At 67.7% G+C, this 110659-nt stretch carries 106 protein-coding genes, 1 tRNA gene and 1 pseudogene (1 of these 108 cut by a window edge); 47 read left to right on the forward strand and 61 right to left on the reverse strand.

Annotated elements, in window-relative coordinates:
- From V7S63_RS11500 to V7S63_RS11515, 4 genes are all read left to right on the forward strand, one after another.
- Window positions 1-3239: the 3' portion of a helicase-related protein gene (locus tag V7S63_RS11500; RefSeq protein ID WP_336530598.1), read on the forward strand. 97 nt of this gene lie to the left of the window's left edge; the window shows 3239 of its 3336 coding nt (coding positions 98-3336); the start codon falls outside the window, past its left edge; the stop codon is at window positions 3237-3239.
- A 19-nt stretch (window positions 3240-3258) separates the two neighbouring features.
- Window positions 3259-3570, forward strand: a complete 312-nt coding sequence (locus V7S63_RS11505) for an RNA-binding S4 domain-containing protein (protein WP_091838020.1) — start codon at window positions 3259-3261, stop codon at window positions 3568-3570.
- A 158-nt stretch (window positions 3571-3728) separates the two neighbouring features.
- Complete coding sequence (fdxA, locus tag V7S63_RS11510) at window positions 3729-4064, forward strand: ferredoxin FdxA (protein WP_091838018.1); 336 nt, start codon at window positions 3729-3731, stop codon at window positions 4062-4064.
- A gap of 388 nt (window positions 4065-4452) precedes the next feature.
- A complete protein-coding gene (locus tag V7S63_RS11515; RefSeq protein WP_091838016.1) occupies window positions 4453-5049 on the forward strand; it encodes a CarD family transcriptional regulator in 597 nt (198 codons plus the stop codon).
- A gap of 62 nt (window positions 5050-5111) precedes the next feature.
- Here the strand turns inward: V7S63_RS11515 and V7S63_RS11520 are convergent, their stop codons facing one another.
- The 3 genes from V7S63_RS11520 to V7S63_RS11530 all read right to left on the reverse strand — a co-directional run bounded on the left by V7S63_RS11520 (window position 5112) and on the right by V7S63_RS11530 (window position 8367).
- Complete coding sequence (locus V7S63_RS11520; RefSeq protein ID WP_336530313.1) at window positions 5112-5981, reverse strand: dienelactone hydrolase family protein; 870 nt, start codon at window positions 5979-5981, stop codon at window positions 5112-5114.
- Window positions 5982-6054: 73 nt separating this feature from the next.
- Window positions 6055-7530, reverse strand: coding sequence for a M48 family metalloprotease (locus tag V7S63_RS11525; protein WP_091838011.1), 1476 nt, complete (start codon window positions 7528-7530; stop codon window positions 6055-6057).
- 6 nt (window positions 7531-7536) lie between these two features.
- On the reverse strand, window positions 7537-8367 hold the full coding sequence (locus tag V7S63_RS11530; RefSeq protein ID WP_336530314.1) for a hypothetical protein: 831 nt from the start codon (window positions 8365-8367) through the stop codon (window positions 7537-7539).
- A 28-nt stretch (window positions 8368-8395) separates the two neighbouring features.
- On the opposite strand from V7S63_RS11530, the gene V7S63_RS11535 reads away from it, so the two are divergent.
- A tRNA-Arg gene (locus V7S63_RS11535) sits at window positions 8396-8472 on the forward strand.
- 257 nt (window positions 8473-8729) lie between these two features.
- Here the strand turns inward: V7S63_RS11535 and V7S63_RS11540 are convergent.
- Window positions 8730-8918, reverse strand: coding sequence for a DUF3008 family protein (locus tag V7S63_RS11540; protein WP_091838007.1), 189 nt, complete (start codon window positions 8916-8918; stop codon window positions 8730-8732).
- A 230-nt stretch (window positions 8919-9148) separates the two neighbouring features.
- Between V7S63_RS11540 and V7S63_RS11545 the strand changes: the two genes are divergently transcribed.
- Window positions 9149-9892, forward strand: a complete 744-nt coding sequence (locus tag V7S63_RS11545) for an aspartate/glutamate racemase family protein (RefSeq protein WP_336530315.1) — start codon at window positions 9149-9151, stop codon at window positions 9890-9892.
- On the opposite strand, the gene V7S63_RS11550 is transcribed toward V7S63_RS11545, so the two are convergent.
- The 3 genes from V7S63_RS11550 to V7S63_RS11560 are packed head-to-tail and all read right to left on the reverse strand — an operon-like array spanning window position 9889 to window position 12377.
- Window positions 9889-10614 carry a polyamine aminopropyltransferase gene (locus tag V7S63_RS11550; RefSeq protein WP_336530316.1) on the reverse strand — a complete coding sequence of 242 codons (726 nt, stop codon included), beginning with the start codon at window positions 10612-10614 and terminating at the stop codon, window positions 9889-9891. The two genes, V7S63_RS11545 and V7S63_RS11550, sit on opposite strands and share 4 nt — an antisense overlap.
- Window positions 10615-10620: 6 nt before the next feature.
- A complete protein-coding gene (locus V7S63_RS11555; RefSeq protein ID WP_336530317.1) occupies window positions 10621-11856 on the reverse strand; it encodes a metal-dependent hydrolase family protein in 1236 nt (411 codons plus the stop codon).
- Between the two features lie 41 nt (window positions 11857-11897).
- The gene (locus V7S63_RS11560) at window positions 11898-12377 is read right to left on the reverse strand and encodes a DUF2938 domain-containing protein (RefSeq protein WP_336530318.1); all 480 of its coding nucleotides are present in this window, start codon (window positions 12375-12377) and stop codon (window positions 11898-11900) included.
- Between the two features lie 183 nt (window positions 12378-12560).
- Between V7S63_RS11560 and V7S63_RS11565 the strand changes: the two genes are divergently transcribed.
- A complete protein-coding gene (locus V7S63_RS11565) occupies window positions 12561-13670 on the forward strand; it encodes an ROK family protein (protein WP_100962652.1) in 1110 nt (369 codons plus the stop codon).
- A gap of 152 nt (window positions 13671-13822) precedes the next feature.
- Here V7S63_RS11565 and V7S63_RS11570 read toward each other — a convergent pair whose 3' ends face one another.
- The 7 genes from V7S63_RS11570 to V7S63_RS11600 all read right to left on the reverse strand — a co-directional run bounded on the left by V7S63_RS11570 (window position 13823) and on the right by V7S63_RS11600 (window position 19942).
- Window positions 13823-14758 (reverse strand): alpha/beta hydrolase, encoded by a 936-nt coding sequence (locus V7S63_RS11570; protein WP_336530319.1) that lies wholly within the window; start codon window positions 14756-14758, stop codon window positions 13823-13825.
- A 211-nt stretch (window positions 14759-14969) separates the two neighbouring features.
- A complete protein-coding gene (gene soxA / locus V7S63_RS11575; protein ID WP_336530320.1) occupies window positions 14970-15701 on the reverse strand; it encodes a sulfur oxidation c-type cytochrome SoxA in 732 nt (243 codons plus the stop codon).
- 166 nt (window positions 15702-15867) lie between these two features.
- Window positions 15868-16194, reverse strand: coding sequence for a thiosulfate oxidation carrier complex protein SoxZ (gene soxZ / locus V7S63_RS11580; RefSeq protein WP_336530321.1), 327 nt, complete (start codon window positions 16192-16194; stop codon window positions 15868-15870).
- A gap of 4 nt (window positions 16195-16198) precedes the next feature.
- Entirely contained in the window at window positions 16199-16693 is a 495-nt protein-coding gene (locus V7S63_RS11585) for a thiosulfate oxidation carrier protein SoxY (protein WP_336530322.1), read from the reverse strand.
- Window positions 16656-16970, reverse strand: a complete 315-nt coding sequence (gene soxX / locus V7S63_RS11590) for a sulfur oxidation c-type cytochrome SoxX (RefSeq protein ID WP_336530323.1) — start codon at window positions 16968-16970, stop codon at window positions 16656-16658. Before soxX ends, V7S63_RS11585 begins: the two co-directional genes overlap by 38 nt.
- Before the next feature lie 236 nt (window positions 16971-17206).
- A complete protein-coding gene (locus V7S63_RS11595) occupies window positions 17207-19396 on the reverse strand; it encodes a xanthine dehydrogenase family protein molybdopterin-binding subunit (protein ID WP_336530324.1) in 2190 nt (729 codons plus the stop codon).
- A 78-nt stretch (window positions 19397-19474) separates the two neighbouring features.
- The gene (locus V7S63_RS11600; protein ID WP_336530325.1) at window positions 19475-19942 is read right to left on the reverse strand and encodes a (2Fe-2S)-binding protein; all 468 of its coding nucleotides are present in this window, start codon (window positions 19940-19942) and stop codon (window positions 19475-19477) included.
- Window positions 19943-20376: 434 nt separating this feature from the next.
- Here V7S63_RS11600 and V7S63_RS11605 point away from each other — a divergent pair, with 434 nt between their 5' ends.
- Both V7S63_RS11605 and V7S63_RS11610 read left to right on the forward strand, forming a co-directional pair.
- A complete protein-coding gene (locus V7S63_RS11605; RefSeq protein WP_336530326.1) occupies window positions 20377-22968 on the forward strand; it encodes a DUF3772 domain-containing protein in 2592 nt (863 codons plus the stop codon).
- A gap of 49 nt (window positions 22969-23017) precedes the next feature.
- Window positions 23018-23500 (forward strand): CAP domain-containing protein, encoded by a 483-nt coding sequence (locus V7S63_RS11610; protein ID WP_336530327.1) that lies wholly within the window; start codon window positions 23018-23020, stop codon window positions 23498-23500.
- Between the two features lie 19 nt (window positions 23501-23519).
- Here the strand turns inward: V7S63_RS11610 and V7S63_RS11615 are convergent, their stop codons facing one another.
- The gene (locus V7S63_RS11615; RefSeq protein WP_336530328.1) at window positions 23520-24407 is read right to left on the reverse strand and encodes a M15 family metallopeptidase; all 888 of its coding nucleotides are present in this window, start codon (window positions 24405-24407) and stop codon (window positions 23520-23522) included.
- Window positions 24408-24586: 179 nt separating this feature from the next.
- Here V7S63_RS11615 and V7S63_RS11620 point away from each other — a divergent pair, with 179 nt between their 5' ends.
- The 6 genes from V7S63_RS11620 (at window position 24587) to V7S63_RS11645 (ending at window position 30361) form a co-directional block, all read left to right on the forward strand.
- Complete coding sequence (locus V7S63_RS11620; RefSeq protein WP_336530329.1) at window positions 24587-26407, forward strand: glucan ABC transporter ATP-binding protein/ permease; 1821 nt, start codon at window positions 24587-24589, stop codon at window positions 26405-26407.
- Between the two features lie 80 nt (window positions 26408-26487).
- Window positions 26488-27462: a TRAP transporter substrate-binding protein gene (locus V7S63_RS11625; protein WP_100962658.1), complete on the forward strand. Its 975-nt coding sequence runs from the start codon at window positions 26488-26490 to the stop codon at window positions 27460-27462.
- A 141-nt stretch (window positions 27463-27603) separates the two neighbouring features.
- The gene (locus tag V7S63_RS11630) at window positions 27604-27933 is read left to right on the forward strand and encodes a DUF1330 domain-containing protein (RefSeq protein WP_091837980.1); all 330 of its coding nucleotides are present in this window, start codon (window positions 27604-27606) and stop codon (window positions 27931-27933) included.
- A gap of 128 nt (window positions 27934-28061) precedes the next feature.
- The gene (locus tag V7S63_RS11635; protein WP_091837977.1) at window positions 28062-29234 is read left to right on the forward strand and encodes a calcium:cation antiporter; all 1173 of its coding nucleotides are present in this window, start codon (window positions 28062-28064) and stop codon (window positions 29232-29234) included.
- An 89-nt stretch (window positions 29235-29323) separates the two neighbouring features.
- Window positions 29324-29797 carry a nuclear transport factor 2 family protein gene (locus tag V7S63_RS11640; RefSeq protein WP_336530330.1) on the forward strand — a complete coding sequence of 158 codons (474 nt, stop codon included), beginning with the start codon at window positions 29324-29326 and terminating at the stop codon, window positions 29795-29797.
- Between the two features lie 6 nt (window positions 29798-29803).
- Window positions 29804-30361, forward strand: a complete 558-nt coding sequence (locus V7S63_RS11645) for a TetR/AcrR family transcriptional regulator (RefSeq protein ID WP_336530331.1) — start codon at window positions 29804-29806, stop codon at window positions 30359-30361.
- A gap of 15 nt (window positions 30362-30376) precedes the next feature.
- On the opposite strand, the gene V7S63_RS11650 is transcribed toward V7S63_RS11645, so the two are convergent.
- The 3 genes from V7S63_RS11650 to V7S63_RS11660 are packed head-to-tail and all read right to left on the reverse strand — an operon-like array spanning window position 30377 to window position 33434.
- Entirely contained in the window at window positions 30377-31690 is a 1314-nt protein-coding gene (locus tag V7S63_RS11650; RefSeq protein ID WP_336530332.1) for an HlyC/CorC family transporter, read from the reverse strand.
- Between the two features lie 11 nt (window positions 31691-31701).
- On the reverse strand, window positions 31702-32847 hold the full coding sequence (gene aroB, locus V7S63_RS11655; RefSeq protein WP_336530333.1) for a 3-dehydroquinate synthase: 1146 nt from the start codon (window positions 32845-32847) through the stop codon (window positions 31702-31704).
- On the reverse strand, window positions 32844-33434 hold the full coding sequence (locus V7S63_RS11660; protein ID WP_100962663.1) for a shikimate kinase: 591 nt from the start codon (window positions 33432-33434) through the stop codon (window positions 32844-32846). Before V7S63_RS11660 ends, aroB begins: the two co-directional genes overlap by 4 nt.
- Window positions 33435-33556: 122 nt before the next feature.
- On the opposite strand from V7S63_RS11660, the gene V7S63_RS11665 reads away from it, so the two are divergent.
- Genes V7S63_RS11665 through V7S63_RS11675 form a run of 3 tightly spaced genes read left to right on the forward strand, consistent with a single transcriptional unit; the run spans window position 33557 to window position 36498 of the window.
- On the forward strand, window positions 33557-35389 hold the full coding sequence (locus V7S63_RS11665; RefSeq protein WP_336530334.1) for an aminodeoxychorismate synthase component I: 1833 nt from the start codon (window positions 33557-33559) through the stop codon (window positions 35387-35389).
- A gap of 30 nt (window positions 35390-35419) precedes the next feature.
- Complete coding sequence (locus V7S63_RS11670) at window positions 35420-35566, forward strand: histidine kinase (protein WP_091838341.1); 147 nt, start codon at window positions 35420-35422, stop codon at window positions 35564-35566.
- Complete coding sequence (locus V7S63_RS11675; protein ID WP_336530335.1) at window positions 35563-36498, forward strand: site-specific tyrosine recombinase XerD; 936 nt, start codon at window positions 35563-35565, stop codon at window positions 36496-36498. The genes V7S63_RS11670 and V7S63_RS11675 overlap by 4 nt, the downstream gene beginning before the upstream one ends.
- Before the next feature lie 6 nt (window positions 36499-36504).
- Here V7S63_RS11675 and V7S63_RS11680 read toward each other — a convergent pair whose 3' ends face one another.
- The 4 genes from V7S63_RS11680 to V7S63_RS11695 form a co-directional block, all read right to left on the reverse strand.
- The gene (locus V7S63_RS11680; protein ID WP_100962666.1) at window positions 36505-38295 is read right to left on the reverse strand and encodes a cation:proton antiporter domain-containing protein; all 1791 of its coding nucleotides are present in this window, start codon (window positions 38293-38295) and stop codon (window positions 36505-36507) included.
- A gap of 123 nt (window positions 38296-38418) precedes the next feature.
- Complete coding sequence (locus V7S63_RS11685) at window positions 38419-38745, reverse strand: polyhydroxyalkanoic acid system family protein (protein WP_336530336.1); 327 nt, start codon at window positions 38743-38745, stop codon at window positions 38419-38421.
- Window positions 38746-38988: 243 nt separating this feature from the next.
- Entirely contained in the window at window positions 38989-39198 is a 210-nt protein-coding gene (locus V7S63_RS11690; protein WP_100962668.1) for a hypothetical protein, read from the reverse strand.
- Between the two features lie 138 nt (window positions 39199-39336).
- Window positions 39337-40122: an IclR family transcriptional regulator gene (locus V7S63_RS11695; RefSeq protein ID WP_336530337.1), complete on the reverse strand. Its 786-nt coding sequence runs from the start codon at window positions 40120-40122 to the stop codon at window positions 39337-39339.
- 155 nt (window positions 40123-40277) lie between these two features.
- Between V7S63_RS11695 and V7S63_RS11700 the strand changes: the two genes are divergently transcribed.
- The 6 genes from V7S63_RS11700 to V7S63_RS11725 all read left to right on the forward strand — a co-directional run bounded on the left by V7S63_RS11700 (window position 40278) and on the right by V7S63_RS11725 (window position 45292).
- Complete coding sequence (locus tag V7S63_RS11700) at window positions 40278-40937, forward strand: amino acid ABC transporter permease (RefSeq protein ID WP_091837946.1); 660 nt, start codon at window positions 40278-40280, stop codon at window positions 40935-40937.
- Window positions 40934-41584, forward strand: coding sequence for an amino acid ABC transporter permease (locus V7S63_RS11705; RefSeq protein WP_336530338.1), 651 nt, complete (start codon window positions 40934-40936; stop codon window positions 41582-41584). The genes V7S63_RS11700 and V7S63_RS11705 overlap by 4 nt, the downstream gene beginning before the upstream one ends.
- Window positions 41571-42302 carry an amino acid ABC transporter ATP-binding protein gene (locus V7S63_RS11710; protein ID WP_100962671.1) on the forward strand — a complete coding sequence of 244 codons (732 nt, stop codon included), beginning with the start codon at window positions 41571-41573 and terminating at the stop codon, window positions 42300-42302. The genes V7S63_RS11705 and V7S63_RS11710 overlap by 14 nt, the downstream gene beginning before the upstream one ends.
- Before the next feature lie 46 nt (window positions 42303-42348).
- The gene (locus V7S63_RS11715; RefSeq protein ID WP_158673482.1) at window positions 42349-43131 is read left to right on the forward strand and encodes a transporter substrate-binding domain-containing protein; all 783 of its coding nucleotides are present in this window, start codon (window positions 42349-42351) and stop codon (window positions 43129-43131) included.
- Between the two features lie 185 nt (window positions 43132-43316).
- Window positions 43317-44357, forward strand: coding sequence for a succinylglutamate desuccinylase/aspartoacylase family protein (locus tag V7S63_RS11720; protein ID WP_336530339.1), 1041 nt, complete (start codon window positions 43317-43319; stop codon window positions 44355-44357).
- Entirely contained in the window at window positions 44354-45292 is a 939-nt protein-coding gene (locus V7S63_RS11725; protein WP_336530340.1) for a threonine ammonia-lyase, read from the forward strand. The genes V7S63_RS11720 and V7S63_RS11725 overlap by 4 nt, the downstream gene beginning before the upstream one ends.
- A gap of 108 nt (window positions 45293-45400) precedes the next feature.
- On the opposite strand, the gene V7S63_RS11730 is transcribed toward V7S63_RS11725, so the two are convergent.
- The 11 genes from V7S63_RS11730 to V7S63_RS11780 all read right to left on the reverse strand — a co-directional run bounded on the left by V7S63_RS11730 (window position 45401) and on the right by V7S63_RS11780 (window position 56643).
- Window positions 45401-46147, reverse strand: a complete 747-nt coding sequence (locus V7S63_RS11730) for a transporter substrate-binding domain-containing protein (protein WP_336530341.1) — start codon at window positions 46145-46147, stop codon at window positions 45401-45403.
- Between the two features lie 73 nt (window positions 46148-46220).
- Window positions 46221-47396: a Gfo/Idh/MocA family protein gene (locus tag V7S63_RS11735; RefSeq protein WP_336530342.1), complete on the reverse strand. Its 1176-nt coding sequence runs from the start codon at window positions 47394-47396 to the stop codon at window positions 46221-46223.
- A gap of 11 nt (window positions 47397-47407) precedes the next feature.
- Complete coding sequence (locus V7S63_RS11740; protein WP_336530343.1) at window positions 47408-48463, reverse strand: sugar phosphate isomerase/epimerase family protein; 1056 nt, start codon at window positions 48461-48463, stop codon at window positions 47408-47410.
- A gap of 174 nt (window positions 48464-48637) precedes the next feature.
- Window positions 48638-49837 (reverse strand): HD-GYP domain-containing protein, encoded by a 1200-nt coding sequence (locus tag V7S63_RS11745; protein WP_336530344.1) that lies wholly within the window; start codon window positions 49835-49837, stop codon window positions 48638-48640.
- A gap of 174 nt (window positions 49838-50011) precedes the next feature.
- Window positions 50012-51064: an ABC transporter substrate-binding protein gene (locus V7S63_RS11750; RefSeq protein WP_336530345.1), complete on the reverse strand. Its 1053-nt coding sequence runs from the start codon at window positions 51062-51064 to the stop codon at window positions 50012-50014.
- Window positions 51061-52248, reverse strand: coding sequence for an NAD(P)/FAD-dependent oxidoreductase (locus V7S63_RS11755; protein ID WP_336530346.1), 1188 nt, complete (start codon window positions 52246-52248; stop codon window positions 51061-51063). The genes V7S63_RS11750 and V7S63_RS11755 overlap by 4 nt, the downstream gene beginning before the upstream one ends.
- Window positions 52245-53645, reverse strand: a complete 1401-nt coding sequence (locus tag V7S63_RS11760; protein WP_336530347.1) for an NAD(P)/FAD-dependent oxidoreductase — start codon at window positions 53643-53645, stop codon at window positions 52245-52247. The genes V7S63_RS11755 and V7S63_RS11760 overlap by 4 nt, the downstream gene beginning before the upstream one ends.
- Window positions 53642-53932 carry a (2Fe-2S)-binding protein gene (locus V7S63_RS11765; protein ID WP_336530348.1) on the reverse strand — a complete coding sequence of 97 codons (291 nt, stop codon included), beginning with the start codon at window positions 53930-53932 and terminating at the stop codon, window positions 53642-53644. The genes V7S63_RS11760 and V7S63_RS11765 overlap by 4 nt, the downstream gene beginning before the upstream one ends.
- Before the next feature lies 1 nt (window position 53933).
- The gene (locus tag V7S63_RS11770) at window positions 53934-54728 is read right to left on the reverse strand and encodes an ABC transporter permease (protein WP_336530349.1); all 795 of its coding nucleotides are present in this window, start codon (window positions 54726-54728) and stop codon (window positions 53934-53936) included.
- A gap of 5 nt (window positions 54729-54733) precedes the next feature.
- Entirely contained in the window at window positions 54734-55591 is an 858-nt protein-coding gene (locus tag V7S63_RS11775; protein WP_336530350.1) for an ABC transporter permease, read from the reverse strand.
- Window positions 55588-56643 carry an ABC transporter ATP-binding protein gene (locus tag V7S63_RS11780; RefSeq protein WP_336530351.1) on the reverse strand — a complete coding sequence of 352 codons (1056 nt, stop codon included), beginning with the start codon at window positions 56641-56643 and terminating at the stop codon, window positions 55588-55590. Before V7S63_RS11780 ends, V7S63_RS11775 begins: the two co-directional genes overlap by 4 nt.
- A gap of 179 nt (window positions 56644-56822) precedes the next feature.
- Between V7S63_RS11780 and V7S63_RS11785 the strand changes: the two genes are divergently transcribed.
- The 3 genes from V7S63_RS11785 to pgi all read left to right on the forward strand — a co-directional run bounded on the left by V7S63_RS11785 (window position 56823) and on the right by pgi (window position 60321).
- Window positions 56823-57632: an IclR family transcriptional regulator gene (locus tag V7S63_RS11785; RefSeq protein ID WP_091837906.1), complete on the forward strand. Its 810-nt coding sequence runs from the start codon at window positions 56823-56825 to the stop codon at window positions 57630-57632.
- Window positions 57629-58582, forward strand: a complete 954-nt coding sequence (locus V7S63_RS11790; protein ID WP_336530352.1) for a carbohydrate kinase family protein — start codon at window positions 57629-57631, stop codon at window positions 58580-58582. The genes V7S63_RS11785 and V7S63_RS11790 overlap by 4 nt, the downstream gene beginning before the upstream one ends.
- 110 nt (window positions 58583-58692) lie before the next feature.
- A complete protein-coding gene (gene pgi / locus V7S63_RS11795; protein ID WP_442896455.1) occupies window positions 58693-60321 on the forward strand; it encodes a glucose-6-phosphate isomerase in 1629 nt (542 codons plus the stop codon).
- Window positions 60322-60327: 6 nt separating this feature from the next.
- On the opposite strand, the gene V7S63_RS11800 is transcribed toward pgi, so the two are convergent.
- From V7S63_RS11800 to V7S63_RS11810, 3 genes are all read right to left on the reverse strand, one after another.
- Complete coding sequence (locus V7S63_RS11800) at window positions 60328-61599, reverse strand: NAD(P)/FAD-dependent oxidoreductase (protein ID WP_336530354.1); 1272 nt, start codon at window positions 61597-61599, stop codon at window positions 60328-60330.
- Between the two features lie 86 nt (window positions 61600-61685).
- Window positions 61686-62066 (reverse strand): cupin domain-containing protein, encoded by a 381-nt coding sequence (locus V7S63_RS11805; RefSeq protein ID WP_336530355.1) that lies wholly within the window; start codon window positions 62064-62066, stop codon window positions 61686-61688.
- Window positions 62063-63100, reverse strand: a complete 1038-nt coding sequence (locus V7S63_RS11810) for a LacI family DNA-binding transcriptional regulator (protein ID WP_091837893.1) — start codon at window positions 63098-63100, stop codon at window positions 62063-62065. Before V7S63_RS11810 ends, V7S63_RS11805 begins: the two co-directional genes overlap by 4 nt.
- A 257-nt stretch (window positions 63101-63357) precedes the next feature.
- Here V7S63_RS11810 and V7S63_RS11815 point away from each other — a divergent pair, with 257 nt between their 5' ends.
- The 5 genes from V7S63_RS11815 to V7S63_RS11835 all read left to right on the forward strand — a co-directional run bounded on the left by V7S63_RS11815 (window position 63358) and on the right by V7S63_RS11835 (window position 70214).
- Window positions 63358-64635 carry an ABC transporter substrate-binding protein gene (locus tag V7S63_RS11815; protein ID WP_336530356.1) on the forward strand — a complete coding sequence of 426 codons (1278 nt, stop codon included), beginning with the start codon at window positions 63358-63360 and terminating at the stop codon, window positions 64633-64635.
- Between the two features lie 5 nt (window positions 64636-64640).
- Window positions 64641-65669 carry a carbohydrate ABC transporter permease gene (locus V7S63_RS11820; RefSeq protein WP_442896456.1) on the forward strand — a complete coding sequence of 343 codons (1029 nt, stop codon included), beginning with the start codon at window positions 64641-64643 and terminating at the stop codon, window positions 65667-65669.
- Entirely contained in the window at window positions 65666-66718 is a 1053-nt protein-coding gene (locus V7S63_RS11825) for a carbohydrate ABC transporter permease (RefSeq protein ID WP_091837885.1), read from the forward strand. Before V7S63_RS11820 ends, V7S63_RS11825 begins: the two co-directional genes overlap by 4 nt.
- Window positions 66715-67785, forward strand: coding sequence for an ABC transporter ATP-binding protein (locus V7S63_RS11830; RefSeq protein ID WP_442896465.1), 1071 nt, complete (start codon window positions 66715-66717; stop codon window positions 67783-67785). Before V7S63_RS11825 ends, V7S63_RS11830 begins: the two co-directional genes overlap by 4 nt.
- Window positions 67786-67937: 152 nt before the next feature.
- Window positions 67938-70214 (forward strand): glycoside hydrolase family 31 protein, encoded by a 2277-nt coding sequence (locus tag V7S63_RS11835; RefSeq protein WP_336530358.1) that lies wholly within the window; start codon window positions 67938-67940, stop codon window positions 70212-70214.
- A 60-nt stretch (window positions 70215-70274) separates the two neighbouring features.
- Here V7S63_RS11835 and V7S63_RS11840 read toward each other — a convergent pair whose 3' ends face one another.
- The 5 genes from V7S63_RS11840 to V7S63_RS11860 are packed head-to-tail and all read right to left on the reverse strand — an operon-like array spanning window position 70275 to window position 75342.
- On the reverse strand, window positions 70275-71597 hold the full coding sequence (locus V7S63_RS11840) for an MFS transporter (RefSeq protein WP_336530359.1): 1323 nt from the start codon (window positions 71595-71597) through the stop codon (window positions 70275-70277).
- Window positions 71598-71650: 53 nt separating this feature from the next.
- Entirely contained in the window at window positions 71651-72727 is a 1077-nt protein-coding gene (locus V7S63_RS11845) for an Ldh family oxidoreductase (protein ID WP_336530360.1), read from the reverse strand.
- Between the two features lie 44 nt (window positions 72728-72771).
- Window positions 72772-73503 (reverse strand): SDR family oxidoreductase, encoded by a 732-nt coding sequence (locus V7S63_RS11850; RefSeq protein ID WP_336530361.1) that lies wholly within the window; start codon window positions 73501-73503, stop codon window positions 72772-72774.
- Between the two features lies 1 nt (window position 73504).
- Window positions 73505-74635: a mandelate racemase/muconate lactonizing enzyme family protein gene (locus tag V7S63_RS11855; RefSeq protein ID WP_336530362.1), complete on the reverse strand. Its 1131-nt coding sequence runs from the start codon at window positions 74633-74635 to the stop codon at window positions 73505-73507.
- Window positions 74636-74658: 23 nt separating this feature from the next.
- The gene (locus V7S63_RS11860) at window positions 74659-75342 is read right to left on the reverse strand and encodes a GntR family transcriptional regulator (protein WP_336530363.1); all 684 of its coding nucleotides are present in this window, start codon (window positions 75340-75342) and stop codon (window positions 74659-74661) included.
- A 146-nt stretch (window positions 75343-75488) separates the two neighbouring features.
- On the opposite strand from V7S63_RS11860, the gene V7S63_RS11865 reads away from it, so the two are divergent.
- Window positions 75489-76193: a GntR family transcriptional regulator gene (locus tag V7S63_RS11865; protein ID WP_100962698.1), complete on the forward strand. Its 705-nt coding sequence runs from the start codon at window positions 75489-75491 to the stop codon at window positions 76191-76193.
- Between the two features lie 176 nt (window positions 76194-76369).
- Window positions 76370-77329 (forward strand): dihydrodipicolinate synthase family protein, encoded by a 960-nt coding sequence (locus tag V7S63_RS11870; RefSeq protein WP_336530364.1) that lies wholly within the window; start codon window positions 76370-76372, stop codon window positions 77327-77329.
- Window positions 77330-77426: 97 nt separating this feature from the next.
- Here the strand turns inward: V7S63_RS11870 and V7S63_RS11875 are convergent, their stop codons facing one another.
- Together V7S63_RS11875 and V7S63_RS11880 are read right to left on the reverse strand one after the other, a co-directional pair.
- The gene (locus tag V7S63_RS11875; RefSeq protein ID WP_100962700.1) at window positions 77427-77888 is read right to left on the reverse strand and encodes a hypothetical protein; all 462 of its coding nucleotides are present in this window, start codon (window positions 77886-77888) and stop codon (window positions 77427-77429) included.
- Between the two features lie 105 nt (window positions 77889-77993).
- Window positions 77994-79028 (reverse strand): Ldh family oxidoreductase, encoded by a 1035-nt coding sequence (locus tag V7S63_RS11880; RefSeq protein WP_336530365.1) that lies wholly within the window; start codon window positions 79026-79028, stop codon window positions 77994-77996.
- Window positions 79029-79130: 102 nt separating this feature from the next.
- Between V7S63_RS11880 and V7S63_RS11885 the strand changes: the two genes are divergently transcribed.
- Window positions 79131-80132, forward strand: a complete 1002-nt coding sequence (locus V7S63_RS11885) for a 4-hydroxyproline epimerase (RefSeq protein WP_336530366.1) — start codon at window positions 79131-79133, stop codon at window positions 80130-80132.
- Between the two features lie 61 nt (window positions 80133-80193).
- On the opposite strand, the gene V7S63_RS11890 is transcribed toward V7S63_RS11885, so the two are convergent.
- The 8 genes from V7S63_RS11890 to V7S63_RS11925 all read right to left on the reverse strand — a co-directional run bounded on the left by V7S63_RS11890 (window position 80194) and on the right by V7S63_RS11925 (window position 90872).
- Window positions 80194-81033, reverse strand: coding sequence for a sugar phosphate isomerase/epimerase family protein (locus V7S63_RS11890; protein WP_336530367.1), 840 nt, complete (start codon window positions 81031-81033; stop codon window positions 80194-80196).
- A gap of 116 nt (window positions 81034-81149) precedes the next feature.
- A complete protein-coding gene (locus V7S63_RS11895) occupies window positions 81150-81764 on the reverse strand; it encodes an NIPSNAP family protein (RefSeq protein WP_336530368.1) in 615 nt (204 codons plus the stop codon).
- 21 nt (window positions 81765-81785) lie between these two features.
- A complete protein-coding gene (locus V7S63_RS11900) occupies window positions 81786-83504 on the reverse strand; it encodes an FAD-dependent oxidoreductase (protein ID WP_336530369.1) in 1719 nt (572 codons plus the stop codon).
- Window positions 83501-85222 carry an FAD-dependent oxidoreductase gene (locus V7S63_RS11905; protein WP_336530370.1) on the reverse strand — a complete coding sequence of 574 codons (1722 nt, stop codon included), beginning with the start codon at window positions 85220-85222 and terminating at the stop codon, window positions 83501-83503. The genes V7S63_RS11900 and V7S63_RS11905 overlap by 4 nt, the downstream gene beginning before the upstream one ends.
- 9 nt (window positions 85223-85231) lie before the next feature.
- On the reverse strand, window positions 85232-86038 hold the full coding sequence (locus V7S63_RS11910; RefSeq protein WP_336530371.1) for a shikimate dehydrogenase family protein: 807 nt from the start codon (window positions 86036-86038) through the stop codon (window positions 85232-85234).
- A gap of 81 nt (window positions 86039-86119) precedes the next feature.
- A complete protein-coding gene (locus tag V7S63_RS11915) occupies window positions 86120-88642 on the reverse strand; it encodes a branched-chain amino acid ABC transporter ATP-binding protein/permease (protein ID WP_336530372.1) in 2523 nt (840 codons plus the stop codon).
- Entirely contained in the window at window positions 88639-89508 is an 870-nt protein-coding gene (locus V7S63_RS11920; RefSeq protein WP_091837835.1) for a branched-chain amino acid ABC transporter permease, read from the reverse strand. Before V7S63_RS11920 ends, V7S63_RS11915 begins: the two co-directional genes overlap by 4 nt.
- A 92-nt stretch (window positions 89509-89600) precedes the next feature.
- Entirely contained in the window at window positions 89601-90872 is a 1272-nt protein-coding gene (locus tag V7S63_RS11925; RefSeq protein ID WP_100962710.1) for an ABC transporter substrate-binding protein, read from the reverse strand.
- A 201-nt stretch (window positions 90873-91073) separates the two neighbouring features.
- Here V7S63_RS11925 and V7S63_RS11930 point away from each other — a divergent pair, with 201 nt between their 5' ends.
- From V7S63_RS11930 to V7S63_RS11945, 4 genes are all read left to right on the forward strand, one after another.
- Window positions 91074-92120 carry a Gfo/Idh/MocA family protein gene (locus V7S63_RS11930; protein ID WP_100962711.1) on the forward strand — a complete coding sequence of 349 codons (1047 nt, stop codon included), beginning with the start codon at window positions 91074-91076 and terminating at the stop codon, window positions 92118-92120.
- 4 nt (window positions 92121-92124) lie between these two features.
- On the forward strand, window positions 92125-92982 hold the full coding sequence (locus tag V7S63_RS11935) for an IclR family transcriptional regulator (RefSeq protein WP_100962712.1): 858 nt from the start codon (window positions 92125-92127) through the stop codon (window positions 92980-92982).
- Between the two features lie 42 nt (window positions 92983-93024).
- Window positions 93025-93858, forward strand: coding sequence for a sugar phosphate isomerase/epimerase family protein (locus V7S63_RS11940; RefSeq protein ID WP_336530373.1), 834 nt, complete (start codon window positions 93025-93027; stop codon window positions 93856-93858).
- Window positions 93859-94032: 174 nt separating this feature from the next.
- A complete protein-coding gene (locus V7S63_RS11945) occupies window positions 94033-94188 on the forward strand; it encodes a hypothetical protein (RefSeq protein ID WP_336530374.1) in 156 nt (51 codons plus the stop codon).
- 33 nt (window positions 94189-94221) lie between these two features.
- On the opposite strand, the gene V7S63_RS11950 is transcribed toward V7S63_RS11945, so the two are convergent.
- The 3 genes from V7S63_RS11950 to V7S63_RS11960 form a co-directional block, all read right to left on the reverse strand.
- On the reverse strand, window positions 94222-94911 hold the full coding sequence (locus V7S63_RS11950; RefSeq protein ID WP_336530375.1) for a GntR family transcriptional regulator: 690 nt from the start codon (window positions 94909-94911) through the stop codon (window positions 94222-94224).
- A 153-nt stretch (window positions 94912-95064) separates the two neighbouring features.
- Window positions 95065-95883: a sugar phosphate isomerase/epimerase family protein gene (locus tag V7S63_RS11955; protein WP_336530376.1), complete on the reverse strand. Its 819-nt coding sequence runs from the start codon at window positions 95881-95883 to the stop codon at window positions 95065-95067.
- Between the two features lie 10 nt (window positions 95884-95893).
- Window positions 95894-96634 (reverse strand): SDR family NAD(P)-dependent oxidoreductase, encoded by a 741-nt coding sequence (locus V7S63_RS11960; protein WP_336530377.1) that lies wholly within the window; start codon window positions 96632-96634, stop codon window positions 95894-95896.
- Window positions 96635-96787: 153 nt separating this feature from the next.
- On the opposite strand from V7S63_RS11960, the gene V7S63_RS11965 reads away from it, so the two are divergent.
- The 8 genes from V7S63_RS11965 (at window position 96788) to V7S63_RS12000 (ending at window position 102849) form a co-directional block, all read left to right on the forward strand.
- Window positions 96788-97516, forward strand: a complete 729-nt coding sequence (locus V7S63_RS11965; RefSeq protein WP_336530378.1) for a hypothetical protein — start codon at window positions 96788-96790, stop codon at window positions 97514-97516.
- Entirely contained in the window at window positions 97513-98418 is a 906-nt protein-coding gene (locus tag V7S63_RS11970) for an NAD-dependent epimerase/dehydratase family protein (protein ID WP_336530379.1), read from the forward strand. Before V7S63_RS11965 ends, V7S63_RS11970 begins: the two co-directional genes overlap by 4 nt.
- 126 nt (window positions 98419-98544) lie before the next feature.
- Entirely contained in the window at window positions 98545-99375 is an 831-nt protein-coding gene (locus tag V7S63_RS11975; protein ID WP_091837806.1) for a transporter substrate-binding domain-containing protein, read from the forward strand.
- Window positions 99376-99464: 89 nt separating this feature from the next.
- A complete protein-coding gene (gene aroQ, locus V7S63_RS11980; protein WP_091837803.1) occupies window positions 99465-99899 on the forward strand; it encodes a type II 3-dehydroquinate dehydratase in 435 nt (144 codons plus the stop codon).
- The gene (locus V7S63_RS11985; RefSeq protein WP_336530380.1) at window positions 99896-100726 is read left to right on the forward strand and encodes an aldo/keto reductase; all 831 of its coding nucleotides are present in this window, start codon (window positions 99896-99898) and stop codon (window positions 100724-100726) included. The genes aroQ and V7S63_RS11985 overlap by 4 nt, the downstream gene beginning before the upstream one ends.
- Window positions 100727-100753: 27 nt before the next feature.
- Window positions 100754-101416 (forward strand): amino acid ABC transporter permease, encoded by a 663-nt coding sequence (locus V7S63_RS11990; protein ID WP_100962720.1) that lies wholly within the window; start codon window positions 100754-100756, stop codon window positions 101414-101416.
- Window positions 101417-101426: 10 nt separating this feature from the next.
- Window positions 101427-102071 carry an amino acid ABC transporter permease gene (locus V7S63_RS11995; protein WP_336530381.1) on the forward strand — a complete coding sequence of 215 codons (645 nt, stop codon included), beginning with the start codon at window positions 101427-101429 and terminating at the stop codon, window positions 102069-102071.
- A gap of 4 nt (window positions 102072-102075) precedes the next feature.
- Window positions 102076-102849, forward strand: coding sequence for an amino acid ABC transporter ATP-binding protein (locus V7S63_RS12000; RefSeq protein WP_442896457.1), 774 nt, complete (start codon window positions 102076-102078; stop codon window positions 102847-102849).
- A 26-nt stretch (window positions 102850-102875) separates the two neighbouring features.
- Here the strand turns inward: V7S63_RS12000 and V7S63_RS12005 are convergent, their stop codons facing one another.
- From V7S63_RS12005 to V7S63_RS12035, 7 genes and pseudogenes are all read right to left on the reverse strand, one after another.
- Window positions 102876-103145 (reverse strand): formate dehydrogenase subunit delta, encoded by a 270-nt coding sequence (locus V7S63_RS12005; protein ID WP_336530382.1) that lies wholly within the window; start codon window positions 103143-103145, stop codon window positions 102876-102878.
- Window positions 103142-103987 carry a formate dehydrogenase accessory sulfurtransferase FdhD gene (gene fdhD, locus V7S63_RS12010; protein ID WP_336530383.1) on the reverse strand — a complete coding sequence of 282 codons (846 nt, stop codon included), beginning with the start codon at window positions 103985-103987 and terminating at the stop codon, window positions 103142-103144. The genes V7S63_RS12005 and fdhD overlap by 4 nt, the downstream gene beginning before the upstream one ends.
- Window positions 103974-106856, reverse strand: a pseudogene (gene fdhF, locus V7S63_RS12015) (formate dehydrogenase subunit alpha). Before fdhF ends, fdhD begins: the two are co-directional and overlap by 14 nt.
- Before the next feature lie 10 nt (window positions 106857-106866).
- Window positions 106867-108438: a formate dehydrogenase beta subunit gene (locus V7S63_RS12020; protein WP_336530384.1), complete on the reverse strand. Its 1572-nt coding sequence runs from the start codon at window positions 108436-108438 to the stop codon at window positions 106867-106869.
- Complete coding sequence (locus tag V7S63_RS12025; protein ID WP_336530385.1) at window positions 108435-108905, reverse strand: NAD(P)H-dependent oxidoreductase subunit E; 471 nt, start codon at window positions 108903-108905, stop codon at window positions 108435-108437. Before V7S63_RS12025 ends, V7S63_RS12020 begins: the two co-directional genes overlap by 4 nt.
- 227 nt (window positions 108906-109132) lie before the next feature.
- Entirely contained in the window at window positions 109133-110047 is a 915-nt protein-coding gene (locus V7S63_RS12030) for a LysR family transcriptional regulator (protein WP_244543914.1), read from the reverse strand.
- A 160-nt stretch (window positions 110048-110207) separates the two neighbouring features.
- Window positions 110208-110432 (reverse strand): hypothetical protein, encoded by a 225-nt coding sequence (locus V7S63_RS12035; protein ID WP_100962727.1) that lies wholly within the window; start codon window positions 110430-110432, stop codon window positions 110208-110210.
- Window positions 110433-110659: the final 227 nt, after the last annotated feature.

The following is a 110659-nucleotide window of genomic DNA, read 5'->3' on the forward strand; positions in this document are numbered from 1 at the left end:
GGATGGTCGCGCATCCCACGGGCATGATCGGCCTGCCGCTGCGCCTCCTGGCGCGCGAGGTCTATCAGCGTGTCGTCGACAAGGTTGGGCCACACGCCGTCGCGCTCGTCACCGGCGAGGAGAAGATCAAGCCGGAGCGGCCGAGCTTCTGGGTCTGCACGGTCGAGGCGATGCCGCGCGACCTCGTCGTCGATTTCGTCGCCATCGACGAGATCCAGCTCGCCGCCGATCTCGACCGCGGCCATGTCTTCGCCGACCGGCTGCTCAATCATCGCGGCCGCGAGGAGACGATGCTGATCGGCGCCGGCACGATGAAGCCGCTGGTCGAGCAGCTCATCCCCGGCGTCAACGTCGTCTCGCGGCCGCGCCTGTCCAACCTGTCCTTTGCCGGCGACCGCAAGATCACCCGCCTGCCGCGGCGCTCGGCGATCGTCGCCTTCTCGGCCGAGGAGGTCTACGCCATCGCCGAGCTGATCCGCCGGCAGAAGGGCGGAGCGGCGGTGGTGCTGGGGGCGCTCAGCCCACGCACGCGCAATGCCCAGGTCGAGATCTACCAGTCGGGCGATGTCGACTATCTCGTCGCCACCGACGCGATCGGCATGGGGCTCAATCTCGATGTCGACCACATCGCCTTCGCCGGCGACAGCAAGTTCGACGGCCATCACTATCGCAAGCTCAACCCGGCCGAGTTCGGCCAGATCGCCGGCCGGGCCGGGCGGCATCTGCGCGACGGCACCTTCGGCACCACCGGGCGCGCGCCGCCCTTCGATCAGGACCTGGTCCAGGCGATCGAGGATCATCGCTTCGACTCGGTGCGGCAGGTGCAGTGGCGCAACTCCGATCTCGACCTGCGCTCGATCCCGGGGCTGCTCGACAGTCTCAATATCCAGCCGCAGGAGCCTGGGCTGACCCGGGCCCTGATCGCCGAGGACATGACGACGCTGGAGATCCTGGCGCGCGATCATGACGTCTCGCGGCTGGCGCAGGGCAAGCCGGCGGTGTCGCGGCTCTGGGAGGTCTGCGGCCTGCCCGACTATCGCAAGATCGCACCGATGCAGCATGCCGAATTGGCGACGACGCTCTATCTGCGCCTGATGCGCCATGGCCGGCTCGATCCGGACTGGTATGCCGGCCAATTGGCTGCGCTCGACCGGGTCGATGGCGAGATCGACACCCTCTCGGCCCGCATCGCCCAGGTGCGGACCTGGACCTATGTCGCGAACCGTCCGGACTGGTTGCCTGATCCTGAGCATTGGCAGGGGGTGGCGCGTCTTGTAGAGGACAGGCTGTCGGACGCTTTGCACGAACGGCTTGCCAGCCGATTCGTCGATCGGCGCACGAGCGTGTTGATGCGTCGCCTGCGGGAGAATGCAATGTTGGAGGCCGAAGTCACCGCGACCGGCGATGTCCTGGTCGAGGGTCAGCATGTCGGATTGCTGCAAGGCTTCCGTTTCACGGCGGACCCGAAGGCGGGTGGTCCGGAAGCGAAAGCTTTGAACGCTGCGGCGCTGAAGGCGCTGGCTGGCGAGCTCGAGGCACGCGCCTCGCGCGTCGTACTGGCCGGCGACGATGCCTTCGTGCTCTCGCATGATGGGTTGGTGCGCTGGATCGGCGAGCCCGTGGCGCGCCTGGCCGCTGGCGAGAAGGTGCTTGAGCCGCGCCTGCGCCTGATGATCGACGATCACCTGCCGGCCCAGGCCCGCGAGCAGATCGAGACGAGGCTGGCCGCCTGGCTGAAGCATCACGTCACCAAGCTGCTCGGCCCACTCCAGATCCTGGAGAACGCCGAGAGCGTCAGCGGCATCGCCCGCGGCATCGCCTATCAGGCGGCCGAAGCGCTCGGCGTGCTCGAGCGCAGCAAAGTCGCCGAGGAGATGAAGACGCTCGATCAGGAAGGGCGGGCGGGCCTGCGCCAGCTCGGCATCCGCTTCGGCGCCTTCCACCTCTATGTCCCGGCGCTGCTGAAGCCGGCACCGCGGGCGCTCGCCGCCCAGCTCTGGGCGCTGAAACACGGCAATCCGGAGACCGCCGGGCTCGACGACATCTCGCATCTCGCCTCCTCCGGCCGGACCTCGTTTCCGGCCAACAAGGAGATCCCGAAGGGACTCTATCGCGCCGCCGGCTACCGCGTCTGCGGCGAGCGGGCGGTGCGCGTCGATATCCTCGAACGCCTCGCCGACCTCATCCGTCCGGCGATCGCCTATCGACCTGGCGTGACGCTCGGCCAGCCGCCGGTTGGCGCTGCCGATCAGGACGGCTTCGTCGCCACCGGCGCGATGACCTCGCTCGTCGGCTGCGCCGGCGAGGATTTCGCTTCGATCCTGCGCTCGCTCGGTTATGTCTCGCAGAAGCGCCCGGGCCCGGCCATCACGGTGCCGCTCGCTGTTGCGCCCGCGCCGGCCGCGACCACGCCGGCAGTCCCGGTGGAGGCCGTGGCCGAGGCGACTGACGCGCTTGATGAAGCGCATTCCGTCGACGTCGAAGGTGCGGTCGAAAGCACGGACAGCGTCGCTGCCGCGGGTGAAACCCCGGATGCTCCGATCCTGACCGATGCCGAGGTCGCTGCCGCTCCGACAGAAGACGACGTCGCCAGCCCGGCCGAGCCGGTGCCGGCCGATGCGATGTCGATCCTGGCTCTACCGAGCGACGAGCCGGTGGCGGAAGCCGCGTCCCAGCCCCAAACCGAGATGGCCGAGCCTGTCGTTGCCGCCGAGGCGGCAGGCGAGCTTGCCGCTGCGGTCGAGGTGACTGCGCCTGCCGAGCCCGAGTTGATCGAGATCTGGCGGCCTCATCGCCATCAGGGCGGCCGTCGTCCCGAGCAGGGGCAGCGTGGACGCCGGCCCGACCGCCGCGCCGGTGCTGCCGAGGCCGCTCCCGTCACGGGAAGCGGCGAGGGCAAGCCGAGCGGGCAGCGTCCGCCGAATCGCAACCGCTGGCGCGAAGGTGGCTGGAACGGCCCGCGCCCGGCCGGCGGCGAGCCTGCGGCGCAGGACGGTGCTGGTCGCAATGCCCAGGGGCGTGACGGGCGCCCCGAGCGTGGTCCCCGGCCCGAGTTCAAGCGTGATGGCGGCCGCCCCGGTGGTGGTCCGCGTCGCGAGGAGCGTGGCGGCAAGGAGCAGCGCTTCCAGCAGCCGGCGCGGCCGCGCCCGGCCGAGCGCCAGCCCGATCCGGATTCGCCCTTCGCCAAGCTGCTCGCCCTCAAGGCCCAGCTCGAGGGCAATGACGGGCGCAAGCGCTGACGCAGCGTAGGGAGGCTGCTTGCGGGACGATCGGCAACGCCTCGACAAATGGCTCTGGTTCGCGCGCTTCGCGCGGACCCGCCCCGCCGCTGTGCAGCTGGTGGAGGACGGCCATGTCCGCATTGCAAGTAAGCGCGTCGAGAACCCGGCGCTCGGGGTGAAGCCGGGGGATGTCCTGACGCTGGCTTTGCCGCATGCGACGCTGGTGGTGCGCGTCACTGCCTTCGCCGAGCGGCGAGGCTCCTACGAGCAGGCGCAGACGCTGTATGAGGTCCTGAGCGGCGGCGAACGCGGCGTTCCGTCGCTTGCGCCGGAGGAGCCGAAGGGATAACGCGGAGGCTGCGCGGGACGTGTCAGCGTGCCTGCGAAAAATCTTCTCGAAACGGTTGTTTCGATGGAAGTTTGATCTCGTTTCCGGTCGTGACAGGGCCTTGAAACATTCTCTCGACCGGCTCTAAAGAAGCGCCGGCCGATTGGAAGGACAGCGCCATGACCTATGTGGTCACCGAGAACTGCATCAAGTGCAAGTACATGGACTGCGTCGAAGTCTGTCCGGTCGACTGTTTCTATGAAGGCGAGAACTTCCTCGTCATTCATCCCGACGAGTGCATCGACTGCGGCGTCTGCGAGCCGGAATGCCCGGCCGAGGCGATCAAGCCGGACACCGAGCCCGGCCTCGACAGCTGGCTGCAGCTTAATGCGAAGTTCGCTGCGAGCTGGCCCAACATCACGCAGAAGAAGGACTCGCCGGCCGACGCCAAGGAGTTCGACGGCGTGCCCAACAAGCTCGAGCTTCTGTCGCCGGAGCCCGGCGAAGGCGACTGAAGTTACCCTTCGTCAGAGCCTGATCGAGGTTAACCATGGCCGGCCGCAACGCGGCCCGGCGGCATTCGCATTCCGTTTACCTTTGATTCGGCGCGAATTTTGTGGTATCCACAAGCCACAGTCGAGTTCTTTCCGCCTGCCCCTGCGAGGTTACACAAACGGGGCACTCCCAGAGACGACAGCAGGCCCGACCGGTCAGAATGCCCGGCGTGTTGCTGTCTTCGTGTCTGGTGGCCAGCAAGAAACAACTGACTGAGGGAGCATGTTGTGTCGGGAGAAGAGCCAGAAGGCTTGCCCGTCACGTCAGGCAGAGTGCCGCCGGTCATCCCGGCCAGCGGCTGAAAGTCGCGTCTCCGCTCCGGCGGAGAGATGCAGGAGTCGAAACGGCATGTCCACTGCGAAGAAGACTGTTGTGCGCCAGGGCTTCAAGACGGGCGAGTTCGTCGTCTATCCGTCCCATGGCGTCGGTCAGATCACGGCGATCGAGGAGCAGGAAGTCGCGGGCTTCAAGCTCGAACTCTTCGTCGTCAGCTTCGCCAAGGACAAGATGACCCTGCGCGTCCCCACCGCCAAGGCGGCGAGCGTCGGCCTGCGCAAGCTCGCCGATGCCGACATCGTCGGCAAGGCGCTCTCGACCCTGACCGGCCGCGCCCGTGTCAAGCGCACCATGTGGTCGCGCCGCGCCCAGGAATACGAAGCCAAGATCAATTCGGGCGATCTCGTCGCCATTGCCGAGGTGGTGCGCGATCTCTATCGCTCCGAAGCCCAGCCAGAGCAGTCCTACTCCGAGCGCCAGCTCTATGAGGCGGCGATCGACCGGATGACCCGCGAGATCGCGGCCGTCGAGGAGATCACCGAGACCGAGGCGCTGAAGAAGATCGAGGGTCAGCTCGCCAAGTCGCCGCGCCGCGCCGGCAAGGGCGAGGCCGCCGAGGCGGCCGATGCCGAGGAAGGCGACGAGGACCTGCAGGAGGAGGCTGCCTGAGGCAGCTTTCCGCTATCGGATAGCAAGAGCCCGGCGGATCGCTCCGCCGGGCCTTTTTTGTATCAGGCCGCACCGGTCTCTGCCGCCAGGAAAGCCACGGTCCGCTCCCAGGCGAGCTTGGCGGCCGCGGCATTGTAGCGCTCGGCGCTGGTGTCGTTGAGGAAGGCGTGGTCGACGTCCGGATAGACGATCGCCTGGTAAGTGATGCCGGCCGCCTTCAGCGCCGCCTCATAGGCCGGCAGCCCCTCGACCAGGCGCGTATCGCGAGAGGCGTGCTGGATCAGCAGCCGGGCCTTGATCTGCGGCACCTTGGAAAGATCCGGCGAGCGGCCATAGAAGACGACGCCGGCATTGAGCTCCGGCGCGCTGACAGCGAGATCGTTGACCGCGCCGCCGCCCCAGCAGAAGCCGACTGCCCCGACCTTGCCGGTCGTGTCCGGCCGGGACTTGAGGAAGGCCAGAGCCGCGCGCCCCTGCGCAACGACATCCTCGGGCTTGAGCTGCGCGAACAGGGCACGCGCCGCGTCGGCATCGGCCGGCGTGCCGCCGAGGGGAGTGAGGAAATCGACGCCGAGCGCAGTGAAGCCGGCGAGCGCGGCGCGGCGGGTGACGTCCTCGATATGCGGATTGAGGCCGCGGTTCTCATGGATGACGACGACACCGCCCCGCTTCGCCTGGGCCTTCGGGGTGACGAGGTAGCCCTTGAGCCTGACTCCGCCGACCGTCTCATCGATGCGCCTGCTCTCGATGCGGGCGTCGTCGGCCGCGACCTGCTGGGCCTGGGCGTAGTTCGGCTCCAGCAAGGCGAGCGCAGCTTCCGCCGCGGCGGCCGAGCCGGCGATGGCGATCAGCCGGTTCATGAAGCTGCGGCGGTCGAGCGGCTTGTGGGTGTATTCGTCGTAGAGTTCGACGATGCGGCGATCGAGCGCCATGGCTGCCTCCCTGTCCTGACGACGGCCGGGAGGCTAGCACAGGGCGCGCCGAAAGCAGCCGGCGCGCTGCGCGCTATTCGCTCACGATCTTGTAACGCTGGCCGGGCGTCAGCCTCGCGTTGCGCTCCAGCCCATTGAGAATCAGGAACTGCTCCAATGGCCGATCGGTCGAGGCCATGCGCTCGGCTAGGCTGGCGGGCGTGTCGCCGGCGCCGGCCGTGACGAGCCGGATCCTCAGGGGGCTGACCGATTGCGCGTCGCTGGCACTGAGATTGCGGAAGCTGTCGAGCAGAGCGCGCATGGCGCGTTCGGGATCGTTCTGGCCCTTGGCGGCGAGGATGAAGCGGTAGACCCGCGGCCCGGCCTGGACCGCCGCAAGGCGGAAGGTCCAGTCGGCGCCCTTGCCGGAGGTCACAGCCGCCGGCAGGCCGCCGACGGTCAGCGACTGCACCTCGGCCGTGGCGACCCCGTCGATCCAGCCCGACGCCACGTAGGATTCCAGCGTCTGGCCGGCCTTCAGCGCGACCGAATCGAAGCGCAGCGCCTGCGAGCCGTCATTGCTGACGCCGACGACCATCTCGCGCGCGGCCTCCAGTTCGAAGCCATCCGGCGCGGTGAAGGCGATACGCAGGGCGCTGTTGAGGTAGCGGCGGCCGCGTACGACGCCATCGGCCGGGTCGTCGCCGAAGGCGACGCCGTCGACCACGGCGAGCCAGCGCGCGGCGTCGCGTTCGCCGAGGCCGGGCGCGCCGATCTGGCGGGCGCCATTGGTGACGGCGGCGACGCGCTCGGGCGTCGAGGGGTGGCTGGAGAGGATGTCGAGCTTCTTGTCGCCGCCGCCCTGCTGGCCGGCGCGGAAGCTGGTGTTGCGGCCGAGCGAGACCAGGAAGCGGCCGGCGCCATAGGGGTCGTAGCCGGCGCGGGCGATGTTGCGCACGCTGATCTGGTCGGCAGTGAGCTCCTGCTGGCGCGAGAAGCGGGCGAGCGAGAGCTTGGAGCTCTGCTGAACGGCGGCTCCGGTCGTCGGATCGTTCAGCACCTGCGCCACGACCTGGCTGACCAGCGCCGATTCCGCCTCCATCTCGGCGCGCTCGACGGCGTGGCGCGCCGTGACATGGGCGATCTCGTGCGCCATCACCGAGGCGATCTCGGAGGAATCGTTGGCCAGCGCAAGCAGCCCGCGGGTGACGTAGAGCCGCCCCGTCGGCAAAGCGAAGGCGTTGACGATCGGCGAATTCAGGATCGTCACCTCATAGGTGCCGATCTGGCCCTCGCCGGCCTTGGCGAGGCGGGCGATGATCGCTTCCAGCTCGGCCTTGACCTGAGGGGCGCGGTATTCGCCGCCGAAGGCCGCAAGCAGGCGCTGGTGCTCGCGGTCGGTGCCTCGCTGCAGGCTGGCGACGCGGGGCGCCGGCTCGCCGCCCGGCTGGTTGAGCGGTGCCAGGACGGAATTCTGGTCACCGAAGCAGGCCGCCAGCAGCAAGGCCGGCAGCACCGCGGCGACGAGGCGCCCCCGGATCGGCTGACGATGTCGCTGAACGTTCCGCATCGGCCCCTAGTCGATCAATTCCAGTGCACTACGCGTCTGCGCCTCGATCAGGAGGCCATCGCGCCCCTCGACCACACCGCTGACGCGCACGCGTTTACCTGTCAGCGCCGACGCGGTCCAGCCGCTGCGCTGCAAGTCACGCCAGAGCGCACGCGACAGAACGATGCTGCCACCCGCGCCACGCCGCCGTTCGAAGTTGAGATAGGTCCGCTGTGCCCGCTCGCCCACGGCAGCGATACGCCCCTCGACCACGACGATCCGGCCCGCCTGCGCTTTCATCGCGGAGGCATCATGGCCGTCGATGACCGGCAACGCCACTGCGGCAAAATTGCCCTGGGTTGCGGCCGGCGCGAGGCTGCCGGCCTTGCCTGCCACCGCCGGCCGTGGCTCGGCCTTGCGCCAGAGTTCGTTGCAGGCGGCAAGGCCGGGCTCGGGCAGCCGCCGCGCCGCGCCTGCGGCGAGAAGGGCGGCGCTCAGATCGGGCTGGCCGGCGAGCGCATCCGTCCCCTCGGCTGCGAGCAATCGGGCCGGCACACGCCCCCAGCGATCGGGGCCGCCGAGCGGTACCAGCCGGAATTCGCGCCCATGCCAGCGTGCCAGCTGCGCGGCGAAATGCTCGCGCTCGGTCTCGTTATGCCGTGGCGCCAGTCCGGCCAGCCTGATGGTCCGTCCATCGGCGAGCTGCGGGTCGCCATGCCGGTCGAGGCCGGCGAGGCGGACCTGCTCGGCCGCTTCCCCCGGCGCGCAAGCGTCATCTGCCGCCCGCACCATCGAGGCGCATGCGGCCATGACAGCGAGGACGCAGATAATCACTGCAAAGGAAGGCTTCACCTGCATCGGCTTTATGCTAAACGCAAGGACGTGCGTCCCGGTAGCTCAGCAGGATAGAGCAACGGTTTCCTAAACCGTAGGTCAGGGGTTCGAATCCCTTCCGGGACGCCATAAATCCTGCCTGCTCGAAAGTGAGGGGCCGCAATCCTGCGATCGCGTCAGGATTCGTTTAACCTCGGCGTGAGGCGCCAGGGAACTGCAACCTGGCATACTTCATTGCACGCTCACCTTGCACAGGAGGCGAGCATGCAGCTGGTTTTCGCAGTCACTGTCGGCATGGCCCTGATCGCTGCCATCTCATGGGCAGCCGCCGAACGCTGGAAGCTCTGATCTGAGCACCGGGCAAGAGGGCCGATATCTCCAAGCGCTCAGTGTTTCGTGACGTGCTCAGGCTTTCCCTTGCGCTTGGTCGAGGCCAACTCGTCGAGTTGCTTCTCGGTCATCGACTTGGCCATCGACTTCGAGGCGCCCTTTAGCTCGCTCTTGGGGATCTCGCCCCGCTTGGCGGCGAGCGCGGCTCCGGCCGCCTTCTGCTGCGCCTTCGATTTGGCTGGCATCGTCCATCCTCCGATGTGAGGGCTGTCGAGCCAGCAACCCGTGCGTGCGGCGATGGTTCCGGAGATGAGAGCTCCGAGCCGGCTCGCCTCGCGTGGCGATCTTGCGAACACTGCAGGCTTGCCCTTGCTCGCGAGGCCCTTGCTCGCGAGGAGTGGGCGCGGCAAAGCTCGTGGCACGGCTCTTGATTGAAGCTCCCAAGGCCGGCCAACTCTTGCCCGTTGAGATCATCTTGCGCATCCTCGTCCTCAATCCGAACACCAGCGCCGAGATGACCGAGCTGGTCCTGAGCGTGCTGGCGCCGATGACGCCAGCCGACGTCGAACTCGTGCCGGCGACCGGCCGCTTCGGGGCGCGCTACATCTCCAGCCGCAGCGCCGGCGCCATTGCCGGGCATGCGGCGCTCGACGCCTTCGCCGAGCGGGGCGCCGGGTGCGACGCCGTCTATCTCGCCTGCTTTGGCGATCCCGGGCTGATGGCGCTGAAGGAGATCGCGGGCGTGCCGGTGGTCGGCATGGCCGAAGCGGCTTGCCGGCAGGCGGCGGCGCAGGGCGGGAGCTTCTCGATCGTCACCGGTGGCGAGCGCTGGGGGCCGATCCTGACCGAGTTCACCGCCGCGCTCGGGCTGGATGGCCGGCTCGCCGCCATCGAGACGGTGGCGCCGACCGGTGGCGACATCGCGGCCGATCGGGACGGCTCGATCGCGCTGCTGGCCGAAGCCTGCCGGCGCACGGTCGCGCGCGACGGGGCACAGGCGGTGATCCTGGGCGGCGCCGGCCTCGCCGGGCTCGCGGCCCGGGTCCAGCCTCATGTCGGCGTGCCGGTGATCTGTTCGGTCCAGGCGGGCTTCGCCGCGGTGCTCGACGCGGCGCGCAATCCACCGTCCAAACCGGTTCAAGGCGACCTGGCGCTGCCGGCGCCTGTGCCGAGCATTGGGCTTTCCGCCGGCCTGTCGCGACTGCTGGGCGAGCGCTAGCGCCGCCTGTTTCCAGAGCCGCGAGTGGGCTGCGCGGCAGTCGCGTTTCCCTTGGGGGCAGCGAGCCAGATCATGTGCTTGGCGCCGCCAGCTCCGGCACGGGCACGCACCGTCTTCTCTTCGACGGCGAAGCCGGCCTGGCGCAGGCGCTGGGTGAAGTTGCGGTCCGGCCCCGCCGACCAGACGGCGAGTACGCCGTGAGACCGTAGTGCCGCCTTCGCAGCGCCGAGGCCGGCATGGTCGTAGAGCCGGTCATTGGCCTCGACCATCAGCCCGTCAGGCCCGTTGTCGACATCGAGCAGGATGGCGTCATAACGGCCGCTTTCCTCGCGAATGACGGTTGCGACATCGGCTTCCCGCAGGATGACGCGGGGATCGTCGAGGCAGCCGGCGAAGATCGGAGCGAGCGGGCCGCGAGCCCAGGCGATCACCGCCGGGATCAATTCGGCGACGATGATCTCGGCATCTTTCGGCAGCGCGGCGAGCGCCGCCCGCAGCGTGAAGCCCATGCCGAGCCCGCCGATCAGCAGGCGCAGGCCTGGGCGCGGCCCGATTCTGTCGATGGCGAGGCTCGCCAGCGCCTCCTCGGAGCCCTTGAGGCGCGAGTTCATCAGCTCGTTATGGCCGAGCGTGATCGAGAACTCGTCCTCGCCGCGGCGCATGAGCTTGAGCGTACCGCCGCCGGGGATCGGCGCGGCGTCGAGCTGCGTCCAGGGCTTCATGCGCCGTCAGTCCAGCCGGGCGCGCTTGATGAAGGTGCCGGCCTTCATGATGACGGGCATGTGCCGGCCTTGGCGGGTCAGCAGCGAAAGATCCTGCAGCGGGTCGCCGTCGACAACGATCAGGTCGGCATAGGCGCCCGGCGCCACCGTGCCGATCTTGCCCTCGAGCTTCAGCAGCCTGGCGGCGACATGGGTGGCGGCGCCGATCACCTCATGCGCCGGCAGGGCGCGGCCGCGGATGACGAACTCCTCCGACTGATGGCGATGCATCTCGCCGAGCAGGTCGCTGCCATAGGCCATGGCGAGCCCCGCCTGTTTCATGATTGCCAGCGATTCCATGCCGGCTGCCCGGACGAACTCGACCTTGGCGACGGAATCGGGCGGGAAGCCGAGCTTGCCGCCCTCGCTGGCGAGCTTGTCATAGGTGACGAGGGTGGGCACCGCGACGGCGCCGTTCCTGGCGGCGAGCTTGGCGGTTTCGGCCTTGATCAGGTTGCAATGCTCCAGCGAATGGACGCCCGCCTCGACGCAGCGGCGGATCGCCTCGTCGGTGTAGACGTGGGCGGAGACATAGGTTCCGGCCATGCGGGCCTCTTCGACGACCGCTTCAAGTTCGCCGACCGAGAAGCCGAGGAAATGGATCGGGTCGGTCGGCGAGGCGCAGCCGCCATTGGCCATGATCTTGATGAAGTCGGCGCCGCCCTTGAGTTCCTCGCGCGCAGCGCGGCGAACCTCGGCCTCGCCGTCGCAGATGCGGCCGAGCGCGCCGAGGCGATGGCGCGTCGTCGGCGCGAGCCGGTCGTCATAGCGGCCGCGGAAATCGGCATGGCCGCCGGTCTGGCTCAGCGCCTTGCCGGAGATGACGAGGCGCGGCGTCGGGAAATCGTGTTCTTCAGTCGCCTGCTTCAGGCCGAAATCGGCGCCGCCAACATCGCGCACCGTGGTGAAACCGCGCAGCAGCATCTCGCGCATGATCACCAGCGAGCGCACCGTGACGAGCGAGTCGGGCAAGGCGGCGTTGCGGCCAAGATCGGCCACGCCAGCGATGACGTGGACATGGGCGTCGATCAGCCCGGGCATCAGCGTGCGGCCTTTGAGATCGATCACCCTGGCCTTGTCGGAGCGCACGCTCTTGCCGACCTCGCGGATCAACCCGCCCTCGACTAGGACGGAGACCGGCGCGGCGCGCTCGGGCGCGGTGCCGTCGACGATGCGGGCATTGTGGAACAGGGTCGCGGCCATGGGTTTTCCGTCCTTGCCTTTGAAAGTTCGTGAGGCGCAGTTCAGCGCGCCAGCAGCGCGGCGAGCCAGAGGCCCAGCCCGAAAACGACATGGTTGATCAGTCCGATCAGCCGGACCTGGTTGGCGTTCGGCCGTTTGCTGGCGGCGAGGCCGAAGCCCATGCCCGGCTGCAGGATGAACCAGCCGCAGCCGACGGTGACGACGCCGACGATCAGGGCCGGCAGCAGCGTCGGATTGCGGGCCCAGTCGAGCCCCCAGATCAGCAGGACGATCGCGGCGAAGAGCGCACCGATCAGGTAGTGCATGATCCAGCCGATCGCGAGCTCGCTTGCGACCGGCGGCGTGTCGGCGATGGTGTCGTGCATGAAGCGGCCACGCGGCAGATAGGCGAACCAGCGCCCGACCATCGCCCAGTTCGCCAGCGGAATGCCGAAGACGCGGTTGAGGAGCAGCGCCCAGAGGTCGAGCAAGGCAGTCGCGCCGATGCCGATCGCGAGCGAGCGGCCGATCACTTCGAGCATCTACAATCCCCCAGGCCGCGAAGCGCGCCGCCGGCTATGGAGGCGAAAGGACGCAGTGGGGTCAATCGCCAGTAGGTTGAATGTCCCGCCCGCAGCGCAGACGGGGCATGCGGCCGTGCGGCGCAGGAACCGCCAGGGGGGCGTGCTCGTTCTCATCGCATGCTTTCAATGCGGGGGGACGTGATGGCCGTGACGGCAGCAAGCAAGGCGAACGCGACCGGACCGCATGGGGCACAGGAGCTGCCCTCGGTCATCGTCACCAGCTACAATCTCGAAATCCGCGACGGTGACGGCTTCCTCGGCGACAAGGCGAGCCGGGGCGCCTTCATGGATCATCTCGCCGAGTTGCGGAGCCATCTTGCCGAGACCAGCGAGGATCCGCTGGCGAAGGTCGGCAAGACCGTCAGCAAATCGGAGCTCGACAAGCTGCTGACGGAGGGCGAAGCCCGCGAGGCGGCGCTGGTGCTCTCGGCCGTCGAGCGCTTCGCTCAGTCGCTCGCTTTCGTCATCCGTCGCTTCCTGCGCCAGAAGGCCTGGAGCCCGGTCGAGCGCATCGTCGTCGGCGGCGGCTTCCGCCAAAGCCGGATCGGCGAACTCGCCATCGCGCGAGCAGGGATCATCCTGCAGACAGAAGGCTTTTCGATCGAGCTCGTGCCGGTGCGCCATCACTCTGACGAAGCCGGGCTGGTCGGCAGCGCCCATCTCGCGCCGAAATGGATCTTCGAGGCCTATGACAGCCTGGTCGCGGTCGATATCGGCGGCTCGAACATTCGTGCGGGGATCGTCGAATTGCGCCAGGACAAGGCCTCCGATCTCAGCAAGGCGCGAGTCTGGGAAACCGAGCTCTGGCGCCACGCCGATGAGGAGACGAACCGCGAGCAGGCGGTGAAGCGGCTCGGCAAGATGCTGCGCGAGCAGATCGAACACGCAGCCAAAGAAGGCCTGCGCGTCGCGCCCTTCATCGGCGTCGGCTGTCCCGGCCTGATCGAGCCGGACGGCGCGATCGATCGCGGCGCCCAGAACCTGCCCGGAAACTGGTCGAGCAGCCGCTTCAATCTGGTCGAGAGCATCCGCGAGATGGCGCCGGAGATCGGCGAGCACGATACCGTCGTCACCATGCACAACGATGCCGTCGTCCAGGGCCTGAGCGAACTGCCCTTCATGCAGGATGTCGAGCACTGGGCGGTGCTGACCATCGGCACCGGGCTCGGCAATGCCAGCTTCCACAATCGGGCGAAGCCGAAGGGCCGGGACAAGGAGAAGCCGAAGGACGGCAAGAGCAAGAAGGATTGATCGTACCCCCTGCAGTCGTGGTCATCCGGACAAGCGGCGCAGCCGCGCTGATCCGGGATCCATTCCGGAGCGTGAATCGCAAAGGTTCCGGCATGGTGGTCCCGGGTCTCCCTGCGGTCGCCCGGCACGACGGCGCGGGTGTGATGCCTCGCCTAGTCCCGCTTCGCCGGTAGCGCCCAGAGCAGCCCGCGCGTCACGATCGCCGGGAAGACGGTGAGATGGTCCTCGCCTGGGATGATCTCGCTCGCGAGCTTGAGGCCCGGATAATTGCGCGAACGCAGCGCCTGCTCGAACTCCCTGAGATCGGCGATCATGTCGGTCTTGCCGTTGTAGCGCGGATCGCCGGACGCTTTGTCGATCGTCTCGTAGGAGGCGATCGACATGAAGACGTTCGCCTTCAATTCCTTGTTGGCTTCGGCATAGCTCCGTTCGCGCTGGAACAGCACCTTCTGGTCGAACCAGAGCGAGGGGCTGCCGATGATGTAGTGCGAGAACAGTTTCGGCTCGGTCAGCAGCACGTAGAGGCCGAACAGGCCGCCATAGGAATGGCCGGCATAGATGCTGCGGGTGGTGTCGGTGCGGTACGTCGCAGCGACGAAGGGCATCACCTCCTCCGAGAGGAAGCGGCGATAGCCCTCCGCTTCGCCGAAGACTGGCGGCTTGCCCGACGGATCGCGTGTCTTCTCGCCGTTCGGCGTCGGGGTGTAGTCGCGCCGGCGGCTGTATTCGGGCGTGTCGCCGACCGAATAGGACAGGCCGACCAGGATGAACTCCTCCAGCCCCCTGGCCCGGTTGCCGACCCGGCGGGCGATCGAGCGGACCAGCGGGAAGGCATAGTCGGCATCGGTGACGAACAGCACCGGGAAGCGCCGGCGCGGCTGGCTCTGATAGGATTCCGGCAGGCTGACGAAGATCTCGTAGTCGCGCTGCAGCGCCTTGGCCCGGATCGTCCTGACCTCGGTGCCCTTGAGCACGAAAGGCGGTGGCGTGGTCACAGCAGCAGCCGAAGCCGGCGGTTCGGCGTCGGGCTCGGCGAAGGCGGCTGTGGCGATCAGGAACGCAGCGACGAAGGCAGGCAGGCGAAGCATCCACGACGTCTCCGACAGGACTGTGCCGGGATCGTGACGGCTCGCGTAGCCGTCGCCAATAGCATGTCGCCGATATCCACGAGTCGTCCCGGGCGCAGCGAAGCGAAGATCCGGGACCAATTCCGGAACCTCATTCGGAAAGGCTCAGGCATGGGTCCCGGATCGGCGCCGCTGACGCGGCTTGTCCGGGACGACTCGAACTGGAGAGACGTCAGCGTCTCAGGCCGGGTGCCTCCAGCGCGAGCCCCTTGGCGCGCACGGCGAGATAGAGTTCGAGCGCGAGGTATTCGTCCGAGCCGTAATCGAACTGCGTCGCCCTGACGCCGAGCGAACAGGCACGCAGGCGCCGGTGCAGCGACCCCAGTCCGTTCCATTCGAGCCGGTAGGCCGGATAGCCGGTGCCGATGCCGTAGCTGATCGTGTCGCCGCGCAGCTTCTGGCCGACCAGACCGTCATGACATTGCGTGCAGGCGAGATTGAGCTGGCCCTGCCGGCGCTCGTAGAAGGCCTTGCCGGCCTCATAATAGGGTTTGGCCGCGCCCTCGGCCGAGACCGCGAGCGGCACGCCCTTCGAAAGCGAGGCGACATAGGCGGTGAGGCCGAGCAGTTCCTGGCTCTCATAGCCGAAGGCGGGCTGCTTCTGACGGTCGACCCGGCACTGCTCGATGCGACCCTCGAGATTGATCAATTTGCCGCTGGCGGCATCGACTTGCGGGTAGCGGGCGGCGGCCCCGCGCAGGCTCTGTTTGGGATCGGTGTGGCAGGAGAGGCAGGTCGGCGCTGCACCCTCGCGGCGGCTGAACAGCTCCTCGCCCTGCTCGACCCAGAGCCAGCCGGGATTGCGGGCTTCATCCTCCTGCTGGCGCTGCATCGAGGCTGAGAGGAAGGCGCTGCCCGGCTTGATCTCCTCCGCGGTCGCGGCGGTCAGCAACAAGCTGATCAATGCGGTGGCCAGCCAAAAGGCCTTCCCGGAACCACAGCCCTCATCCTGAGGAGCGATCGCAGATCGCGTCTCGAAGGATGGTCCAGTGCGCTCTGGAGCATCCTTCGAGACGCCGCTGGCGCGGCTCCTCAGGATGAGGGCTGTGGGGATCATTGCGGGAATGTGGTCATGTCACGACGATACGGGCGGTGCGGGTGAAGGTCGCCCCGCCATCCTCGCGCCATTCGAAGGTGAGGTCGCCGGTCTCGACGGCGCGGGTGGTGAAGCTGACGAAGGGATTGGCGGAGACGCCGGTGTGCATGTCGTAGCGAAACACCGGCTCGCCGGCATAGGTCACGGTCAGGCGGTTCAGGATCTTGCGCGGGACGACGCGGCCTTCGGCGTCGACCTGGCCGCCGCGATCCATCGGATGGCGGACGAGGACGCGGATCTCGACGATCTCGCCGGCCCTGGCCTCGGCCGGCATGGTGATGCGGGCGTTGAACGATGCCATCGGTTCAGCCTCCGTCGATGCAGGCGCTGAGCGTCACCACGATATCGGCATCGGCCATGACATAGCCGCCGCCGCTCAGCGAGGCGATCGCCACGACCTTCTGCGAAGTCGCGAGGCGCAAGGTGGCGCGGATGTCGACCCGGCCGCTGCGAGGGGTGAGATTGAAGCGGGCAACGTCGGGAAACGGGTTCTTCTCGGCGATGACATGGATCCAGCGAACATGGTCGGCCTGTGTCATCGGGCTCTCGACCTGGATCGCGACATCGACCGAATTGCCGTTCTCGACCAGTTGCGGAATGTCGAAGGTGATCCTGCCGCGCTCGGGCACCGCGCCTTCTGTGACGCGCGCGATCAGCTCGGCGAGGGCGGGAGGCGCGGCCGCCTGGGTGGAAGCGGGCACGGCGGCGACGGCGAGTCCGGCGACGCCGGCCGCCATTACCTCGCGGCGCGAGAGCGCCGGTTCAGGGCGTACGCAGGCTGGCGAGATAGGTGACGACATCCTCGATCTCCTGGGCAGTCAGCGCCGGCCGATCGCGAAAGGCCGGCGCAACGTCTCGCAATCCTTGGTTACGAAAATAGGGCGGCATCACCGTCCGCGGGTTGAGTAGGCTGGCATCGACGAGGCGCAGGCGGAGCTGGCCCATGTCGAGCCGGCTCGCGACCCCGGAGAGATCGGGGCCGATCGTGCCCTGGAAGGGCTCGTTCGGCTCCGGCAGCTGGTGACAGATCAGGCAATTGCCCTGCGTGCGATCGAGCACGAGCGCCCGCCCGCGCATGGGATCGCCGACCTTGCCGCCGAGCGGCGCGGGGATCGCGTCGCCGACGACGGTGTAGGCTTCGAGTGCAGTGGCTGGACTGGCTAAGAGCAGACCGGCGAAAACAATCGCTAGTCGTCCCGGGCGACCGAAGGGAGACCCGGGACCTATTCCGGAACCTTTCCGATTGGCGTTCCGGAATGGATCCCGGCTCTTCGCTTTGCTTCGGCCGGGATGACCTTGCCCTTTCACCAATCTCACGCCTTGCGCAGATCCGTGTTCTTCAGCGGCAGGTTGCGCACGCGCTTGCCGGTGGCGGCGAAGATCGCGTTCAGCACGGCGGGGGCCGCGACCGCGATGGTCGGCTCGCCGACGCCGCCCCAGAAGCCGCCGGAGGGCACGATGATCGTCTCGACCGCCGGCATGTCCTCCATGCGGACCACCGGATAGGTGTCGAAATTCTCCTCGACCATGCGCCCGTCCTTGACCGTGCACTCGCCGAAGAGCGCGGCCGAAAGCCCATAGACGAAGGAGCCCTCGACTTGGCGCTCGATCTGCGCGGGGTTGACGGCGTGGCCGGGGTCGGTCGCGGCGGTGATCTTGTGGATCTTGAGCTTGCCGTCGGCGTCGACCGAGACCTCGGCGACCGCCGCGACATAGGAGCCGAAACCCATGGTCTGGCAGATGCCGCGATAGACGCCTTCCGGAGCCTTCGTCCCCCAGCCGGCCTTCTCGGCGACGGCATTGAGCACGGCAAGGTGCTTGGGGTGGTTCTTCATCAGCGCTCGGCGGAACTCGAGCGGGTCCTTGCCGGCGGCATGGGCGAGCTCGTCCATGAAGCATTCGAGATAGATCGTGTTCTGGTTGAGGTTGACGCCGCGCCAGAAGCCCGGCGGCACATGCGGGTTGCGCATGGCGTGGTCGATCAGCAGATTCGGCACACCGTAGCCGATCGAAGCCTCCGGTCCGGGCGGGTTGAGGCCCTGGAAGACGGCGGGATCGCGCCCATTCTGGATGTTTTGCGGGAAGATCCCGGCGACAATCGACTGGCCGGAGATGCGCAGGTGCAGGCCGGTCAGATTGCCGTCCTTGTCGAGCGCGCCGGTGAGCTTGCACTGCGTCACCGGATGGAAGCGCCCGTGCAGCATGTCCTCCTCGCGCGACCAGATCAGCTTCACCGGCGTGCCGGGGATCTGCTTGGCGATGGCGACGACCTGGCGGACCCAGTCGTGGACGGCGCCGCGCCGGCCGAAGCCGCCGCCGAGATCGATCTTGTAGGCCTCGCATTTCGCCAGCGGCAGGCCGGAGGCCTCGGATGCTGCGGCGAGCGCCGCCTCGCCGTTCTGCGTGGGCGTCCAGACCTCGCAGCGCTCGGGCGTGTAGAGCGCGGTCGCGTTCATCACCTCCATGCAGGCATGGTTCTGGAACGGGTAGGAATAGACCTGCTCGACGACGCGGGCGGCATTGGCGATGGCGGCCTTGACGTCGCCGTTCTGGTTGCCGACCGCGGCTTGCGGCGCGTCGAGCCCTTCCTTCAGCCAGGCGGCGATGCTCTCGCTGGAGACCTTGGCGTGCTCGCCCTCGTCCCAGACGATGGGCAGCGCATCGAGCGCGGTCTTGGCGCGCCACCAGGTGTCGGCGACGACGGCCACGGCGCTGTCGCCGACGGGGAGGACATGTTTGACGCCCGGCATGTCCTTGATCTTGGCGGCGTCGAAGCTCTTCACCTTGCCGCCGAAGACGGGGCAGTCCTTGATCGCGGCGTTGAGCATCCCCGGCAGCTTGAAGTCCATGCCGTAGACCTTCTTGCCGGTGGTCTTGTCGGCGGTGTCGAGGCGCTTCAGCGGCTTGCCGGCGATGGTCCAGTCCTTCGGGTCCTTGAGCGGGACATCCGTCGGCGCCTTGAGTTTGGCGGCTTCGGCTGCGACCTCGCCATAGCGGATCGAGCGGCCGGAGCCCTTGTGGGTGATCACGCTCTTGGCGGCGCTGCATTCGGCGGCCGGCACCTTCCAGCCATCGGCTGCCGCCTGGACCAGCATCATCCGCGCGGCGGCGCCGCCCTTGCGGACGTACTCATGCGACTCGCGCACGCCGCGGCTGCCGCCGGTCGAGAAATTGCCCCAGACCCGGTTGCGGGCGAGGTTCTGGCCGGGCGTCGGGTATTCGGTCGTCACCTTGCCCCAGTCGCAATCGAGCTCCTCGGCGACGAGCTGGGCGAGGCCGGTCAGCGTACCCTGGCCCATTTCCGAACGGGCGATGCGGATCACCACCTTGTCGTCGGGATGGACCACCACCCAGGCGTTGATCTCCGGCACCGCGCCTTGCGCCTGCGCCTCCTCGGAGACGGGAATGGCAAAGCCGAAGCTGAAGGCGCCCGCCGCTGCGGCAGAACCTTTCAGGATGCTGCGGCGGGAGAGCTTGGTGTCGGTCACAGAGGCTAGACTCATGGCGTCCTCCTATTGCGGATGGCGCTGCGGCGAGGCTGTGGCGCTCGAGCCGTGCGCAGAAAAATGGGTGAGGTCGGATCAGCCGCGATTCATCTGGCCGCCGGCGGCGACGTCCTTGATGGCGGCCTTGACGCGGTTATACGTGCCGCAGCGGCAGATATTGGTGATCTCGGAGGCGATGTCGGCATCGCTCGGCTTGGGGTTTGACTGGAGCAGGGCAGCCGCGGCCATGATCATGCCGCTCTGGCAGAAGCCGCATTGCGGCACGTCATGCTCGATCCAGGCCTTCTGGATCGGATGGTTGCCGTCCGGCGAGAGGCCCTCGATGGTGACGATCTTCTGCTCGGCGGTGAGGGCGCTCACCGGCATGGTGCAGGAGCGGGTGGCGACGCCGTCGATATGCACGGTGCAGGCGCCGCATTGGGCGACGCCGCAGCCATACTTCGTTCCGGTCAGGCCGATCTGCTCGCGGATCACCCAGAGCAGCGGCGTGTCGTCCTCGACCGTCACGTCAATCGTCTTGCCATTGATGCTCAGCTTAGCCACCGCAAACCTCCCGGTTTCGATCCCAAGGTCGGCGAGAGAGCCAGCGCGCCTCGCCGTTCAGTCAGGCCAGCCCGTCAGAGGCCGGATGTTCCTTGGAAGAATTCAAACCCAGAAGCGCGGCAGCCGCCAGAGGTTGCGTGCTCACCTGCGATCACGGTCGCGTTGAAACGCTTTTGCTTGCGCACATGGCGATCCAGGCGGCTTTCTTCGGCGCTGCCATGATGCTGTCCGGTTTTCTGTCGCAGACACGCGGCGTCAGCTATGCCTGTCTCGACGTTCTCTCACAGGAATGTGATGCCCTCACACGATCTTTGCCCGGTGGAGCCGTGAAGCCCCGATTCCGGCTGCATCGCCGTTTCGTCGGAGATGCTTGCTTTCGTCACGCGGCAACGGCGAGGCTGCGCGACCATGCGAATCAGCCCGGCAGCACCGCAATGTCGATGATATCCGGCCTCGGACGACGAGCTTTGCACCGCTCCGGCGGCGCCTTGCTGCTCGCGCTGATGCTGCTCGTCGCGCCGCTGGTGGTGCTGGCGCAGACCGCCGACAATACGACCAGCCCGCGCGCCCGCCTGGACTCGATCCGCGGCGAGCTCAGCCAGATCGAGGGCTCGCTCGCCAATCCGAATGTCTCGGACAATGAGCTTCAGCGCCAGCGTCTGCGCCTGCAGCCCTTGCTCGACCAGCTGCGCATCCTCACCGACGAGCAGGCGCCGCGCACCGAGCAGGCCAAGCTCAGGCTCGAGCAACTCGGGGCCAAGCCCGACGCCAATGCGCCGCCGGAGACGCCTGATGTGGCGCGCGAGCGCGAGACGCGCACCAAGACTTTCGCCGAGGCGGACGAGACCCTGAAGATCGGGCGCGCGACGCTGCTCCAGGCCGAGCAGCTGCAGAGCTCGATCGGCGATCTCAGGCGCGACCGCTTCGCCAAGGCGCTTTTCGCGCCGGGTCCCTCGATCCTCAACCCGGAGGTCTGGTCGACGACGCTCACGGCTCTGCCGTCCGATCTGCGGGCCTCGCAGTTCATCTTCGGTGACTGGCTCTCTGTCTTCACGACGGCGCTGTTCAGCGCCCGCGGATTCCTGGTCGCGCTCTCCTTCCTCGGTGCGATCGCGCTCTATGTGGCGCGGGCCCGCTATATGCCGCGGCTGACGGCGCGGCTGGCGGCGAAGGTCGATTCGACCGACCGTCACATCCTCTACGGGGCACTCATCCGCATCATCGCGCGGACGGCGCCGCCGGCGCTGGCGTCCTGGCTGATCTATGCCGGCCTGAACACCGCCGGCCTGCTGCCGCCGCGAATCCAGCCGGTGATCCTCGCGGCGGTCTTCGGGCTCGCCCTGTTCGCCTTCGTCCAGGCGCTGGTCGATGCGCTGTTCGCCCCCGGTGAGCCGCAGCGGCGCCTTGCCAGCGTGATGGAATCGACCGCCAAGACGGTGGCGTGGCTTGCCGGCTCGCTCGCCATCGTCATGGCGATCGGCAAGGTCCTTGAGGCCTGGCTGCAGGCGATCGCCGCCGGCCTTACCCTGTCGATCATCGTGCGCGGCGTCGTCGCCACGGTTTTCGCGCTCGTCCTGATCGCCGGGCTCTATCGCCTGCGCGACAACCAGGAGATCGAGCAGGAGGCGTGCCTTGGCCCCTATGTGCCGGTCGACGGCGCCAGCCTCGGCCCGGTGCGCATCCTCGGCTGGGTGGTCGGCATCGCCATCATCTTGTCGCTGCTGCTCGGCTATGTCGTGCTGGGGACCTTCCTGACCGAGCAGGTGATCTGGCTCGGCATCCTCGCGGCCGTCTTCGTGCTGCTGACGCAATTGATCGACCTCGGCATCGTCAGCCAGCTGACCGGCGACGGGCGGTTCGCGCTGACCCTGCGGGCCGGTATCGGCCTTCGTGCCGCGACGCTGCAGAAGATCGCGGTGGTGCTCGCCGGCGCGCTCAAGATCGTGCTCATCGTGGTCACGATCATGCTGGTGCTGGCGCCCTGGGGCCTGGAATCGACGGATCTGACGACCTCGCTGCGGGCCGCCTTCTTCGGTTTCCAGGTCGGCGGGGTCACGGTCTCCTTGTCCTCGATCGTCGTGGCGATCCTGCTTTTCGCACTCGGGCTGGCGGCGACGCGATCGCTGCAGAATTGGCTCGACGGCAAGTTCCTGCCGACCACGGCGCTCGACACCGGTCTGCGCAACTCGATCACCACCGCGGCCGGTTATGTCGGCTACGCGGGCGCGGCCGCGATCGGCTTCTCCTCGCTGGGCCTCAGCCTGGAACGATTGACCCTCGTCGCCTCGGCGCTCTCGGTCGGCATCGGTTTCGGCCTGCAGTCGGTGGTGTCGAACTTCGTCTCGGGCCTGATCCTGCTCTGGGAGCGGCCGATCCGGGTCGGCGACCAGGTGCTGGTCGGCGACGCCGAGGGCATCGTCAAGCGCATCAATGTCCGCTCGACCGAGATCGAGACCTTCGACCGCTCCTCGGTGATCGTGCCGAACTCGAACCTGGTCTCGGGCGTGGTGCGCAACCGCGTCCGCTCCGACCGGACGGGCCGGGTGCTGATCTCGATCAGCGTGCCGCGCCGGCTCAATCCGACCGAGGTCAGGGCCATGCTGCTCGAGGCCGCCGAAGCGCATGGCGATGTGCTGAAGAAGCCGGCCCCGAACGTGCTGTTCAAGAAGCTCGGCACGGGGACGATGGATTTCGACCTGATCTGCGTGGTCGGCGATGTCGACATCGTCGGGCGCGTCACCAGCGACCTCAACTACGTCATCCACCGGCGCCTGAGCGAACTCGAGACCCCGGTCGCGACCGAACTCACCGTCAAGGGGCTGGAGGGTGTCGAGCACTCGCTGGGCGAGATCGCCGCGGCGGTGTCGAAGGAGATCGGCCGCCGCGCCAAGCCGGCAGGCGGACGCGTCACCGTCAAGCGCTCCGGTCCGGAGCCTGAGGCCGAGGCGGAGCCGGAGGAAACCCCGCCGCCGCCCGCCAAACCAGAACCGGCCGCGAATGGCGGCAAGGACGAGACCAAGGACTGATGCGATGCGCCTTACCTCCGCTCCCACCGCGCGCCAGCGGCTGCGGTCGATGAGCTGTCCCGCCGCGCTTGCGGCAGCCTTGTCGCTGCTGAACCTCGCCGGCTGCACCGAGCCGGTCCGGACCCAGCCCGCCTTCTATCGCGATCTCGGCTCGCCCTCGGCCAGGGTCGATGCCGAGGCGGCCCGCGCGACCATCTCGGCCTATCGGCTCAATGCCGGCCTCGGAACCCTCAAGCTCGATCCGGAGCTGATGCAAGCGGCCGAGCAGGAGGCCGCTGCCATGGCCGCCGCAGACAAGCCGGCGCAGGCCGAGGCGGTAAAGGCGCGGCTGGCGCGGGCGGGGCAGCCGGGCGCCGAGGCCAATCTCTCGGCCGGCTATCGTCGCCTCGCCGAGGCCTTCTCCGGCTGGCGCGACTCGCCGCAGCACGACCGGGTGATGAAGGCGCCGAGCGCGACGCGCATGGGCATCGCCTCGGCCTATGCGCCGGGGTCGAAATACCAGGTCTACTGGGCGCTGGTGGTCGCGCCCTGAGCAGGCTTGGCTGACGCGGTTATTCGATCGGGAAGTCGAAGGGCGTCTTCGGGAACGGCTCTTTCGCCAGCGTGAAGTGCCACCATTCCTTGCGGTAGCCGCGGAAGCCCTCGGCTGCCATCGCAGCGGCGAGGGTTTCGCGATTGCGGCGCGCCTCGCTCGCGACGCCGGAATGGCGGAGCGCGCTTTTTTCCGAGAAGCAGTCGAAGCTCGTGCCGAGATCGAGGCTGGTTTCGCGCGGACGCGTTGCAAGTGGGCCGTCGCAGGGGCCGGCATCCACGGGTGTCGGCAGAGCGGCTTCGCCGGCGCGGACGAGGCCGGCATCGACGGTGGAGCCGCGCGAATGGCTGGAATTGCCGGCGATGTAGCCCTTGGCGACGAGATCGCCCCTGGCAATGCCGGGGTGGAAGACGCGCCCGAGATCGGCGGCGTCCGGCCGCTTAACCCACTCGTTGAACGCGGCGACGGCTCGGGCGGGCCGGTAGCAGTCGAACAGCTTCAGGCCGTAGCCTTGCCGGGCCAGGCGTTTTTCGGCGCGGACCAGCGCGTTCGCCGCCTCGCGGGTCAGCACGCATTCGGCACGGCCATAGCCGGGCACGGCCGCGCCGGTGAAATTGAACGGCGTCGCATAGCGGATGTCCTGCGCGATCGACGGTGCGAGCTCGCGCAGCCGCACGAAGCCCGCAGGCAGCGGTTCGGCATCGACCGGCCGCGAGACAAGCATGAGCAAGGTGGCGGCCAGTGCCCACCTGCCCGGTGTCGGCCCTGGCATGCCGCGGCACGAGAGCTGGCGCCAGCCGGCGGCGGATCGGCCTCGGTCACGATGCCGACGCGGCAATGCCAACCGCTCGGTGAAGGTGACGAACCCGCCCTGATCGCCATGGCCACCGCGCTTCTTTTTCGCCATCGCCCTGCCTCCGCTCGGATCGCTTCGCCCATCTCGGCGTGAGGGTGGTTGGGCAGACAGGCGAGCGGCATCTCGCGCCCCAGCAACACGCTTTGCGGAAACCATGAGGAGCTGCGGTTGCGGGAGCCTTAAGGTTTGAGGGCTTGCTCATGCCGCAGCCTCGGCTAAAGCTTTCGGCAATGTCTCTCCTTGCGATCTATGCCCGCGTCCTCAGCGAGCTCGGCCCGGAACGGCGCCTGGGGCTCCTTCTCGCCATCGCCAACGTCGCGCTGGCAGGCGCCGCCTTCGCCGAGCCTATGCTGTTCGGCGCGCTGATCGACAAATTGACCAGCCTGCAGACCGCCGGCACTCGCCCGGGCTGGGGCGACATCAACGTATTGCTGGCCGCCTGGGTCGGCTTCGGCCTGTTCAATATCGCTGCGGGCGTGTTCGTCGCGCTGTTCGCCGATCGGCTGGCGCATCGCCGCCGGCTCGCGGTGATGGCGAATTATTTCGAGCATGCGCTGACCTTGCCGCTCGCCTATCACACGCAGACCCATTCCGGCCGCGTGCTCAAGGTGATGCTGGAGGGCACCAGCGGCATGTGGGCGCTCTGGCTCTCCTTCTTCCGCGAGCATTGCGCCAGCTTCGTCGCGCTCTTCATCCTGCTGCCGTTCACGCTCTGGAAGAACTGGCAGCTCGGCCTGGTGCTGATCTTCCTCGTCGTGCTGTTCGGGACGCTCACCGCCTTCGTGCTGCGCAAGACCGACAAGCTGCAGAGCAATGTCGAGGCCTATCATTCGAGCCTCGCCGAGCGGGCGTCGGACGCGCTCGGCAATGTGCCGGTGATCCAGAGCTTCACCCGGATCGAGGCCGAGGTGCGCGGGCTGCGCAACACCATCACCAGTCTGCTCGAAGCGCAGATCCCGGTGCTGACCTGGTGGGCGGTCGCGACCGTCGCGACCCGCGCCTCGGCGACGCTGACCGTGCTTTCGATCTTCGTCGTCGGCACCTGGCTCCTGATGCAGGGGCTGACCACGGTCGGCGAGATCGTCACCTTCATGGGCTTCGCCACCATGCTGGTCGGCCGGCTCGAGCAGATCGTCGCCTTCGTGAACTTCATCTTCATGCAGGCGCCGAAGATGCGCGAGTTCTTCGAGGTGCTCGACACGCTCCCGGCTGTGCGCGACCAGCCCGGCTCCCCCGATGCCGGTCGGCTTGAGGGCCGGATCACCTTCGACGACGTCTCCTTCTCCTATGACGGCAAGCGCGCCGCCGTCGCCGACGTCTCCTTCGAGGTGAAGGCCGGCGAGACCATCGCCATCGTCGGCTCGACGGGCTCGGGCAAGTCGACCACGCTCGGCCTGCTGCACCGCGCTTTCGATCCGCAATCGGGCCGCATCCTCGCCGACGGCCGCGACATCCGCGAGATCTCGCTGCTCTCGCTCCGGCGCAATATCGGCGTCGTCTTCCAGGAGCCGATGCTGTTCGCGCGCTCGATCCGCGAGAACCTGACCGTCGGCAAGCCGGACGCGACCGACGCCGAGATGATGGAAGCGCTCGACCGGGCGCAGGCGACCGAAGTCATGGCGCGCCAGACCGACGGGCTCGACACCATCGTCGGCGAGCGCGGCCGCACGCTCTCGGGCGGCGAGCGCCAGCGCCTGTCGATCGCCCGCGCCCTGCTGAAGAACCCGCCGATCCTGATCCTGGACGAGGCGACCTCGGCCCTCGATGCAGCGACCGAGGTCAAGCTGCAGAAGGCGCTCGACGAGGTGATGAAGGGCCGCACCACCTTCGTCATAGCGCACCGCCTCGCCACCATCCGAAATGCCGACCGCATCCTGGTGTTCGAGCAGGGCCGGGTGATCGAGATGGGCTCCTTCGAGGAGCTCGTCGCCAAGGGCGGGCGCTTCGCCGCTTTGGCCCGGGCCCAGTATCTGGTCACCGACAAGCCTGCGCCTGCGCTTTCGGAGGGCGAGGCCAGCCCATTGGCACAGAAGCTGCCAGGCGGCGTGTGACAACGGTGCGCCGGCTTTTGCTCCGATCTGCCTGTCCGGGAGCAAATCCAGCCGGCGCCGATCCACACGGAGACCTGTCCATGCGCCGCCTCCTGTCTGCCCTCGCGCTGGTCCTCGGCTTTTCGCCAGCCGCCTTCGCCCAGACGGTCTGGGAGATGCCAACCGAATACCCAGCGAGCGCCATTCCGGGCGAGGGCGTTGCGACCTTTGCAAAGCTGGTGAACGAGCGCTCCGGTGGGCGGCTGACGATCACCCCGAGCTTCGATGCGGCGAAGGGAATCAAGTCGGCCGGCATGGTCGCAGCGGTGCAGGAGGGAAAGGTCGCGGCCGGCGACGCCTTCGCCGGAGCGCTGGGTGCGGTGCATCCGCTGTTTGGCCTGTCGTCGCTGCCGTTCCTGGCGACCTCGATCGAGGATGCCAGGCGCCTCGCCGATCTTGCCCGGCCGGCCTATGCCAAGGTCTTCGCCGGCTATGGCCAGCGCATCCTCTACACCACGCCGTGGCCGGCCTCGGGCATCTGGTCGAAGGAGCCGGTGACCTCGGCCAGTGACCTCGCCGGCCTGTCGATCCGCACCTATGACGCGACCTCGACCACGGTGATGGGCAACGCCGGCGCCAAGGCGGTGAACCTGTCCTTCGCCGACGCCATGCCGAAGGTGAAGGACGGTTCGGTCACGGCGGTGCTGTCGTCGGGGGATGGCGGGGCCGGGCGCAATCTCTGGCAGTTCCTGCCGCATTTCAGCGAGGTGAACTATGCGCTGCCGATCTCGCTGGCGACGGTGAATCTCGCCGCCTACGATGCCCTGCCGGCGGATCTCAGGCAGGTCGTCGACGAAGCCGCAGCCGAGACCGAGCGGCGGCAATGGAGCGCGATCAGGACGCGGCTCGACGAGAACTATGCCCGCATGCGCGCCAATGGCGTCACCATCCATGCGCAGCTGCCGGCCGATCTGACCCAGCGGCTCGAGACTGCCGGCAAGGCCGCGGTCGAGGACTGGCGCGGCAAGGCCGGAGCGGAAGGCGCCGCGATCCTCGACGCCTTCGCCAAGCACTGAGGCGCTCGCGCTGCTGCGTGGCTCATCTGCCGAGGCGGCGCGGTTTCGATTACCTGAGGTGTAATCGACCCGCGGTTCCTTGGCGGGCATGGTCTCTCGCGACACCGGCCGCACCGGCCGTTTTCGACCGAGGAGAGCACCATGACCGCTTATGCCATCGCCCATCTGCGCGACGTCGACGTCAACGCCGAGATCGTCGATTACATCAAACGCATCGACGAGACCCTCGTGCCGTTCGGGGGCCGCTTCCTGATTCATGGCGTGACGCCGGAGGTCATGGAACGACCGTGGGAAGGCGATCTCGTCGTCATCGCGTTCCCGGACATCGACGCGGCACGCAACTGGTATGCCTCGCCGGCCTATCAGGCGATCCTGCCGCTCAGGACGCGCAATTCCCGGAGCGCCGCGATCATCGTCGACGGCGTGTCGGACGGGTATCGGGCGACCGACTTCCTGGCGAAGCTGGGCTGATCCTCACCTGAGCCCGCGCCTCCGAGAAAAACGGTCAACAATCACGTGTCACGGCCCTGCCGTTGTGAGATCATTTTCGGCGTATACGTGCCTGTCTTCTTTTCCCAACGACGGACCCATTGCCTGACATGATGATCGCCCGCCTCGCCTGCGCCTGGGCCTCTGTCGCAGCCTTCCAGATCTTCGGCGACACGCTGCTCGCACAGCTAGGAGCGCCCTTGCCGTCATTGCTGATCTTCGCCTGGCTGCTCGGTGTCATCGTCTGGGCGGCCTTCGGCGTGGTGCACGAGGCCGAGGAGATCGCGCATCGGCTCGGCGAGCCCTATGGCACGCTGATCCTGACGCTCTCGATCGTCATCATCGAGGTGGCGCTGATCTCGGCGGTGATGCTGGGCGCCAAGGGCGCGCCGACGCTCGGGCGCGACACCATGTTTGCGGTGCTGATGATCGTGCTCAACGGCGTCGTCGGCATCGGCTTGCTGCTGGGCGGCCTCCGCCACTTCTCGCAGGGCTACAACCTCAAGGGCGCCTCGGCCTATCTCGCGGTGATCATTCCGCTGACGCTGATCCCGCTTGTCCTGCCGAATTTCACCACCTCGACCGCGGACGGAACGCTGACCACCTTCCAGTCGATCGCGTTCTCGCTCTTCACCCTGCTGCTCTACGGCGCTTTCCTGGTCCTGCAGACCGGCAGGCACAGCGTCTTCTTCAAGGAGCCGGCCGGCGAATCGAACATGCCCTACGGGGCTGCCTACATCCGGGGCAGAATCCAATCGGAAGCCGGGCCGGCATCGCAGCCTGTACCCGACCCTGGTCCGGCCGAGGAGCCGCCGCATCCGCCCTCGGAAGGCTCGACGCGGTCGCATGTCATCCTGCTGCTCGCCAACATCCTGCCGATCGTGATCCTGGCGAAAAGCCTCGCCGTCGTGCTCGACTTCGGCATCGCGCGTCTCGGCGCGCCGGTGGCGCTGGGCGGTATCCTGATCGCCATGGTGGTGTTCACGCCCGAATGCATCGCGGCGCTGCGCGCGATCACCACCAACCAGCTGCAACGGGCGATCAATCTCTGCCTCGGCGCCGCCGCCTCGACGCTCGGGCTGACCGTCCCGGCTGTGTTGGTCATCGGGCTCATCACCGGACAGGAGGTCGTGCTCGGCCTCTCCGGCACCAACATGGTCATCCTGTCGATGACTCTGCTGCTCTCGACGCTGACGTTCACCGGGACGCGCACCACTATGCTGGAAGGGGCCGTGCATCTCTCGGTGTTCTTCGTCTTCCTGGTGCTGGTGTTCAGTCCATGAGCAGGAGGCTCGGCAGCTGGTATTGACGAGGCAGGATCCATTCTGTACCGATCGGTTCAGTCTTTACCGATTGGTACAGGAGATCAACCGTGAGCGAAGCAAGGCCGCCTTTTCCGCCGTTCAGCGAGGATACCGCGATCCTCAAGGTCAGAGCCGCCGAGGACGGCTGGAACGGGCGCAATCCCGCACGGGTCGCGCTGGCCTATACCGAGGATTCGCGTTGGCGGAACCGGGCCGAAATCTTCCAGGGCCGGGCTAAGATCGAAGCCTTCCTCACCCGCAAATGGCAGCGCGAGCTCGATTATCGGTTGATCAAGGAACTGTGGGCCTTCACCGGCAACCGCATCGCCGTGCGCTTCGCCTATGAATGGCGCGACGATTCCGGGCAGTGGTACCGTTCCTACGGCAACGAGAACTGGGAGTTCGCGCAGAACGGCCTGATGGCCCGCCGCCATGCCAGCATCAACGATCTGCCGATCGCGGAAGCGGCGCGGAAATTCCATTGGGACGCCTCCGGACCGCGCCCGGCCGATCATCCCGGCCTGACCGATCTCGGCCTATAAGAGCTGATGGCAAGACAAATCAGCGAGCGGGCCGACCTGCTGCCGGTGCTCGGCGAGATCTTTCGCGACTACGGTTTCGAGGCGGCGAGCCTGTCGGTGATCGGCGAACGCACGGGGCTCGGCAAGGGCAGCCTCTATCACTTCTTCCCGGGGGGGAAGGAGGAGATGGCCAAGGCCGTGCTCGACGAGATCGACAGCTGGTTCGAGAACGAGGTGTTCCGGCCTCTCCGGGAGGATGGCGACGCCGCAGCCGCGATCGAGGGGATGCTCGTCGCGGTCGACGGCTATTTCCGTTCGGGCCGGCGCATCTGCCTGGTCGGAGCGCTGGCCCTGGCCGATTCGCGCGAGCGCTTCGCGGCACAGATCGCCGGCTATTTCGCGGCCTGGCAGGATGCGCTCGCCGGTGCGCTCGCCCGCAGCGGTCAGGCCGATCCGGACGGGCTGGCGGAGGAAGTCCTGGCCCTGATCCAGGGAGGGCTCGTGCTGGCGCGGGCTCGCGACGAGGCCGTGATCTTTACCAGGCTGCTCGCAAGACTGCGCCTCAGGCTGCAGCCTGCAGGCTGAGCGCTCCGGCGGTCATCACGTGGCGGTCGCGGGCTCGTGCCCATGGGTGCCGTTGCCGGCGGGGGCCACCCTGAGCGCGGTCAGCCGGTTGCGGCTCTTGCGCATCACCTCGAAGCGGAAGCCGTGGAAGGTGAACGCCTGGCCGGCATCGGGGATGGCGCGGGCCTCGTGGATGACAAGGCCGGCGATGGTTGTCGCCTCGTCGTCGGGCAACTGCCAGTCCATCGCCCGGTTGAGATCGCGGATCGGCACGCCGCCATCGACGATAACGCCCCCGTCCGGCTGCTGGCGCAGGCCGGGAACGGCGACGTCGTGCTCGTCGCGGATGTCGCCGACGATCTCCTCGAGGATGTCCTCGAGTGTCACCAGCCCCATCACCTCCCCGTATTCGTCGACCGCGAGGGCAAAATGCGTCTTGCGGGCGAGGAAGGCCTTGAGCTGCTCGGGCAGCGGCGTATTCACCGGCACGAACCAGGTTTCGAGCGCGATGGTCGCGACATCGAGCTTGCAGGCGTCGCCGCCGGCGGCGTCGAGCGCGCGCAGCAGGTCCTTGGCGTGCAGGACACCGACGATGTTCTCCGGCTTTTCGCGCCAGAGCGGCATGCGGGTATAGGGCGAGGCCAGCACCTCGCGCACGATCGCCTCAGGCCCGAGATCGAGATTGATCGTGCGCATCTTGGTGCGGTGGATCATAACATCGGCGACTTCGAGCTGCTTCAGATCGAGCAGGCCGCTGACCATGTCGCCATCTGCCTTGGCGACCGTGCCTTCCTGGCGCATCAGTTCGATCTGGTCGCGCAGGATCTCGTCGATCGCCAGCACCGGGCGCTGCGAATCGATCCGCAGGCCGAACAGGCCGAGCGAGCGGCGCGCGAACCACTGCATCAGCCGGACCGGCGGACCGAGTACGGCAAGCAGGCGTGCCACCGGCCGCACCAGCTTGAGCGCCATCCGCTCGGGGTCGGCAACGGCCGCCATGCGCGGCGCGAGTTCGCCGACGACAACGACGATGAGCGCGACAGCAATCGCGAGGCAGGCCGCGCCGCTGACGCCGAAGGAGGCGAGCGCGGCATAGGCGGCAAAACTCGCCGTCGCGGTCTTCACCAGTGTCCGCGCCAGCAGGAAGACGCCGCTCAGGCGCTCGCGATCGCCGAGCACGCACAGGACGATCGCGGCGCGGCGGCTCCCGGCCTTTTCCTGCTGGACGAGCCTGGCGCGCGAGATCGCATGCAGCGCCGCATCGGCTGCGGCCAGGAAGCCTGTCAGGAATACGCCGAGCGCGACGATGGCGATGGCGAGCCAGGGATCGAGGTGCGGGATGGCGACCATGGAGGAAGCGCTCAGGTTCCCGCGAGTTCGCTCTCGATGAAGTCGTGCGCCGTCTCGGTGGCGACGCCGGGCGCGATGAAGCTCTTGCCGATGCCATGCGCCAGGATGAAGGTCAGTGCGCCGCGCTTGACCTTCTTGTCCTGGGTCATCGCCTCGACGATGTCAGACGCCGTGCCGGTTCCGCCGGGAACGTCCTGCAGCCTGGTCGGCAGGCCGACGGCAGCGAGATGGGCGGCGACGCGGCCGGCATCCTGGCCGGAACAGAGGCCGAGACGCTGCGAAAAGCGGAAGGCGAGGCAAAGCCCGATCGCGACGGCTTCGCCATGAACGAGGCGGCCGGAATCGTAGCGGGTCAGGCGCTCCAGCGCATGGGCGAATGTGTGGCCGAGGTTGAGGAGCGCACGGTCGCCATCCTCGCGCTCGTCGCGGGCGACGACAGCGGCCTTGGCCCGGCAGGCGGTCGCGACCGCATGGTCGCGCTCGGGGCCTCCCTCCATGACGCGGCGCCAGTTGACCTCGCACCAGTCGAAGAAGGCGGCATCGTCGATCAGCCCGTATTTCACCACCTCGGCATAGCCGGCCTTGAACTCGCGCTCGCTGAGGGTGTCGAGCAAGGCGGTGTCGCAGACCACCAGCGCCGGCTGGTGGAAGGCGCCTATCAGGTTCTTGCCATGGCTCGAATTGATGCCGGTCTTGCCGCCGACCGAGGAATCGACCTGGGCAAGCAGGCTGGTCGGGATCTGGACCAGGCGCACGCCGCGGCGCAGCACCGAGGCGGCAAAACCCGAGAGATCGCCGACGACGCCGCCGCCGAGCGCGATGACGAGGTCGTTGCGCTCGATCTTGGCGGCGAGCAGGCCGTCGCAGAGCTCGATGAAGCGGGCATAGGATTTGGAGGATTCGCCCGGCGGGATGGTCAGGCGCGTCGCGGTGACGCCGGCCTGCTGCAGGCAGGATTCGAGGGCGGGCGCGTGCAGGGTGGCGAGGTTCGTGTCGGTGACGATGGCGGCGCGGGCGCCGGGAAAGCGGCTGGCGATCACCTGGGCGGCCTCGCAGAGCTGGTGGCGGCCGATCAGGATGTCATAGGAGCGTTCGGCCAGCGCGACCGGCACGACGATGCGTTCCGCTGCAGGGGCAGCCTCAGCCAAAGCGTTCATTCCTTGCCTTCCTGGCGCAGCCGCCGGTCGAGCGCCGCGACAGCGTCCTCGATGACGACCTCATGGGGATCGTCGCGCGAGATCAGCGTGATGTCGGCGAGCGCATAGATCGGCTCGCGCTCGGCCAGCAGGCGCCGCACGGTCGCTTCGGGATCGGCGGTCTGCAGCAGCGGGCGGTTGCTGCGCTTGCGGACGCGGCGCATCAGCACGTCCGGCTCGGCCTTCAGCCAGATCGAGATGCCGAGCTCCGCGATGCGGGCCCGGGTGTCGGCGTTCATGAAGGCGCCGCCGCCGGTCGCCAGCACCAGCGGTGCGCGCGTCGTCAGGATGCGGGAGATGACGCGGCGCTCGCCATCGCGGAACTCGCTTTCGCCGCGCTGCGCGAAGATCTCTGGGATCGTCATGCCGGCGGCGGTCTCGATCTCGGTATCGGCATCGACGAAGGGCAAGCCGAGCCGGGCGCTGAGGCGCTTGCCGACCGAGCTCTTGCCCGAGCCCATCATGCCTACCAGCACTACCGCCCGCGCTCCGAGCGCGGCGCGCAGGGCGATGCGATCCACCTGTTCGATCGTTTCCGCCATCGTCATCAAATGAATTCCTTGCGCCCGCTCTAGCATGAGGATCGCGGTACCGCCATGTGCGATGCACGGGCGCTTGACCGCGGCCACGCAGTCGGGCTCGTAGCGCCGCGACGGGGGCGAAGGGCGTGATGCCGGTGGCTGGAGCAAATTGCGGGATCGCCGGTCTGCGGTCGCCTTTCGTGCTGCTGGAAGATCGCAGTGAGACAGGCAAGGCGCTGCTCTTCGCCGAGCCCGCCGAGATTGTCTCGGCCAGCGAGCCCTCCGGCATTGTCGCTGCATTCGGCCGCATCGAGGCCGGTCTGGCGCAGGGTCTGCACGCGGCCGGCTTCCTCTCCTACGAGCTCGGCTATGCCTTCGAGCCACGGCTGGCAGGGCTGTCGCCGAGCGAGCCTCGGCTGCCATTGCTCTGGTTCGGCCTGTTCGAAGAGCCCCGCCGCATCGAGCCGGCGGCGCTTGATCGAGATCTTGCGGCGCGCTGTCCGCCGCCGCTGGACAATCTGGCGTTCGATCTGGACGAAGCGGCGCATGCGGCGGCGGTGCAGCACGTGCTCGACTATCTCCACGCCGGCGACGCCTATCAGGTCAACCTGACCTTCCCGATCCGCTTCCGCTATCCCGGCGATCCGCTCGCGCTTTACGGTGCGCTCAGGGCGAGCCAGCCGGTCGGCCATGGCGGCCTGGTCGCGACAGGCGAGGCTAGCATCGCCTCGGTCTCGCCGGAGCTGTTCATCGAGACGGCAGACGGGCGCGCGGTCACCCGGCCGATGAAGGGGACCGCAGCGCGCGGCGTCGATGCGCAGGCGGATGAGGCGGCGAAGACAGCGCTCCGCGCCGATCCGAAGCAGCGGGCCGAGAACCTGATGATCGTCGATCTCCTGCGCAACGACCTCAGCCGGATCAGCGAGCAGGGCTCGGTCGAGGTTCCCGCGCTGTTCAGCGTCGAGACCTATCCGGGTTTTCATACGCTGACCTCGACGGTGACGAGCCGATTGCGGCCCGGCCTGTCGCTGCTTCAGCAGATGCAGGCGCTGTTTCCTTGCGGCTCGGTGACCGGAGCGCCGAAGCTGCGGGCGATGGAGATCATCCGCGAGCTCGAAGCCGCGCCGCGCGAGGTTTATACCGGTTCGCTCGGCATGATCGCGCCGAACGGCGATCTCAGCTTCAACGTCGCGATCCGGACCGCGACACTGCTGCCGGGGGGCGAGGGCGTCTACGGCGTCGGCGGCGGGATCGTCGTCGATTCCAGGCCGGCTGAGGAATATGCCGAATGCCGGCTGAAGGCGCGGGTGCTGACGGATCTCGCCGGGGATTACGGGTTGATCGAGACGCTGCGCTGGTCGGGTGGCTATGTCCGGCTGGCGTTGCATCTCGAGCGTCTGGCTGCGTCGTCCGCGGCGCTCGGCTTCCGGTTTGACCGGGAGCAGGCGCTGGGGCAACTCGTAGAGGCTGAGACATCGTTTCCTGCCGGGGAGGAACGCCGTGTGCGTTGCGAGTTGCGCCGCGACGGCACGCTTCAGATCACGACTGCGCCGATGCCGGTCGTGGCAGGCGGCCCGGTCCGGATCGCCATTGCGACGCAGCGGGTCGATGCCGGGGATCCCTTCCTGCGCCATAAGACGACGCGCCGGGCGATCTATGAGCGAGCTTTTACCGAGGCATCGGCACAAGGTTGCGACGATGCCCTGCTTCTGAACCGGCAGGGCTTCGTCACCGAGACCAGCCGCAGCACCATCTTCGTCGAGCACGACGGCGTGCTGCTCACGCCGCCGCTGGAGCACGGTCTGCTGCCGGGCGTGCTGCGCCGTGAACTCATGGAGAGCGGTGATGCCCGCGAAGCGCCGCTGCGGCTCGACGACCTCAGGCAGGCCGGGCGCTGGTTCGTCGGCAACAGCCTGCGCGGGTTGCAACCTGCAGAGATCGCCGGTTCCGCGCTTGCGTTCGATACCCCCGATCAGAAATAACGGGTTGGGGTGCATGGGGAATCGCCGGCCGTGCCGACGCTGTTCAAGTTCGTGACGTTCCTGGCTGTGATCGCCGGGCTGGTCTATGGCGGCATGCTCGCGCTGGTCACCTTCGTGAAGCCGGAGCCGCGCGAGATCGTCGAGATCGTGCCGCCCTCGAAGCTGCAGCAGAAATGAGCAGGCAGGCGCGCTCCTGGCTCAACGGCTTCCTCGACATGCTGGCGGCCGAGCGGGGCGCGGCCAAAAACACGCTCGAGGCCTATGAGCGCGACCTCGAGGACTATCTGGGCTTCGCCGTCAGCCAGGGCGGCCCCGCCGCGGCTACGGCGGACGATGTCCGGGCCTATCTGGTCGAATTGTCCGAGCGCGGGCTGAAGGCCTCCTCGGCCGCTCGGCGGCTTTCAGCCGTCAGGCAGTTCCATCGCTTTCTCTATACCGAGGGCCTGGTGGGAGGCGACCCGACCGCCGCGATCGAGGGCCCACGGCTCGGCCGGCCATTGCCCAAGGTGCTGAGCGTCGCCGAGGTCGACAAGCTGATCGGCACCGCCCAGCAGATGGCGGAGCAGGAGGGGCTCTCGCCCGCCGCGCGCGCTCGTACGGTCAGGATGCGCTCCCTGATCGAGATGCTCTACGCTACCGGCCTGCGCGTTTCCGAATTGATCGCGCTGCCGCTCTCGGCGGCGACGACGCGCGAACGCTTCCTGGTGGTGCGCGGCAAGGGCGACAAGGACCGGCTGGTGCCCTTGAACGAGGCGGCGCGCGTCGCAGCCTCGGCGCATCTTGCCCTGCTGCGCGAGCAAGGCGCGGCTGACGGGCGCTGGCTGTTTCCGTCAGACGGCGAGAGCGGGCACCTGACCCGCCAGGCCTTCGGCCGCGACCTCAAATCGCTGGCGGCGGCAGCTGGCCTCTCACCGGCCAAGGTCTCGCCGCATGTGCTCAGGCATGCCTTCGCCAGCCATCTCCTCCAGAACGGAGCCGATCTGCGCGTCGTGCAGGAACTGCTGGGCCATGCCGACATCGCGACGACCCAGATCTACACCCACATCCTCGACGAGCGGCTGAAGAGCATGGTGCGCGACCTGCATCCGCTGATGGATGGCGATGGGTAGCCTCGCTCACGCCGCGTTCGGCGTGCTCGGAGCAGGCTCCTCGCCCTTCCTGCCGCAGAGCGCCAGCATGGCGCGGGCGATCTCGGCCTCGCCCATGATGGTGCGGCTGGCGCCGCAACCCTTGAGGTGCTCGACCTCGGCGAGGGAATGGGCGCGGGCGACGATCGGCAGGTTCGGGTTCTGCCTGCGCGCCTGCTCACAGACCTGGCCGGCCTCGAAACTGCCGGGGATGGCGACGAAGAGGCGCTTCGCCCGCGCAAGGCCTGCGGCGCCGAGCACCTCCGGATCGGCGGCATTGCCGACCAGTACCTCGGCGCCATCGCGGCGGGCGGCAGCGACGCCGTCATCCTGGTCCTCGATCACCAGGAGCTTCTCGCCCATGGCTGCGAGCCCCGCGCCGAGCAGCGAGCCGACGCGGCCATAGCCGACGACGACGATGTGGTCGGAGAGCTCGGTCGGGGCGATGTCGCGTTCGGGGGCGGGCACTGGCTCGGGCTCCGGCGTCGCGGCCGGCGCTTCCGTCTGAGGGACGGGCGCGGCCTCGGCCGGCTTCGGTTCTGCCGGCCTGGGCTTGGCCGGTGCCGGGTCGGGCGGGGCGAAGCGGTCGACCAGCTTGAACATCAGCGGGTTGAGCACGATCGAGAAGATCGCACCGGCAAGGATCAGGTCGCGGCCCTGTTCCGGCAGCAGCTTCAGGGAGACGCCGAGTCCGGCGAGGATGAAGGAGAATTCGCCGATCTGCGCCAGGCTCGCCGAAATCGTCAGCGCGACCTGATCGGGCTTGCCGAAGGCGCGCACGATCAGCCAGGCCGCCAGGGTCTTGCCGAACAGGATGATGGCGATGGTTGCGATCAGCGGCAGCGGCGCGCGCAGCAGGATGCCGGGATCGAACAGCATGCCGACGGAGACGAAGAAGAGCACGGCAAAGGCATCGCGCAGCGGCAGCGATTCCTCGGCGGCGCGATGGCTGAGCGGCGATTCGCTCAGGATCATGCCGGCGAAGAAGGCCCCGAGCGCGAAGGAGACGCCGAACAGGCTGGCGGCGAGATAGGCGACGCCGAGCGCGATCGCCAGCACGGCGAGCCGGAACAACTCGCGCGAGCCGGTATGGGCGACCCAGTGCAGGATCCAGGGGATCAGCCGGCGCCCGACGATCAGCATGAAGGCGACGAAAGCGGCGACCTTGGCGAGCGTCAGGCCGAGCACGCCCCAGAGGCCGAGATCGAAGCGCGTCGCCAGCGGGCCGCCGCCTGCGGCGGCTCCGGAGCCGCCGTTCAGCACATCGGCGACCGCCGGGATCATCACCAGCGCCAGGACCATGGCGAGGTCCTCGACGATCAGCCAGCCGACGGCGATCTTGCCCTTCTCGGTCTGGACGATGCGACGCTCCTGCAGGGCGCGCAGCAGCACGACGGTACTGGCGACCGAGAGCGCCAGGCCAAAGACGAGGCCGGCCGGTACGCTCCAGCCGAGCAGCAAAGCGAGCCCCAGGCCAAGCAGGGTCGCGGTGCCGATCTGCACCAGCGCGCCGGGCACCGCGATGGCTTTGACCGAGAGTAGGTCCTTCAGCGAGAAATGCAGGCCGACGCCGAACATCAGCAGGATGACCCCGATTTCGGCGAGGTCGTTGGCGAGCCCCTGGTCGGCGACGAAGCCAGGGGTGAACGGGCCGACCGCGACGCCGGCGAGGAGATAGCCGACGAGCGGGGAAACCCTGAACTTCTGTGCCAGCGCCCCGAACACGAAGGCGAGGCCGAGGCCCATGACGATGATGGCGATCAATGGGCCGTGATGCATGGGTCTCCGGTGGGCAGGCGGGAAGGGGCGCCTGCGACTTTGCGGATCGCGGCGGGGGAATTCAACCTTCTATGGTGAACAAAAGTCGCAACGAGGCTGCGACACGGTGTGCCGAGGCCAAGGTCACGCCTTGGTCGGCTTGTGCTCCAGCAGGATCTGGGCCTGCTTCTCGACGCCGAGCTTCAGCTTCTCGGCGAAGATGGCGAGCATCAAAGGCAGCATCACCTCGACACGCACGAGCGCATCCTCGACCTCGATCTTGCCGCTGACGGTCTGGCCGAGAGCGGCGACGCCGAACTGCAGCGTGTCGCCCTGCCAGCTCTCCTCGACGAGCTGCATGCCGAAGCCACCGAGCTTATCGCGGACCTTGCCGACACCGTCCTGCAGCCGCTGGCGGGCCGTCTCGCGGCCGAGCGCATGCGAGATCGTGATGGTAACGGGGCGTTTCATGCGTCAGGTCCCGGAAGCGTGAGCGAGCTGGCGTAGCGCTGAGATGGGCTGCGCGGCCGGCGCTTGCAACCGTCTGACGCTCGCCGACCGGTCCGACATTTGAATGAGTCGTCCCGGGCGACCACAGGGAGACCCGGGACCCATCCCGGAAGCTCTATCGGAAAGGCTCAGGAATGGGTCCCGGATCGGCGCGGCTGCGCCGCTTGTCCGGGACGACTAGGTTGAGTGAGTGACGTGGGAGGATCAATGGCTGCGGGCTTCGAGCGCCTGCTGGCCTTCCGGGGTGACCTTCCAGAGCTCGTCGCCGGGCTCGGCCAGGCCGCGGCCCTGAAGCAGACGCAGCATCGCCTCGCCGAAGATGAAGCGGCGGGTTTCCTCGTTGATGCTTTCCAGCGCGATCCATTCCGGATCGGTCATCACGATGGTCTGCGGGTTCGTCGCGGTCTCGGCCATATCGTCCTCCTCCGTGGCGGTTGCTCCGATCAGAGGCAAAATCGCGAGCAATCTTGGAGAGTATATGGCCGGCTTCGGGTGGCGCTGCGGCAATTGCGCGGGTTTTCCGGGTTAGCCCGTGGGTTTACCGGATCAGTGCTAGCCAAAGGGCAGGCGCAGCCCCGCCTCGGTAGCGCAGGCCTTGAGTGCGAGCAGGATGGCGCTCTCGTCGGTCTCGACGCCGTGGCGTTGCAGGCAAGGCACCAGGATCGCTGCCTCGGCATGGCCGGCCGGGCCGATCACCGGGCAGGCGATATCGGTTACAGCGAGGATGTCGCGGCTCGGCGCAATGCGGTGGCCGAGCGCCCGGATCTCGGCGAGGGCGGCCTGCGTCGCCGGTTCGTCGAGACGCTGCCTGGTCTCCGGCGGAGCCTCCCCCATCAGTCCGCGCCGGCGCGCCTCCGACTGGAAGGCGAGGATCAGCAGGCCGGAATTGGCGTCGAGCGCCGGGCGGCCATAGCCGGGGCGGACGATGACGCTGGCATCGAGATGGCCGGCTGTGGTGGCGAGCACCACGGTCTGCGCCCGGCTGAGCACTACGAGATGGGCCGCCTGGCCGCTCTCCTCGCTGAAGCGCTCCATCAGGGGCAGCACGACCGAGGTGAGCTGCTTGCCGCCCGGCGTCCTGATGCCGAGGTCGAACAGGCGGCGCGACAGGCCGAGCCGGTCGGTCCCCGGCTCGCGCTCGAGATAGCCGCGCTGCTGCAGCACGAAGACCATGCGGAAGATCTCGCTCTTCGAGCGCTGCAGCCGCTCGGCGATCACGCGGGTCGAGAGCGGCTCGCCTGTCTCGGCGAGCAGTTCGAGGATGTCGAGGCCCTTTTCCAGAGCGGGGGCGGCATAGGCCGCCTTCTCGTCAGTGTCGGCTTCGGGAATAACGCTCATGTTGCGCCTGTTTCATATATGAAGCTTGACATCAAATAAGAAGCCAATCTAGCCTCCGGGTAAAGAGGGAGACACATGAGCGCATCGCCGCGACATCCGTCCAGCGCATCCGGCCGGCGGGACCTTGGTCCGCAGGCCCTGGAAGGCTGACGGCGATGAAGTACGGGCTCCAGTTTCGCGACGTCTTTGCGGCCTGGGAGTCCATTCTCGACGGCGTCTGGATCACGCTCCTGCTCTCGGGTGTCGCGATGGTCGGCGGGCTCCTGATCGGCATCCTGTGTGCCGCCGGGCGTACCTATGGCCCGGCCTGGCTGCGCGGCATCGTCGGCGCCTATGTCGAGATCATCCGCAATACGCCGCTGCTGGTGCAGCTCTTCCTGATCTTCTTCGGCCTGCCAAGCTTCGGCGTCAGGCTCGACGGGCTGACCGCGGCGATGATCGCGCTGGTGATCAATCTGGGCGCCTACACCACGGAGATCGTGCGTGCGGGCCTGGAGGCCGTCCCGAAGGCGCAGGTCGAGGCCGGGCATTCGCTTGGGCTCTCCGGCCTGCAGGTCTTCCGCTACATCATCGTCTTCCCGGCGCTCAAGGCGATGTTCCCGGCGCTCGCCAGCCAGTTCGTGCTGCTGATGCTGGCGACCAGCGTCGCCTCGCAGATCTCGGTGCAGGACCTGTTCCATGCCGCGTCGATCGTGCAATCGCGCACCTTCCGCGATTTCGAGGTCTATACGGTGATCGGTGTGCTCTATCTCGCGCTCGCCATCGGCTTCCGCGGACTGTTCGCCCTGATCTACCGCCTGGTGTTCGTGCGATGATCCGGGAATTCGGCCTCATCGACGTGATGTACCTGATCGCGGCGGCGCGCTGGACGATCGCGCTGACCGCAGTCGCCTTCGCCGGCTCGGCGGTGCTGGGGCTTGGGCTCGCGATCATGCGGATCCTGCCGCTCGCGCCGCTGCGCTGGTTCGCGGCGACCTATATCCAGCTGGTCCAAGGCACGCCGCTCCTGGTCTGGCTGTTCCTGATCTTCTTCGGCCTGCCGCTCGCCGGCATCTCGGTCAATCCCTGGATCGCGGCGGCCGTCGCCTTCTCGGTCTATGGCTCGGCCTTCCTCGGCGAGATCTGGCGGGGCGCGCTGGTCTCGATCGCGAAAACGCAGTGGGAGGCGGGCGCCTCGCTCGGGCTCTCGCTCGGCGAGCAACTGCGCTACGTGATCATCCCGCAATCGATCCGGATCGCGATCCCGCCGACGGTCGGCTTCTTGGTCCAGCTGATCAAGAACACCTCGCTGGCGGCGGTAATCGGCTTCGTCGAGCTCACCCGCGAGGGCCAGCTCACCGCGGCCGGCACCTACAAGCCCTTCGCCGTCTACATCACCGTCGCCTGCATCTATTTCGCGATGTGCTTCCCTCTCACGCAATGGAGCCGCTCGCTCGAGCGGAAGCTCGATGTCGCTCGTTGAAATCCATGACGTCAGCAAGAGCTATGGCGCCAACCAGGTGCTGAAGGGCGTCTCGCTCGATATCGAGAAGGGCGAGGTCGTCGCCGTGATCGGCCGCTCGGGCTCGGGGAAAAGCACGCTGCTGCGTTGCGTCAACGGCCTGGAGCCGGTGCAGGCCGGCACGATCCGCATCGACGGCGTCAAGGTCAACGACCCCGCCACCGACCTGCGCAAGCTCCGGCAGGAGGTCGGCATCGTCTTCCAGCAGTTCAACCTGTTCCCGCATCTCTCGGTCAGCGACAACATCACGCTCGCCCCGCGCGTCGTGAAGAAGCAGCGGCCGGACGAGGCGCGTGAGGTCGCCCGCGAGGTGCTGGCCCGCGTCGGGCTGGCGGACAAGCTCGACGCCTATCCCTCGCAGCTTTCCGGCGGCCAGCAGCAGCGCGTCGCGATCGCGCGCTCGCTCGCCATGCGGCCGAAGCTGATGCTGTTCGACGAGGTCACCTCGGCGCTCGATCCGGAACTCACCGGTGAGGTCCTGAAAGTGCTCGAATCCGTGGCGCAGGAGGGCATGACCATGATGCTCGTCACCCACGAGATGGGCTTTGCCCGCCGGTTCGGTTCGCGTGTCGTCTTCATGCACGAGGGCCGCATCCACGAAGAAGGCCAGGCCGCGGCGGTGCTCGCCGAGCCGAAGACGCCCGAGCTCACGACCTTCCTCAGCGCGGTCCTGCACTGAGGCAATGACGATCCGTTCCAGCAGCGGTCAACGAGGGGAGAGACAGATGCGTAAACTGTTTGCAGGGCTCGCGGCGATGGCGATCGCCGCGTTCGGCGCGGTCGAGGCCAAGGCCGACAAGCTTCAGGACATCCTGTCCAAGGGCGTGGTGCGGATCGGCGTGCCGCTCGATGCGCCGCCCTTCGGTTCGCAGGACGCCAACCGCAAGGCGGTCGGCTTCGACATCGAGCTCGCCGAGATGGTCGCCAAAGGCCTCGGCGTGAAGCTGGAGATGCAGCAGATCACCGGCGCCAACCGCATTCCGTTCCTGCTGACCGACAAGGTCGACATCGTGATCTCGGTGATGGGCCTGTCGCCGGAGCGCGCCCGGCAGATCATGTTCACCGCGCCCTATGCCAACACCTTCCTGGCGGTCTATGGGGCGAAGTCCGCCGCCGTCAGCAGTCCGGAGACGCTGGGCTCGGCCCGCATCGCCGCCGCAAAGGGTACGACGCAGGAACTCGCCATCACCGAAGCCGCACCCAAGGCGAATGTGATGCGCACCGAGGACGACGCGACCGCGGCCGCGGCCTACATCACCGGCCAGGCCGACCTGCTCGCGACCAACTCGATCGTCGCCCAGGCGCTGGCAAAGCAGAACCCGAACAAGGAATTCGAGCGCAAATTCGTCATCCGCCGCAGCCCGGCGCATATGGGCGTGCAGATGGACCAGCATAATCTCGTGCGCTGGCTCGACAGCTTCATCTTCTACGCCTCGATGAACGGCGAGCTCGACCGGTTGCACAAGAAGTATCTGGACATGCCGATGGACCCGCTTCCGACGCTGTGAGGGATCCCTGCTGCCGTCATTCTCGGGCGAAGCGGAGCGCCGACCCGAGAATCTCCTGACCAGAAGGCTCTGACCGGAGCCTCAACTGCCTGAGATGCTCGGGGCAAGCCCGAGCATGACGACCCGTCTCGACCTTCCCTTGTTGCAGGGAAGGCTTCCCAAGCCACGTCCCATCGAGCCCCACCATGACCAGCCCCCGCCAGAAGCCGACCCCGCGCCCGTCCTCCGCCTTCCTCACCGTCGATCCGGAGAAGGACGGCAAGCAGGTCGGCTTCCTGATGATCCCGCATTCGCCGCATGACGACGCCTGGGGCGCGACGCGGATCCCGATCGCGATCATCAAGAACGGCTCGGGGCCGACCGCGATCCTCGAAGGCGGCAATCATGGCGACGAATACGAGGGGCCGATCGCGATCTGCGACCTGATCCGCGATCTCGATCCCGGCCGCGTGCAGGGCCGGCTCATCCTGATGCCGGCGAACAATGTCCATGCCGTCATCGCCGGCCAGCGGACGTCTACGGTGGACGGCCTCAATTTCAACCGGACCTTCCCCGGCGATCCGCGCGGCACCATCACCCAGCAGATCTCGGCCTTCGTCAGCGACCATATCCTGCCGCTCGGCGACGCCTTCCTCGACCTGCATTCCGGCGGTTCCTCGCTCGACATCATCCCGAGCGCGATCGTCGAGCCGACCGACGATCCGCAGTTGCACAAGCGGAATGTCGCGGCGGTGCAGGCGTTCGATGCGCCGATGACGGTGGTGATCGCCAATCTCGGCGAGCCGCGTACCGCGACGGCGACTGCCTGCCGGCAGGGCCTCGTCACGGTCGGCACCGAGATGGCGGGAGCCGGCGCGGTCTCGCTGGAGGCATTGAAGATCTGCCGGCGCGGCGTCGCCAATGTCCTCGACCATCTCGGCATCGTCGCCCGCGACAAGCCGGAGCCGCGTCGCGGCGACGGGCAGGTGCTCGAACTGCCGGGCACCGCGGCCTATGTCTACGCCACGGCCGACGGCATCTTCGAGCCGTTCCACGCCAATGGCGAAAAGGTCAGCGCCGGGCAGCCGGCGGGCAAGATCCATTGCACCTGGGACCCGACCCGGCCACCGGAGACGCTGCATTACGCCGCCGACGGCATCCTCTATGGCCGACGCCAGCCCGGCCGGGTCCGGCCGGGCAATTGCTGCCTGATCGTGGCGGCGCCCTATCGCGGCGTGCTCTCGTGATCGGCCTCGACGACATCCGCGCGGCGCGCTGGCGAATCCAGCCGCATATCCGCAAGACGCCGATCCTGCCCTATGGCCAGCTCAGCGCGCGCGAGGATTTCGGCGGCACGGTGACGCTGAAGCTCGAATTGCTGCAGGCGGCGGGCTCTTTCAAGGCGCGCGGCGCGATGAACCGCCTGCTGACGCTCTCGGCCGAGGAGCTGGCGCGCGGTGTCGTCACGGCATCCGGAGGCAATCACGGGCTCGCCATCGCCCGCTCGGCCCATGTGCTCGGCGTGAAGGCGAAAATCTTCCTGCCGTCCAATGTCGTGGCCGACAAGGTCGCCAAGCTGAAGAGATGGGGCGCCGAGGTCGAGATCGTCGGTGCGGTCTGGGACGACGCCAATGCCGCGGCGCTCGCCTACGCCGAAAAGACCGGCGCGACCTATGCCCATCCGTTCAGCGATCCCGTGGTGGTCGCCGGCCAGGGCACGCTCGGCCTCGATATCCTCGACGAGCTTCCCGATGTCGATGTCATCCTCGTCGCGATCGGCGGCGGCGGGCTGATCACCGGCCTGTCGACGGCTGTGAAGGCGCTCAGGCCGGAGACGCGGATCATCGGCATCGAGCCCTATGGCTCGCCGACGCTGCATGCCTGCCTCGAAGCCGGCAAGCTGGTCACGCTCGACAAGCTCGAGACGCGGGTCGCGACGATGTCATGCCGGCGGACCGACCAGGCGATCTACGAGGCCGTCACGAAACATGTCGACGAGATCGTGCTGGTCAGCGACGCGGAGATGGAGCAGGCAGCCCGATCGCTCTGGTTCGAGTTCGGCATCGCCGCCGACCTTTCGGGCGCGGCGGCGGTCGCGGCGCTGCAGGCGAAGCGCTTCGTGCCTGCGCCGGGCAGCAAGGTCTGCGCGCTGGTCTGCGGCGCCGGGACGGATGGGACGTGACCTCCGCCGTCATGCTCGGGCTTGACCCGAGCATCTCGGAAACCAGCACCTTCTCCTCCTGAGATTCTCGGGTCTGCGCTTCGCTTCGCCCGAGAATGACGGCCGATATCAGCGCGCGACGCTCAGCCCCTGCACGCCGTGCTTGGCGATCAGCGCTGCGACGAAGCCGGATTCCTTCGCTGCGGCGACGAATTTCGCGAGATAGTCCGCCGCTTCGGCCTTGGCCTTGGGCACGCCGATCGCCTGCTGCACGGTCATGAAGTGGCCGTCGAGGATGCGCGTGCCGGGAATGACGGCAACATCCTTGAGCAGACGCGGCCGCAGGCCCGCCAGCGCATCGAGTTCCTTGGTGACGAAGTCGGCAGCGGAATCGTCGAGCGTGCCGGAGCGGACGAGCTCAGCCGTGCGGATATTGCGATCGAGCCAGAGGCCATAGGCGGCCCGGCCACTGACCGCGATACGGACGCCCTCAGCATCGACATCGGCGATCTCGCGCAGCGGCGAGGCATCGCGGACGAGAAAGGTCGCCTCGATCTCGGCATAGGCCGGCGTGAAGCTGATCGCCTCGGCCCGCTGCGGCTCGGCGCCGATCAGCCCGACATCCCATTCGTCGCAAGGCGCGGCGTCGGCGAGTAGGCCAGGATTCTCGTAAGGGACATAGCGCAGGCCGGTGCCGAGAAGATCGGCGAGGGCGCGGGCCATGTCGGGCGAGACGCCTTGCGGCTCGCCCTGCGGGCCGCGGCTCGACACCAGCAGGAAGTTCGAGAGGTTGATGCCGGCGCGCAGCAGGTTGGCCGGCGCCAGATGCTCGCGCACGGTCGGCGAGAGCTGGCCGATATCGGGGCGGAATTCCATGGCGTCGTCCTCCCTGTCGTCGGCGCTGCTTATGCCGTGCAGCTGGTGGGAAGGACAAGCGGCATCGAGATCGTCAGAGTTCCAGCCAGCGCGCACCTCTGGCCGAGGAGCGCACCGCCGCCTCGATGAAGCGGACGCCGCGGACGCCATCGGCGACGGTCGGCACCAGCGTCGAGAACGGGGCGGGCTCGCGCCCCTCGATCCGGGCCGTGATCTGCTCGGCGATATCGGTGTAGAGCTGGGCGAAGCCTTCGAGATAGCCTTCCGGGTGGCCAGCGGGGATGCGCGAGGCGGCGTTGGCGACGGGATCGGCGCCGGCGCCGTTGCGCCGGATCAGCCGCGGCGGCTCGCCGAGCGGCGAATGGATCAGCAGGTTCGGATTCTCCTGCTGCCATTCGAGCCCGCCCTTTTCGCCATAGAGGCGGATGCGCAGGCCGTTCTCCTGGCCGGCCGCGACCTGGCTGCACCAGAGCATGCCGCGCGCCCCGCCCCTGAAACGCAGCAGCATATGGGCGTTGTCGTCGAGCCGGCGGCCCTCGACGAAGACATGGGCTTCGGCCGCGAGCGCCTCGACCTCGTCGTTCGCGATGAATTCGGCGAGGTTGAAGGCATGGCTGCCGATATCGCCGATCGACCCGGCGGGGCCTGACCTCGCCGGGTCGGTGCGCCATTCCGCCTGCTTCTGCCCGCTCTCCTCGAGCCTGGTGGCGAGCCAGTCCTGTGCGTATTCGACCTGGACGACGCGCAGCTTGCCGAGTGCGCCCTCGGCGACCATGGCGCGCGCCTGCCGGACCAGCGGGTAGCCGGTGTAGTTATGCGTGACCGCGAAGATCAGGCCGCTGTCCTTGGCCAGCTTCGCCAAGCTTTCCGCCTCGCGCAGGCTCGTCGTCAGCGGCTTGTCGCAGATCACATGGATGCCGGCCTTGAGGAGGGCTTTTGCCGCCGGCGCATGGGCATGGTTCGGCGTGACGATCGCGACCGCATCGATGCCATCCTTTCGGCGTTTCTCGCGCTTTGCCATCCCGGTGGCATCGGCATAGAGGCGGGTGGGGTCGAGCAACAGGTCCTCGCCGGAGAGGCGCCCGCGCTCCGGATCGGAGGAGAGAGCGCCCGCGACGAGCTGCCAGCGATCGTCGAGCCTTGCAGCGATGCGATGCACCGCGCCGATGAAGGCGCCGCGCCCGCCGCCGACCATGCCGAGGCGGAGACGGCGATTGAGTTTTTGCGTCGTCGAGCCCTCGATCGCCATGGCCATCCCCTTCAGCCGAGGCCCAGCATGCGCCGGTTCGCTGCCTCGTCGGTGCCCCCGGCGGCAAAGTCGTCGAAGGCACGTTCCGTCACCCGGATGATATGGGCTGCGATGAATTCCGCACCTTCGCGCGCGCCGTCCTCAGGGTGTTTCAGCGCGCATTCCCATTCGAGCACGGCCCAGGACTCGTAATCATACTGCGCCAGCTTCGAGAAGATGCCGCCGAAATCGACCTGGCCGTCGCCGAGCGAGCGGAAGCGGCCGGCGCGGTCGATCCAGGGCTCGTAGCCGCCATAGACACCGACACGCCCGTTGGGATTGAACTCGGCATCCTTCACATGGAAGGCCTTGATCCGCTCATGGTAGATGTCGATGAAGGCGAGATAGTCGAGCTGCTGCAGCAGGAAATGGCTGGGGTCGTAGTTGATGCAGGCTCTGCGATGGCCCCCGACCGCATCGACGAAGCGCTCGAAGGTCGCCCCGTCATGGACGTCCTCGCCCGGATGGATTTCGTAGCAGAGGTCGACGCCGGCCTCGTCATAGGCGTCGAGGATCGGGCGCCAGCGCCTGCCGAGCTCGGCGAAGGCGGTCTCGACCAGCCCCGCCGGGCGCTGCGGCCAGGGGTAGACGAAGGGCCAGGCGAGCGCGCCGGTGAAGCTGACATTGGCTGTGAGGCCGAGCCGGCGCGAGGCTTTGGCTCCAAGCTTCATCTGCTCGACTGCCCATTCCTGCCGCGCCTTCGGGTTGCCGCGCACGGCATGCACTGCGAAGCCGTCGAAGGCCTCGTCGAAGGCTGGATGGACGGCGACCAGCTGTCCCTGGAGATGGGTCGAGAGCTCGGTGATCGACAGGCCGTACTGGGCGAGCGTGCCCTTGACCTCGTCGCAATAGGCGTCGGATTCGGCGGCCCTGGCGAGATCGAACAGGCGGACATCCCAGCTCGGAATCTGGACACCCTTGTAGCCGAGGGACGCCGCCCAGCGGCCGATCGCGTCGAGCGAGTCGAACGGCGCCTCGTCGCCAGCGAACTGGGCGAGGAAGAGCCCGGGCCCCTTCATGGTCTTCATCGCGACCCTCCCGCTGGTGCGGCCCCTTGCCGGAGCTCGCGATCGACCGCCTGATCGGTGATGTAATCGATTGCAGAAATGTAGCGAGGCAGGCTTGCCTGTCAAATCCGGAGCCGGCAAGCGCAGGTTCGGGAGGCGCCGGGCAGGCAGCGGTCAGGCGCGCTGCCGGCAGGCTCAGGCCGGCTTGCCGAACTGCTCGCCGATCTCCTGGAAGACCGGAGCGATCTCCAGGAAGACATCGACCAGCGCCGGATCGAAATGGCGCCCGCGCTCGCTTTCGATCACCTTCACCGCCTCGGCGTGCGGGATCGCCGCTTTGTAGACGCGGTCCGACACCAGGGCGTCGTAGACGTCGGCGATCGCCATGATCCGCCCGCAGAGCGGTATCGCTTCGCCGGCCAGGCCTTCCGGATAGCCCTGGCCGTCCCAACGCTCGTGATGGGAATAAGCCATCTCCTTGGCGATCGTCAGGAAGCCTGTGGTGCCGCCGAAATAACGCTCGGCATTGGCGATGGCGTCGCGCCCAAGCCTGGCGTGGGTGCGCATGATCGCGAATTCCTCGGCGTCGAGCTTGCCGGGCTTGCGCAGGATGGCGTCGGAAATGCCGACCTTGCCGATATCGTGCAGCGGCGCCGATTTGTAGATGAGCTCGATCAGCTCGGCGTCGAGCTCGGGCTGGTAGAGACCGTGCCGGCGCGCCGCCTCGGCCAGCGCGCGGACATAGTGCTGGGTGCGGCGGATATGGTCGCCCGTCTCGTTGTCGCGGGTGTCGGCGAGCGCGGCCATGGCGAGGATCAGTGCGTCCTTGGCGCGCACCGCCTCCTCGCGCGCGGCGTTCAGCGAGGAGAACAGCGCGACATTGGTCATCGCGACCGCGGCGCTGTTGGCGATGCGCTTGAGCATCTCGACGCTTTCGTCGGACGGCCTGTGCGGGCGCGCCCAATAGGCGCCGATCGCGGCGACGGGATCGTCGGCGTGCACGGGCACCATGACGAGGCTCTGCACGAAGGTCGGCCGGTAGGCGGCGTGCGGGATACGATCGTCGGCGTAGACGTCCTCGATGACGACAGCCTCGCCATGCAGCATCGCCCAGCCGGAGATGCAGCGGTCGAGCGGGAAACGCTGGCCCTTCCAGAGCGGGCCGATCGCGTCCTCGTCGGCATAGAAGCACTTGTCGCCCTCGCGCAGGACGAAGCTGATGCCGTCGGCGCCGACGAGCCTGCGGGCGCCGCCGCGGACGACCCGCAGGATCTCTTCGACCCCGCGCGCCTTGGCGAGACGCGTCGTCAGTTCCTCGAGGCCGGTCTTGGCCGTGACCTCGATCTGCTCATCCCCGCCCGGGGCTGGCGAGGCCAGTGCGGCCGACTGCGTCATCCCACCACCATGTCGCTTCGCTTCAGGGCAGGCAGGGCCGCACCGAATTCGATGCAATGATGGACGGCAAACCTTAAAATGCAAGGAATGCGTGCAGTCCAAAAGTATCTGATGGCACGAAACCCGCCGCCAGGGCCTTTCCCTTGCGGCGGGCCGTTCGCAGATGGGCGCGGATCAGCGCTCGATCATCTTGTTCCAGCGGCTGTTCCATTCCGGCCGCTTGGCATTGATCTGGTCCCAGTCGAGGGTGACGGCGCTCTTCATGTTGGCATGGAAGGCCTCGAGCTTCTTCTCGGCCTCGGGTGTCGTAGCCTTGGCCTTGGTGTTCGAGGGCACGATGTTGCCGGCGGCGAGCGCCTTGGACTGAGCCTCGGGCGAGAGCAGATAGGCGGCGAGCTTCTGTGCCAGCTCCGGCTCGGAGTTCTTGGCGATGACGCATTCAGCGACCATCAGCACGACCGAGCCTTCCTTGGGCTGAGCGTATTCGACCCCGATGCCCTTCTCCTTCAGCGTCGAGATTGCAGTCGGCGTCAGCGGGAAGATCGCGGCCTCGCCAGTCTGGGCCATCTCGGCGATCTTGGCCGAGCTCGGGATGAATTCGAGGACGTTCTTGCCGATGGTGTCGCGGAACTTGGTGAAGCCCGGCTCGACATTGGCTTCGGTGCCGCCCTGGATGCGGTTGAACATCAGGAAGGCGTGCAGGCCGAAGGAGGAAGCCGAGGCCGACTGGAACACGACCTTGCCCTTGTACTTGGGATCGGCGAGGTCCATCCACGAGGTCGGTGCCGGCCAGCCCTTCTCGTCGAACAGCTTCTTGTTGTAGCCGAGGCCGGTCATGCCGAGGTCGATGCCAACGGCCATGTCGTCCTTCATGCGCGAGCCGGGCGTGAGGTCGGCGAGCTCCGGGCCAGGCTTCAGCTTCTCGCAGAGGCCGGCGCCGATGGCGCGGACCATGACGCCGTCATCGAGGAACATAACGTGCATCTGCGGCTTGTCCTTGGCAGCCGTCGCCTTGGCGAGGATGTCCGAGGAGGTGCCGGGCACGACCACGACCTTGACGTCGTTGGCCTTCTCGAAGTCCGGGAAGACGGCCTGGGTAAAGGTCTTCTCGAAATTGCCGCCGTTCATGCCGACATAGAGCGTCTTCGACTGGGCGAAGGCGCTGCCGGCCGCGGCGAACGCGATAGTGGCGACGCCGGCTGCCAGGATGGTGCGATAGCTGGTCATGGTCTCAACTCCCCTGCGTTGTGCGGCTCTTGGTTTTGCCCCGCACCCGAGCCAGCGTCGGTGCGGGCGGAATCTCTGAAGCGGCCGATCGAGAAGGCCGCGATCGGGGTCTGCGTCTCGCCGTCCCGGACGAGTTCGGCCAGAACCTCGCCGACGCCCGGCGCGATCTGGAAGCCGGCGCCGGTGAAGCCGAAGGCGTGGATCAGGCCGGGCGTCGTCCCGCTCGGGCCGATCACCGGGTTCCTGTCCGGCATGGCGCCTTCGGTCCCGCTCCAGAAGCGGATCGCCTGGGCATGGCGCAGGCCGGGGAACAGCGCGGCGGCGTTGTTCATGATCGCGATCGCGCCATCGCCGCGCGGTCGCGAGAAATCGGCATCGGCCAGCGGCAAGGCGCGCTCGCCGCCGACCACGACATTGCCGCGCTCGACCTGGCGGGCATAGATGCCGCCGCCCTCCATGCCGATATTGACCGACATCACCTGGTCCATCGGCTCGGTGACGATCATGGAGGGGTAGATGCGCGAGAGCGGCACCGGCTCGCCGAAGCCCGCGGCGAAGGGACCGGCCCAGGCACCGGCGCTGTTGATGACGAAGCGGGAGCGCAGCGACAGGTTGTTCGCGGCCTCGAGTGCGAAGCCCTCGCCATCGCGGGTTACGTCGTCGACCGCCGTGTTCTCCAGCACCTCGACGCCGGCCCGGCGCGCCGCAGCAGCGAAGCCGATCGAGACCAGGCGCGGATTGGCATGGCCGTCGCCTGCACAGAAGGAAGCACCGACGACGCTGTCGCCGATCCAGCCGAAGCGCTCGCGCAGGCCGTTATGGCCGATCAGCTCGAGGTCGAGGCCCTGCTCCGCGACGGCGTCCGCATAGGCTTCGAGCGCGGCCATGTCGGCGTCGGTGCGAGCGAGCTTGAGATGGCCGGAGCGCAGGAACTCGCCATCGATGCCGATCAGCGCCTTGAGCCGCGGCCAGATCGCATGCGCCCGCTGCGACAGCGGCAATTGTTCGACCGGCCGGCCCTGGCGGCGCACGCCGCCATAGTTCACGCCCGAGGCCTGCGCGCCGCAAAAGCCCTTGTCGAGCAAGGCGACGGAAAAGCCCATGCCGCGCAGCGCCAGCGCGGCCGAGGAGCCGACGAGGCCACCGCCGATGATCGCGACGTCGACGGACAGGCGCCGGCTCATTCCGCCGCCTCCTGCTCAGCCGCGAGCGGGAGCGTCAGCGGCACGGGCTTGACCGGTGCCTGGCCGCGCAGGCGGCCGACGGCCTCGATGCCGCGGCCGGTTTCATGCGCCAGCAATTCGGCGGCGGCGGCGCCGCAGATGCGCCCCTGGCAACGGCCCATGCCGACGCGGCTGACAGCCTTCAGCCGGTTGAGCTCGTGCACGCCGAATTGGCTGGTGGCGGCGCGGATATCTCCGGCAGAGACCTCCTCGCAGCGGCAGAGAGTGGTGGTGTCGGCGATCTCCCGCGCCCAATGCACCGGGAAGGGGAAGGCGGCTTCCAGTACCTCGCGGAAGCGGCCGATGCGGGCGAGCTCCGTCTCCAGAGTCGCGGCCCGGGTGGCGTCATGCGGCAGGCCGCGATCCTGCAGCAGAGCGAGCGCGGCCCGTTCGCCGGCGCGTTCGGCCGCATCCGCCCCGGCGATGCCGGCGCCGTCGCCGGCGAGATAGACGCCGGGCACGTTGGTGCGGCCGGCGGAGTCGCGCTCGGGCAGCATGGCGCGGTCGCGCTGATTGAAGGCGAAGCGGCAGCCGGCGAGATCGGCTGTTTGCGTTTCGGAGCGCAGGGCAAGACCGTAGCCGATGCCGTCGCAGGCGAGCCGATGCTCCATCCCGTCCTGGCGCCAGGCGATCGCTTCGACCTTGTTCTTGCCCTCGACGCGGACATCGCCGACGTCGTAATGCAGGCCGACGCCGCCCAGCTTCAGCTCTGCGGTCATCCGCATGCCGCGCAGCACGATGCCCGGGAAGAGCGGCAATCCGCGCAACAGGTTGAACTTTGCGGCGAAAGGCGCGGTGTCGAGCACGGCCGCGACCTTGGCGCCGGCCTTCATATACTGCCAGGCGACGAGATAGAGCAGCGGCCCGGAGCCGAGGAAGACGATTCTCGAGCCGATGGCGCAGCCCTGGCTCTTCAGCGCGATCTGGGCGCCGCCCAAAGTGAAGACCCCCGGCAAGGTCCAGCCGGGGATCGGCAGGATGCGGTCGGTCGCGCCGGTCGCGAGGATCAGGCCGTCATAGGCGACCTGCCGGCTCGTGCCCTCGACCATGATGTCGGCCCCGTCGGTGCGGAGGTTCCAGAGCAGCGCCTGCGGCCAGTAGTCGAGCTTGCCGTCGAGCGCGGCGAAGTCGCGATGCAGCACCTCGGCCTTCTGCGCTTCTGAGCCGTAGAGGTCGCGGGTCGAGCGTCCGTCCGGCACGAGTCGCTGGCGGTAGATCTGGCCGCCGCAGGCGGGTGCCTCGTCGACCACGAGCGGATGCAGGCCGGCCTTGACCAGCGCCTCAGCGGCCCGGATGCCGGCCGGCCCGGCGCCGACGATCAGCGGCTGCGGGCGCTCGCTGGGCGGTTGCCCGCTCATGCCGTCCTCGCGCGGCGGGTGAGGATGCGCATGCCGGCGGTCAGCGCGGTCGAGCAGGCGCGCAGGCGCTCGCCGTTCTCGAGCACGACCCAGCAATCCTGGCAGGCGCCCATCTGGCAGAAGCCGGCGCGCGGCGAGGCCGAGAACTCGGAGAGGCGCAGGCGCTCGGCCTGGGTCAGGATCGCTGTCAGCACGGTGTCGCCGGCGCGGCCCTCGCAAGGCTCGCCGTCGAGGGTGAAGGCGATGGCCGGATGGTCGGCGCGGACGAGGCGGTGCAGGAGCGGCATGTCACTTCTGCCCGACGAGAATCTTGTCGAGGCCGAAGGCGCGGTCGAGCACCAGCATGGCGACAGCGGTGAGCGCGATCATCAGCGCCGAGACGGCGGCCATCATCGGGTCGATCGATTCGGTCGCGTACATGTACATCCGCACCGGCAGCGTCACGGTCTGCGGCGAGGTCACGAAGATAGACATGGTCAGTTCGTCGAAGCTGTTGATGAAGGCGAGCAGCCAGCCGCCGGTGATGCCCGGCAGGATCATCGGCGCGGTAACGCGGCGGAACACCGTCCAGTGCGAGGCCCCCAGCGTCATCGCCGCCTGCTCGGCCGAGCGGTCGAGCCCGGTGAAGGCAGCCATCACGAGGCGCAGCACATAGGGCGTGATCACCACGACATGGCAGGCGACGAGCCAGGCGAAGCTGCCGGTCGCGCCGATCAGCGCGAAGAGCCGCAGGAAGGCGACGCCGAGCACGAGGTGCGGGATGATCAGCGGCGAGAGGAAAAGGGCGTTCAGTGCATTGCGGCCGGGAAAGTCGTAGCGGTCGATGGCGAGCGCCGCCGGTACCGATATCGCGACCGAGAGTGTCGCGGCGAGCGTCGCCAGCCAGAGGCTGTTGACGAAGGAGGCGACGAAGTCGGGGTGCTCGAAGATCGCCTTGAACCAGCGCAGCGAGAAGCTGGTGGTCGGGATCGAGAGCGTGTTCTCCGGCGTGAAGGCGACCAGGCAGATCACCACCAGCGGCGCCAGCACGAAGGAGACGACGAGGGTGTGGAAGAGGAGCGCGACGGGGCCGTTCTTCTGCATCGAACTCACCCCAAGGCCTTGCGGGCGCGCGTCTCGATGACGCGGTTATAGGCCAGCATGATCACGAGATTGGCGGCGAGGACGATGATCGCGGTCGTCGCGCCGAGCGGCCAGTTCAGTTCGTGCATGTATTCGTCGTAGACCAGCGTCGCAGCCATCTTGAGCCGGCGCCCGCCGAGCAGGCCGGGGATGGCGAAAGCCGAGGCCGAAAGGCCGAAGACGATCAGGCTGCCTGAGAGCATGCCGAGCGAGACCTGCGGCAGCACGACCCGGCGCAGCGCGGTGAAGTGGGAGGCGCCAAGGCTCCAGGCGGCGGCCTCGACCATCGGATCGAGCTTCTGCAGCGCGGTCCAGACCGGGATCACCATGAAAGGCAGCATGACGTGGACGAGCGCGATCACGATCGCGGTCTCGGTATAGAGCAGGCGCACGCTTTCGAAGCCGAGCCCCTGCAGGGACTGGTTCACGAGTCCGGTCGAGCCCAGCAGCATGCTCCAGCCGAAAGCGCGGACGACCACCGAGACCAGCAGCGGCCCGATGATCACCAGGAGGAAGACCGAGCGCCAGGGATCGCGCATCCGCGACAGGATATAGGCCTCGGGCGCGCCGATGACGGCGCAGATAAGCGTGGTCAGCGCGGCGAGGCGGAGCGTGCGCCAGAAGATGCCGAGATAGTAGTCGTCCGAGAATACGGCCGCGTAGTGGGCGAGGGTGAACTCGTTCTTGATGCCGGTGGTGTGGTCATAGGCGTGGAAGGACAGGATCATCGTCAGTACGAGCGGCAGGACGATGAGCCCGAGGAAGACCAGCGCGCCCGGCCCGGCGAGCCAGAACGGTGTCGCCGCTGAGCGCCCGACACTCATGCCGCCGCTCCCTGCGCGAGCGGCTCGATGCGCAGGCTGGCCGGAGCCCAGTCGAGCGCGACCCTGGCGCCTTCGCGGGCCGGCTCCTCGCCGTCGTTCGGCGCCGAGACCAGGATGGCACCCGCCGGCGTCTCGACCGTGAAAAGCCAGGAGCCACCGAGGAAGAAGCGATTGGCGATGGTGCCGTCGAGCCGGCTTTGCCCTGGCGGCTTCAGCGCGATCTTCTCCGGCCGAATCGAGAGCGCGATCGCCTGTCCTTCCTGAAGACCGCTGGCCTCAGCCGGCAGGGCGATGCCGGCAACCTCCGCCGCGCCCTTGCGCCAGACGCCTTCCAGCCGGTTCATCTTGCCGACGAAGGTGGAGATGAACGGCGTCGCCGGGTTCTCGTAGAGCCTGTAGGGGGCGTCGACCTGCGTCATCCGGCCCTGCTCCATCACCACGACGCGGTCGCTGATCGAGAGCGCTTCGGCCTGGTCGTGCGTCACCATGATCGTGGTGGTGCCGACGCGCTGCTGGATGCGGCGCAGCTCGAACTGCATCTCCTCGCGCAGTTTGGCGTCGAGATTGGACAGCGGCTCGTCGAGCAGCAGCACCGGCGGCTGGATGACGAGCGCGCGGGCGATGGCGACGCGCTGGCGCTGGCCGCCGGAGAGCTGGCGCGGATAGCGCTCGGAAAAGCCGCCGAGATGGACCAGGCCGAGCATGGTCGCGACGCGCTCGTCGCGCTCGGCCTTGGCGACCTTGCGCATCTCCAGGCCGAAGGCGACATTCTGCGCCACCGTCATGTGCGGGAACAGCGCATAGCTCTGGAAGACGATGCCGAGGCCGCGCTTGTTCGGGGTCTCGCGGGTGATGTCGCGACCGTCCAGCGTGATCGTGCCGGTGGTCGGCTCGACCAGCCCGGCGATCATCTGCAGCGTCGTGGTCTTGCCGCAGCCGGAGGGACCGAGCAGCGAGACGAACTCGCCCTTGGCGACGCTGAGGTCGATGTCGCGCGCTGCGGCGAAATCGCCGTAGACCTTGCTCAGCTTGTCCAGCGTCAGGAAGCGCATGACCTCTCCCGCTCGGCTTGCCCCGCCCACTCATCGGGGTCTTTTGCCCTCATGCGTTCCAGAAGCCGGAGCGGTGGAATTTCGTCAACGCATAATTCCATATGAGAGAATTTTTATCCTATAAATTCCTATATATGAAATTTATTGCGAATAGGTATGGGTCTGATTAGCGTAGGTGAATGACTGATTCTGCCGAGCCCCTTTCCAGCCTGCGACGCGCGCTCGGCCTGCTGCGCCTGGTCGGGGCGGCGGATGCGGGCGGCATCCGCCTGAAGGATCTCGCCGAGCAGGCCGGTTGCAGCCAGCCCACGGCGCATCGCGCCCTGCAGGACCTCGCCGCCGAAGGCTTCGTCGAGCAGATCGGCAAGCGCTACCGGCTGGCGCTCGACTTCTTCGTGCTGGCGGCCCGGGCCGGCCATGCCGACGGCCTGCGCGATCTCGCCAAGCCGGTGCTGCTGCGCCTCTCGGCGACGCTGACCGACACGATCTTCCTGCTGGTGCGCAACGGCTATGAAGCCGTCTGTCTCGACCGGATCGAGGGGCCGTTCCCGATCCGCTCCTTCACCGGCGACATCGGCGGCAAGGTGCCGCTCGGGCTGGGGCAGGGGAGCCTTGCCATCCTCGCCCATCTGCCCGAGGCCGAGCGCGAAGCGGTGATCCGCTTCAACGTGCCGCGCCTGCTGGATCGCGGCTTCCTCGACGAGGCGGCGCTGCGCGTCGAACTGGAGAAGGCACGCGCGCAAGGCTGGGTCAATCTCAACACCGGGCTGATCCCGGGCATGGCGGGCCTCGGCGTGCCGGTTTTCGATGCGCAGGGGCGCGCCGTCGCGGCCCTCAGCGTCGGCACGTTGGCGGATCGCTTGCGGCCCGAGCGACTGCCCGGCGTCGTCGCCATCCTCAGGGCGGAGGCAGCGACATTGGGCGCGATGCTCAATCCGTTCGACACGGCGCTTCGCCACCCCTCGCGCAGCCTGAGCGCGGTGGCATGATCCTGGTCTGCGGCGAGGCGCTAGTCGATCTCTTCCTCGATCCGCCCGAGGGAGCCGAAATGGCCGGGCGCGCGGTGACCGGTGGTTCGCCTTTCAATGTCGCGATCGGCCTGGCGCGGCTCGGCCTGCCGGTCGGCTACCTCGGAGCGATTTCGCGCGACGGCATCGGCGCGATGCTGGCGGGGCGGCTGAGGCAGGAAGGCGTCGATCCCCGCTTCATCGTCCGCAGCGACCGGCTCTCGACGATATCGGCCGTCACGACAGGGACAGACGGGCAGCCCAGCTACGGTTTTCACGGCGAGGGCGCGGCCGACCGTTTCCTGATGCCGGCCGATCTGCCGTCCGCATTGCCGCCTGAGATACGGGCGCTGACCTTTGGTTCCTACAGCATGGTGGTCGAGCCGACCGGTGCGACGCTGGCTTCGCTGGCCGCGCGCGAGCATGGCCGGCTCGTGATCAGCGTCGATCCCAATCTGCGACCGAGCGTGGTGCCGGACATGGCGTTGTGGGCTCGCGCTGCCGAGCGCTTCTACCGCACCGCGACGATCATCAAGGCGAGCGAGGAGGATGTCCGCATCGCCTGGGGCGGGAAGCTGTCGCTGCAGGAGGCTGCCGCCTATTGGCTGGGGCTCGGCGCGAAGCTGGTGACGATCACGCGCGGCGCGGATGGCGCGATCGGCTTCTGCGCCGGGGGAAGTGTCGAGGTGCCGGCCAAAATGGTCAGCGTCCGCGATACTGTCGGCGCCGGCGACAGTTTCCATGCCGCCTTGCTGGGGCGGCTGTCGCAAACGGATCGATTGAGCATCGAAGGTGTCGCCGGGCTCGACCTGGCAATATTGGGCGATCTGCTGAACGACGCCGCGACTGCTGCGTCCATCACGGTCGGTCGCCGCGGCGCCGATCTGCCGAAAGCGGTAGAGCTGGAAGCGCAGCTCGCCCGTTCGGGCTGACGATCCTCCCTCTGCATATCCGTCCTGCCCGGCTCCTGCCGTGACCTTGCCGCCATCGATATGCTACTTCGAATTGTCGCTGCGGCGGCCGGTCGCAATCGCCACGGAGAATGATCGTGCTGGAGAAGGCCTGGGCGGATCTTGCCGCGCATCGCACCCGAACCGTCTCGCAGCATCTGCGCGAGCTATTTGCCGCCGACACCAATCGCTTCCAGACCTTGTCGGCCCGGCTCGAAGACCTCCTGCTCGACTATTCCAAGACGGCGGTGACGGCCGAGACGATCGAGCTGCTGCTGGCGCTCGCAAAGGCGGCCGATGTCGAAGCCAAGCGCGACGCGATGTTCGCCGGCGAGCCGATCAACACGACGGAAGGGCGGGCCGTGCTGCACACAGCGCTGCGCAACCAGTCCGGAAAACCGGTCATGGTCGATGGCGTCGACGTCATGCCAGAGGTGAACGCCGTTCTGGAGCGGATGTCCGCCTTCGCCGATGGTATCCGCAGCGGCAAGATCGCGGCTGCCGATGGCGAGCGCTTCACCGATGTCGTCAATATCGGCATCGGTGGTTCCGATCTGGGACCGGTGATGGCGACGCTGGCGCTGGCGCCCTACCATGACGGGCCGCGCCTGCATTACGTCTCCAATGTCGACGGCGCCCATATCGCCGATACACTGGCGAAGCTCGATCCAGCCCGAACGCTGGTGATCGTGGCATCAAAAACCTTCACCACGATCGAGACCATGACCAATGCCGCGACGGCGCGGCGCTGGATCGCAGGGGCGCTCGGCGAGGACGCCGTGGCCAGGCATTTCGCCGCTGTCTCGACCGCGCTCGACAAAGTCGCGGCCTTCGGCATCCAGCCGGAGCGGATCTTCGGCTTCTGGGACTGGGTCGGCGGGCGCTATTCGGTCTGGTCGGCGATCGGCCTACCGGTGATGATCGCGATCGGCCCCGAGAACTTCCGCGCCTTTCTTGCCGGCGCGCACGCGATGGACGAGCATTTCCGCACCGCGCCGCTGGCGCAGAACCTGCCGGTGTTGTTCGGCCTGATCGGGCTCTGGCATCGCGAGACCTGCCGGTACCCGGCCCGCGCGGTCCTGCCTTACGACCAGCGCCTCGCAAGGCTGCCGGCCTATCTGCAGCAGCTCGATATGGAATCGAACGGCAAGCGCGTGCACAAGGCGGGCGGGGCGGTGACGCGGCCGACCGGGCCGCTGGTCTGGGGCGAGCCCGGTACAAACGGCCAGCACGCCTTCTTCCAGCTGCTGCACCAGGGCACCGACATCGTCCCCTGCGAGTTCCTCGTCGCCGCCGAGGGGCACGAGCCGGAACTTGCCCATCAGCACCGCCTGCTGCTCGCCAATTGCCTCGCCCAAAGCGAAGCGATGATGAAGGGCCGCACGCTGGAGGAGGCGAAGGCGCAATTGACGAAGCAGGGGCTGTCGCCGGAGGCGATCGAGCAGCTCGCGCCGCACAAGGTCTTCCCCGGCAACCGGCCGAGCGTGACCATCGCCTATCGCAAGCTCGACCCGTTCACGCTCGGGCGGCTGATCGCGCTCTACGAGCACCGCGTCTTCGTCGAGGCGGCGGTGTTCGACATCAACGCCTTCGATCAATGGGGCGTCGAGCTCGGCAAGGAGCTGGCGACGGCGTTGCTGCCTGTGATCGAGGGCAAGGCGCCGGCCGAGGTGCATGACGCCTCGACGGCGGGGCTGGCGCGCTATCTGACCGGGCGTTGAGCACCATCAGCCGCGTTCATCGCGCTTCACGTCGCGCTGGGTGATCAGCCTGGCGCTGCGCTGGTCGCGGGCGTGGATCCAGAGCCAGCTCAGCGCGACGCTGAGCCGGTTGCGCACGCCGATCAGGAAGTAGATGTGCGCCAGGCCCCACAGCCACCAGGCGAGCCAGCCCTTCAGCTTGACCCGGCCGAAATCGATGATGGCGACGCGCTTGCCGACGGTCGCAAGGCTGCCGGCATGGCTGTAGGCGAAGGGTCGCGGCGCCTTGTCGCCGGCGAGCCGGCGCTTGATCGTCGCAGCGACATGGCGGCCCTGCTGCTTGGCAGCGGGCGCGATGCCGGGCACCGGCTTGCCGTCCTGGTCCATGACGCTCGCGGTGTCGCCGATCACGAAGATCTCGGGATGGCCGGGCACGCTGAGATCGGGCTCGACCTCGACACGGCCGGCGCGGTCGGTGCGGGCACCCAGCCAGGCGCCGGCCGGCGAGGCGCGCACGCCGGCGGCCCAGATGACGGTCGCTGCCGGCAGGTGCTTCTCGCCGATCACGACGCCGTCTGGCGTGCAGGCGGTCACCGGCGCGCCGGTGCGGACCTCGACGCCGATGCGCTGCAATTCGCGATGCGCATAGTCTGCAAGATCGGCATCGAAGCTGGGCAGGATGCGCGGGCCGGCCTCGACCAGCACGACCCGGGTTGTGCGGGTATCGATCCGGCGGAACTCCTGCGGCAGGGTGGCCCGCGCCAATTCGGCAATCGTGCCGGCGAGCTCGACGCCGGTCGGGCCGGCGCCGATGACGACGAAGGTCAGATGTGCCGCGCGACGTTCCGGATCAGCCTGCGCCTCGGCATGCTCGAAGGCGGTGAGGATGCGGCGGCGGATCGTCGTCGCGTCCTCGAGCGTCTTCAGGCCAGGTGCGTAGGGCTCCCAGTCGTCATGGCCGAAATAGGCATGGGTCGCGCCGGTGGCGACGACGAGCGTGTCGTAAGGCAGGATCTCGCCGGTCGAGAGCGCGACCTCGCGCCTCACGGTGTCGATGCCGGTGATCTCGGCGAGCAGCGTGGTGACGTCGCCACGGCGCCGGAACAGATGCCGGATCGGCCAGGCGATCTCGGAGGTGGCCAGCGAGGCGGTGGCGACCTGGTAGAGCAGGGGCTGGAAGAGATGGTGATTGCGCCGGTCGGCGATGGTGATGCGCACGTCGGCGCCGGCGAGACGATGCACGGTCTCCAATCCGGCGAAGCCGCCGCCGATCACCACGACATGATGCGGTCCGCTCATCGGCCATCCCTCGTTGCGGCAGGACAAGGGTTTTGTAGCATGACTGCAGGGCCGGCGCTGTAGCTGGCTCTTCGTACCTGTCCGTTTCAGGGAATCCAGCGTCGCGACTGCTCGGCGCGGTCGTCATAGCTCGCTTCGAAGATCGGGGCGGCGAGCGTGGCGCGGACCTTGAGGATGCCGCGGCCGATATTGCGGAAGCCGTGCCTGGCGCCGGCCGGGATCACAATGGACTGGTTGGCTCGCAAGGTCAGGCTCTCGCCGCGCAGCGTGACCTCGGCTTCGCCTTGCATCACTTCCAGCACCTCCTCGACGGCGTGGAGATGGAGGGGAGCGCCGAGGCCGGGATCGCAGAACTGCTCGAAGATGCAAAGCTGGGCCGAGCGCACCAGCGCCGAGACCCGCATCAGCGTCATCACGCCCTCGCGCCATTGCTCGAGCGGCTGGGTCTCGTGGTCGAGCAGGGTCATGCCGTTGCCTTCTGTGCGAGCCCGACCATCGGCGGCTCATGCGGGATGCGAACCTCCGACGTCGGTTCACCGCTCCAGAGCGATTCCAGCTGGGCGACGACATGCCCGCCGAAGCTCTCATAGGGGATGCGGATCGAGGTCAGCCAGGGGGCGATCCAGTGGTTGAGCGCATTGCCGTCCACCCCGACCAGCATGCAGCGCTGCGGGATCTGCACATTGCTCTCGATCGCCAGCCGATAGGCGCCATAGGCGATCATGTCGCTGACGCAGAGCGCGCCTTCCGGCCAGCCGCCCTGCTGGACCAGCGCCTTCGCGGCGGCATAGCCGATCTCGATATGCGACAGGCCGGGGCCACTGGCGCGGCGGATCGCGTTGTCCGGTATACCGTGTGCGACGAGCCGGTCGATGAAGCCGGAGGCGCGCTCCTGCGTGCTCGAGACGTTCTGGGCCGCCATCAGCACGGCCGGGCGCTCGATGCCGCGCGCCAGCATGAAGTCGGCGGCATCGGCTCCTGCTGCTCGGTTGTCGATGCCGACATAGGCGCCGCCGCCGAGCGGGTTGTGGCGGGCGACGAAGACCATCGGGTCGCCGCGCCGCAGTGTCTCTTCCAGCCCGCGGCTGCGCACCGCGCTGACCATCACATAGCCGGCTACGAATTGCTCGCGCATCGCCTGGAGATAGTCGTCCTGCAATTCGGCGCGGTCGTGCGTGTCGCAGAGGATCATGACGTAGCCGGCAGCGCGCAGCGCAGCCTCTGTCGAGACCGCGATCGCCGCCATGGCCGGGTTGTCGAGATTGGGCGAGAGCATCGCGACGACCCGGCTGGCGCGCTGGCGCAGCGCCCGGCCGACCGGGTTGGGCCGATAGCCCAGCCGCGCAATCGCCTCCTCGACGCGCGCCACCGTCTCGGGCGAGGCCCGCCCGCTCTCGCCGTTGACAATGCGCGACACCGTCGAGATCGAGACGCCGGTATCCTCCGCGACGGTGGTGAGCGATACCGAACCGTGATGTGCCCTGGCGGCCCTGGTCTTCATCGCGCTCCCATCCCCGCTGCTCGCCGGAGCACGCGCCAGCCAAATCGGTCGCCGATTGGGCTGGATCACGCGTTCTCCATCCCAAGTTGGGGACGGATTCACCGATCGGGCTGGAACAGCCTGATCGGATCCGGCTCCAGCGAGTCGGCCTTCAACAGATGCCGGCTCACTTCGGGATTGACAAGCTAGGCAAACGTTTGCCTACATGATTGTCAAGGTGCTCATCGAGGCGCCGGTTCAGCGGGGATGGAACGCTCATGCACAGCAAGCATTGGATTTCGGCACTCGCCTTGACGGCCGGCCTCGTCATCGGCGGTTTCGCGCAGGCCCAGACCACGGTGCGCATCGCCTGGTATTCCGACGGCAATGAGGGCGAGGTCATCACCGACCTGCTCAAGCGCTTCGAGGCCCAGAACAAGGACATCAAGGTCGTGCTCGACCAGGTGCCCTACAAGGCCATCACCGAGAACCTTCCCGTCCAGCTCGCCTCGGGCCAGGGCCCCGACATCGCCCGCGTCGTCGATCTCGGCGGCATCGCCCGCTATGCGCTCGACCTGCGGCCGCACCTCAAGGACGCGGCCTACTGGGAAAAGAATTTCGGGCCGTTCCTGCCCTGGATGCGCCCCGAGGGGGACACCAAGGCCATCACCGGCTTCATGACGCAGCTCACCGTCACCGGCCCCTTCGTCAACAAGACGCTGTTCGAGCAGGCCGGCATCGCCATGCCATCAGCCAAGGCGACCTGGGAGGAGTGGGGCAAAGCGGTCAAGGACGTCGCAGCCAAGGTCCAGGCGCCGTTCCCGCTGGCGATGGACCGCTCCGGCCACCGCTTCTTCTCGGTCGCGGTCTCCGAGGGCGCCAAGGTCTTCGACGCCAAGGGCGAGCCGGCTGTCATCGACGACGGTTTCAAGCGCGGCGCCAAGCTGGTCTATGACTGGCACAACAACGGCGTGATGAAGAAGGAGCTCTGGGGCTCGGTCTCCGGCACCGCCTATCGCGGCGCCAATGACGAGTTCAAGAACGCCCAGGTCGTGATGTACCAGTCGGGCTCCTGGCAGATCGCCCAGTTCGACAAGACGGTGGGCGACGCCTTCGACTGGATCGCGGTTCCCTCGCCCTGTGGCGCCGGCAATTGCTCGGGCATGCCGGGCGGGGCCGGTCTCGTCGCGATCAAGACGACCAAGAGCCCGGAAGCCGTCGCCAAGGTGATGGATTACCTCGCCAGCGAGCCGGTGCTGAGCGAGTTCTACGCCCGCTCGCTGTTCGTGCCCGGCCATCTCGGCATCGCTGCCAAGGGCCTCGACTATCAGGGCGCCAGCGCGCCGGCCAAGGCGGCGCTCAAGGTCTTCTCGGACCAGGTCGCGCAGCTCTCGCCGGTCGCCTATCAATTGCAGGGCTATACGAGCAACCGCGTCATCTTCAACGCGGTGATCAGCCGGCTCGGCCAGGCGATCTCGGGCGAGGGCAGCCTCGACGAGGCCTATAAGCGGATGGAATCCGACATCGCCCAGCAGATCGCCGAGCGCAAGAAGTAAGGCGGATGGCCACCGACGCCCCCATCCCCGCGGCGCAGCCGGACCGCGCCGGCGCAGCGAACCTCTTCGCCGCGCCGCTCGCGATGCTGATGCGCCTGATCGACTGGCCGATGCAGGCTTTGCAGCGGCTGATCGGCGAGCGCCGGATGGCCTATGTCTTCCTCCTGCCCAATCTCGTTTTCTTCTCCCTCTTCGTCTTCCTGCCGCTCATCATCAACTTCATCTTCTCGGTGACGGGCGGAGCGGGGCTGTTCCCTTCGGAGCGGCCTTATGTCGGGGCGCAGCAATACGCCTATCTCTTCGATTGCGGCTCGTTCCTGGATCCGTCTTCCTGCCGCGAGGATCATTTCTGGCGCGGCGTCTCCAACACCGCCCGCTTCACCGTCTTCCAGGTCACGGCGATGGTGCTGTTCTCGCTGCTGACGGCGGTGGTGCTGAACATGAAGATCAGGGCGCGCGGCTTCTTCCGCGCGGTCTATTTCTTCCCGGTGCTGCTTTCGCCGGTGGTGGTGGCGCTGACCTGGAAATGGATCCTGCAGCGCGACGGCCTGCTCAACGCGGCGATCACCTCGCTCGGCGGCGAGCGCATCCTGTTCCTGGTCGATCCGAGCTGGGCGATGTTCTGGATCGTCTTCGTCTCGATCTGGGCCCATATGGGCTTCTATACGCTGATCCTGCTTGCCGGCCTGCAGGCGATCCCCGCCGATCTCTATGAGGCCGCGGAGATGGATGCGACGCCGCGCTGGCGCACGTTCTGGCGGATCACCCTGCCATTGCTCTGGCCGAACATGATCGTCGTGATCGTGCTGGCGCTGATCCGCGGCGTGCAGACCTTCGATGAGGTCTTCGTGCTGACGGGTGGCGGCCCGGGCACCGCGACCTTGATGGTGGTGCACTACATCTACGAGACCGCCTTCGCCAACCAGGTCCAGAATTTCGGCCTGGCAGCGGCGGCCTCGGTCGTGCTCGGCGTCGTGCTGTTCGCGCTGACGCTGGCCCAACTCGCGGCGAGCCGCCGCAAGGGGGCGGCATGAACAGGCTCGCCCGCATGGCGACGGCCCGGCGCAATCCCGGCCGCTGGCACTGGACCGATATCGCGGCCTACGCCTATCTCGGGCTCGGCGTCGTGCTGATGTTCGGGCCGGTGCTCTGGCTCGGGCTCTCTTCCTTCAAGACGCAGGCCGGCCTGCTCGAATTCCCGCCCTCGCTGCTGCCGATGTCGCAGAAGGAGGTCCGGGTCGAGGGCCATGCCCAGCCGCTGCCGCTCTTCGAGGTGACGATGGAGGACGGCAGCAAGCGCGTGCTGGCGCAGGTCCGCCGCATCGGCATCCAGGCACAGATGATCGACCCGGCCAATCCCGGCCAGAGCATCCGCGTGCCGATCGACAAGCGCACCCCGGTGCGTGAGTTCAAGCTCGCGACCGAGAACTACACCGAGCCGCTGGAGCGCTTCGCCTTCACCCGCTTCTTGTGGAACTCGGTTTTTGTGACGGCAGTCGCGACGCTGATCACCCTGGTGATCAACTCGATGGCGGCCTATGCGCTCTCGATCTACGAGTTCCGTGGCAAGACGGCGGTGATGCTGATGGTGATCGGCACGCTGATGATCCCGATCACCATCATCCTGGTGCCGGTCTATCTCGTCATCACCAAGCTCGGCCTGGTCAACTCGCTCTGGGCGGTGATCCTGCCCGGCGCTGCAACGCCGACCGGCGTCTTCCTGCTGCGCCAGTACATGCTGACCCTGCCGCGCGACCTGATCGAGGCAGCGCGCATGGACAAGGCTTCGGAGTGGCAGATCTACTGGCGCATCGTCATGCCGCTGGCCATGCCGGCGCTGGCCGTGCTCGCGATCTTCTCGATCATGTGGCGCTGGAACGAGTTCCTCTGGCCGCTCGCGGTGCTGACAAAGACCGAGGCCTATACGCTGCAGATCGGTCTCAACGCCTTCCAGGGCGAGTTGCAGACGCAGTGGCACTACCTGCTCGCGATGACGGTGGTGACGCTGCTGCCGGTCGCGCTGGTCTTCGTCTTCCTGCAGCGCTTCATCACCACCGGCATCGCCAATACGGGAATGAAATAATGGCGGGACTGAGCCTATCCGGCGTCCGCAAGGCCTATGGCGCGACCACGGTGCTGCACGGCATCGACCTCGACGTCACTGACGGCGAATTCGTCGTCTTCGTCGGTCCCTCCGGCTGCGGAAAGTCGACGCTGCTGCGCTCGATCGCCGGGCTGGAGACGATCACCGGCGGGTCGATCGCGATCGACGGCGCCGACGTCACCGGGCTGCCGGCCTCCGAGCGCGGGCTCGCCATGGTGTTCCAGTCCTATGCGCTCTACCCGCATATGAGCGTCTACGCGAACATGGCCTTCGCGCTGGAGAACATGGGCTTCAAGCGCGACGAGATCGACAGGCGGGTGAAGCGCGCCGCCGGCATGCTGCGCCTGACCGACTATCTCGAGCGCAAGCCCAAGGCGCTCTCCGGCGGCCAGCGCCAGCGCGTCGCCATCGGCCGTGCCATCGTGCGCGATCCAAAGATTTTCCTGTTCGACGAGCCGCTCTCGAACCTCGACGCCGAACTGCGGGTCGCCACCCGCAAGGAGCTCGCCGCGCTCCATGCCGAGATCGGCGGCACCATGATCTACGTCACCCACGACCAGGTCGAGGCGATGACGCTGGCGCATCGCATCGTCGTGCTCCATGGCGGCAAGATCGAGCAGGTCGGCACGCCGCTGGAGCTCTACAACCGGCCCGACAACCTCTTCGTCGCCGGCTTCATCGGCTCACCGCGCATGAACCTGCTGCCGGGCAAGGTGATCCGGCCGGGCACCGTCACGATCGGCGAGGCCGAGCATGAGGTCTCCTGTCAGACCGGAAGCCTTGCCGCCGGCGCTGCCGTCACGCTCGGCATTAGGCCGGAGCATCTTGCGCTCGCCGCACAAGATGGCGGCGTGCCGCTCGCCATCGAGCTGGTCGAGCGCCTCGGAGGCGAAAGCTATCTTTACGGCGCCTCGCCCGGCCTGCCGCAGGTCACGCTCCGGCTCGACGGCCAGAGCGAGCACCAGCGCGGCGCCAGCGTCGCGCTCGCCTTCCCGCAGCAGCATCTGCACCTGTTCGATGACGCTGGCAAAGCGGTTCGGGTTTGATTGTTCGCACTGTCATCCCGGACGGAGCGAAGCGCAGATCCGGGATCCATTCCTGAGCCTCTATCGGAAAGGCTCCGGAATGGGTCCCGGGTCTCCCTTCGGTCGCCCGGGACGACGGCGTGGTTGAGATTGAGACGTTCGGAGATCAGTTGATGAAAGCCCTGACGCAAGGCCGCTATCTCGGCCGCGACGGCGAAGCCGCCTTGTTCGATGTCGGCCTCGGCGCGACGATCGCCATCCGCATCCTCGAAGGCGATATCGGCCGGGTGACGCTGAAGCCGCAGGATGGCTATCGCCTCGACCGCGGCTGGTCGATCGCGCCGGGCGGGCTCGAGCCGCCTTATGAGGGGCGCCCGCGCGATGACCTTTCCGGTTTCACCTGCCCGCAGGCGAGCGTCAGAGAAGGCGAGGGCAAGGTCACGCTCTCGGCCGGCGGCCTCTCCGCCGAGGTCACCCTCTCGCCCTTCGGCATTGCCTGGCGCCGCGACGGCGAGGCCGAGCCCTTCCTGCAGGATCGCACGACGCAGGCCTATCTGATCTCGCCGCGCACCGGTGCGGTGGCGCATTTCATGGCGCGTGACTATGCCGAGCGGCATTACGGGCTCGGCGACAAGGCCGGCCCGCTCGACCGCACCGGGCGGCGCTTTGCCATCGACGCGGTCGATCCCTGCGGCTTCGATGCCGAGCTCTCCGACCCGCTCTACAAGATGCTGCCCTTCTTCATCGTCGACGGGAAGGCGGGCGCCCATGGCGTGTTCTACGACAACCTTTCGACCGGCAGCGTCGATCTCGGCTGCACGCTCGACAATTATCACGGCCTGTTCCGCTCCTGGAAGGGCGATGACGGCGACCTCGACTATTACGTCATGGCCGGCCCGACCGTGCCGGATGTGGTCAAGCGCTTCTCATGGCTGACCGGCGGCCAGGCCTTTGCGCCGCGCTGGTCCTTCGGCTTCGGCGTCACGTCGATGGCGATCGCCGATGCGCCCGACGCCGATGCAAGGATCAGCGACTTCATCGCCAAGTGCCGCAAGCACGCGATCCCTTGCGACAGCTTCCATTTCGGTTCGGGCTATACCCAGATCGGCCAGCGCCGCTACGCTTTCAACTGGAACCGCGACAAGTTCCCGGATCCGCTGGCGACGATGAAGCGGCTGAACAAGGCCGGCATGCACACGGTCGCGAATCTCAAGCCCTGCCTGCTCGACGACCATCCGCGCCTCAAGGAAGCGCTCGACCAGGGCTTCCTGGTCAAGGATGCCAAGACCGGTGAGCCGGCCGTGGCGCAGTTCTGGGACGGGCTCGGCTTCCATATCGACTACACCAACCCGAAGGGCCGGGCCTGGTGGCGCGCCGGCATCGAGAGCGCGCTGCTCGACCACGGCTTCACCACGGTCTGGAACGACAACAACGAATACGAGATCTGGGACGAGGACGCGGTCTGCGACGGCGACGGGCGTCCGTTCCGGCAGGCGCTGGCGCGCCCGGCGCAACCGCTTTTGATGACCAAGCTCTCCTATGAGACGCAGGCTGCGCGCGAGCCGGGCAAGCGCCAGTATTCGATCACGCGCGGCGGCTGCGCCGGCATCTCGCGCTACGCGCAGACCTGGTCGGGCGACAACGAGACCGCCTGGAAGACGCTGCGCTACAACCTGACCCAGGGGCTGAATATGAGCCTGTCGGGCATGTTCTCGATCGGCCACGATGTCGGCGGCTTCCATGGGCCGACGCCCGGGCCGGAGCTGTTCGTCCGCTTCAACGAGTTCTGCGCGCTGTGGCCGCGCATGGTGATGAACTCCTGGAACGATGACGGCGTCGTCAACCTGCCCTGGATGTATCCGGAGATGGTGCCGCAGGTGCGCGAGGCGATCTGCCTGCGCTACCGGCTGATGCCCTATCTCTACACCCAGATGTGGCGGGCGAGCCGCGACGGCATCCCGGCCGTGCGCCCGCTGCTCTACGATTTCCCGCAGGATGCGGCGGCGGTCGCGGTCGACGACGTCTTCATGCTCGGGCCGGACGTGCTGGTCGCGCCGGTGCTGGAGGAAGGCGCACGCGAGCGCGCCGTCTATCTGCCGCAGCACGAGGGCGGCTGGTACGACTGGCACAATGGCGAGCATTATCCCGGCGGCGTCACCGTGACGGTTCCGGCGCCACTCGGCCGTTTGCCGCTGTTCGTGCGGGCGGGCGCGCTGATCCCGCTCGGCGATGCGACCAAGATCAGCGATGAGCGCGAGGTGCTGGTCTGCGGCGTCGTCGAAGGCGCGTCCGGCGAGCTCTACGAGGACGATGGCGAGACCGCGGACTGGCGCGGCGCCGGCGCGACGCTGATCCGCTTCCATGTCCGCAATGGCGAGGTCGCGATCGAGCAGCAGGGCGACGCCAAGCCGCGCGTCAACAAGATCGCGATCCGGCAGATCGGGCAGTAGCTCAGCAAGGTTGGCTCTGGGCCTGCGGCATCTGCTGCAGGCCCAGTCGAGTCTCGGTCGTCATTCGCTGCCGCGCTCATAGGAGCGCGAGCGTACGGCGAGGATGGCGATCGCCGTCACGGCGCAGCACAGCATCAGATACGCGACGACATAGGTCGGCTTGCCGCCGCCGGCCGTGACCAGCGCCGCTGCGATGAACGGCGTCGGCCCGGCGATCGCGACGCTATTGAGTTCGCGGGTCATGGCGATGCCCGAGAAGCGGTAGCGGGTCGGGAACAGGTTTGCGAGGAAGGCGCCCTGCGCGCTGGCGAGGCCGCCGAAGCCGATGCCGTAGCCGATGCTGAGGGCGATCGTGCAGAGCAGGAGGTTTCTGGTGTCGAGCAGGGCGAACATCGGGAAGGCGTAGCAGAACACGAAGATCGCGCCGAACAGGTAGACTTTTGCATGCCCGACGCGGTCGGCGATGGCGCCCATGATCGGCGTCGTGACGATACCCGTCAGGGTCGCGATCATCACCGCGGTGAGCGAGTCGGTGCGGGTCATGCCGAGCGTGTTGGTCATGTAGCTCAGGCTGAAGGCGCTCAGTATATAGGCGTTGGCGTTGTGACCGGTCACCGACAGGAAGCCGAAGAGCAGTTCGCGCGGGCTCTTGGAGAGGAGCTCCCCGAGCGGGACCTTCGCCTCATGGCGCTGCTCGGCCGCCTTCTCCATCGCCGCGACATATTCCGGGGTCTCGTCGAGATGCTTGCGGATATAGAGGGCGACGAGGAACAGCAGCGCCGAGACCAGGAAGGGCACGCGCCAGGCCCAGCCGAGCAGGGTCTCTTCAGGCAGATAGGAGACGAGCAGGAAGCTCAGCGTCGCGAGCATGATGCCGACCACCGTCGCGGCCTGGAGATAAGCGGTGTAATAGGCCTTGCGCTCCGGCGGCACGTATTCCGCGACGAGGGTGACCGCGCCGGCATATTCGGCACCGGCGCCGAAGCCCTGCAGCAGGCGCAGGACCACGAGCAGGATCGGCGCCCAGATTCCGGCCTGGGCATAGGTCGGCAGAAGGCCCATCGCCACGGTCGAGGCACCCATCAGGGCGATGGTGAAGATCAGCGCCGGCTTGCGGCCGAAGCGGTCGCCGATATGCGAGATGACGATGCCGCCGAGCGGCCGGCTGAAGAAACCGACGGCGAAGGTCGCGAAGGCGGCGAGCACGCCGGCCGACTCCGAGAATTGCGGGAAGAACAGCTTGTTGATGATCAGGCCGGCCGCTGCGCCGTAGAGCGCGTAGTCGAACCATTCGATCACCGTGCCGATCGTCGCCGCCGTGACGGCGCGCCGGATGTTCGTTTGTTCGGCCGGTGCCGTTCCGGCCGCGATCGCCTGGGACATGGGGTTTCCTCGAAGCTTCGTTGTTTTTGGGATGACGGTCGGCGCCCTCGCGCTCAGGCGATGGCGGCCGGCAAGTGACGATCGAAGCGCGCCGCGCTCTCGGTGAGGCCGGCGACGATGCCGGCGGAGAGTTGGACGCCGTCGCGCAACTGGCGCTCGCGCCGGGCAAGCCCATGGGCGCCCGGCAGCTCGACGTGGTCGAAGCCGGGGCGGGGCTGCGCCGCATGGCAGCGTTCTGCCAGGACCGCGACCTGGCGGTCGAAATTCTCGGTGCCGCCGAAGGCGGCCGGATCCATCACCAGGATGAAGACCGCGGCGCTCCAGCCATCGCCGCCCTCGGCGCGGCCGCGCCCGGCGAGGCAGCCGGTGAGGAGCTCGACGATGAGCCCGATCGAGAAGCCCTTATGGCCGGCCTCCAGCCCGCCGAGCGGCAGGATCGTGCCGGGCGGGTCGGCGGCGATGACGTTCGGATCGGTCGAGGGCCGGCCCTGAGCGTCCATCAGGAAGGGATGCGGCAGGCTTTCGCCGCGCTGGCGGTAGGCGGCGACGCCGCCATTGGTCATCAGGGCTGTCGACATGTCGATCAGGATCGGCGCGTCCGGCGCGGGCGCGCCGAAGGCGATCGGGTTAGAGGTCAACACCGGCGTGACGCCGCCGAAGGGCGCGACGCTGCTGTGGCCGGGATCGGTCAGCGTCAGCAGCATGAGGCAGCCGGCGTCGATCGCCGGTTGGAGATAGGCGCCGAGGCAGGCGGTGTGGTGACTTCGCTGGATGGCGACCGCCCCCAGGCCGAAGCGCCTGGCCCGGGCGATCGCCTCGGCCGTGGCGCGGCGCGCCAGCCAGGGGCCGGGCAGCTTGCGCCCGTCCCAGGTCTGGCAGGCGCCAATATCGTTGAGGATCTCGGGCTCGCCGGCGGCGGTCATGCCCCCGCTCTCGATCTCGCGCAGATAGAGCGGCAGCAAGGCAAGGCCATGCGTCGACTTGCCGAGCAGGTCGCCCTCGACAAGGACCTCGGCCACGTCATTGGCCTTGTCCGGCGGCAGCCCGGCACGCTCCAGCAGGCTGCGCGCCAGTGTTGTGAGCTCGTCGGCGCGATAGCGGGCCGTACCGCGCGCGGAAGGCTGGCTCATGCGAAATCCTCCTGTCGCCCCATGCCCGTCAGGCAACCGGGTCTTCAGATCGTCCAGCCGCCGTCGATGATGTGGGCCTGGCCGGTGGTGTAGGTCGCGCCCGCCAGGTAGACGACGAGATCGGCGATCTCCTGCGGGGTGCCGATGCGTCCGATCGGCTGGCGGGCGACGAAGGCGGCGCGGGTCGCCTCGTAATCGCCCTGCGAACTCAGCCGCTGCTGCAGCGACGGGCTCTCGACCGTGCCGGGGCAGATCGCGTTGCAGCGGATGCCGTGGGCGACATAGTCGGCGGCGATCGACTTGGTCAGGCCAAGCACGGCCGCCTTGGTCACGCCATAGGCGAAGCGGTTCGGCACACCCTTCACGCTGGAGGCGACCGAGGCCATGTTGACGATGCAGCCGGCCTTTCGCGCGAGCATGCCCGGCAGCGCCGCCTTGATCGTGCGCACCATCGCCTTGACGTTGAGGTCGTAGGCGAAATCGAGATCGGCCTCGCTCGCGTCCAGCACCGTGCCGCTCTGGACGATGCCGGCGCAGTTGAAGAGCACATCGACCCGCCCGATCTCCGCGAAAACGGCGGCGACGGCGGCGGCATCGAGCACGTCGAGCCTGCGGCGCTGCAGGTTCGGCCCGGCCTCGATCGCGGCCAGCGCGTCCTCGTTGATGTCGGTTGCCCAGACGATGGCGCCGGCGCGGTCGAAGGCCTCGGCGGTGGCGCGGCCGATGCCCTGCCCGGCGGCGGTGATGACGACGATCTGTCCTGCGAGCGCGCTCATCTCAGGCTCCCGTCCTGAGGGCGGGGGCCGCGCCATGGCTCCTGCGGTGGACGATCGTTCGCTCCAGCGCCTGCCAGTCCCAGTCGATGCCGAGGCCGGGCTGCTCCGAGGGGATCGCCTTGCCGTTCTCGATGCGGATCGGCGAGGCGGTCACGAGGTCGAGCTGCGGAATGTATTCGAGCCAGCGGCTGTTGGGTACGGCGCAGCACAGGCCGAGATGGATCTCCATCAGGAAGTGCGGGCAGACCGGCACGTTGAAGGCTTCGGCCATGTGCGCGACCTTGAGCCAGGGCGTGATGCCGCCGATGCGGCCGACATCGACCTGGACGATCGAGCAGGCGCCCGCCTCGAGATAGTCCTTGAACTGCGAGAGCGAATACATGGACTCGCCGACCGCGATCGGCACCGTGGTCGATTGCGACAGGCGGCGATGGCCACCGACATCGTCGGCATGGATCGGCTCCTCGAACCAGGCGACGTCGAGCTTTTCATAGTGGCGCGCACGCCGGATCGCCTCGTCGAGCGAGAGGCCCTGATTGGCGTCGGTCATGATCTCCCAGCCGAAACCGACCTTGTCCCGCACGGCCGAGAGGCGCTTGACGTCCTCGGCGACATGCGGGCGCCCGACCTTGACCTTGGTGCCGCCGAAGCCGCGTTCCTTAGCCTTGACGGCTTCGTCGACGAGCTCGGCCTCGTCCATGTGGAGCCAGCCTCCCTCGGTGTAGTAGAGGTCGATGGCGTTCTTGGCGCCGCCGGCGAGACGATGCAGCGGCAGGCCGGCCTTGCGGGCGCGCAGGTCCCAGAGCGCGGTATCGATCGCGGCGAGTGCGATCGAGGTGATGGCGCCGACCGTGGTGGCGTGGACGCGATAGAACAGCGTGCGCCAGAGCCCTTCGATCTCCTCGGCATCGCGGCCGATCAGCACGGGCGCGAGATGGTCGTCGATCAGCTTGCAGACCGAGGAGCCGCCGGTGCCGATGGTGTAGCTGTAGCCGGTGCCGGTGACGCCGTCGGCATCGGTGATGCGTACCAGCGGCGTCTCCTGCAGCTCGAAGCTCTGCACGGCGTCGGTGCGCCTGACCTTGGGCTTGAGGTCGGCCTGCAGCACGTCGACGGATACGATCTTGGCCATTCCGGAGGTCCTTGTCGGGGGTGTCAGCGCGCGCCCGGCTGGTCGGCATGCCAGCTGCCGTAGCGGCGCCACGAGGTCGTCAGATGGGCGGCGACGGCCGCCTGCGCGCCGTCCTCGTCGCCGCGCTCGATCGCGTCGAGGATGGCGCGGTGCTCGTCCAGCATCGGGCCGATGTCGTGCGGGATGCGGCTGAACAGGCGGGCGTGATGCAGATGCGGATGCAGGCTGCGGACCGCCTGGGCCAGTATCTCGTTGCCGCTGGCCGCCAGGATCGCCTCATGGAAGGCCTCGTCGGCCTGGCTGGCGCCGACATAGTCCGATGTCTGCCCGTGCAGCGGGACTGCCTCCATGGCTGCGATGCTCTCTCGCATGCGGGCGATGGCATCGGGATCGCGGCTGCGGGCGAGCTGCCTGGCGGCCCAGCCCTCGTTCAGGATGCGGAAGTCGCGCAGCTGCTCGAACCAGTCGCGCGACGGTTCGGGTGCGACGGAGAAGCCGGTGAAGGACGCCGCAGCGACGAGGCCGAGACCCGACAGGCGGGTCAGAGCCTCGCGGATCGGCGAGGAGCTGACCTCGAATTCGCGCGACAGCGCATCGATGTTGAGCTTCTCGCCGGGTGCGTAGTCGCGGTCGAGGATGCGCTCCATCAGCAGCGCCGTCACCTGATCGACCAGCGCGACGCGCGCCAGAACGGGCTTGCGGATCATCCTCTGTCTCCTCCCTGACGATCACTATCGAAGATGAATCATCGATCGTCAATGACCGATCGTGCACGATCTACGAAATGACGATGCGGCCTCGTTTGCGGCGCTCTCTGCGGAGCTGTATTCGTCATGTCGACAAGGGACCGCACATGACCGACAAGACCATGGCCGTGCCGGCCGAGCGCAAGCGGGGCGAGGGCGTCAAGCTCGTCTACGACATCCTGCGCGACGACATCATCGACCTCGTGCTGCCGCCCGGCAGCCCGATCGACGAGATCCAGCTCGCCGAGCGGCTGTCGATGTCGCGCACGCCGATCCGAGAGGCGCTGGTGCGCCTGGCGAGCGAAGGGCTGGTGACGACGCTGCCCAACCGCTCGACGGTGGTGTCGAACATCGACTTCCTCAACCTGCACACCTTTTTCGACGCGATCACGCTGATGTACCGCGTCACCACGCGGCTGGCCGCCGAGTTCCACGTGCCGGCCGATCTCGACGTCATCCGCGCCCGGCAGGCCGCCTTCGCGGCGGCCGTCGCGGCGCAGGACGCGCTCGCCATGATCGCGACCAACCGCGATTTCCATGCCGCGATCGCCGACGCTGGGCGCAATCCCTACTATACCGGGCTGTTCTGCCGCCTGCTCGACGAGGGCCGGCGTATCCTGCGGCTCTATTACTCCTCCTTCGAGGATCGGCTGCCGCAGCGCTATGTGGCGGAACATGAAGAAATGATCGCGGCGATCGCCGCCCGCGACGTCGAGGGCGCCGACCGGCTGGCCAGAGCCCATGCCGACCAGATCGTGCAGCAGATCCAGCAACTGATCGCGCGCGACAGACGCCAGACGCTGGCGCTGTAGCGCGCACTCCAAACCTCGCCTTTTCGCCGCTCCGGAGCCGTCTGTGACGTCCCGGGACGGTGAGTTCTTGCGCCGTGATTTTTCTTGTCGACAAACAAAATACAAAGAGTATTATCATTGTCGATCAAGGCGGCGAGACAGGCCGTCCATGGAACCGCCAGCCCGAGGAGCGCGTGATGAAGGCCCAGATCTTTTCCGGCTGCATGCCGGCGCTGATGACCCCCTGCAAGGACGACCGCAGCCCCGATTTCGAAGCCCTGGTGCGCAAGGGCAAGGAGCTGATCGCCGCCGGCATGTCCGCCGTGGTCTATTGCGGCTCGATGGGCGATTGGCCGCTTTTGACCGACGAACAGCGCATGCAAGGCGTCGAGGCCTTGGTGAAGGCGGGCGTGCCGGTGATCGTCGGCACCGGCGCGGTCAATACCGCCTCCGCCGTCGCCCATGCCGCCCATGCCCAGACAATCGGTGCCAAGGGGCTGATGGTGATCCCGCGCGTGCTCTCGCGCGGTTCGGTCGTCGAGGCGCAGCGCCACCATTTCAAGGCGATCCTCGCGGCCGCGCCGGACTTGCCGGCGGTGATCTACAACAGCCCCTATTACGGCTTCGCCACCCGCGCCGACCTATTCTTCGCGCTGCGGGCCGAGCATCCGAACCTGGTCGGCTTCAAGGAGTTCGGCGGCGCGGCCGACATGCGCTACGCCGCGGAAAACATCACCAGCCGCGACGATGACGTCTCGCTGATGATCGGCGTCGACACCTGCGTCTTTCACGGCTTCGTCAATTGCGGCGCGACCGGCGCGATCACCGGCATCGGCTGCGTGCTGCCCAGGGAGGTGCTGCACCTCGTCAGCCTGAGCCAGGCGGCGGCGAAGGGCGATGTCGAAGCGCGGCGCCTCGCGCTCGAGCTGGAGGCGGCGCTCGCCGTGCTGTCCTCCTTCGACGAGGGGCCGGAGCTCGTCCTCTATTTCAAGCACATGATGGTGCTGAAGGGCGACGCCGAGCACACGCTGCACTTCAACCCGAGCGATATGCTCGGCGAGAGCCAACGCGGCTATGTCGAGGCGCAGCTCAAGCTGTTCGACGCCTGGTACGCGCAGTGGTCGAAGCAGGCAGGTACGCTGAGGCGCGCCGCCTGAGAACTGCCGAGGATAGGCCCTCCCAACGATAGGAGGGCCTATCCATCGGGCCATGGGTGTCGAGCTGCCCGACGTGACGAGTGTCTCAGTTGGGTCGTTAGCGGACCATCGGCCCCGCCAATACGACCTCCAACATCCCATCTTTCGTCCGGACCGCTAAAGTACAGTCTTCTCCCGAAACCTTGAACTCTTCGCCCGTTTCCAGTGCTCGGACGAAACGTGTTTTGATTTCCCGAGTAGGAGAACGATCGACCATGTGACTCACGAAAATCCTGGCAAGGCTGTCCTTGTCCACCTTTTCGCCGGCAGAGGCGCTTAGCACCGCCAGATATCCGGGCACAAACCCGGGCATGGCCACCGAGCTGGTCGATAACGACCGTTCTTTCACGAGGCATTGGATGCCTTCGTCGTCGTAGCGGCACCTCGCCCGATAAGGTTCGAACAGTGCCCGAACCTCGGCAATCGCAGCTTTCGCGTCTCTAACCGCGACCTCGCACGCCGGCGAACGACTGGGGAGCAAACTCAAAGCCAACGCTGACAAGAGGCCGATCAAACGCACCGGGACGTCTCCTAAGAGCGATACAACCGATGGTATGGTGCGCACGTTTGGTCTGCAACGGGTCGTGAGCTGACAGTCCGGCCAGACCCGTGGCTTTCTCGTTGGTCACGCAACCGCGTCGAGCCCCAGCGCCTCCAGCCGGTCCAAGTGATCGATCTCGGCTACTGTCAGGGCAACGCCATCCGCCAGCGAGCCCTCGCGGGCCTTGAAACGCCGCTGCGAGGGCAGGCGCGCGCCCTGGCCGGCGATCGCCTCGAACAGGATCTCGGCGCGGGCGAAGGGATCGCCGGGACGGCCGGCGGCGAAGCGCTCGGGCGAGAACGCCAGGATCAGCTCGCCATGCTGCGGCGCCAGCGTCGTGGTGCCCAGGAAATCGAGCGCGCCCTGGCTGGTCAGGTCGCCGATCATCACGCCGGCCAGCAGTTCGATCATGGTCGAGATCGCCGAGCCCTTGTGTCCGCCAAAGGGCAGCATCGCCCCGGCGAGCGCCGCGGTCGGGTCGGTGGTCGGCTCGCCCTGCGCATCGAGCGCCCAGCCCTCGGGCAGCGGCTTGCCGGCGCGGCGGTAGAGTTCGATCTCGCCGCGCGCCGCGACGCTGGTGGCGAAGTCGAAGACGTAAGGGTACCCGCTTTGGCGTGGCCAGCCGAAGGCGAGCGGGTTGGTGCCGAGCAGGGCGCTGATTCCGCCGGACGGCGCCACCGTCGCGTAGCTCGGGCACATCGCCAGCGCGGCGACGCCCATTTCGGCGAGCACCTCGACCTCCGGCCAGAGCGCCGAGAAATGGGTGCAGTCGTTGATCACCAGAGCCGCGAGGCCGAGCTGCTTGGCTCGCTCGGCGAGGGCGGGGGCTCCGAGCTCGAAGCCGGCGCAGGAGAAGGCGCCGCCTGCGGAAACGCGCAGCACGGCCGAGCCATCGTCATGCAGGGCGGGCTCGGCGTCGGGCGAGACCTTCCCAGCCTTGATGGTGCGCAGGCAGCCTTCGACGCGGTAAACGCCATGCGACTTGCAGCCGTCGCGTTCGCCGGCCGCGATCACGCGCGCGAGCGCCGCCGCATGTCGCGACGACAACCCGCCCTTGCGGAAGATCGCCTCGATCCGGCCCGTCAACGCCTCCATGCTGAGGGTCGTCGTCTCGCTCATGGCGCTGCCTCGCTCTGTCGTTGCAAATCTGTATACATGCTGTATTCAAAAAGCCGACATGACTTCAAGCAGGCTTTGCGCGCCTGAGGAAAGTTCTGAACCATGGCCAGCCACACCTTCTCCTGCATCGACGGCCACACCTGCGGCAATCCGGTCCGCCTGGTCTCGGGCGGCGGGCCGCGCCTCGAAGGCGCGACCATGCTGGAGAAGCGGGCACATTTCCTGCGCGAGTTCGACTGGATCCGTACCGGGCTAATGTTCGAGCCGCGCGGGCACGACATGATGTCGGGCTCGATCCTCTATCCCCCGACGCGGCCCGATTGTGACGTCGCCGTGCTGTTCATCGAGACCTCGGGCTGCCTGCCGATGTGCGGCCACGGCACGATCGGCACGATCACCATGGGGATCGAGAACGGGCTGATCACGCCGCGCGAGCCGGGGAAGCTCTCGATCGATGCGCCGGCCGGCAAGGTCGACATCAGCTATCGCCAGGAGGGCCGCTTCGTCGAGGAGGTCCGCCTCACCAACGTTCCGGGCTTCCTCTATGCGGAAGGCTTGACGGCCGAGGTCGAGGGGCTCGGCGAGATCGTCGTCGACGTCGCCTATGGCGGCAATTTCTATGCGATCGTCGAGCCGCAGAAGAACTTCCGCGATATGGCCGACCACACCGCCGGCGAGCTGGTCGGCTGGTCGCCGAAACTGCGGGCGGCGCTGAACGCGAAATACGAATTCGTCCATCCGGAACACCCGGAGATCCGGGGCCTCTCGCATATCCAGTGGACCGGCAAGGCGACGCAAGGTAGCGCCCATGCCCGCAACGCCGTGTTCTATGGCGAGAAGGCGATCGACCGCTCGCCCTGCGGCACCGGAACCTCGGCGCGGATGGCGCAGCTCGCCGCCAAGGGCAAGCTTAAGGTCGGCGACGAGTTCGTGCACGAATCGATCATCGGCTCGCTGTTCAAGGGCCGGGTCGAGGCGGCGACGACGGTGGCGAATCGCCCAGCGATCATCCCCTCGATCGCCGGCTGGGCCCGCATGACCGGCTACAACACCATCTTCATCGACGACCGCGACCCGTTCGCGCACGGCTTCGTGGTGAAATAGGGCGAGATCGCCGCGACCATGCCTATGCTGGGCATGTCGCTCTACTGAGCAACATCTCTGCTTACCGCCGCAGCGAAGCGCCCTTGGCCACCGCCGCATCGCGGGCGGCGAGGGTGGCGCGCGCCGCTGCCAAGGCCTGGCGAGCCCATTCGCGGACGCCGAACTCAGCGCTGCGTTCGAGATGCGGGACCTCGACGCTGACCGGCAGCTCGGCCGGGAGCTGGCTGAAGATGCCAACGAGGTCGATGCCGCCCTCGCCCGGCAGCAGGCGGGCCTGCCGGGCGGTGTGGATCAGACCTTCGGTCGTGGTGGGGATCTCGGCCGGTGCGTCGCAGAGCTGGGCATAGCTCAGGCGCGCGGTCGGGATCGCGGCGATGTCGGCGAGCGTGGTGCTGGAGCGGCCAGCGTGAAGTGCATCGACCAGAACGCGGCCATTGGGCTGATCGGCGGCGGTGACGATGCGCAGCGCCGTGCGGGCGTCCGGAACCTGCGTCCACGGCATGAATTCGAGGTCGCCACTCAGGCCATACGGCGCCGCCGCGGCGCAGAAGGCGGCGAAGGAGGCTGTGAGACGCGCCTCGTCAGGATCGTCGCCGGCGACCAGCACGGCGCGGGCCTGCAGCGCGCCGCAGACATCAAGGAAGGGCCTGACGGCCTCGACGGAAAAATCGGCGCCGAGCCGGATGATCTCGACATCGAAGACCGGGACGCCGTCGGCGATGGCGCGCCGGGTTTCGGCCAGCAGCGCGGCATCCTCGATCAGCGGGCTGGTGTCGCCGCCCGGCGCTGCCGGGAGGGCGCGCAGGCCGACGGCGTCATAGCCGAGCTCGGCGGCGAGCCGGACCGCATCGGGCGGGCTCAGCGGCACGGTGGTGAGATAGGCCAGCGACATCAGCGGCATGACGGGTATCCCTGTTCGAGTGCGCCGATGCCTGGTTCAATCGTCGGCACACTCTCATCCTTTTTGCGAAGCATGATCTTTTCGGAAAACCGGTTTCCACTTGTCCGGATCATGCTTCAGGCGAGCGGCGAGATCGCGGTCGGCAGCGCGATCGTCGAATACATCTCGCCGGTCAGCCATTCCGGCCCGCCCTTGGGCGGCCAGATGCCCTTCGCGACGGCCTCGGCCCTGACGGCGGCACGCTGGTCGAGGCTGGCGAAGGGCCAGATATGCGTGAAGCGCGGCGGGCCGTCGAGCGCGTACATGGCGATGACGAGCGGGGAGAGCGCGACGCGCGCCGGCACGGCCGCCTGCCAGGCGGCGATCGTCGCCGGCACGCCGCCATGCTTCAGCATATAAGTTCGGATCTCGTAGACCGCGCCGAGCTTGCCGGGCTGCACCGGCGGCAGGAAGGGGAAGGGCGCATAGCTGTCGAAGGCGAGCCTGGCGATGTCCTCGCCGGCTCCGAACGGGTTGCCGCTTGAGAGCAGGCGTTGGCGCTCCGACAAGAGCTCGGTCTCGTCGGCGAAGCTGCGCAACAGGATGACCTGGTTGAGCGTGCCGATCTCGCTCGCCCAGCAGCCGAGCAGGCTGCCCTTCGCCTCCGGTGCCTTCAGTGCGGCGTCGACCGCGGCGACGACCGCGCCAGCCTTGCCGAGGCGGACGGTGAGGGTGGCGATGTCATAGCGCATGGCGGTTCTCCGGGCGCGGGATCAGGAACGGTTGTTGGCGAGCGGGATGCCGCCGGCATGGTGGGCGGCGACGTATCCGAAGGTCATGGCCGGGCCGAGGGTGATGCCGCCGGCGGGATAGCGGCCGGCCATCATGCTCGACATGTCGTTTCCGACCGCATAGAGGCCCGGAATCGGCGCATCGTGGTCATCGAGCACGCGCGCCTGCGCGTCGGTCCTGAGGCCGGCGAAGGTGCCCAGGCTGCCGGGCACGATCCTGACCGCATAGAACGGCCCCGGGCCGAGCGGCGCGACGCACGGGTTCGGCTGCTTGTCGGCCGCGCCCTGGATGCGGTTGTAGGGCGTATCGCCGCGGCCGAATTCGGGGTCGCGGCCCTCGGCGGCGGTGGCGTTGTAGGCGTCGAGGGTGCGGGCCAGCCCGTGGGCATCGATGCCGCAGGCCGACGCAAGCTCGGCGATCGTCGTGCCGCGCTTGAGATAGCCGTTGCTCAGCCAGGGCCGGATCGAGAACGGGCGGGGCCGTACGCGGCCCAGCCCATAGCGGCGCAGGAAGGCGTGATCGCAGATCAGCCAGGCCTCTGCCGGCTCGCCCGCGGGCGTCGCAGCAAAGAGGGCCTGCATCACGTCGTGATAGGAATCGGCCTCGTTGCAGAAGCGCCTGCCGTCCCGGCGCACCATCAGCGCGCCGGGCTTGGCCCGCTCGACCAGATGCGGGAAGCGGCCAGGCTCGCCGCCCGGCTTCGGCACCAGCGAGACCGGGGCCCAGGCGCCGGCGTGCGTGAGGTCCGACCGGACATGTCCCCCGGCGGCCTCGCCGAGCCTGAGGCCGTCGCCGGTATTGCTGCAAGGCGCCGCAGACCAGTGCTCGCGGCCGGTCGGCGCATGCGGGAAGAGCGCCGACTTGCGGGCGAGATCATGCGGGAAGCCGCCGGTGGCGAGCACGACGCCGCGTGTCGCCCGGATTGTCCGGCGTGTGCCCTCGTGCTCGATAACGGCGCCGGCGATGCGCTCGCCGTCGCGCAGCAGTTCCACCGCCGCGGTCTCCTTCAGCAAGGCTATACCGAGATCATCGGCCGATTTGAGCAGGCGCGCGACAAGGGCGTTGCCGTTGACCAGATGCAGGCCGCGGCCATGGCTGGCGCGATCAATGAAGTGGCGCGCCAGCCGGCGCAGGACATGCAGGAAGGAGGGGAGCTTGCGCGTCGCATCGAGGAAATGCTGGAGGTCAGCGCCCGACGCGATGTTCATGCCGAAGGGTGCGATCTCTTCGAGCGGCGGACGCAGGTCCTGCAGGCGCGCGCCGAGCTCGCGCCCGTCATAGGGCTTGGCGCAGAGCGAGCGGCCGCCGGTGCCTGCGCCGGGCACGTTGCCGTGGAAGTCCGGCATCAGGTTGCCGTCGATGAAGTCGACCGCGCTCTCGCGCCGGAAGAACTCGACCATGAGCGGCCCCTGCTCGATCAGCATGGTGACGAAGGCCTCGTCATAGCCTTCGCCGAGCTCGTGGCGCAGATAGGTGCGGATCGTCTCCTCGTCCTCGTCGATGCCGGCGGCGCGGGCGAGCGGGTTACGCGGCAGCCACATCCAGCCGCCGGACCAGGCGGTGGTGCCGCCGAAATGGCGCTCCTTCTCGATCACGACGACATCGAGGCCGAGCACGGCCGCGGTGACGGCGCTCGCCAGCCCGCCGGCACCGGAGCCGATCACCAACAGATCGCAGGAGCTGGGCAGGTCGCTGCTCATCCGGGCATACGCTCCCCGAGCGCATGGCGGATCGCGCACCAGGCGAAGGTGATGGCCGGGCCGATGGTGATGCCGGGGCCGGGATAGGTCCCGCCCATGATCGACTGCGCCTCATTCCCGCAGGCATAAAGCCGGCCGATCGGCCGGTCGCCCTCGCCGAGCACCTGCGCGTTCTCGTCGATGACGAGGCCTGTGGCGGCGCCGATATCGCCGGGCGTCAGCTTGACCGCGTAGAAGGGGGCCGTCGCGATCGGGCCGAGCGTCGGATTGGGCAGGCCGCGCGAGGCGTCGCCGTTGACGCGGTGATAGTCGGTTGTGCCGCGGCCGAACTCGGGATCGACGCCGGTGCGGGCATGGTCGTTCATGCGGGCGATGGTGTCGCCGAGCGCAGCGGGATCGATCGAAAGCCTGCCGGCGAGTTCGGCGATGGTCGCGCCTTCGACGAGATAGCCGTCGGCGAGGAAGGGGTTCAGGTTGCGCGTGCCCATCCTGACCATGCCGAGCCCGTAGCGCCTGAGACCTTCGGCGTCGGTGATGATCCAGCAGGGGATGGTCGGACGCGTCCGGTTCGCCTCGAACATGGCGCGGCTGAACAGATGATAGGAGGTGCATTCGTTGACGAAGCGCCGGCCGGTCTGGTCGACACAGACAGTGCCCGGCTTGCTGCGGTCGAGTACGAAATGCGGGAAGACCGCGGTGCTGCCATCCGGCCTTGTCCGCGTCGAGACGGGCGCCCAATAGGCGTTGTCCCGGCTGCCCTCGCCGAAGCGCGCTCCAAGCTTGAGCGCCAGGTCCTGCATCGCGCCGGTATGGCCGGGGGCGGCCGGGCTGAGCGCCGGCGTCGGTGAGTGCAGCATGGCGCCGCGGCGCTGCGGATGGCGGTTGAAGCCGCCGGCGGCGAGCACGACGGCGAGGCCAGCCGCGATCGCGCGCGTCGCACCGCCCTGCTCGACGACGACGCCGGTGACGCCGTCAGGACCTGTCTGCAATTGCGTGATCGCGGCGTTGAGCAGCACCGTGCCGCCATGCTGCTTCAGCGTCAGCAGCAAGCTGCCGATCAGGGCGTTTCCCATGACGAGGCGGGTGCCACGTTTGCCGCGGAGGCGGTCCAAGCCGTAGCGGCCGAGGATGGCGGCCGCATGCTTGAAGGAGGCCCAGGACGTCCGGAGCTTGAGCAGGTGGCCGATATCGGTCCGGTCGATCATCATGCCGCCGAACAGGGTGAATTCCGGGATCGGCGGGCGGATACGGTGGAGATCGGCGCCGAGCCGGCGGCCATCGAAGGGGATCGGCTCGAGGGCGCGGCCGCGCAGGGTCGAGCCTTCCACATCCGACTCATAGTCGGGATGGGTCGCATAGGGGCGGAAATGCACCGCGGTGCGTTGTTCCAGCGTGGCGATCGCCTGCGGCCCGGCGCGCAGGAAGGCTTCGCGCAGCCGCGCCGAGGAATGGTTGCCGACGACGCCGTCGAGGAAGCGGGCAGCCTTTTCAAATGAATCCCCGGTCGCGACCTTGTCGGCATGGAGCGAGTTCGGGACCCAGGTGGTGGCGGCGGAGAGGGCACTGGTGCCGCCGACGTGCTCGGTGCGCTCGACGACCAGCACCGAGCGGCCCTCGATCGCGGCGAAGACGGCCGCCGCCAGTCCTGCCGCGCCGGAACCGGCGACGATGACGTCGTAGGACGTCTGTTCCGGCAATGCCGCCAGCGTCGTGAACATCACAGAACCTCAGCCGATGCGCTCGCCGGCGAGCAGGAAGTCGACCATGGCGCTCTGCAGCGCCTGGTACATGTCGCTGCCGGTCGAGGTCGGGCAGCCGCGCTTGCGGGCAGCCTCGATCAGCGGCGAGACCACGGGAACCGTGATGACGCAGCCGACAAAGGTTTCGGGCGCAAGCTTGTCGACCTCGACCGGCAGCGGATCACCGGGCTTCATGCCGGCTGGCGAGGCGTTGGCGACGAGCTCGAATCCGGTTGGATCGGCCGAGCCGACGATGACCTTCGTGCCGCCCCGCCCGTCGAGGCGGGCGATCAGCCGGTCGCGGCGCTCGGCGTCGGCATCGTGGATGGCGAGTTCGCTGACTCCGGCATCGACGAGGGCGAGCGCGATCGCCGAGCCGGCGCCGCCGGCGCCGACCAGCAGGGCGCGCTTGCCGGCGGGCTCGCCGCCATTGGCCTTGACCGCGCCGACGAAGCCGAGCCCGTCGACGATGTCGCCATGCCAGGCGCCGTCCTTGCGCCGGCGCATGATGTTGACGGTGCCGAGGAAGTCGCCGCGCTCGGTCGCGCTGGCGCAATGGCGATGGCAGGCGAATTTGTGAGGCACGGTGACGATGATGCCGTCGCAGTTCGGCACATGGTCGAGCGCGATCAGGAAGCCAGCGAGATGCTCCGGCGCGACGCGCACCGGCGCGACGATGCCGTCATGGCCGCGCGCGGCGAAGGCGGCGGTCATGCCGGCCGGCGACTTCACCTGTGCGATCGGCTCGCCGACGATGACATTGAGGCGGGTCGCGCCGGTGATGGTGATGCTCATGGTCATATCCTCCGGCCGCAGCGGTTTTGAGTTGGCCCATTTTCTTCACGCGAACCGGTGTCCACTTCGCTCGAAAATGCTTTAGGCCGCACGAGTGTCCTGGGTTTCGACGACGCCGAGAAGCCGCGCCTGCAAGGCTTCGTCATGCTCCAGCTGGGCGGCGTCGCCGGCGAAGGCGACCTGGCCGTTGACCAGCACATAGGCGCGGTCGACGATCGGCAGCACGAGCTCGGCATGGTGCTCGACGATGACCATGGCAACGCGTCCGCGCAGCTTCACCAGCGCTTCCATGACCTCGTTGACCACGGCCGGGGCCAGGCCCTCGAAGGGCTCGTCGAGCAGGACGAGCTTGCTCGGCACCATCAAGGCTCGGGCGATCGCGACCATCTGGCGCTCGCCGCCGGAGAGGTTCTCGGCCTTGGCGGCCTGGCGCGTCCTGAGGCGCGGGAACAGAGCGAAGGCCTCCTCCAGCGTGATGCCGCCCGGCCGCTGCGCCAGCAAAAGGTTCTCGGTGACGGTGAGGTTGGGGAAGAGCCGGCGCCCCTCCGGCACCAGCGAGATGCCGAGCCGGTTGATCTCGAAGGGCCTGAGCTTGCGCAGGTCCGTGCCGGCGAAGCTGATCGAGCCCGAGTCGAGTGGCAGGCTGCCGGTCAGCGCGCGCAGCGTCGTGGTCTTGCCGACGCCGTTGCGGCCGAGCAGCGCGACAGCCTCGCCCTCGCGGATGGTGAGATCGACCCCGGAGAGAACGGTGCTGCCGCCATAGCCGACGGCGATGCCTTTTGCATCGAGCAGGACCGGGCTCGTCGCGCCCGCGCGGCGCGCCACGGCCGGAGCGGACGCCCGCTCGCCGTCCCGGGCGGCGCCGAGATAGGCGGCGATGACCTCGGGATTGCGGGCGACCTCGGCCGGCTTGCCGTCGGCGATCATCCGGCCCTGATGCAGCACGGAGATGCGGTCCGAGATGGCCAGGACCCGGTCGATGTCGTGCTCGATCAGCAGCACGGCGTGGCGTTGGGCGAGCTTGCGGATGAGGTCGGCGACGACGATGCGGTCGGCTTCGGCCAGGCCGGCCAGCGGCTCGTCGAGCAGCAGCAGCTTGGCCTCGATCGCCAGGGTGACGCCGATCTCGAGCAGGCGCTTGGCGCCATGCGGCAGATCCTGGGCAAGCTCGGCGGCCTGGTCGGCGAGACCGACGGCGTCGAGGATCGACCAGGTTCGCGCGTTGATCGCCTGATCGGCATGGGCATCGCGCAGCAGGCCGCGGGCGCCGATCCGCTGCGCCTGCACGGCGATGCGGACATTCTCGAAGACGCTGAGATTCGGGAAGATCGAGAGGATCTGGAAGGAGCGGCCCATGCCGAGCCGGGCGCGCGCATGCATCGGCAGGCGGGTGACCTCGCTGCCCTCGAAGAAGACCTGGCCGCTGGTGGGCGGCAATACGCCGGTCAGCATGTTGTAGAAGGTGGTCTTGCCGGCGCCGTTGGGGCCGATGATCGAGTGCAGCACGAAGGGCTTGACCTGAAGGTCGATCTCCTTGGCCGTCACGAGGCTGCCGAACTGCTTGGAGAGCTTGCGCGTCTCCAGGATCGGCTTGTCCGGATCCATCGCCTGGGCGGCGCTGACATAGGGCTCGATCAGCGCCGGCCGCGGCGGGATGCTGCCCCGGGTCAGGGTCCAACGCTGCTTGCCGATGAGGCGCTGGGCCAGGCCCTGGATGCCCTCCGGCGAGAGCAGGGCGAACAGGATCAGGATCGGCGCGAAGATCAGCCACCAGTTCTCGGTGATCGCCGAGAGCCGGTTCTCCAGGATGATGAAGGTGATCGCGCCCCAGAGCGGGCCGAGGAAATGGTGGACGCCGCCGAGCACGGTCATCAGCAGCGCGTCGCCCGCATGCTGCCAGCTCAGATTATTGGCGTAGACGCCCTGCAGCAGGAAGGTCAGCAGCGCGCCGGAAAAGCCGACGAAGCCGGCCATCAGCACGAAGGAGCCGAGCCTGAGCAGGTAGACGTTGAAGCCGAGGCTGCGGGCGCGCTGCTCATTGTCGCGCACCGCCTGGAGCGCCCTGCCGAAGGGCGAATGCACCAGCCGCCAGAGCAGGCAGATGCCGGCAACGACGGCGGCCAGCACGAAGAGATGGAAGGAGAGGTCGCTGGGAAAGCTGGCGCGGGCGACGCCCTGCAGGCCGTTCTCGCCGCCGGTGACGGCCGTCCACTTGAAGGCGACCTCGAAGGCGATCTGCGAGCAGGCCAGCGTCAGCAGCGAGAAATAGAGGCCCGTGCGGCGCAGGATCAGCGCGCCGAGCCCGAATGCCAGCACGAGCGAGAACAGCACGGCGAGCACGATGCCGAAGACGTCGTTGCTGATCCGCCCGAGCACGAAGAAGGCGGCGGCATAGCTGGCGCAGCCGAAGAAGACCGAGGCACCGAACGGGACGAGCCCGGTATAGCCGACGAGCAGGTTCACGCCCATGCCGTAGAGCGTGTAGATCGCGATTTGGGTGATCAGGCCGATCGGCGCGCCGAGGCTGAGCCAGAGCAGCGTCAGGCCGGAGAGGACGAGGCTGGCCCAGAGGGCGGGATGCGCAAGGAAGCCGCGGGCGTTCATTCGAAGCGCTCCCACTTTTCACCGAAGAGGCCACGGGGACGCACGAGGAGGATCGCCGCCATCAGCACATACATCGCAGCGCCGGCCCATTCCGGCTGGAACTGGATGGTCATGGCGATGGTGACGCCGACGAGCAGCCCGGCGACGATCGCGCCGGCATAGGAGCCGAGCCCGCCGATCGTGACGATGACGAAGGCCGGCATGATCGCGCTCGCCGCCATGGTCGGCGTCACCGTCCAGAGGGGGGCTGCGAGCAGTCCAGCCAGGCCGGCGAGCAGACAGCCGATGCCGAAGACGAAGCTGAACACCACCGGCAGGTTGATACCGAGCAGGCCGACCATCTCGGCATCGCGCGAGCCGGCCCGGATGATCCGGCCGAAGGGCGTGTAGGTCAGGAAGGCCCAGAAGGCGACGAGAGCGGCGACCGTCACCAGCAGCACGAACATCCGGTATTTGGTCAGCAAGACCGGCCCGTATTCGACGAAGCCGGAGAGGAAGCGCGGCGCGCTGAACGGCAGGGGCGCCCCGCCGAAGATCATGCGCAGCACCGCCTCGAACAGCAGCGCCAGCGCGAAGGTCAGGATCAGGCCGAGCAGCGGCTCCTTGCCGTAGAGATGGCGAATCAGCACGATCTCGACCAGCATGCCGAGCGCGCCGGTGACGAAGGGCGCGAGCAGTGCCGCCCACCAGCCGAATTCGCGCGCCAGCACCAGAGCGACATAGGCGCCGACAGCGAAGAAGGCGCCATGGGCGAAGTTCACGATGCCGAGCAGCCCGAAGATGATCGAGAGCCCGACGGCGATCAGCACATAAAGGAAGCCCAACACCAGGCCGTTCACGGCCTGGGACAGGATCATATCGAGCATGGCAGGCGCTCCTCGAACGGGCGCGGCGAGGGAAGAGGAAGGGACCGGCCGGCGCGTGGCTCGGCCGGTCCTTCATCCGGCTGGACGGAGCGTCAGAGCGCGTCCATCTTGCAGGCGCTTTCGGCCTGCGAGCCGAAGGCCTTGTCGATGTCCCCTTGCGTCTTCGGCAGCTCGGCCTTGATGTCGAAATAGTCCCATTTGTCGGTGATCTTCGGCTTGATGCCGGCGATCAGCAGGCGATTGACCATCTGATGGTCGAAGTCGCGATAGTGGACATCGAGGTCGCCGCGCTTGACCTGCCATTTCTCCAGCGCGGCGACGATCGCCGCCGGCTCGGTCGACTTGGCAGCCTCGATCGCGTCGAGCAGGCTCTTCATGCCGAACCAGCCCATCCACGCCTTGTCGGCGGCGGGGCGGTTGTATTTCTTCTCATAGGCCGCCGCCATCGCCTGCTCTTCCGGCGGATTGTTCGGGTTCTTGTAGTACCAGGTCAGGGTGTAGAGCCCGTCGGCAGCCTCGGGCCCGACGCCCCAGAGGTCGGTATTGCCCACCGAGATCTCGGCGAAGGGGATACGGCCCTTCATGCCGAGCTCGTTCCACTGCTTCAGGAAGGTCGTGAGGTCGCTCGCTGCGACGCCGCCGATGACCACATCGGGCCTGGCGGCGCGGATCTTCAGGATGAAGGAGCTGTAGTCGGGCGTGCCGACCGGCACCTCGTCGGCGCCGACGATGGTGATGCCGTTCGCCTTGGCGTAGGCCTCGAAGGCCCTCTTGATGTCCTGGCCGAAGGCGTAGGCGGCGGTCAGCAGATACCACTTCTTGCCGATCTCGCCGCAATAGGGCGCGAGCGCGCGAACATGCACCTCGACCGGCGGCTGCAGGCGGAAGGTATACTTGTTGCAGGATTTTCCGGTGAGGTCGCCGGTCGCGGCGTTGGCGGCGACATAGGGGATCTTGGCCTTCTTCGCCACGGCCGAGATGCCCAATGCGAAGGAGCTCAGTGCGCCGCCGACCATGCCGACGACCTTGTGCTCGCCGACGAGGCGCTCGGCGTTCTGCTGGGCGCCCTGCGGATTGGGCTCGTCGAGCCAGACGATTTCGGCGGGGCGACCGAGCAGGGTGTTGTTGCGCTGCTCAAGCGCCAGCATGCCGCCTTGGGCGAGGTATTCCGACTGGTCGACGATGCTGCCGGTCTTGGCCCAGATCATGCCGATCTTGATCGGCTCGGCCGCGGCGGCGTGGCCGATATAGGGCATGCCGAGCCGGGCCGAGACGAGCCCGCTCGCGCCAAGCGAGCCGGCGCCGAGGAGCAGGCTCCGGCGCCTGATGGTGGAAATCCGCTGCGGCTTGTCTGAGTCGGTCACGACGTCCCTCCCTGCATTGGCGTTCCCCGGAGGCCTTGCCTGGCTCCGATTGGCTGGCTCCGCGATGCGTGCCGGCGGCGATGCTCTAGCATAAATGGAATAAAATTCCAGTCCTATTTTCAAAAATGGAATCTTGTTCCAGATAACTTGACCGATGATCCCGCCAGCGGGATAAGGAGGCGCAACGCAGGAGGCCGGGGCATGTCGCCATTCTCAATCGGGATCGTCGGGGCCGGAGCAATCGGCCGCCTCCATGCGGACGTGATCGCGGGAACGGATTTCGCCGTGGTCGCCGGCCTCGCCGATCCGACCGAGGCCGGCCGGGCCTTTTGCGAAGAGCGTGGTTTGCGCTGGTTCCCGGATCACCACTCCCTGATCGCCGCGGGTGGTTTGGAGGCGCTGATCGTCGCGACGCCGAACCAGACCCATCTGCCGATCGGGCTCGATGCGATCGCGCAGGGGATTCCCGTGCTGATCGAGAAGCCGGTCGCGGTGACGGTGGCAGAGGGCGAGGAGCTGGCGGCTGCTTCGGCCCGCGCCGGTTTGCCGGTCCTCGTCGGCCATCACCGGCGCTACAACCCGATCATCGCCACGGCGCGCGAGACGGTGCAGAGCGGCGGGCTCGGACGGCTGACCACCGCCACGGTGCTCTACACCTTCTACAAGCACGACGCCTATTTCGATCTGGCCTGGCGGCGCGAGCCCGGCGGCGGGCCGGTTCTGATCAACCTGATCCACGAGATCGACCTGATCCGCTTCATCTGCGGAGAGATCGTCGCGGTCCAGGCCGTCACCTCCGACCGCATCCGCGGCCTGCCGGTCGAGGACACCGCGGCGGTGCTGCTCGAACTCGCGAATGGCGCGCTGGTGACGGTCAGCCTGTCCGACACCGCCGTGGCGCCGTGGAGCTGGGACCTGTCCTCGGGCGAGTTGCCGAACTATCCGGCGCAGCCGGCACCGGTGACCTCGCATTTCCTGTCGGGGACGGAAGGCTCGCTGACGCTGCCCGGGCTCGATCTCTGGCGCTATGACGGCGAGAAGAGCTGGTTCGCGCCGATCTCACGGCAGACGCTGCCGATCACGCGCGAAAGCCCTTATCTGCGTCAGCTGCGTCACCTTCGCGATGTCGTGCGCGACGGCGCCAAGCCGCTGATCGACGCCGCCGATGCGACCCGCACCTTGCGGGCCACACTTGCCGTCCACGAAGCGGCACGCCAGAGACAACGCCAGGAACTCCATGATGGATAGGGCCATGGCGAAGAAGCTCGTCGCTGACACGGAAGAGGCCGAGGCCGATCAGGCTCCGAGCGGGCTGCTCGAGCGGACGCTGGGGGTGATCGAGCTCCTGGCGGCCCATGCGCACGGGCTCCCGCTCTACGAGATCGCCGAGCGGCTGAGCATCCCGCGCAGCGCGACGCATCGTGTCCTGACCAGCCTGGTCGAGCGCGGCTATGTTCGCCAGGAGCGCCATCACGGCATGTACCAGCTCACGGCCAAGATCGCCTCGCTTGCCTTCAGTTTTCTCGCCGGCAGCGGCATCACCGATCTCGCCCAGCCGGTGCTCGACCAGCTGGCGCGCGAGACCGCCGAACTGGTCCGCCTCGCTTTGATCGATGGGCGCGAGCTGATCTGGGTGGCAAAGTCGCAAGGCTCGCCCTTCGGCCTGCGCTATGACCCAGATATGGGCCAGTCGGGCCGGCTCTCCTGCTCGGCCAGCGGCCATGCCTGGCTCTCCTGCCTGCCTGAAGAGGAGGCGCTCGCGATCGTGGAGCGCCAGGGCTACGGCTCGCGCGAGGAGTTCGGCCCGAAGGCGCCGCAGACGCCGGCCGCTTTGCTCAAATATCTGCGCCAGGCCCGCAAACGCGGCTTCAGCATGGTGAGCCAGACCTATTCGCCCTGGATGAGCGCGACGGCGGCGCCGATCCGCAGCGCCCAAAGCGGCGAGGTCATCGGCGCGCTGGTGATCGCCGGGCCGCATATCCGCCTGACCGAGGAGAAGATGCTGATCTTCTCGCCGATGCTGCTCAGTGCCGCGCGGGAACTGTCGCTCGCGCTGGGGGCGAGCCCGACGCTGGTCTCGCATCAGCCGCGGGGCCCCTTCTTCGGCTGAGGCAAGGCTTCACAGGAAGATTTCGCAGGGACGCGTGAGAGAATGCAGCTGGCGGCGCATACCTTCGGTTTCGTCTGGCAGGAGGAGGCGGAGGCGGCGGTTGCGGCGCTGGCCGGCGCCGGTTTCCGCCGGATCCAGCTGATGGCTTCGCCGCCGCATTTCGATCCCTGGCGCGAGGACGAGGCCCGGACCGCGCGGCTGCGCCGGCTCGTCGAAGACCATGCCCTCGAATTGCTGGCTGCGGATCTCGCCAGCAGCGACATCAACCTCGCCAGTGCCGCGCCCGAGGTCGTCGCCTTCTCGGTCGAGGCCTATCGCCGGCTGGCGCTGCGCTGTGCCGAGCTGGGCGCGCGGCATGTCTGCGTCGGCTCCGGGCGGCGCCACGCGCTGCTCGCCAAGGCCAATGATCGGCTGATGCAGAGCTTCCGGCCGGCTTTCCGTCAGGTGGTGGAAGCAGCGCGCCGGGCTGGGGTCGGCGTCATCCTGGAGAACCATCCGCAGGGGCTGCTCGACAGCGCCGCGACGATCACACGCTTCCTCGACGAGGAGGGCTATGACGACATCAAGGTGATCTACGACGTCGCGAATGGTTTCGCGATCGGGGAGGATCCGGCGCAGGGCCTGCGCTTGCTCGCCGGGCGCATCGGCATCGTCCATCTCTCGGACAGCCCTGCCGGCCAGTGGCGGCATGATCCGATCGGCAGCGGCGCCATCGATTTTTCTGCGATCAGGCTGGAGCTCGAGCGGCAGGGCTATGCCGGGCCGGTGGCGCTGGAGATCCTGTCGGAAGCGCCGCTCGCCGGGCTGCTCGATGGGGTGGAGCGGCTGGTGGCGCAGGGCTGGCGCTTCGACGGGGGGCTGCCGAAAGCTGCCTAGCTCGGCGGTCGCGATACAGGCTGCGCGCACGGCACCATCAGCAAATTCATTTGAACGCGGGCGCGACCGCGTCCAGCCCGGCCGGGACCTTGCGACCTTCAGGATCGACCTGCCGCGCCCGCGCAGCATCGCGACGACCAACCTGCCGTCCTGCGCATCCCGCTCGGCGCGGCGATGATCGAGTTCGTGCGGGCCAAGCAGGGCGTCAGCTACATCTCCTTCTACCACTGGGAGGTGCGCAACCCCGAGACGATATATGCCAGCCTCGTCGTGGTGATGGCGCTCGGCGTGCTGCTGACCTACGGCCGGCAATGGCTGCAGCCCGGCTGATGCCCTGGCAGCGCTGAGGCCTCGGCCGGAGGCTCAATCCAGCAACGGGCTGAACTGGTCGAGCGAGGAGCTTCGGGGCGCGCGTCCGGTCGCCCTGCGGCCGGGCATCGGCTCGACATCGTAGCGCTTGGCCATCTTCAGGATATGGGTGTTGAGCGCGGCCAGGGCGCCCGGCAGGTCGTCCTTTTCCAGCTTCTCGACAATGTCGAAATGCTCGGCGCTCGCCTCGTTCTTCACCAATGCTGTCGAGCGATGTGAGCGCAGCGCCGAGACCTTGCTGGAAATCAGGCGATAGGCGCTGATCAGATAGGGGTTGGCGCTGTTCTCGATCGCCACGAGGTGGAACTCGGTGTCGGCATTGGCGCTGCCATAGTGATCGTCGGCCAGGATCGCCTCATGCATCTTGCGGGCGGCAATCGTCATCGCGGCGAGGGTCTCGTCGCGCTTGCGGGCCATCGCCAGGCTCAGCGCCTCCGCTTCGACCATGCGACGGAATTCGCAGAGATTGCCGATGTCCTCCCGCGTCGGCAGGAAGACGAAGCTGCCGCGCTGCGGCCGGATGTCGATCAGGCCCTCCTGCTCCAGCGCCGTCAGCGCCTCATGGACCGGGCTGCGGCTGACCCCGAGCCGGGAGGCGAGCTTGTCCTCCGACAGGGCGTCGCCGAGCTCGACCTCGCCGTCGAGAATGGCCCGGCGCAATCGCTCGGTGACGCGCGCCGTCAACAGCCCTCGTGGCCTTGCATCCACTGTGATGGACCTCCTCGACCCTATCGGATGCCGGCTCGTCCCGAATGAGGCGAGCGGCATCCGCAATCCTGTGGCGTCAGTCAGAAGAGCGGTCTTCCGGCAGGTGGCTTTCTGTCAAGTTGCAAGTGGTCAAGTCGCGAGTGAATCGAGGAATGCCCGCGTCGCCTGTATTCCCCGCTTTGCCTTCTCCGTGAAGCTCAGCCCCGCAACGCTTTCATGCGGGGTCTCGACACTGATCCAGATGCCGCTCGGCAGCTGCGCCATCAGCTCCTTCAGCCAGAGATCGCCTTCCGCCGGCAGCAACCGCGCGCCGCGCGCCTCGGCAATGGCATCCGCATCGCTGGCGGGCTGCGCGGACGGTGCGTCGCAGAGCTGGAGATAGAGCATCAGCTCGCGCGGCAGCGCGGCGACGCTGGCCGGGCTGCCGCCCGAGCGCGACAGGTGCAGCGTGTCCAGCAGGATACCGACATTGTCGCGACCGGAGGCTCGCGCCAGCGCGGCGGCGTCTTCGATCGTCGCAGCAGTGCGCCAGCGCATGAACTCGATCGCCATCTTGATGCCGTGCCGGGCGGCGGCATCGGCGATCCGCCCGAGATTGTCGGCGGCGCGCGATCCCTCGGGGTCTTCCGAGGTGATCTGCATGATCGGCATGCCGAACTCGGCGGCGGTCTCGATCACCGGCAGCCAGGCCTCGACATCGGTCTGCGGCAGCAAGGTGAAGACCTCGCCATCGAAGAAGCTGACGCCGAGATCGGCGGCCACGGTCTTGATCTGCCGGGTCAGGGCCTTGTCGCCGACGATCGGATGGGCGAGCTCGAGGCCATGCGGCGCGATCAGCCTGAGGCCGGCGGCGTCGTATCCGGCCGCGGCGGCGGCCTTCACATGCTCGACCGGCGGGCAGCCAAAGACCGTCAGATAGGCGAGCGACAGGGGGTAAGTCTGGTGCAAGGCGAAATCCTCAATAGGTCGCGCGGCCGCCGGACACATCGAAGACCGCGCCCGTCGAGAACGAGCATTCCTCCGAGGCGAGCCAGCCGACCAGCGCCGCGACCTCTTCAGCCCGGCCGAGGCGGCCCATCGGGATCTTGGCGGTGACGAAGGCCCTGAACTCCGGCGTCAGCTGGTTGAGCATCTCGGTCTCGATCGCCGCCGGCGTCACGCAGTTGACCACGATCGGCGTCGTCGCCAGCTCCTTGCCGATCGACTTGGTCAGGCCGATCACGCCGGCCTTCGAGGCGGAATAGGCGACGGCGTTCGGGTTGCCCTCCTTGCCGGCGATCGAGGCGAGGTTGACGATGCGGCCATAGCCGGTCTTCAGCATCTCGCGCACCGCCGCCTGGCAGCAATGGAAGACGGCATCGAGATTGAGCGCCATGACGAAGCGCCAGCCCTCGGCCGGATACTCCGCAAAGGGGGCGAGCGGGCCGTTATGGCCGGCGCAGGTGACGAGGATGCCGAGCGGGCCGAGATCGGCCACGACCTTCTCGGTCGCGGCAGCGACCGCGGCGGCATCGGTGACGTCGACCTTGTAACCCCTGGCGTTTGGCAGCCTCGCCGCGGCCTGCTCGGCGCGGCCGGCATCGATATCCCAGATCGCGACCCTGTGCCCCTTGGCTGCAAGCCGCTCGGCGATCGGAAAGCCCAACCCGCCCGCTCCGCCGGTCACGATCGCGACTCGAGCCGTCTCCGCTGCCTGCATCTCGCTTCCTCCCCTGTTGGCGAGCCGGAGGATTACCCACTTGACTCATCCAACATACTAACATTCTAGTAGGCTAGTTGTTGAGGAAACGATCCCGTTGTCAAGCCGCCGGTACAGGCCGGCTGATGGCGGGAGGCTCGAGAGACGGACGAGATGGGACTGAAAGGTTCAGCCTTCCTGGCGATCTGGCACGACATTGCCGACGGCCAGCACGGCGAATACATCGAGTGGCACACCCGGGAGCACATGCCGGAGCGCCTTTCCGTACCGGGCTTTCGGACCGGCAAGCGCCTGCACGCGCCGGACGCCGCCCGCTATGTCTTCGGCACGATCTATGCGGGCGATGATCTCGAGGTCTTCCGCTCGCCCGGCTATCTCGCCCGGCTGAACAATCCGACGCCGTGGACGGCGGCGGTGGCGCCCAGCTTCCAGAATTTCCTGCGGGTCGCCTGTGAGCGGGTCGCAAGCGCCGGCAATGGCGATGGCGGCAGCATGGCTACCATCCGCTTCGATTTCGCGCATCCCGGCGCCGAGGCTGCGTTGAGACAGGAGGCGCAGGCGCTCGTCGATGCGATCCTGGCGCTGCCCGGGGTGTCCTGCGTCCATCTCGGCATCGCCCGCTCCGAGGTTTCGGGCGTGCGCACCCGAGAGACCGAATTGCGCAGCGCGATGGCGGAGAAGGCGTTTGACGCGGTGATCCTGGTCGAGGGCTCGCAGCGCGCCGGCCTCGAAGCGGCAGTGCCGGAGATCGAGCGCCTCGCCATCGCGACCGGTATGCTGACCGCGCCGGCGGTGGACCTCTATGAGACCGCCTTCAGCCTGACCAGCGAGGACATGCAGGGTCAGGCTTTGCAAGACGCGAACCGGCAGGTGCGGGCATGACACGCATCCTCGTCACCGGTGGCGGCGGCTTCCTCGGCGCCTGGATCCTGAAGCGCCTCGCCGAGGGCGGCCATGCCGTCAGGATATTCGATCGCTCGACCGAACGGCGGGTGCTGCGCGAGATCGCCGGCGAGCTGGCCGAGCAGGCCGAATGGGTCCAGGGCGACATCACCGAAGCTGCGGCCCTGGTCCGAGCGGCGCGCGACTGCTCCGCCATCATCCATCTCGCAGCCCTGCTGACGCCGGCCTGCAAGGCCGATCCGGTCTTCGGCGCGCAGGTCAACCTGATCGGAACGCTCAACGTCTTCGCGGCGGCCAAGGCGAACGGCATCACGCAGGTCGCCTATGCCAGCAGCGGCGCCGTCTTTGGGCCGGATGACGGCGCAAGGCCGGAGCCGATCACCCATTACGGCGCCTTCAAGCTCGCGACCGAAGGCTGTGCCCGCGCCTATTGGCATGACGACGGCATCGCCAGCGTCGGCCTGCGCCCGACCATCGTCTACGGGCCGGGCCGGGAGATCGGGCTGACCGCCGGGCCGACGCTCGCCTGCCGTGCCGCTGCGGCCGGGCAGCCCTTCACCATCGACTATTCCGGAGCGCAGGACCTGATCTTCGTCGACGATGTCGCCGCGGCCTTCGCGGCGGCCGCGACGAAGCCGATCACCGGCGCACACGCCTTCTCGCTGACCGGCGGTACAGCCGACGTCGCCGATGTCATCGCGGCCATCGAGGCGGACGTGCCGGGGGCACGGATCGGCTTCGACGGGCCGCCGGTGCCGATGGCGGCGAAGATCGCGCCGACCCCGTTCGAGGCGGTCCTGGGGGCGATCCCGCGGACATCGCTGCGCGAGGGCATCACCCGGACGCTGGCGCATTACCGCGCGCTCGTGCCGGCTGCTTGAGCGGGCGGAGGAGAGAAACGCAAGCCGATCAAAGAGATTGCCGTCGCGAAAACGGAGCTAGGCCACCACAAGACCAGCGCGACTGCAGGAACTGGTGACGACACGACAAACCGGAGGAGGAAAATCATGTTGGGCAAGTTTTCGCGCCGTGCCGCGCTCGCGATGGTCGCGGGTCTCGGCCTCATCGGCGCCGCATCCCAGGCGGACGCGCAGACGCTCGAGAAGATCAAGAAGGCCGGCGTCATCCGCATCGGCGTCATGGGCGAGCAGGCGCCCTGGGGCTCGATCGACGCGAGCGGCCAGAACATCGGCTATGACGTCGATGTCGGCCGGCTGATCGGCGAGGAGCTCGGCGTCAAGGTCGAGTTCGTGCCGAACGCTGTCGCTGCCCGTATCCCGAACCTCCTGACCAACAAGGTCGACCTGCAGATGGCGGTGATGGGGATGTATCCCGACCGGGCCAAGGCGGTGCAGTTCTCCAAGCCCTATTCCGGCCTGAAGATCATCCTGCTCTCCAGCAAGAAGAACAAGATCGAGAAGATCGAGGACGCCCGCAACCTGCGCATCGGCGTGCCGCGGGGCGCCGCCCAGGACAAGGCGATCACCACGCTGCTCGGCGACGTCCCGAACATCCGCCGCTTCGACGACGACAGCTCGACCATGCAGGCGCTCGTCTCAGGCCAGGTCGACGCGATCGGCGGCAACACCACCTACAAGATCAATCTCGACAAGGCCGCGCCCGGCAACGACTTCGAGCAGAAACTCGTCTTCAACGAACAGTGGCAGGGCGTCACCACCAAGCTCGGCGATGCCGAGATCAACGCCTGGCTGAACGCGTTCATCGACAAGGCCACGGCCGACGGCCGGCTCGAGAAGATCAGCCAGAAATGGCTGGCGCAGCCGCTGCCGACCTTCCCGGCCGCGGTCGAGGGCGTGCCCTTCACCGTCGCCAAGTAAGGGCGGCTCAGCTCCTATACGCCAGGACAGGCATGGGCGCGGCGGTTCTCGCCGCCGCGCCGGCATCACCGCTGTCGCGGAGGACGGGAATGCGGACGATCTTCATCCTGAACGGGCCGAACCTCAATCTGCTGGGGCAGCGCGAGCCCGAGATCTACGGGCATACGACGCTGGACGAGATCCGCGGCTGGTGCGAGGCCGACGCGGCCGAGCTCGGCCTTGCCGTCGAGTTCCGCCAGTCGAATTTCGAGGGTGAGATCATCGAGGCCATCCACGCGGCCAGGATCAAGGCGGCAGGGATCATCATCAATCCGGCCGGCTACAGCTTCACCTCGATCGCGATCCTGGACGCGCTCAAGATGTTCGAGCGGCCGAAGATCGAGCTGCACATCTCGAATATCCACCAGCGCGAGGCGATCTATCACCATTCGCTGGTTTCGAAGACGGCAACCGCCGTCATCGCCGGCCTCGGTGCCTATGGCTACCGGCTCGCCTTGCGGGCCATGGCGGAGATGACGCGATGACGGGCTCGACGATCAAGACCATCCAGGGCGAGGCCATCCCGGCGCTGGGGCTCGGCACCTTCGAACTGACCGGTCCGGCGGGCGAAGATGCGATCCGGACCGCGATCGACCTCGGCTACCGCCAGATCGACACCGCGATCCGCTATGGCAACGAGGTCGAAGTCGGCCGCGCGATCCGGGGCTCGGGCGTGGCGCGGGGCGAGCTCTTCGTCACCACCAAGATCTGGTTCAACGACCTCCAGCCCGACACGGTCCACCGCCGCGTCGACGAGAGCCTGGAGCGGCTCGGGCTCGACCAGGTCGATCTCCTGCTGATCCATTGGCCGGCAAAGGATGTGCCCCTCGGCGAGACGCTGGCGGCTTTCGCCGAGGAAAAGAGCAAGGGGCGGACCCGGCTGATCGGCGTCAGCAATTTCACGGTCGCGCTGCTCGACGAGGCGCTGGATGTGCACAAGGCGGATCTCTTCTGCAACCAGGTCGAATATCACCCCTTCCTGTCGCAGCAGACCCTGCTCGCCAGGATGCGGCGGGCCGGCATGCTGCTCAACGCCTACCAGCCGATCGCGCGCGGCAAGGTCTTCGGCAACGACGTGCTCAAGGTGCTCGGGCGCAAATACGGCAAGAGCGCCGGGCAGGTCACACTGCGCTGGCTCGTCCAGCAGGACGGGGTCGGCGCGATCCCGCGCTCGGCCCGGCCGGAGAATATGCGCGCCAATCTCGACATCTTCGACTTCGAACTGTCGCCGGACGACATGGCGGCGATCCACGGGCTCGCCAGTGGCCAGCGCTATTCGCGCTTCGACTGGGAACCGGCCTGGGACGACTAAGCAAGAACAGGGGATTGGGGAGGACCGATGACACTCGATTTCAGCGTCGTGACCGGCGCCTGGCAGTCGCTGCTCCTGGGCACAGTCGGAACGCTGTTCCTGGCCTTCTCAGGCATGGCGCTCGCGATGATCATCGGCGTTCTCGGCGTGGTCATCCTGAGGATGCAACTTCGGCTGCCCTCGCTGCTGGTCAACGCCTTCATCGAGATCGTGCGCAACACGCCGTTCCTGGTGCAGATCTTCTTCCTGTTCTTCGCCCTGCCGCTCGCCGGCATCCGCCTCAACCCGACGTTGACGGCGATCCTGGCGCTCGGGGTCAATGGCGGCGCCTATGCGATCGAGATCATCCGCGGCGGCGTCGAGAGCGTGCCCAAGGGGCAGACCGAGGCGGGTCTGGCGCTCGGCCTGCACAAGCACGAGGTCTTTCGGCTGATCGTGCTGAAACCGGCGCTGCGGGCGATCTACCCGTCACTGTCGAGCCAGTTCATCCTGCTGACGCTGACTACGGCGATCTGCACCTCGATCTCGGCCTATGAACTGACCTCGGTCGGCCAGCGCATCGAGGCGGAAACCTTCCGCAGCTTCGAGGTCTATTTCACCCTGACCGGCATCTATCTGGTGATCTCGCTGGTGACGATGTGGCTGCTCGCGGCGATCGGCCGGCGCGCCTTCAGCTATCCGTTGCGTTGAGGAGGGCGGAATGGGCATCCTCGAACTCACCTATCTCCTGCAGGGCCTGCTCTGGACCCTGCTGCTGGCCGCAATCGGCTTTGCCGGCGGCATCGTCTTCGGCGTCATCGTCGCGCTGATGCGGGTCTCGGCATCGCCCTGGCTGCGGATTCCGGCGATCGGCTGGATCGGCCTGTTCCAGGGCACGCCGCTGCTGATGCAGTTGTTCGTCGCCTATTTCGGGCTGCCCCTGCTTGGTTTCGACGTCCCGGCCTGGGCCGCCGTCTCGGTGGCGCTGACGGCGCATGCCTCGGCCTTCCTCGGCGAGATCTGGCGCGGCGCGATCCAGGCGGTGCCGCGCGGCCAGAGCGAGGCCGCCGATGCGCTCGGCCTGCCCGCCCGCAGCCGCATGGTCGACGTGATCATGCCGCAGGCCTTCAAATTGTCCCTGCCGGCGACCGTCGGCTTCCTCGTGCAGCTGCTCAAGGGGACTTCGCTCGCCGCGATCGTCGGCTTCATCGAGCTGACCCGGGCCGGCACGATCGTGTCCAACCAGATCTACAGGCCTTTGCTCGTCTTCGGCGTGGTCGGGGCGATGTATTTCGCGCTGTGCTGGCCGCTCTCGCTCTGGGGGCGCCGGCTCGAGCAGAAGATGGCGGCCGCGACGGCGAAATGAGGGGATGACCGTGACCGAGCCCAACAGCGCCAAAAATGCCACCGCTCCGATGATCGAGATGCGGCATGTCGAGAAGTTCTATGGCCCCTTCCATGCCCTCAAGGACGTCAATCTCACCGTGGCCAAGGGCGAGAAGATCGTGCTCTGCGGCCCTTCGGGCTCGGGCAAGTCGACTCTGATCCGCTGCATCAATCACCTGGAATCGATCAAAAGCGGCGAGATCACCGTCGCCGGCCACCGGCTCAGCGACAGCCAGAAGGCGGTCGACGCGGTGCGCCGCGAGGTCGGCATGGTCTTCCAGCAGTTCAACCTGTTCCCGCACAAGACCGTACTGGAGAACTGCATCCTGGCGCCGATGCGGGTGCGCGGTCTTTCTCGCGCCGAAGCGGAGGCGACGGCTCGGAAGTATCTGGAGCGGGTCCGGATCGGCGACCAGGCGGCGAAATACCCGGCGCAGCTCTCAGGCGGCCAGCAGCAGCGCGTTGCGATCGCGCGGGCGCTGTGCATGGAACCGAAGGCGATGCTGTTCGACGAGCCGACCTCGGCGCTCGACCCGGAGATGGTCAAGGAGGTCCTCGACACCATGGTCTTGCTCGCCCGCGACGGCATGACCATGATCTGCGTGACCCATGAAATGGGCTTCGCCCGGCAGGTGGCGGACCGCGTGATCTTCATGGCCGACGGCGCCATCGTCGAGGAGAACGATCCCGAGAGCTTTTTCCGGGCCCCGGCGCATGCCCGCACCCGTGCCTTCCTCGGCGAGATCCTGCGTCACTGAAGTGGCCTGTGGCGTGAGCGGAAGGCTCAGGCTGCCGGCGCTGGCCTGACCTTGTCCCGCGCCTGCCGCACCAGTGGCGACAGTGCTGATGCGTCCTTTTCGAAGCCGGTGCGGAACTCCTCGCGCATGCGCTTCGTCCAGAACTGGTTGATGTGGTCGGCGATCGAAGCGATGGCCTCGGCCTCGGGATACGACTTGAAGAAATCGCCGATCTGGTTCGCCATGAAGGCGAGCTTGGCCAAATGCTCGCTGGCGTGATCTTGGGTTATCGCCTCGTTGCTCTTCATCTCGATCATCTCGCGACGCTCTCCACGCTCTCGGCGAGGCGCCCGGCGAAGACGGTCGCGGAATCGGCCCGGGCGATGCAGACCAGGGTCAGGCCGAGCGCATTCGCCCGCTCGATCGCCAGCGAGGTCGGTGCCGAGATCGAGACCAGCGCGCCGGCCCCGAAGATCGCTGCCTTCTCGACCATCTCGAAGGAGGCGCGGCTGGTGACCAGCACGAAGCCGTCGCTGGCATCGTGGCCGGCGCGCAGGCGGGCGCCGATCAGCTTGTCCAGGGCGTTGTGCCGGCCGACATCCTCGCGCACCGCCAGGATCGCGCCATCGCGGTCGCACCAGGCGGCGGCATGGACCGAGCGGGTCAGGCGGTGCAGCGGTTGCTGGCGTTCGAGCGCGCCGAGCGCCGCGCCGATCGCCGCAGGCGCGATCGGTATAGCCGTCGCCGCGCGCGCTTCCGCCGTCGGCAGGTCGGCGAGCGCCTCGACGCCGCAGAGGCCGCAGGAGGTCCGGCCCGAGAGGTTGCGGCGGCGGGCGAGGTGTTCGCGGAAGCGGCCGGGCGCCAGCTCGAGGCTGACGACGATGCCGTTCTGCTGCGGGGCGACAGTAATCCCTCTGATCTCGTCGACACTGCGAACGATGCCCTCGGTCAGGCTGAAGCCTGCGACGAAATCCTCCAGGTCGGACGGCGTCGCCATCATCACCGCATAGGGCATGGTGCCGTAGACGATGTTGACGGGCGCTTCGACCGCGACTTCCGCGCTCGCTGCAGCCACTTGATCGTCCGGGCCGAAACGCACGGTCTGGACCTGGACCGCGTGGCTGGCCGGCGGCTGGGCGGGCGGGCTATTCCGCGGCATCGGGCAAGCGCCCCGCAATCAGGCGCAGCGAGACATCCTGTTCGCGATTGCGCTCCTGCCATTCGGAGTAATAGTTCGTCCTGCGGACCTCGACCGCCGTGACCTTGTATTCCGGGCAGTTCGTCGCCCAGTCGGAATAGTCGGTGGTGATGACGTTGGCGCCGGTCGCGGCGTGGTGGAAGGTGGTGTAGACCACGCCCGGCTGCACCCGCTCGGTGATCTCGGCGCGCAGCGAGATGTCGCCGGAGCGACTGGCGAGCGCGACGAGATCGCCGTCCTTGATGCCGCGGCTCTCGGCGTCGAAGGGGTGGATCTCCAGCATGTCCTCGTCGTGCCAGGCCTGGTTCTGCGTCCGCCTGGTCTGCGCGCCGACATTGTATTGCGAGAGGATGCGCCCGGTGGTCAGGATCAGCGGATAGCGCGGGCCGGTGCGCTCCTGCGTCGGCACGTACTCCGTGATCATGAACTTGCCCTTGCCGCGCACGAAGCGGTCGACATGCATCAGGGGCGTGCCGGCCGGGGCCTTGTCGTTGCAGGGCCACTGCACCGAGCCGAGCTTCTCGAGCTTGTCGTAGCTCACCCCCGCGAAGCTCGGCGTCAGCCTGGCGATCTCGTCCATGATCTCGCTGGGGTGGCCATAGGCCATCTCTTAGCCGAGCGCCCGCGAGAGATCGATCGTCACCTGCCATTCCGATTTGCCCGACAGCGGCGCCATCACCTGGCGGACGCGGTTGATGCGGCGCTCGGCATTGGTGAAGGTGCCGTCCTTCTCCAGGAAGGAGGAGCCCGGCAGGAAGACATGGGCGTATTTCGCCGTCTCGTTCAGGAACAGATCCTGGACGACGACGCATTCCATTGCGGCGAGACCCGCGGTGACGTGCTGGGTGTTCGGGTCGGACTGGGCGATGTCCTCGCCCTGGACGTAGAGCCCCTTGAAGCTGCCGCCGACGGCCTCGTCCAACATGTTGGGAATGCGCAGCCCCTGCTCGGCGTCGAGCGGCACCCCCCACATCATCTCGAAGACCTGCCGGGTCGCATCGTCGGCGACGTGGCGATAGCCGGTGAACTCGTGCGGGAAGGAACCCATGTCGCAGGCGCCCTGGACATTGTTCTGCCCGCGCAGCGGATTGATGCCGACGCCGTCTCGGCCGATGTTTCCGGTCGCCATGGCAAGGTTCGCCATCGCCATCACCGTGGTCGAGCCCTGGCTGTGCTCGGTGACTCCGAGGCCATAATAGATCGCGCCGTTGCCGCCGGTGGCGTAGAGCCGCGCCGCGGCGCGGACATCGGCCGCCGGCACGCCGGTGAACTCCTCCGTGGCCTCGGGCGAATTGCGCTCGTCGGCGACGAAACGGGCCCAGAGCTCGAAATCGGCGAGGTCGCAGCGCTCGCGGACGTATGTCTCGGCGATCAGCCCTTCGGTGACCACGACATGGGACATCGCGTTGAGCAGCGCGACATTGGTGCCGGGCTTCAGTTGCAGGTGATGGTCGGCCTTGACGTGCGGCGACTTGACGAGGTCGATGCGGCGCGGGTCGGCGACGATCAGCCTGGCGCCCTGACGCAGGCGCTTCTTCATGCGCGAGGCGAAGACCGGGTGGCCGTCGGTCGGGTTGGCGCCGATGACGATGATGACGTCGGACTTGGCGACCGATTTGAAATCCTGCGTGCCGGCCGAGGTGCCGAGCGTGGTCTTCAGGCCATAGCCGGTCGGCGAATGGCAGACGCGGGCGCAGGTATCGACATTGTTGTTGCGCAAGGCGGCGCGCACCAGCTTCTGGACGAGGAAGACCTCTTCATTGGTGCAGCGCGAGGAGGTGATGGCGCCGACCGACTCGCGGCCGTACTTGGTCTGGATGCGCTTGAGCTCCGAGGCGGCGTAATTGATTGCCTCCTCCCATGAGACCTCGCGCCAGGGATCGGTGATCGCCTCGCGAATCATCGGCCTGGTGATGCGGTCCTTGTGCGTCGCATAGCCCCAGGCGAAGCGGCCCTTGACGCAGCTATGGCCTTCATTCGCCTGGCCGCCCTTGTAGGGCACCATGCGTACGACGCGGTCGCCCTGCATCTCGGCCTTGAACGAGCAGCCGACGCCGCAATAGGCACAGGTCGTGATCTTCGAATGCTCGGGCTGGCCGAGCTCGATCACCTTGTTCTCCATCAGCGTCGCAGTCGGGCAGGCCTGCACGCAGGCGCCGCAGGAGACGCATTCGGAGCCGAGGAAATCGGTCGGGCCCGCGGCGACGCGCGAGTCGAAGCCGCGGCCGGTGATGGTCAGGGCGAAGGTGCCCTGCACCTCGGCGCAAGCGCGCACGCAGCGATTGCAGACGATGCACTTGCTGGGATCATAGGTGAAATAGGGGTTGGAGGTGTCCTTGGGCAGCCAGTTCTCGTTGGCGTAGCCTTCGGAGGTCGCCGGCTTGACGTGGTTTTCGCCGTCATAGCCGTAGCGGACCTCGCGCAGGCCGACCGCGCCGGCCATGTCCTGCAGTTCGCAATCGCCATTGGCCGAGCAGGTCAGGCAGTCGAGCGGATGGTCGGAGATGTAGAGCTCCATCACCCCCTTGCGCAGGGCGGACAGGTTTTCCGACTGGGTCCGGACCTTCATGCCGTCTTCTGCGGGAGTCGTGCATGACGAGGGTGTGCCGCGCCGCCCCTCGATCTCGACCAGGCAGAGTCGGCAGGAGCCGAAGGGTTCGAGCGAATCCGTGGCGCAGAGCTTGGGGATCTTGGTGCCCAGGCTCATCGCCGCCGCCATCACCGAGGTGCCGGCCGGGACCGTGATGCTCTGCCCGTCGATCGTCAGCGTCACCGTCGTCTCCGCGACCCGGATCGGCGTTCCGAAATCGATCTCCTTGATCAGGCTCATCGCTGTCTCCTTACTCGGCCGCCAGCGGCAGCTTCGGAGCCGGCGGGCGGTCGAAATCCTCGAAGAAATGGTTGAGCGCGCTCATCACGGGCATGGGGGTGAGGCCGCCCATGGCGCAGAGCGAGGCGTCGGTCATCAGCTTGTTGAGATCGCGCAGCACGGCGAGGTTCTTCGGCCGCTCGGTTCCGGCGACGATCCTGTCGACAAGTTCGACGCCGCGCGTCGCGCCGATGCGGCAGGGCGTGCACTTGCCGCAGCTTTCCTTCGCGCAGAACTCGAAGGCGAAACGGGCTTGCTTGGCCATGTCGACGCTGTCGTCGAAGACGACGATGCCGCCATGGCCGAGCATCGCCTTGATGCCGGCGAGCGCCTCATAGTCCATCGGGGTGTCGAGCTGCTTCTCGGTCAGGTACGCGCCGAGCGGGCCGCCGACCTGCACGGCGCGGATCGGTCGGCCCGACAGCGTGCCGCCGCCTATATCCTCGATGATCTCGCGCAGCGGGATGCCGAAGGCGAGCTCGATCAGTCCGCCGCGCCTGACGTTGCCGCCGAGCTGCACCGGCAGCGTGCCGCGCGAGCGGCCCATGCCGTAATCGGCGTAGGCCTTGGCGCCGTGGGTCAGGATCCAGGGCACGGCGGCGAAGGAGAGCACGTTGTTGACGATGGTCGGCTGGCCGAACAGGCCCTGCAGCGCCGGGATCGGCGGCTTGGCCCGGACGATGGCGCGCTTGCCTTCCAGGCTCTCCAGCAGCGAGGTCTCCTCGCCGCAGATATAGGCGCCGGCGCCCAGTCTGACCTCGAGTTCGAAGCCCCTGCCGGAGCCGAGGACGGACGGGCCGAGCAGGCCGGCATTGCGCGCCCTCAGGATCGCCCGCTGCAGCACCTTGTGGGCGTGCGGATATTCCGAGCGCAGATAGATGTAGCCCCTGGTCGCACCGACCGCGATCGCGGCGATCGCCATGCCCTCGATCAGCAGGAAGGGATCGCCTTCCATCAGCATCCGGTCGGCGAAGGTACCACTGTCGCCTTCGTCGGCATTGCAGACGATGTATTTCTGCTCCGCCCTGGCGTCGTGGACGGTCTTCCACTTGATCCCGGTCGGGAAGCCGGCGCCGCCGCGACCGCGCAGGCCGGACTCCCGGACTTCCTCGACGATCGCGGCGCCGGTAAGCGAGAGCGCCTTCTCCAGGCCCTTCAGCCCATCATGGGCGCGATAATCGGCGAGCGAGAGCGGGTCGGTGACACCGACCCGGGCGAAGGTCAGGCGCTGCTGGCGCTTCAGCCAGTCGAGCTCCTCCGCCTGGCCGAGGCGCAAGGCGTGCGCGCTGCCGGTCTGGAAGCCGGCCTCGAACAGGCCGATGACGTCTCTGGCCGCGACCGGGCCATAAGCGATCCGCCCCTCTGAGGTCTCGACCTCGACCATTGGCTCAAGCCAGAGCATGCCGCGCGAGCCGTTGCGGATGAGCTCGATGGCGATGCCGCGCGCCTCAGCCTCCTTCGCGATAGCCTGCGCCACGCCTTCCGCACCGACCGAGAGGGCGGCAGCGTCGACGGGCACGAAGATGCGAATCGCCTCGCTCATTGCCGGGCTCCACAGAGCGCCGCGACGCTGTTGGCATCGACCCGGCCGATCAGCTCGCCCTCGACCAGGGCGGAGGGGCCGAGCGCGCAGTTGCCGAGGCAATAGACGGTCTCGACCACCGCGTCCTGGCTGCCGGCGTGAGCATCGACGACGATGCCGTGGTCGCGCGCCAGGTCCTGTACCAGCGTTTCGCAGCCGAGCGCCTGGCACGCTTCGGCCCGGCAGAGCTTGACGATCCGGTGCGGCGGCGGGGCGGTACGGAAGTCGTGATAGAAGGAGATGGTGCCGTGCACATCGGCTCGCGACAGGTTCAGCGCGTCGGCGATCAGCGGCACGGCCTTGGGATCGACATAGCCGAACTCGTCCTGCAGCGCATGCAGGATCGGCAAGGCCGCTCCTTCGAGATGCGAAAGCCCTGCGATGATCAGGCGAGCGCCATCTTCGTCCCAGGCCGGGTGTGCCGCCATGTCTCCTCCATCTTCAGCCCGTTCGGCTCTCGATTGGAGGAAGTGGACCTGAAGCTTGGAACAGGTTCAAATCGTTTGTTCCAACCGTACGATAGATATAACCTATCAAAAATGACGGGCGCGTGGATGGGATCGGATGAACATAGCGCGATCTGGCCGATAAGCATCGATTATCGCGTGTCCTTGCGATGCGCAAAAAGCCTGCGCTGCGCTGCGATAGGGCAGGGCTATCGTACGATCGGCCGCCTCGGGAGCGCGGCCTCGGCGACCGGGCGCGTCATCATCAGCAGGTTGCGCGCCAGCGGTGCGAAAGGCTGCCGGTCGGCGACGATGAGGCCGATCGTGCGCTGCGCGGCGGGCTCGACCAAAGGCAGCGCCTTGGTGCCGATCGGCACGCCGAAGAATTCGAGCAGCTGGATCGAGACGATGCTGGAAACGCCCTGGATGCCGGCATGGGAGCAGAGGTTGAAGATCGAATTGGTCTCGATCGCCGGCCGCGGCGCCGCCCCGACCGAGCGGAAGATGCCGTCGATGATGCGCCGGTTCTGCATGTCGGTGGTGAGCAGGCAGAGCTTGAGTTCGGCGGCTTCCGCCCAGGTGATGGTGTCACGTTGGCCGAATTCGCCGTCCTCGCGCGTCAGCAGCACGTAGGATTCCAGATAGATCGGCTTGGAGATCACCCGGTCGAGCGGTTCGTTGTCGAGATAGGTCAGGCCGACATCGAGCTCGAAATCGTCGATGCGCTGCTGGATCTCGGCCGAGGTCAGCGACAGCACCGTGAGCGACACCTCGGGATAGCGCGAGGAGAACGGCGCGGTGATGTGCGCGATCATGGGCAGGGCGGTCGGGATCGCGCCGAGCCGGATGCGGCCGCTGATGCCCTCGCGCAGCTCCGCGATCGACTCCTTCATCATGTCGGCCTCGGCGAGGATGCGCCGGGCATGGGCGAGCACCGCCTCGCCCTCCTTGGTCAGCCCTTGGAAGCGCCGGCCGCGTTCGACGATCAGCACGCCGAGCTCTTCCTCGAGCTGGACGATCGCGGCCGAGAGCGTCGGTTGCGAGACATGGCAGGCCTCGGCCGCCTTGCGGAAGTGTTTTTCACGCGCGAGCGCGTCGAGATAGACGAGCTGGCGGATGATCATGGCCGCATCTCAGGCGTTTCCGTGGACAGGCGCCGGCTCCGGCTCGACTCTCGCTCCATGTGGCGCGCTGCGCGCAGTCTTCCCAGATTTCCGGGATTTCCGATAGGCACGACGAAAAGGGGCCGCTGTTGCGGCCCCTTTCCAGTGCATGCCCCGGCGCTCAGTTGTGATGCGGCAAGACGCCGGCACCGCGGCCCGGCTGGCTTTCCACGTCCTTGAAGTGCTCGTGATAGGCGAGGTACTGCGCCTGCTCGGCAAGAGCTCGCTGGTTCTGGGCCTGCTCGTGCACGATGCTCTCGGCCCCGAGCTCGGTGGCATAGGCCATGGAGCTTGCTCCCGAAAGCAGAAGCGCCGCCGCGAGGGCGACAATCTTGCGCGAAAGCATGGCAATCTCCTGTGTGATCGAGTCGCCCGTGGGATGAGCTAGTCACCGTCCGGCGGTTTCCAACGGCCCTGCGACACGTAAGGGCTCACATTCCCGTTACGCTCTCAAAGTTGGCTTCGGGCCATGCTTGGCAGGCGCATCTCGCAGGCCACCGCCCTCGGCCTGACCTACTCCGCCGCCATCGGCGCCGCTCGCGTGGCCATACCCTTGAAGAGGGGGGCGAGCTG

Source organism: Allobosea sp. CCNWLY174 (genome assembly GCF_037120455.1).
In the GTDB taxonomy this organism is placed as follows: Bacteria; Pseudomonadota; Alphaproteobacteria; order Rhizobiales; family Beijerinckiaceae; genus Allobosea; species Allobosea lupini.

What these genes read in the sequence shown, in the direction of transcription:
- V7S63_RS11820 (WP_442896456.1), top strand. Translation starts at nt 64,641, where the DNA reads ATGGCCACCGACGCCCCCATCCCCGCGGCGCAGCCGGACCGCGCCGGC.
- V7S63_RS11825 (WP_091837885.1), top strand. Translation starts at nt 65,666, where the DNA reads ATGAACAGGCTCGCCCGCATGGCGACGGCCCGGCGCAATCCCGGCCGC.
- V7S63_RS11570 (WP_336530319.1), bottom strand. Translation starts at nt 14,758, where the DNA reads ATGCTTCGCCTGCCTGCCTTCGTCGCTGCGTTCCTGATCGCCACAGCC.
- V7S63_RS11630 (WP_091837980.1), top strand. Translation starts at nt 27,604, where the DNA reads ATGACCGCTTATGCCATCGCCCATCTGCGCGACGTCGACGTCAACGCC.
- V7S63_RS11905 (WP_336530370.1), bottom strand. Translation starts at nt 85,222, where the DNA reads ATGTTCACGACGCTGGCGGCATTGCCGGAACAGACGTCCTACGACGTC.
- V7S63_RS11675 (WP_336530335.1), top strand. Translation starts at nt 35,563, where the DNA reads ATGAGCAGGCAGGCGCGCTCCTGGCTCAACGGCTTCCTCGACATGCTG.
- V7S63_RS11985 (WP_336530380.1), top strand. Translation starts at nt 99,896, where the DNA reads ATGACGGGCTCGACGATCAAGACCATCCAGGGCGAGGCCATCCCGGCG.
- V7S63_RS11970 (WP_336530379.1), top strand. Translation starts at nt 97,513, where the DNA reads ATGACACGCATCCTCGTCACCGGTGGCGGCGGCTTCCTCGGCGCCTGG.
- V7S63_RS11855 (WP_336530362.1), bottom strand. Translation starts at nt 74,635, where the DNA reads ATGGCCAAGATCGTATCCGTCGACGTGCTGCAGGCCGACCTCAAGCCC.
- fdxA (WP_091838018.1), top strand. Translation starts at nt 3,729, where the DNA reads ATGACCTATGTGGTCACCGAGAACTGCATCAAGTGCAAGTACATGGAC.
- V7S63_RS11940 (WP_336530373.1), top strand. Translation starts at nt 93,025, where the DNA reads ATGCAGCTGGCGGCGCATACCTTCGGTTTCGTCTGGCAGGAGGAGGCG.
- V7S63_RS11775 (WP_336530350.1), bottom strand. Translation starts at nt 55,591, where the DNA reads ATGAGTGTCGGGCGCTCAGCGGCGACACCGTTCTGGCTCGCCGGGCCG.
- V7S63_RS11715 (WP_158673482.1), top strand. Translation starts at nt 42,349, where the DNA reads ATGCGTAAACTGTTTGCAGGGCTCGCGGCGATGGCGATCGCCGCGTTC.
- V7S63_RS11685 (WP_336530336.1), bottom strand. Translation starts at nt 38,745, where the DNA reads ATGAAACGCCCCGTTACCATCACGATCTCGCATGCGCTCGGCCGCGAG.
- soxZ (WP_336530321.1), bottom strand. Translation starts at nt 16,194, where the DNA reads ATGGCATCGTTCAACGCCCGCATCACCATGCCGGCCGAGGCCAGGGCC.
- V7S63_RS11520 (WP_336530313.1), bottom strand. Translation starts at nt 5,981, where the DNA reads ATGGCGCTCGATCGCCGCATCGTCGAACTCTACGACGAATACACCCAC.
- V7S63_RS11765 (WP_336530348.1), bottom strand. Translation starts at nt 53,932, where the DNA reads ATGCCGCTCCTGCACCGCCTCGTCCGCGCCGACCATCCGGCCATCGCC.
- V7S63_RS11660 (WP_100962663.1), bottom strand. Translation starts at nt 33,434, where the DNA reads ATGACGATGGCGGAAACGATCGAACAGGTGGATCGCATCGCCCTGCGC.
- V7S63_RS12030 (WP_244543914.1), bottom strand. Translation starts at nt 110,047, where the DNA reads ATGATCATCCGCCAGCTCGTCTATCTCGACGCGCTCGCGCGTGAAAAA.
- V7S63_RS11560 (WP_336530318.1), bottom strand. Translation starts at nt 12,377, where the DNA reads ATGCTCGAAGTGATCGGCCGCTCGCTCGCGATCGGCATCGGCGCGACT.
- V7S63_RS11555 (WP_336530317.1), bottom strand. Translation starts at nt 11,856, where the DNA reads ATGGCCGCGACCCTGTTCCACAATGCCCGCATCGTCGACGGCACCGCG.
- V7S63_RS11865 (WP_100962698.1), top strand. Translation starts at nt 75,489, where the DNA reads ATGACCGACAAGACCATGGCCGTGCCGGCCGAGCGCAAGCGGGGCGAG.
- V7S63_RS11930 (WP_100962711.1), top strand. Translation starts at nt 91,074, where the DNA reads ATGTCGCCATTCTCAATCGGGATCGTCGGGGCCGGAGCAATCGGCCGC.
- V7S63_RS11730 (WP_336530341.1), bottom strand. Translation starts at nt 46,147, where the DNA reads ATGGAATTCCGCCCCGATATCGGCCAGCTCTCGCCGACCGTGCGCGAG.
- V7S63_RS11800 (WP_336530354.1), bottom strand. Translation starts at nt 61,599, where the DNA reads ATGAGCGGACCGCATCATGTCGTGGTGATCGGCGGCGGCTTCGCCGGA.
- V7S63_RS11910 (WP_336530371.1), bottom strand. Translation starts at nt 86,038, where the DNA reads ATGAGCATCACCATCACCGGCGCGACCCGCCTCAATGTCATCGTCGGC.
- V7S63_RS11620 (WP_336530329.1), top strand. Translation starts at nt 24,587, where the DNA reads ATGTCTCTCCTTGCGATCTATGCCCGCGTCCTCAGCGAGCTCGGCCCG.
- V7S63_RS11635 (WP_091837977.1), top strand. Translation starts at nt 28,062, where the DNA reads ATGATGATCGCCCGCCTCGCCTGCGCCTGGGCCTCTGTCGCAGCCTTC.
- V7S63_RS11750 (WP_336530345.1), bottom strand. Translation starts at nt 51,064, where the DNA reads ATGACCAGCTATCGCACCATCCTGGCAGCCGGCGTCGCCACTATCGCG.
- pgi (WP_442896455.1), top strand. Translation starts at nt 58,693, where the DNA reads ATGATCGTGCTGGAGAAGGCCTGGGCGGATCTTGCCGCGCATCGCACC.
- V7S63_RS11770 (WP_336530349.1), bottom strand. Translation starts at nt 54,728, where the DNA reads ATGCAGAAGAACGGCCCCGTCGCGCTCCTCTTCCACACCCTCGTCGTC.
- V7S63_RS11935 (WP_100962712.1), top strand. Translation starts at nt 92,125, where the DNA reads ATGGCGAAGAAGCTCGTCGCTGACACGGAAGAGGCCGAGGCCGATCAG.
- V7S63_RS11515 (WP_091838016.1), top strand. Translation starts at nt 4,453, where the DNA reads ATGTCCACTGCGAAGAAGACTGTTGTGCGCCAGGGCTTCAAGACGGGC.
- V7S63_RS11990 (WP_100962720.1), top strand. Translation starts at nt 100,754, where the DNA reads ATGACACTCGATTTCAGCGTCGTGACCGGCGCCTGGCAGTCGCTGCTC.
- V7S63_RS11755 (WP_336530346.1), bottom strand. Translation starts at nt 52,248, where the DNA reads ATGAGCCGGCGCCTGTCCGTCGACGTCGCGATCATCGGCGGTGGCCTC.
- V7S63_RS11735 (WP_336530342.1), bottom strand. Translation starts at nt 47,396, where the DNA reads ATGGCGATCGAGGGCTCGACGACGCAAAAACTCAATCGCCGTCTCCGC.
- V7S63_RS11880 (WP_336530365.1), bottom strand. Translation starts at nt 79,028, where the DNA reads ATGAGCGAGACGACGACCCTCAGCATGGAGGCGTTGACGGGCCGGATC.
- V7S63_RS11785 (WP_091837906.1), top strand. Translation starts at nt 56,823, where the DNA reads ATGACTGATTCTGCCGAGCCCCTTTCCAGCCTGCGACGCGCGCTCGGC.
- V7S63_RS11975 (WP_091837806.1), top strand. Translation starts at nt 98,545, where the DNA reads ATGTTGGGCAAGTTTTCGCGCCGTGCCGCGCTCGCGATGGTCGCGGGT.
- V7S63_RS11565 (WP_100962652.1), top strand. Translation starts at nt 12,561, where the DNA reads ATGGCCGTGACGGCAGCAAGCAAGGCGAACGCGACCGGACCGCATGGG.
- V7S63_RS11965 (WP_336530378.1), top strand. Translation starts at nt 96,788, where the DNA reads ATGGGACTGAAAGGTTCAGCCTTCCTGGCGATCTGGCACGACATTGCC.
- V7S63_RS11745 (WP_336530344.1), bottom strand. Translation starts at nt 49,837, where the DNA reads ATGACGCAGTCGGCCGCACTGGCCTCGCCAGCCCCGGGCGGGGATGAG.
- V7S63_RS11665 (WP_336530334.1), top strand. Translation starts at nt 33,557, where the DNA reads ATGCCGGTGGCTGGAGCAAATTGCGGGATCGCCGGTCTGCGGTCGCCT.
- V7S63_RS11610 (WP_336530327.1), top strand. Translation starts at nt 23,018, where the DNA reads ATGAGCTGTCCCGCCGCGCTTGCGGCAGCCTTGTCGCTGCTGAACCTC.
- V7S63_RS11625 (WP_100962658.1), top strand. Translation starts at nt 26,488, where the DNA reads ATGCGCCGCCTCCTGTCTGCCCTCGCGCTGGTCCTCGGCTTTTCGCCA.
- V7S63_RS11960 (WP_336530377.1), bottom strand. Translation starts at nt 96,634, where the DNA reads ATGCAGGCAGCGGAGACGGCTCGAGTCGCGATCGTGACCGGCGGAGCG.
- V7S63_RS11690 (WP_100962668.1), bottom strand. Translation starts at nt 39,198, where the DNA reads ATGGCCGAGACCGCGACGAACCCGCAGACCATCGTGATGACCGATCCG.
- V7S63_RS11615 (WP_336530328.1), bottom strand. Translation starts at nt 24,407, where the DNA reads ATGGCGAAAAAGAAGCGCGGTGGCCATGGCGATCAGGGCGGGTTCGTC.
- V7S63_RS11870 (WP_336530364.1), top strand. Translation starts at nt 76,370, where the DNA reads ATGAAGGCCCAGATCTTTTCCGGCTGCATGCCGGCGCTGATGACCCCC.
- V7S63_RS11700 (WP_091837946.1), top strand. Translation starts at nt 40,278, where the DNA reads ATGAAGTACGGGCTCCAGTTTCGCGACGTCTTTGCGGCCTGGGAGTCC.
- V7S63_RS11720 (WP_336530339.1), top strand. Translation starts at nt 43,317, where the DNA reads ATGACCAGCCCCCGCCAGAAGCCGACCCCGCGCCCGTCCTCCGCCTTC.
- soxX (WP_336530323.1), bottom strand. Translation starts at nt 16,970, where the DNA reads ATGCGCGGGCGGGCGCTCGTGCTCGATCGCACGCAGGGCAATTGCCTG.
- V7S63_RS11760 (WP_336530347.1), bottom strand. Translation starts at nt 53,645, where the DNA reads ATGAGCGGGCAACCGCCCAGCGAGCGCCCGCAGCCGCTGATCGTCGGC.
- V7S63_RS12025 (WP_336530385.1), bottom strand. Translation starts at nt 108,905, where the DNA reads ATGGCGGCACACCCGGCCTGGGACGAAGATGGCGCTCGCCTGATCATC.
- V7S63_RS11645 (WP_336530331.1), top strand. Translation starts at nt 29,804, where the DNA reads ATGGCAAGACAAATCAGCGAGCGGGCCGACCTGCTGCCGGTGCTCGGC.
- fdhD (WP_336530383.1), bottom strand. Translation starts at nt 103,987, where the DNA reads ATGCCGCGGAATAGCCCGCCCGCCCAGCCGCCGGCCAGCCACGCGGTC.
- V7S63_RS11840 (WP_336530359.1), bottom strand. Translation starts at nt 71,597, where the DNA reads ATGTCCCAGGCGATCGCGGCCGGAACGGCACCGGCCGAACAAACGAAC.
- V7S63_RS11835 (WP_336530358.1), top strand. Translation starts at nt 67,938, where the DNA reads ATGAAAGCCCTGACGCAAGGCCGCTATCTCGGCCGCGACGGCGAAGCC.
- V7S63_RS12000 (WP_442896457.1), top strand. Translation starts at nt 102,076, where the DNA reads ATGACCGTGACCGAGCCCAACAGCGCCAAAAATGCCACCGCTCCGATG.
- V7S63_RS12020 (WP_336530384.1), bottom strand. Translation starts at nt 108,438, where the DNA reads ATGAGCGAGGCGATTCGCATCTTCGTGCCCGTCGACGCTGCCGCCCTC.
- V7S63_RS11895 (WP_336530368.1), bottom strand. Translation starts at nt 81,764, where the DNA reads ATGCGCTATGACATCGCCACCCTCACCGTCCGCCTCGGCAAGGCTGGC.
- V7S63_RS11650 (WP_336530332.1), bottom strand. Translation starts at nt 31,690, where the DNA reads ATGGTCGCCATCCCGCACCTCGATCCCTGGCTCGCCATCGCCATCGTC.
- V7S63_RS11705 (WP_336530338.1), top strand. Translation starts at nt 40,934, where the DNA reads ATGATCCGGGAATTCGGCCTCATCGACGTGATGTACCTGATCGCGGCG.
- aroB (WP_336530333.1), bottom strand. Translation starts at nt 32,847, where the DNA reads ATGAACGCTTTGGCTGAGGCTGCCCCTGCAGCGGAACGCATCGTCGTG.
- V7S63_RS11790 (WP_336530352.1), top strand. Translation starts at nt 57,629, where the DNA reads ATGATCCTGGTCTGCGGCGAGGCGCTAGTCGATCTCTTCCTCGATCCG.
- V7S63_RS11530 (WP_336530314.1), bottom strand. Translation starts at nt 8,367, where the DNA reads ATGCAGGTGAAGCCTTCCTTTGCAGTGATTATCTGCGTCCTCGCTGTC.
- V7S63_RS11810 (WP_091837893.1), bottom strand. Translation starts at nt 63,100, where the DNA reads ATGAAGACCAGGGCCGCCAGGGCACATCACGGTTCGGTATCGCTCACC.
- V7S63_RS11845 (WP_336530360.1), bottom strand. Translation starts at nt 72,727, where the DNA reads ATGAGCCAGCCTTCCGCGCGCGGTACGGCCCGCTATCGCGCCGACGAG.
- V7S63_RS11550 (WP_336530316.1), bottom strand. Translation starts at nt 10,614, where the DNA reads ATGAAGCCCTGGACGCAGCTCGACGCCGCGCCGATCCCCGGCGGCGGT.
- V7S63_RS11695 (WP_336530337.1), bottom strand. Translation starts at nt 40,122, where the DNA reads ATGAGCGTTATTCCCGAAGCCGACACTGACGAGAAGGCGGCCTATGCC.
- V7S63_RS11900 (WP_336530369.1), bottom strand. Translation starts at nt 83,504, where the DNA reads ATGAGCAGCGACCTGCCCAGCTCCTGCGATCTGTTGGTGATCGGCTCC.
- V7S63_RS11815 (WP_336530356.1), top strand. Translation starts at nt 63,358, where the DNA reads ATGCACAGCAAGCATTGGATTTCGGCACTCGCCTTGACGGCCGGCCTC.
- V7S63_RS11945 (WP_336530374.1), top strand. Translation starts at nt 94,033, where the DNA reads ATGATCGAGTTCGTGCGGGCCAAGCAGGGCGTCAGCTACATCTCCTTC.
- V7S63_RS11805 (WP_336530355.1), bottom strand. Translation starts at nt 62,066, where the DNA reads ATGACCCTGCTCGACCACGAGACCCAGCCGCTCGAGCAATGGCGCGAG.
- V7S63_RS11860 (WP_336530363.1), bottom strand. Translation starts at nt 75,342, where the DNA reads ATGATCCGCAAGCCCGTTCTGGCGCGCGTCGCGCTGGTCGATCAGGTG.
- V7S63_RS12005 (WP_336530382.1), bottom strand. Translation starts at nt 103,145, where the DNA reads ATGATCGAGATGAAGAGCAACGAGGCGATAACCCAAGATCACGCCAGC.
- V7S63_RS11780 (WP_336530351.1), bottom strand. Translation starts at nt 56,643, where the DNA reads ATGCGCTTCCTGACGCTGGACAAGCTGAGCAAGGTCTACGGCGATTTC.
- V7S63_RS11890 (WP_336530367.1), bottom strand. Translation starts at nt 81,033, where the DNA reads ATGCCGCTGATGTCGCTGGCCTATCTCACCACCGTGCCGCTGAGCCCG.
- V7S63_RS11740 (WP_336530343.1), bottom strand. Translation starts at nt 48,463, where the DNA reads ATGAAGACCATGAAGGGGCCCGGGCTCTTCCTCGCCCAGTTCGCTGGC.
- V7S63_RS11710 (WP_100962671.1), top strand. Translation starts at nt 41,571, where the DNA reads ATGTCGCTCGTTGAAATCCATGACGTCAGCAAGAGCTATGGCGCCAAC.
- V7S63_RS11680 (WP_100962666.1), bottom strand. Translation starts at nt 38,295, where the DNA reads ATGCATCACGGCCCATTGATCGCCATCATCGTCATGGGCCTCGGCCTC.
- V7S63_RS12035 (WP_100962727.1), bottom strand. Translation starts at nt 110,432, where the DNA reads ATGCTTTCGCGCAAGATTGTCGCCCTCGCGGCGGCGCTTCTGCTTTCG.
- V7S63_RS11525 (WP_091838011.1), bottom strand. Translation starts at nt 7,530, where the DNA reads ATGCGGAACGTTCAGCGACATCGTCAGCCGATCCGGGGGCGCCTCGTC.
- V7S63_RS11920 (WP_091837835.1), bottom strand. Translation starts at nt 89,508, where the DNA reads ATGCTCGATATGATCCTGTCCCAGGCCGTGAACGGCCTGGTGTTGGGC.
- V7S63_RS11585 (WP_336530322.1), bottom strand. Translation starts at nt 16,693, where the DNA reads ATGTCGTCACCTATCTCGCCAGCCTGCGTACGCCCTGAACCGGCGCTC.
- V7S63_RS11885 (WP_336530366.1), top strand. Translation starts at nt 79,131, where the DNA reads ATGGCCAGCCACACCTTCTCCTGCATCGACGGCCACACCTGCGGCAAT.
- aroQ (WP_091837803.1), top strand. Translation starts at nt 99,465, where the DNA reads ATGCGGACGATCTTCATCCTGAACGGGCCGAACCTCAATCTGCTGGGG.
- V7S63_RS11850 (WP_336530361.1), bottom strand. Translation starts at nt 73,503, where the DNA reads ATGAGCGCGCTCGCAGGACAGATCGTCGTCATCACCGCCGCCGGGCAG.
- V7S63_RS11915 (WP_336530372.1), bottom strand. Translation starts at nt 88,642, where the DNA reads ATGAACGCCCGCGGCTTCCTTGCGCATCCCGCCCTCTGGGCCAGCCTC.
- V7S63_RS11595 (WP_336530324.1), bottom strand. Translation starts at nt 19,396, where the DNA reads ATGAGTCTAGCCTCTGTGACCGACACCAAGCTCTCCCGCCGCAGCATC.
- V7S63_RS11995 (WP_336530381.1), top strand. Translation starts at nt 101,427, where the DNA reads ATGGGCATCCTCGAACTCACCTATCTCCTGCAGGGCCTGCTCTGGACC.
- V7S63_RS11605 (WP_336530326.1), top strand. Translation starts at nt 20,377, where the DNA reads ATGTCGATGATATCCGGCCTCGGACGACGAGCTTTGCACCGCTCCGGC.
- V7S63_RS11540 (WP_091838007.1), bottom strand. Translation starts at nt 8,918, where the DNA reads ATGCCAGCCAAATCGAAGGCGCAGCAGAAGGCGGCCGGAGCCGCGCTC.